Source organism: Moraxella nonliquefaciens (genome assembly GCF_001679005.1).
Lineage (GTDB): Bacteria > Pseudomonadota > Gammaproteobacteria > Pseudomonadales > Moraxellaceae > Moraxella > Moraxella nonliquefaciens.
Genome location: NZ_LXTW01000032.1, coordinates 346,029 through 461,371, shown reverse-complemented (window position 1 = coordinate 461,371; position 115,343 = coordinate 346,029). Strand labels below are relative to the sequence as shown.

Below are 115,343 nucleotides of genomic sequence, written 5' to 3'. Positions count from 1 at the left end.
GCCTGCGTCTCGCCCACACCACGTTCATAGACACGTAGACGGACATGGCGTTGATTGACGATTTGGACAAAACCAACATTAACACGCTCAGGGAATGCTTCATGACGTTCAATGAGTCTACCCAAACGTGCCACATCAGCAGTTAGCACATCATCTACCAAAATGACCGCATGTGGGTTGCCCATGTTGGCAAGGTAGAGCTGAACAGGTTCACCATCAACATTTAGGCGGTAGGAGTTGCCCACTTTGGTGATGGCTTGGGGAGCAAAAGGAATTTCATTAGGTTCAAATTTGGGCTTGCCCATGTCTACTTGCACCCAACCATAGCGGTCAGTGGTCAGCGTGATGATCCCACTTGCTGTCTCAACACGCAGACGCTGTTTAAAAGAGAGTTTGCGAGCCTGCACAAAGCAGGCAAAACATCTTGCCCCATTGCCACATTGTGCCACTTCTTGCCCATCAGCATTAAAAATACGATATTTAAAATCCATGTCAGGGCGAGACGGTGGTTCAACGATAAGCAACTGGTCAAATCCTACGCCCAAATGACGGTCAGCAAGCAGACGCACCAACTCGCTTGTCAGGTTCATTCGCTGTGTTACGAGGTCAATCACCATAAAGTCATTGCCCAAACCATGCATTTTTGTGAATTCAATTAACATTGTCATTTTCCTTTTATTTTGGATAAATTATAAAGACTTACCGTCTATCTTAACATGATACGCCCAAATTGTTAATAGGGCATGTTGAACATTAATAACATTTTCATGAAATATGATGAAAATTTAACACTCTAAAACCAACCAATATCATCAATCATTTATTAAATTGTGCACATTTTGCTGACTTTGGTGTAAAATTGGGGGAGTTTTTGATATATAGATTAACACAGACAATGATGAATGATGTAAAAAAACCGATGAATGATGTAAAAAACCCCAATGATTTTAGTTTCCCTTATGCTCATCTAAGTGATGATGAGCATGCTCTGCTGGATTTGCCTAGCAAGTGGGTGCGAACAGATGATGAACTTTATAAACTCATTGATGAGATAGACGATGTGGACGTGGTCGCTTTGGATACAGAATTTATCAAACGTAATACCTACTATCCAATACTGGCATTGGTGCAGGTCAATACTGGCAAAGGGATATACCTTGTGGATGCCCCACGTCTTGATTTGACTGAGTTTTGGCAAGCCCTATGCGAGGTGCCAAGCATGGTGTGGTACGCATGTGGGGAGGATTTGGGGATATTTTATCTGCTTGCCAATAATCCCCCTTTGACCAACGTCTTTGATGTACAAATTGGCGTGGCATATCTGACAGGCAAGCCACAAGTAGGTTATAGTCAAGCGGTCAATGAAATTTTGGGGGTGGCACTAGATAAAGGTGAAAGTCAATCTAACTGGCTTGCCAGACCGCTCACCCCAGAGCAAGAATTGTATGCCATCAATGACGTACGTTATTTGCTCATCCTGCATCAGGCAGTTGTGCAAGCATTAAATGCCAGGCAAATCCTAGATTATGCTAATGAAGACAGTACGCTTTACGCCAAAGAACTCTACAACACTCAGCACCTAGACGATGATAAGCTCTATCTTGACCATATCACCCCAACCTACACCAGACAGCAACTGGCAGTACTTCAAGCTTTGACCATGTGGCGAGAGTCGTTGGCACGGGCGGTTAATGAACCACGCAGTTTTATTATTGGCAAACAGGCTTTGCGTGAGATTACTGAGAGCTTGCCAACCAACATGAAAGATTTGGCACGCACCACACTAAATCGCTCTGTTTTACGTCGTTATGGCTCTGAGATTATTCGTGTCATCAAAGAGGCCAAAGATTTGCCCCAAACACAAATGCCCATCAAAACCCCCATTTACACCAGTAAAATCAAGCCACATCGCCATGCCTTAGATGAAGCTACCAATGTCCAAGCTCGTCTGTTGAACATCCCCGCCAACCTGCTATTAAAGGGACGCTGGATAAATGAGCTTATGTATCACGTTTATCAAGGATTGCCTGTGGATGATACACACGTACTGTCAGAGGGTTTACAAGGTTATCGGCGTGCGTGGATTGTTGGCACGGTGCTGCCTCTACTTTATGAACATGAACAATCCATTCGTGATGGGTTTGACTGAAAATCTGACGAGTGATGATGGCTGTTTTTTGTAAATGCCATCTCTCATTTTTATGTTGATATTGACACGGCGTATCCGATTTGTCCGCATCATAGCTGACAACCATCGTACCTGTGGGCATACAACAGCAAGCCAGTACCTCATCATCATCTAAGTGTGCCAAAGGGATTTGTTTGGTTTTGGGATACTCTGTTGCTGCTTTGACACGCATTTTGCACGCCCCACAAAAGCCCTGTTGACACATATAACGCACATCTTTATGCTCGGTGCGTAACATGCCATCAAGCAAACTTTCGCCTTCATGTAAATAAAAACGCATTTCGTCTGTAAAAATCCACGGCATGGCTGATACTTTTGTTATTAGAGTTCAAAATCATCCAAATCCACCCCATCCAAATCACTGTCAATCTGACCGACCAGATAGGTGGTGATTTCGGTTTCTTGGGGGGCAACTTGTACATTATCAGATGATAGCCATGCATTAATCCAAGGAATGGGGTTGGATTTGGTGTCAAAGATGGCAGGCAGACCAATCGCTAACATGCGTGTGTTGGTAATGTACTCAACATATTGGCACAAAATATCACGATTAAGACCGATGATAGAGCCATCTTTAAACAGATAGCTTGCCCAATCTTTTTCTTGCTCGGCGGCAACACGAAAAATCTTGATGGCTTCATCATAGCATTCTTTGGCAATCTCTGCCATTTGAGGGTCATCTTGCCCATGTCTCATAAGGTTGATGATGTGTTGTGTGCCATTTAGGTGCAAAGCCTCATCACGAGCAATCATCTTGATGATTTTGGCATTACCCTCCATGACTTTATTTTCAGCAAAGGCAAATGAGCAAGCAAATGAGACATAAAAACGAATGGCTTCTAGGACATTGACCGCAACGATACACAGATACAGTTTCTTTTTAATCTCACGCAAATCACCTTGACCTGTCAAGTTGTATAACTGACTGGCTTCATACAAATCATCATAATAAATAGCAATGTCTTTGGCACGGGCAAGGATATGTTCATTGTCCATAATGTCATCAAAAATTACGCTTGGGTCATTAACGATATTGCGAATGATGTGCGTATAACTGCGACTGTGGATGGTCTCGCTAAATGACCATGTCTCAATCCATGTTTCAAGCTCAGGTAGGGATACGATGGGCAGTAGCACGGCATTGGGACTACGCCCTTGAATGCTGTCAAGCAAAGTTTGGTATTTTAAATTGGATAAAAAAATGTGCTGAGCGGGGGCAGACAACTCACTAAAATCAATCCTATCACGGCTGACATCTATCTCCTCAGGCCGCCAAAAAAATGACAATTGCTTTTCAATCAATTGTTCAAAGACAGCATGACGCTGTTGGTCATAGCGAGAAACATTCACCGCTTGCCCAAAAAACATGGGTTCTTTTAGGGGGTCATTTTTGGTTTGAGAAAAGATAGAATACTGCATGATACTCTCTATGATGATTTAAACAAATTTGATGAAAAAATATGATAAGTATGTGATAAGTATAAATAAAGAAGTGATTGAATTATTTTATCTAGATATGGTATTATTTTAAGATAAAATCACTATATCATGTGTTTTATGGCATATTATTTTAACATAATTTTTATGAATTGGCAGGACTTTTTTGGTAGAATGGACAAATTTTTGGATAAGGAATTGATTTTGTGAGATTTTCAATTGATTTGTATAATCACCATCACACTAAGATTTGTGTGGTAAGTTTTGCCATACAACGATTGATAAATTACCTATTGGGGTAATGTGTTGACATTTGGCGGTTTTTTTTATGTGTTTTGATTTTAAAAGGTCAAGAATTTTGCTATAATATTTGACACTTACTCATCCAATATTATAAGATAAATAGAGAACAACATGTCAATTAAGTCAGACCGCTGGATTCGCCAAATGGCGACCGAACATGAGATGATTGCCCCTTTTGAACCTGGTCAGATTCGTCATAACGATGATGGCGAGAAAATTGTCAGTTACGGTACGTCAAGCTATGGCTATGATGTTCGTTGTGCCAATGAATTTAAGGTGTTTACCAACGTTCATTCAGCCATTGTTGACCCTAAGAATTTTGATGAACGTAGCTTTATTGACATTGTTGGTGATGAATGTATCATTCCACCCAATTCATTTGCCTTGGCTCGTACGGTGGAGTATTTTAAAATACCCCGTGATGTGTTGACGATTTGTTTGGGTAAATCTACCTATGCTCGCTGTGGCATTATCGTCAATGTAACGCCCTTAGAACCTGAATGGGAGGGTCATGTTACCTTAGAGTTTAGTAACACAACCAACCTACCTGCTCGTATCTATGCAGGCGAGGGCGTGGCACAAATGCTTTTTTTTCAGTCAGATGAAGTGTGTGAGACGTCCTACAAAGACCGTGGCGGTAAATACCAAGGGCAAATGGGTGTAACTTTGCCAAAAACTTAATTGACCATTTGGTTGTATTATTTTAACATTTAACTTTATTTTAAAAAGAGAACATTATGTCTGATTTACGTATTGAAAAGCGTCATAACTTTGACCTTGCCACTGCTCGCACAAAAGCCAAAGCATGGTTAGAAGAAGCCAAACAAGAGTTTGATTTTGAGGCAACCTACCATGAGGGGTTGGACAGTGATACAGTAAATATCACCAAATCAGGCGTGGATGGACGTGCATTTTTAGACAGTGATAAGGTCGTATTCGAGGCGGATTTGAACTTTTTGGTAAAGCCGTTTAAGGGTATGATTAGTAGTGGCATCCAAGAAGGTTTGGATAAGTATTTTGCTTAATGCTGTCAATGGCCATCTCCACTAAGAAAACCCAACATGCTTAGCTAATACTCTTAGCTAATACTTAGGTGCTTAGGTTAGGTGCTTAGGTGAAATCATGTAGATGGGAAAATCATTTGGATAAATAAAGCACACCTAAGTGTGCTTTATTTATAAATTAAAATCAAATCATCATTAACAGCGACGGTTGATACTGTCGGCGAAGATGTGAGAGAACTCCTTGTTTTTACCCTCAAAACGCCAATGCCATGATTCCTCAGAGACACCACTATATCTAGAATAATCAGGGGTAAAAGTTTGGTAAAAGCCATACTCATGGGCATGCTGTTGTAGCCAACGGTATGCTGCTGTTTTGGCAAAATTGTCGTTGATGGGTGAGAAATCTACCGCAAGCCCTGTATGATGTTCAGAATATCCAGGATGTGATGAGGTGTAATAAATCTGTTTGGCACTTTGACCTTGTTTTTTCTTGTTGGCAACGATTTGGGCTTGACGGCTTGATGTGCGTAAGATGGAACCTGGGGTTAGCGTAACGCCATCAGCACGAGCTGCCCTAATCATCTCTTGTAAGGCAGGCTTGGCGGCACGATGTATCTTAAATTTTGGGTCATTGCCATAACCACTTGGTACAAGGTCGCTCGTGTTGGCATCGTCATATCTAAAATGTTTAATGCCCACCTTTAAAGCTTCGGGGGCACATATTTGTTCTGCTGTATTACCATGATTACCATGTTGGTGTGTTGGCATGGTATGGGCATCACCTTGATGGATGAGGTTCTGATTCATCGCTTGTTGTGGCTGATTTTGATGATGGGCTGGTTGGCTTTGGTTGTACCCTGCATAAGAGCGTCCACTTTGGTCAGCGATGGCGGTTGGGTTGTTGGGTTGGTTAATGGTAATGGTGCCTTTGTTGGGGTTTGTGATATATCCTGACCCTGATTGGTTGTTTTGAAAAGTTGCAATGGCAGCAACGCTACCAACACCCAAAAGTCCGATGCCAATCACCAAATCCCTTGTTCGTTTTTTCATAAAATTACCTAAGTCATTCATTGTTAAACCACCATTATTGTTGGATTCTTATGGATTGCCAAACGTCCAAATCAAGAAATTTGTTGAGCTAAACTGTAAAACGAGCAACACACAAATGTATCACCCGTCATTCATACAATCTCTGTTTATCTGCAAATATAATCCGAACGAGCCCAGCCCATATTGCGACCAAACTTGATTTTATACCACAGCCAGCCATTAACAGTGCGTTCACCGATGATGCTAACATCACTGCCGTTAGGCATGCGAGCGAGTGCTTTATAATTTTGACCAGGGCCTGAGCGAAGCAGTACATGCCCATTGACATGATGAGTACAAGCATACCCGTATGAGCTACCGTCATCATAAGCAGGACCCACACGTGCAGAGACGTTAGTGGAAAAAAGTATGGTGCTGGTGGCAATTAAAGCGATAAATAAAGACTGTAATCTCATCATCAATACTCCATAAACAGAAGATGGGGTGATATGGACATGTTTTAAACGTATGTATGTTTTGTGAAATATTACCATGATTTTTTGTTTAAAACAATAAAAATATTGTCATAAATGAGCAATAATTCACTGCTAAAAACTATTTATCTGTCGTCTGTGATGATGTCTGATATTTTGGAAAATTATCGGTCAGCGTTTTTGCAGACGTTTTCTAGGGCTTTTTCTATCAATTTCTCGCTAATGCCTTGTTCTTTAAGTTCATTAATAAAGGCAATGTCATTACTTAGAGAGTATTCAGAATTATCACGGTCAAGCCCTTGACGGATATAAAAACGAATGAGTGGCTGAATACACTCAAAACCATGTTCGCCTTTGACTTTTTCTAAATGTGCCACAATCTCGTCCGTCAAACGCAGATGGATGGGGCGTAAAGTATGGTTATGATTAAGATACATAAAAACACCGTTTTAAAATTAAAATAGGGATTTATGTTACCAACATTTGGATGAAATTTCAATGAATATTCTTAATAATCAGCCTTTATTCATAACGATTTAAAATTAATGACATGAATGCCACGTATTGTCTTGATGATTTTGACAAAATGTCAGGGATTTTGTTGTGATGATGAAACTGTGATGATGAAATTTGGCTAAATTGGCAGATGCTCCAATATTTGATGGTAAATAGTAAAGCGGACATGCCCAAAAATTACGCCATGATTAAGTTTAGCCAAAAATCAACCACATCATTAACAACATAGAAGCAATGTTTTCTCTAAATTTTTGCAAAATTAGACTAGATTGCAACATAAAAACATGGCACAATAACTTGCTTTATAAGTAACCCACTTTTAAGATTGTCTTGATGCTTTTATAAATGATTTTTTAAAATTAAGCATTTAAATAAAGCATTAAACCAATTTATTTTTATAAATCAATTATTTTTTATTGTTTGGACTTGTTATGAATACAAAAATTACCTTAGGTGTATTAACAACTTTACTGCCCATGACCATCTTTACTGCCCATGCCAGTGATACAGCGGTAACCAATTTAAATAACCTACTTAAAAATACTAAGTCAATGACCGCCAATTTCTCACAAACAACCAAGACAGCTGACAGAAGTCAAAGTTTTAGCGGTAGCATGGCATTAGAACGTGGTCATAAATTTCGTTGGGAAACCAAATCGCCCTCTGAACAGCTCATTGTGGTCAATGGTAATACCATGTGGATTTATGATAAAGATTTGCAACAAGCAACCAAACAGTCGGTAACCAGCGAGGTTGCAGATACACCCGCCTTGCTCTTGTCAGGCGACCCCAACCAAATTGCACGTAATTTTAGCATCAGTCAGCCAAACAAAGGCAAAAACTACTATGTCCTAAAACCCAAATCAAATGCGGCTAATTTTAGGGATTTGTCAATCAGTTTCAATGGCGGTAAACCTGTCATGATGGTACTAAATGACAGTATTGGGCAGACCACATCAATCAATTTTAACAATGTTAATATCAATAAAAACATTCCTGCCAAAGAGTTTAGCTTTACCCCGCCTAGGGGTGTGGACGTGATTAATCAGTGAGACAGTGAGACGGAACACGCTAAGACTGCCATTTTAGACACAACCGCCATTTTGATAGAGAATGGCGGTTTTTGGGTGTGACGTTTTTTAGGATGATGCCCATTATAAGTAGCATTTGCCTTAGTATTTATCAGCTTACATCCATGCACCAGTATTTGGTAATGAGATATTCATCCAAACCATATTTTGAGCCTTCACGCCCAAACCCTGACTGCTTGACCCCACCAAATGGAGCGACTTCGGTGGATAGTAGCCCTGTGTTTTGGGCGACCATACCATATTCTAAGGCTTCGGATACTCGCCATGCTCGGGCGTGGCTTTGGGTATAAAAATAAGATGCCAAACCATAGGGGGTATTATTGGCACGGCGGATGACTTCTGATTCATCGTCAAACACAAAAATCGGAGCAATCGGAGCAAAAATCTCTTCGTGGGCGATGTCCATGTCGTCTGTGATGTCTGTGATGATGGTTGGCAAGAAACAGCGTGCATGTGTGGGATGAGACTTGCCTCCTGTGATGAGTGTTGCTCCTTTATCTAGGGCATTTTGGAGCAGTTTTTGGGTTTTTTGTACGGCGGTATCATTGATAAGACAGCCAATGTCCGTACTGTCTGACAACCCATCGCCAATGTTTAATTCATTGATTTCTTTGGCGAATTTGGCAATGAATTCATCTTTTATCGTCCGATGAACGTAGATGCGGTTGGCACACACGCACGTCTGCCCTGCGTTGCGGTATTTGGATGCCATCGCACCCTTGACCGCTTTGTCAATATCAGCATCATCAAATACGATAAAAGGAGCGTTACCGCCAAGTTCTAAGGACAGTTTTTTGACCGTGCTGGCACATTGCTTCATCAGCAGCTTGCCAACCTGAGTAGAGCCTGTAAAGGAGAGTTTTTTAATGCGTTCATCGGAGCTGAGTATGCCCCCAATAACATCCGCTCGCCCTGTAACGATTTGTAGCACGCCCTTGCCAATGCCCGCTTGAATGGCAAGTTCACCCAAGGCAAGGGCAGAAAAGGGCGTTTGGCTGTCGGGTTTTACAACCATCACACATCCTGATGCCAGGGCGGGGGCGACTTTACGAGTAATCATCGCTGACGGAAAATTCCATGGCGTGATGCTGGCACAGACACCGATGGGCTGTTTTAGCACGACATAGCGTAAGTTGGTGTTTGGGGCAGGTATCACGTCGCCATATGCTCGCTTGGCTTCATCGGCGAAAAATCGGATGAAACTGTTGGCATAATCAATCTCTCCACGAGATTCTTTTAAGGGTTTGCCTTGCTCTGTGGTCATGATGACGGCTAAGTCTTCACGATTTTCATCAATCAAGTCCGCCCAGCGATGTAAAATTATCGCTCTTTCATTGGCACTTAGGCTTGCCCATGACTTTTGGGCTCCATCGGCAAAACCGATGGCTTTGGCGATTTCATCAGCGGATAAATCAGGGATGGTGCCAATTTTTTCATCATTAAAGGGGTTAAACACGTCTATGGTGCTTTTGGATTTGGCAGATTGCCATGTGTTATTGATGAGAGCGTGTTCATGAAACAGCGTAGGATTGGATAATTTCATAAAAATCCTTGTCAAATGGCAGTGAGATTGTGCCATACATTCTGTATGCTAAATAAATGTTTAAAATACAGCATGATATTAGCATCATTTATTCATTCAGACAAGTGCTAAGCTGGCATTTGGCTGATGGATATTGGTGATTAATTTTCTATCATTTAGGTATTGTCAGTGAATAAATTTATTCATCATGCTTCTTATCTTTGCCATAAAACACCTCTTCTCGGCTGCTCTCAAACTCCACCCAAACGGCACTGATGATGGCAAGCAGTACAGCAAACCCCAATCCTAATATCCACGCAAAATACCACATAAATCTCTCCTAATATAATGTATGTTCGTTTTCTTTAATGTAGGCTTTGGTAACCTTACCTCGCATGATGGCATACGCCCAACTGGTGTAGCCGACCACCACAGGCAGGATAAAGACCACCACATAGACCATAACCATGAGTGTAAACTGGCTGGATGTGCTGTCCCAAACAGTCAGGCTTGAACGTGGGTCAGATGATGATGGCATGTAAAAAGGAAATAAAGCCACCCCTGCGGTCATGATGACCCCAAGCACGCCCATGCTAGACAGTACAAAGGCAGTCAAAGTCCGTCCTGCTTGCATGGTGAGAGCTGCCATGATGGGCATGATAACACCCAAGGCAGGAAATAACCATAACGTCTCATTGGTTTTAAAATTGGCAAGCCACGCCCCTTGTTCGGTGATGACGGTTTTGTTTGTGGGGTCAATCAAGGCATTTTTGTCCACCGAACTGATGATGACATATCCATCAAGGTTTGCCACCCAAAATCCTGCCAGTACGAATAATACTGAGGTGATGACAGCACAGATGGTTGTGAGTTTTTTGGTGCAAGATTGTATGTTATCAACCGTACGATGAGCCAAATATACCCCGCCTTGGGTTATCATCATAAAGGCACTCACCAGACCGCAGAGCAGGACAAAGGGCGACAGCAAGCCTAAAAAAGAGCCAGTATAAGTAGAGACAAGCTGATTGTCAAAGCCAAATGGCACACCCAAAAACAGATTGCCAAATGCCACCCCAAAAATAAGAGCAGGAACAAACGAGCCAATAAACAGCCCCCAATCCCATGCCATCCGCCAACGTGCATCTTTGACCATGCTGCGATATTTAAAACCAACTGGTCGCAAAAACAACGCCCAAAGTGCGGCCATTAATGCCCAATAAAAACTGCTAAATGCCGTTGCGTATAACAGGGGCAAGGCGGCGAAAATCGCTCCTCCTGCACTGATGAACCATACTTGATTGCCCTCCCAGTGAGCTCCGATGGTATTGATAATCACACGGCGTTCTTTGTCTGTTTTGCCAACAAAAGGCAGTAAGCTACACACGCCCATATCATGACCATCCATGATGGCAAAGCCGATAAGTAGGATGCCGACGAGTAACCACCAAATGAATTTTAGGGTTTCATAATCAAATAACATGGCTACACTCCGTTAAAGTCATTGGGGTTTATGGTGTTTTTATCAGTTTTTTCACCAAAGTATCGCCCTGTTCCGAGACTGGCAGGGCCCAGACGGACGTATTTTTGCATAAGATAGACCTCAATGATGAACAAAATGGCATAAAATACCACAAAGCCAATCAGCGACCATATCACATGACCCGTGGCGATGTTAGATACCGATAAATGTGTGGGTAAAATGCCATATACTGTCCACGGCTGACGACCATACTCAGCAACAAACCAACCAGCTTCGGCAGCAATCCATGGGGCAGGAAGCATGATGACAGCAAATTTTAACAGCCATTTTTTTTCCATGAAATTTCCCTTAATGGTAAAAAACAGCGACAAGGCAAATAGCACAAGCATTAAAAAGCCCAAACCGACCATAATACGAAACGTCCAAAACATGGGTGTTACCCTAGGAATGGTGTCATTTGTAGCACCAGCGAGCATCTCTGGGGTTGTTTGGGTAACGTCATGGGTGTATTTTTTGAGCAGCAGCCCAAAACCCAAATCGTTTTTGTGGTGTTCAAATTGTGCCAGTGTCTCAGAACTGACCGTCTGACCTACTGCCATGCTCTCACGCATTTCATCTAAGGCACTGACCGCAAAAATACCGCTGACGATGCGTTCTTTGTTAATCTCTTTAATATCACTAATGCCCAGTATCTTTTTGTCAAGTGAGCGTGTGCCAATGATGCCCATGGCGTAGGGGACATGTACGGCAAAATCGTTTTTTTCTTCTTTTTCGTTGATGAGTGCCACGATATTAAAACTGGCAGGGGCAGGTTCGGTCTCCCACATGGCCTCCATTGTGGCAAGTTTGGTCTGCTGAGCCAGTCCGATGGAGTAACCAGATTCATCGCCCAACACAATGGTGCTACAAATGGATGCAAAACCAAAAGCAGCCGCTACATGAAAACTGCGTTTGGCAAAGGCGACATCTCGTCCTTTTAGCAGATACCAAGCCGACACCGACAGTACAAACATTGCTCCAACCACATAGCCTGCTGAGACGGTATGGACAAATTTATTTTGGGCATCAGGGTTTAATAGGATTTGGGTAAAACTGGTCATCTCCATTCGCATGGTTTGGTAGTTAAACTCCGCCCCCACAGGGTTTTGCATCCAACCATTGGCAATTAAAATCCACAAAGCAGACAGGTTTGTCCCCAGTGCCATGAGTATAGTTGTGATGAGATGTTGCACACGGCTCATACGCTCCCAACCAAAGAAAAATAGCCCAACCATTGTTGATTCTAAGAAAAAAGCCATCAAACCTTCAATGGCAAGCGGAGCTCCAAATACATCACCAACATAATGCGAATAATACGCCCAGTTCGTACCAAACTGAAACTCCATGGTAATCCCTGTGGTAACACCCAAAGCAAAGTTAATGCCAAAGAGCTTACCCCAAAAGCGAGTCATGTCCTTCCAAATCTGTTTGGCTGTGATGACATACACCGACTCCATGATGACCAATAGCCATGTCATGCCAAGTGTTAAGGGGATGAATAAAAAATGAAATAAAGCGGTAACGGCAAATTGTAGCCGTGAGACATCAACCAAAGACTCGGTAATCATAGGTTCACCAGTGTAATAATAATCGCTTGTTTTATTAAAATATAAGAATAAATGACAAGCAAGCAAATAGCAAGCAAATAAGGGCATTGATAAAAATATTGATGATGCCAAAAATGACGAACACACCCCAAATGGACATGCAACAATTTTGGGTAATTTTGTGATTAAAAATCATTTTTGTCAAGACCAAAACTGTTAATGATTGATTAAAATTCATTCATCTAAAATACATAAATTTAATTTGAATAACTAAGCCAAAAGCAAAGAACTAAGCCAAAAGCAGGCACTCCCAACTCATTTTAATAACAAAAGCACCACCACTGGCAACCACACCGCCGTAAGCAAGCCATTGATGGCAAGTCCAAAGGCAGCGTATCGCCCTGCGGTAGGACTGATGGTCCACGCTTCTACTGTACCAATGGCATGGGCAACCAAACCCAGTGCCAAGCCTTTTGCTCTATCGTCTGTGATGTTGTTAAACAAAACACGGCATACCCCCGCCCCCAAAATTCCAGATATGATGATGATAAGGTTGGCAAGTACAAGCGGTGCGTCAATGATTTGAGCAACCGATAAGCCCACAGGTGTGGTAACCGAACGTGTGGCAAAACTTAAAATTGCATCCATATTCAGACCAAACAGATACGCCAAACTCATCGGCACAATCGCCCCAATAAGGCTTGCCATAACGACAATGATAGACAGCTTTTTGATGGGCAGACCCTTAAAATCCATACCTGCAAGCGGTACGGCAAGCAGCACGGTGCTATACCCAAGCAAGCGGTCAAACACAGGTTTAGCATGAGTGTAATAGGTGGTGTAGGGCATGCCAATAATCATGATGATGATGAGTGTTAGCACAATGGCGATGATGATCATCGGTATGCCACGAAAGTATCTATTGATATAACGTAATACATATTTTGCCCCAACGTGAGCGATGAGCGTAATAACAAAGGCGATAAAAATCGTGGTGCTGTCAAGAGATGGCATGTTCATCCTCTTTATCATCTGTGCTTTTTAGCCAGTGTTGAGACAATTTGGCAAATGCCCAAAGTGGCATCACGGTGCTAAGCACAATGACCGCAGACACACCAAACAAATCCGCCCCAAGACTAAACAGTAAAATCCCCGCCCCAGCCGATACAGGCAAAAACGCAAATCCGCTGTCTACCAACAGCACACTTGCTGATGATGATAGCCAATGTGGCAAGCCCCCTTTGATGAGTCGTACACCCATCAATACAAAAAACAGCGATACCAAACCGACAATGTTGGTGGCACGTGGCACTCCTAGGGCGGTGCAAATAACCAAAGCAAGTTCACGCACACCGATGACGATACAGACGGTTGTGAATAATCCTACCCAAAAAGTGGGGGATTTGGTGAGGTAGGGGGATTTCATTGCTGTCATGTCCTTATGTTGGGGCATCTGATTTGGGCATCAAAGATGTGTTTAAAACAGATTATTTAATCACCATTACGCCATCAGGTCAATCTGTGGGGTTAATTTTGTAGAAAATGTTGCATGTCATCAAAAAATAAAGCCAAACACGGACGTATTTGACCTTAATCTATCATGAAAAATCTATCATGAAAAAACTAACGCCCAATGGCACGCCAGCCAATATCACGGCGATACTGTATGCCATCAAAAGCAATGGTGCCACAGCTTATTAACGCACGAGATTGAGCATCTGCAACGCTTGCCCCTAGTGCGGTAACACACAGCACCCGTCCGCCATTGGTTAGGATTTGTCCGTTTTTCTCTTTTGTGCCTGCGTGGAATACTTTTAGGTCATTTTGAGATTCTGGCAATCCTGTAATGACATCGTCCGAGGATGAGCTTTTGGGGTAGCCACGACTTGCCAAGACAATGCCCAAGGCAACCTCGTCCGTCCATTCTGCATTTGTCGGTAAATTACCGTCTAATCCTGCCAAAATCAGCTCAACCAAAGATGATTTTAATCGCATCATGATTGGCTGAGTTTCAGGGTCGCCAAATCGGCAGTTAAACTCAATCACATAAGGGTCGCCTGCATCATCTATCATAAGACCTGCGTACAAAAAGCCCTTATAAGGTGTGCCATTGGCTCTCATCTCATCCACAACAGGGCGAATGATACGCTCCATCACCTTATCATGCACATCTGTTGTTACCACAGGAGCAGGCGAGTACGCTCCCATGCCACCTGTGTTCGCTCCTTTGTCCCCCTCAAAAATGCGTTTGTGGTCTTGACTGGTTGCCATGGGTAAAATGTTATCACCGTCAATCATGCAAATAAAGGACGCTTCTTCGCCTGCCAAAAACTCTTCGATGACCACACGGCTGCCTGCTTGACCAAATTTATTATCCAAGAGCATGTTATCAATGGCATCAAAGGCTTGGCTCTCATCCATCGCCACAATCACACCCTTGCCCGCTGCCAAACCGTCTGCCTTGATGACAATGGGTGTGCCTTTGGTGCGAACAAAGTCTTTTGCTGACTTTGCATCGGTAAAGACTTCATAAAAGGCGGTGGGAATGCCGAGCTTTTTCATGAAATCTTTGGCAAATGCTTTTGAGCCTTCTAGTTGTGAGCAGTATTGACAGCAGCCCCACGCACGCACGCCAGCACGTTCCAAATCATCCACAATGCCCGCCACAAGCGGAGCTTCTGCCCCAACAAGCACAAAGGCGATGTCATGAGATTGACAAAACTCAATCACAGCAGTGTGATCGGCGATGTCTAAATCCACGTTTTGAAGTTTGGGTTCGGTTGCTGTGCCTGCATTGCCACGAGCGACATAGACCGTCTGTACTCTGTCATCTTTTGCACATGCCCACGCTAAGGCATGTTCACGTCCGCCTGTACCTGTAACCAAGATTTTCATAGCAGTCCTTATGAGTTGGGTTAAATGCCCTTATTGTAGCAAATATTCCCCAAAAAATCTTGGGAATTTTGTTTAAAAATCCTTTATGTCATGTATTATGTATTTCATGTATTATGTGTCAATACCTATCAAAACGAATGGCATCATTTGCCACGCTTTGCATGGGTGTTTTATTTGCCAAATGGGGGGCGGATAAGGGGCGTTTGACAATGATTTTGCCGTTATTTTTTAATTGAGCATCGGCAATGTTTAAAAACAGTTTTTCATCATCATCGCTTGGTGTATTTGCCAGCTCATGTAGCACTTGCATGGTTTTACCAACTTTTGCTGAATAACTGTCATATGGAAACATGGGGTCAAGATATGCCATATCCACTTTGGGTAATGTCGCCATAAAATCAGCATCTAAAAAATTGCCATGATAAATCATGATTCGGCTTAACAGTTTTTGCCAATTTGGGTTGGTGTTCATCATTTGGTGTTCATATAAAAGCAACATGGCTATAATGGGATTGTGCTCTATCATGATGACATTTGCCCCTGTGCTTGCCAATATCAAACCATCTTGCCCAAACCCTGCCGTACCGTCTATCACACTCATGTTGGGCGTTAATTTACACGCTTGTAATATCAACTCAGATTTTCGTCCTGCCGTTACGATACGCCCAGTTAGGGCTTGCCAATTTAATGATGATTTTATGATGGCATTATTGTCAATTTTGATTAAGGTTGGGGTGTTTTTGATAAGAGCGATTAAGGGGGTTTTGATATTATCATTGACAAAGGATGATATTGATTTGTCATTGAGTTTTGGTAATACAAAAAAGGATAAATTTAAGGATAAAATGTGGGTTTTATTAATAAATTGCAATTGATTAAATAAATTTTTGTCTTGTTCTGTGCCGATGATGTTAATATTCACACGATTGCCTTTTTGGTTTATGGTTTTATGGGTAAATATTTATGGGTAATAATAGGAGCTATCCTTTAATTTGGTAACCCAATACAAAATACGCCAATAACACAATCACGCCTGTAATGATACGCAAATAAGCAAAAACCATAAAGTCTTTTGTGGATACCCACGCCACAAGCAGGCGAATACATAGTAGGGCAACCACAAAAGATACCAGCGTTCCTACGCCAAGCACCGCCCAATCTTGTCCTGTTTGTAGCAAATCTTTTTTGTCAATGAGCTCCAAAAGTCCTGCCCCAATAATCACAGGAATGCCCAAAAAGAAAGAAAATTCCGTGGCGGCCTTGCGAGAGACACCAAACCACAATGCTCCGATGATGGTAGCACCAGAGCGACTTGTGCCGGGAATGAGAGCCAAGCATTGACACAGTCCGATTTTTAAGGCGGTTTTAAAGTTAATTTGTTCGGCCTCTTGTGCCTTGATGGGGCGTGGGTGTTTTTCTACATAGATGATGAGCAACGCCCCAATAATTAGCATGGTTGCCACAACAAGCGGATGAAAGAGTGTGCCTGTGATAAAATCTTCTAGGGTAAGCCCAACAATCATGACAGGAATGGTGGTAATGATGAGCGAGATGCCCAGCCTGCGAGGGTTGGTCATGCCATCTGCTCTGCCTGTGATTAGCCCCATAAATGCTGTCCACAGCCTGCCCCAATAGTCATAAATGACCGCCAAAATCGCCCCAATCTGAACAAAAACAATGAATAAATCTCGCTTATCTTTGTCCCAAAAATTGATGATGTCCGCTGATAACACCATATAGCCTGTACTGGAAATGGGCAAAAATTCGGTAATGCCTTCGATGATGCTTATGATAAAGGCTTTGATAAATAATAAAACGTCCAAAATAATACTCTTATGTGTTAATCTAAATGATGCCCTATGCCATTTAATGTAATCACTTTAATGTAATCACTTTTTGTTTTTAGCTTGCTGGGCTAATGTTTTCCAAGCATTGTCCCTAAGATAAACAGGTAAGGCATGTGCTGCTGTTACTGTTTTGCCTTTTAAAAATAAGGGATAAGCAAGGTAAGCGATGTGGCAGGCGGTAGGATTTGGGCGTAATTTTTTGGCATCTGTCATGACCAAATCCACGACATCTCCTACGACGATGTCAGTTTCTATGGGTTTGTCATAATCTAGCAAATATTCGTTTTGGGCAACTGGCAGAGCATTTTGTACCACAAAATCCCCTGCATAGACCTGCTTTTGGCGGGCATCTATGAGTGCTGTTATGTGCATGCCGTCTGTCATATTCTCTTGCTTGCATGCCATAAATGCCAAGGCGTGTAGGCTGGATATGCCAATACACGGCGCACCATTGGCAACCGATAAGGCTTGAACCATGGCGGTGTTAATGCGAATGCCGCTAAATGCCCCAGGCCCACGGTTAAACGCCCACGCCTTGACGTCCTTGATGTCCACGTTTGATGTGTGTAATGCCTTATCTAACATGGGTAGGATAATCTCAGTCTGTCCACGTCCGCCCACCACCGTTTCGGTATGGATGATGGTATTGTTTTGTAAGATGGCGATGGAGCATTGCTCAAAAATGGTGTCAAAGGCGATGAGAATGTCGGATGGATGGGATGATAAAGCGGTCATAAGAAATAAAAATTGCTACGTAAGAACAAAACGCCTATCATATCATAAAATGCTGATGAATTTTGGGATTTTAAAATGGGTTTGGGGTGTTGATAACATTATTTACAATGGGGAAATAATTGAGAAATTCTACTTTTATCTGATGCTTTTGTCTGATTAAGTTGAATTGATGATGAATGGATTTGGGTATTTTTTAACAAAAAAATTTGGTATTTTGGGCAAATCAGCGTATAATGATTTTAAAGTCATTTTGTTTGCTTGGGGGAGCATTTATGGAATCTCATGTTTTATATAACGATGGTCATCACAAATGTATTGCGTTTAGTATGCCTGCAGAAGATGAAAGTGTGCCATCCAACCAGTTCTTAATCATCGATGGTAAAGAGGCGGCGATTATTGACCCGGGTGGGGATTTGACCTTTACGCCTTTGACCTTACAAATTACCAAATTTACCAGCATGGATAACATTAAGTATGTCATCGGTTCACACCAAGACCCTGACATTTTGGCGTCCATGCCTCGTTGGCTTATTCATTTACAAAACACCAAACTACTCATTCCGACTCTGTGGGAGCGATTTTTGCCCCATTATAATTCTGCCTTTACCAAAGGACGATTGCACCATGGACTCTCGGAGCGTCTAGAAGGCATCCCTGATGGGGGTGGGGTATATACATTGGGCGATACTCAAATCATGGCAATTCCTGCTCACTTTTTGCACTCGGTGGGTAATATTCAGTTTTATGACCCTGTCAGTCAGATTTTATTCTCAGGTGATATGGGAGCGTCATTGGTGGGGAATTCTGGCATTAAAGTGGAAAATTTTCAAACTCACATTGGCAGTATGTTAGGCTTTCATCAACGCTACATGGCAAGCAACAAAGCCTGTCGTCTGTGGGCGGGCAGCGTGCGTCAGCTGCCTGTGGAGATGATGGTGCCACAGCATGGCAAACGACTAGAAGGGCGTGCCATCTTTGATGAATTCCTAGATTGGATTGAGAAGCTCTCTTGTGGTGTTGATTTGATTGATGAGGGTACTTATGACATCAAAGAGCTGATGGCGATGACCAAGATGAATGCCATATGATAATGTATCTGATGGCACAAAAGGCGTGATGATACGCCTTTTTTATTAATACAAAGATTGATTAATACAAAGATTGAGGATAAACATTGCTGTTTAAAGCATCACGCTCTAACAGCCTTGCCCCTATCCAGTGCCTGCTAAACTGATGTGCCACACGTCCAGACCGACCGCCACGAGTACTTGCCCATGTTAGTGCTTCGCCACGTACCATCTCATCAAATGCCATGTCCGCCTGTGTCAAATAATACGCCACGATGTCCAAATAAGTCTCTTGATTCATGGGTAAGAACGATATCCACAATCCAAAGCGGTCTGAGAGTGAGACGGTCTCATCGATGGTCTCATAGGGATTGACTTCATTGGTTTGACCGTTGTAAATGCTGACGTTGTCTTTCATCAGTTGAGGTAGTAGATGACGGCGGTTACTGGTAGCATAGATGAGTAAGCGGTCTTGTTCACTGTCCAAAGCGCCATCTAGCATGCTTTTTAGGGTACGATAATTCTCATCACTGCCATTAAATGCCAAATCATCACAGTAGATGATATAACGGCAGTGATTATCATTTTCTATGATGGCGTGGCGGATTTTGTCAAGCGTATGCAAATCATCACGAGCAACCTCTATCACTCGCAGACCGTCTTGATGATAGGCATGCAATAAGGCACGCACAAGACTTGATTTGCCTGCCCCACGAGTGCCAGTCATAAGAACATGGTTGGCAGGCAGATTCGCCAAAAACTGGCGAGTGTTTTGGATGATTTTGTCCTTTTGGGTATCAATGCCATGCAAATCGTCCAAAGTGATGCTAAGATGAACATCAATGGGAGTGAGTGTACCACGCTGACCACCAACCCAGCGATAAGCAAGCACATCAGGGTCTAAGGTGATGGTTTTGGTGATGCGTTCATCTAAGAATTGATTGGCTTTTTGTAAAAAACTTGTGCCAAGAGTAAGCAGTTCATTGGGTAAATTCATGTCAAGCACACCATAAAAATCTCTAATTTAGCATGGAACATAAAACCATCTCAAATAGTGGGGGAGTTACCCTTAAAAATTGCTTATTTTTTAATGGGTCGTTTACTTATATTCTTATGTTCGTCAGTCTCATATAATGCCCCTGCACGTCCTACGATGAGAGGGTCAATGTTGCCAATCTGCAAGTCGTCCTTATCGGCATAATCTAGCTTATTCAAGACATAACGCATGGCGTTTAATCTGGCACGTTTTTTACAATCAGATTTGATGACAATCCATGGCGATTCGCTTGTATCAGTCTCAAAGAACATCGCTTCTTTGGCGATGGTATAGTCATCCCATTTGTCCAGCGACGCTTTATCCACAGGTGAGAGTTTCCACTGTTTTAGAGGGTCATGTTCACGGCGAGAGAAACGTACTTTTTGTTCCTCACGGCTAACTGAGAACCAAAATTTGATGAGTGTAATGCCAGATTGGGTTAAGTGTTTTTCAAAGGCAGGCACTTGCTCCATAAAAATGTGATATTCAGCATCAGTGCAAAAACCCATGACACGTTCAACCACAGCACGGTTATACCATGAGCGGTCATACAATACCATCTCACCTGAGGTAGGCAAGGTCTGCACATAACGCTGAAAATACCATTGACCACGTTCGGTCTCGGTTGGTTTTTCCAAGGCAACAACCCTAGCACCACGAGGATTTAGATGCTCCATGAAGCGTTTGATTGTACCACCTTTACCAGCAGCATCACGCCCCTCAAAGAGTATGACAATTTTTTGTCCTGTCTGTTTGACATGGTGTTGTAGTTTTAGAAGTTCAATTTGTAATTTGTACTTTTGGGATTCGTAGTTCTTGCGACTCATGCGATGTTTATATGGATAACCCCCTTCACGCCAGTTGGAGGCAAGCTCGGTATCTTTGGATTTTCTGGCATTGATTTCATTGCCAAGCTGATGGGCAACGTTAGTGGTGGGTAGGTATTCTGCCAAGCGAGCACCAATTTGAGCTAAGTCATCATCGCTTGCGTGTTCTACCAATTCTTCTAAGCGAGAAAGTGTGTCGGAGAACTCATCGCGAAATTTAGTGGTAGACTGCTTTTTTGGGGCGGTTGCCATGGCACATGCTCCTAATGAAAATGTGGATTTTTTCATACTAACATAATGGTAATATTTTGGCAATATTTTATTAAAATTACTTTGATGTCATTTTGGGATAGATTTGGTAAATGTATAAAAAACATGATTTCACTTTATAGATATTTGAAATGTATATTTTAATATATTTAATAATAAAAAGCATTGATAAAATAATCTCAAACCAAACTTGTCCCCAAACCTAATAAGATGCTATCGCCATTGGCAATTTTTTTGACATGGATTTGGGTTGATATGCGTTCTTTTAATGACTGAACATGTGAGATGATGCCGATCATCTTGCCTGTGTCTTTTAATGATGATAATACTGACAAAGCGATGTCTAATACCTCATCATCTAGTGTGCCAAATCCTTCATCCAAAAACAATGAATTAATACTGACATTCTCACTACTCATGTGTGATAAACCCAATGCCAATGCCAATGACACAATAAAATTCTCGCCTCCTGATAGGTTTTTGGTGCTACGTATCTCACTGCCCAAAGCGGTATCAATGACATTAATCTCTAATGGGTTTTTATTCACCTTATCATCGCCATGTGTTAGTACATAGCGACTGTTCATTTTGCTAAGAATGTCATTGGCATGGTGCAACATAAGCTCCAAAGTCAGACCTTGCACAAAGTTGCGGTATTTATTGCCCTCACTAGAACCGATGAGTTCATCTAACTTTGCCCATACAACCAAATCTTGCTGTTTTTGATTGATTAAATCCACCAAAGAGGCGTGTTTTTCTCTGTCATTTTTGGCATTTATATATGCCTGTCTTTGTTCACCAAAGGTGGTTAGTTGTTCATAATGATGGCTTTGTAATTGTTCTTTGTGTTGTTTTAATTTGCATAATGTCATATGATTTAATCTATCATTTGGTTCATTATGCTGACATATGTCCTTTAAAATGTCTGCCAAATCTTTATCATCGGGTTTGGTGCTTATGATATCATCCAGCTTATGTTGCCAATAATTAAGATTATCATGGGCTTGCTTTAATGTATAATGCAAGTTTTGTTGGGTCTGTTGCAATATTAAGCGTTCATCATTATTCATACATGCCGATAAAAATTCATCAGTATCTTTAAATCCTTTATCTAATAGTAACTTATTAAAGTTATTTTGTAATTCTTTAATGTGCTTATTTAGTGTGCTAATATGACTTTGATGATGACTGATTTTTTCATTAAGATTTAATAAGGCTTGCCAGGATTGCTGATGACTCTCTTGGCTTTCGTGAAATGCTTGCTCGCTTTCATCCATCGCTTGGCGTAGCATGGTTTCTTTGTCATCAACATTATCTGTGCCGAACAGAGATTTACGTTTGGATGTATGGCTGTCATGGTGTTGGATTAAAGATGTTTTTTCTTGTGATAACTCATCAATCTTGCTTTGATGGTTTTTTAGCTGCTTGGCTTCATTATTTAGATGTATTTGAATGTGTTCTAGTTTAGATTCTAATTGCTGTTTTTGAGTATGGTAATTATCATGATGTTGGCTGATTTGGGTTAGCTTGTTAATATATTCACAAATAACCGTCGGTAATGATTTGTTATTATCATGTAGGATATTATCATCCATATTATTATCCATATTATCCATATTATCCATATCAATAGAAATTATTTTTTGATAAGGCATTAATTTTGTATGGATGGCATTTATAAGTTTATGAATGCGTTGTTTGTCATGGCTGATGGCAGATTCGGTCTCTTCTATTTGTTCTGCAATCATTTCAATGTGTTCTTTTAGGGCTTTGCCATCTTGGGTGATGATATCAAGTGCTTGGCGTAAATTGATGATTTCTTGATTTTTTTGGATAAAATTGTGTTGTAACTTATCATATTCATCATAATTATCAGTTAATTGGGATAATTTTTGATGGATGAGATGATTTAATGTGTCAATGGTTTTATTTATTTGCTCGGGCTCATGTTTATCTAATGTCTTGGGTAGTTGATGATGAGCGTATTGTATGATGTCTTGTGCGATGATGATTTGATAATTATGATTTATATGAGCGGTGATTTCATCTTTTTGTGATATGAATGCTTGTTGTTTTTCGGTATGGTAAAGTTTTGTGCTATTAATATTGGCAAGTGTTTCTTTTTGTGTATGTAAGTCTTCTTTATATGTTTGTATTTTTTGTGTGGTGTGAGCGATGGCGGTTTTGATGCTGTCATCAATATCATAAACAAAGGGATGATTGGGGGTATAAGGGTGCGTTAATGAACCACACAGGGGACAAGGTTCATTTTCTATGAGATTGGCATGATGTTTTTTTAAAATGATGAGCTCTTGTTGGGTGTCATGGTGTTGTTGTAGGGTGGATAGGGTATTTTGTTCTTGTGCGATTTGTTCATTTAGGGCGTTAATGATGGATAGGGTGTTTTGTTCTTGTTTGGCGTTATCATGCAGGTGAGTATTTGATTCATGGATTTTTTTGTATAAATTCTCACAAGTGTGCTGATGTTGGCTAAGAGTATCAACCAGTCGCAACAGCTCTTTAATATGATGAATCTTTTTTTGAAAATGTATGCCACAATGTGCCAAATTGTCATCATTAATGTCAGATGTCTTAATTGATGTTTGTAATAATTGACTGATTTGACCAATCAAAATTTGATGGTTATGCTCGCATTGAGTTAAGTGCTTTTTTTGAATTCGAAGTTCATCTCGTTTGTGGTTAATCTCTTGATTTTTTTGGTGAAGTTTATGGTTTTGGTTGTGTAGTTTTTGTGTGTGCTGATGAAGCTGTGCCAAAGCGGTATTAAGTTCGCGTTCATGACCCGACAGCATGCCCAAATCTTGCTTAATGTTAGGATAATGTGCCATATTCTGATGGCGTTCGTTGATGGCATGTAGTGAGGTTTTATGAATGCTTCTCTGGTTTTGTAGTTGTGATATCGTCTGTTTGACATCTGCCATCATCGCCTTTTCTTTTGTGATGGTGTGGTTTATTGTGTCTAGGGCTAACTTATTTTGAGCGATGATATTGTCTAATGTCCGTACTTGTTTGAACAAAGATAGAGCGTGTTCATACTGTGCCTTGTGGGCATTTAGGATTTGATGATGACTGTTCTTTTGTGCTTGTTGGGTCTGTTGTTCTTGTTCTAAGATGGGTAGGGTGTTTTGTAGATGAGCCAGAGCAGTATGGGTATTTGCCAGCATCTCCTTCTCACGTGTCATTTCTTGATAGATGGGGATTAATTCATAAGCCAGATTGGCAAGACGTAAGCGAATGGCTGACTTATCAAAGGCTAGGATGGATGCCTGTGCGGTCTCAATGTCTGCTTGATGCCCAGCAATGTGTGTTTGGGCTTGCTCATGGTCCAGATACCAGCTGATGATGGCGTCTATTTGTTGCAATCTTGTTTGAGTGCTTTTAATGCGAGTGTCATCATCACTCATGCGTTGTTCTAAGGCAAAAAAATTCTCATCATTGATGATGTCAATATCGCCTAATTTTTGCTTTAACTGGTGGAGCTCTTCCTTTTTTTGTTTATGTACGTCAAAGACCTTTTGGCTGATTTTGGCGTAGATGTGTGTGCCGGTAATTTGTTCTAGAATCTCACCTTTTTTGTGTACGTCGGCTTTTAAAAAGGCACAGAAGTTACCTTGGGCAAGCATGACCGAACGGGTAAACTGCTCAAAGTTCATGCGCATGATTTCTATGGCTTTTTTATCGCACTCATTGGCTTTGGTCTCGATGATGGTACCCTCATCGTCTAAATCAGTGAGTAGGCTGATTTGGCGTTTGATGGATTGTAATTTGCCATTGGGGTTTTTGCCTGCTCGTCGCTGTTCAAAGCTGAACCGATAGAGTTTATCTTTCATCTTTTCGTTCATAAGTAGCACCACCTCGCTGTGGCAGTCGCCCCTATCTATGCTCATGAGTTCATTTTGGTTGTTACTGATTTTAATTCTTGGCGTTTGTCCATAGATGGCAAGGCAGATGGCATCTAGTATCGTCGTTTTGCCTGCCCCTGTCTGCCCTGTGATGACGAACAGCCCATCATTGATGAAAGCATCATCGGTAAAATCAATGTGCCAGTTACCTTTTAGTGAGTTAAGATTGCTAAATGATAAAGAAAGTATTTTCATGATGATTTAAAAAGATGGATGGCATAAGTTGGGGTAAAATAAATTAAGACAAAATGGTAAAATTAAGTCCATAAAGTCATATTATTCTGCCTTTACGTCTTGTTCGTAAATGGTCTGGATGATGTGTTGATAAGCGGTTTTTAGCTCATTTTTTTCCTCATCTGTGACCACTTGCCTATCTAGCAGTCTGTCAAATACGTCCATGGTCGTTAGCTGTTTTAGGTTTTCACCATGATAAGTACTTTGTAGGATGTGCCTGCGTTGGGTGTTGTTTTGGATATTTAAAGGCAGTACCTTGGTATTTGCCAAAAAGGCTTTGATGTCTTTGGCAAAATTTGGCTCTAATGTCTGCCCATCATAGACAATCTCAGCATAGATGGTTTGGTTTTCGGCGATGAGTGGGTTTAAGGCGTGCCTAATGGTGTCGGTATCCCCTTGTAATCTAACCATTTTGGTAAAAATAGGCACGCTTAGGGTATGAATGTGGGGGATGTTCGCTGTGGTAGGGTCAAAATCAACAATCAACACCTGTTTATCCTTGCCAATCTCACCAAACCCCATGGCGATGGGTGAACCACAGTAGCGAATGCGGTCTTGTCCTGCAACTTTTTGTGGGGCGTGAATGTGTCCTAGGGCAACATAGTTAATCTCATCGGCAAAGATACTGGCAGGCAGTTGCCCAAGCGTGCCAACAAAACTCTCTTTTCGCATGCCATCATCATCTGATGAGATGTTCGCTCCTGCACAAAACAGATGACCTGTGGCGATGATGGGGATGGGGGGCTGATTTGGGTTGGCTTGATATTCATCTTGTAGGATAAGGGCATGGCTGCTAAGATTTTGATAGTGTTTGGCAATGCCTTGGGCGGTCTCGTGGTCTCGCTGTCCTGTCATCTCAAAACTACCGCCTGTCCTGACGTCTTTATCACGCAAATATGGCACGGCAAGAATAATAGCACGCACGATATCTAAGCCATCTTGTGATTTGTCTTTTAGTAGCAGTATTTCATCATTGATGTCAGTGGTAGCCTGTCCGATGACCCAAACATTAAGTGTCTTTAAAATGACCTTGGGAGCATCCAAAAACGTGGGACTGTCGTGATTGCCTGCGGTGATGATGACGTGTTGGCAGCAGCTTTTGGCAACTTTTGCTAAAAATTCATAATACAACTCTTGGGCTTTATTGCTGGGTGTAACGGTGTCAAAAATATCGCCTGCCACGATGAGTGCATTTATATCATGAGTGTCAATGGCGATATGTAGCCAATCCAAAAAGGCTTCAAATTCATCGTATCGGCTGTGGTTGAACAGGCGTTTACCAATGTGCCAATCAGATGTGTGCAAAATGCGTAGGGCGGTTTGGGGCTTGGGGGGTATGGTGTGCATGATGGCAGATGACATGGAGTAATGAAATAAAGTCAAAATTAAATGAATGTGCTACATTCATTTAATAAGACCGATGATGTCTTTTGGGTTTATAAAAAGACCAACTTTGGCAAGCGGTCTTTGGTCAAGGCATGTAAAGGTCAAGGCATGTAAAGTATCAAACAGCGGTCTTAACCGTTTTGGCTTTGTCAAGGGCGGTGTATAAGCGATTGACTTCATCGGCAGATGTCAGGTGTAGATTGACCCGAAGGGCGTGAAATCGTCCTGTTTTAGATGGGCGGACAACCATGCTGGCGGCATCAAAATCAGGAAAAATCTCTGCCAAAATGAGCGTAACTTCATGACGCAGACTGTCATGCTCCCCCTCATGTCCGATAATACTCATGGGGTAATCCATGGGGAACTGCCACAATTCGGGGTTTTGGATTTCTGTGCGTTTGGCATTCACAGTTGGGGTTATGTTTAAATTGGTGAGTTTGGTTGTCATGATTTGATAAGGAGAATGAGTTTAGGGGTAGATGAGGGTGATGGTGGTTTTTTCAAGCATAAAAATAACCACACGATGGTGGTTATTTGGGTGGTTATAAGTCAGTCATTTTCCAAAAACGAACGTAAATGTTCAGAGCGAGATGGGTGGCGTAATTTACGCAGAGCTTTGGCCTCAATTTGGCGAATACGTTCACGAGTGACATCAAATTGCTTACCTACCTCTTCTAAGGTGTGGTCAGAGGCCATGTCAATACCAAACCGCATTTTTAGCACTTTGGCCTCACGTTCGGTCAAGTTATCTAGTACCTCTCGGGTTGCCTCACGCAAGCCCTCGGCAGTGGCATTCTCAACAGGACTTGAAATGGTACTGTCTTCGATGAAGTCGCCTAGGTGACTGTCTTCATCATCACCAATGGGTGTTTCCATGGAGATTGGTTCTTTGGCGATTTTTAAGACCTTACGCACCTTGGCCTCATCCATATCCAAACGTTCACCCAACTCCTCTGGGGTCGGTTCACGTCCCATCTCTTGAAGCAGTTGGCGAGACACTCGGTTGATTTTGTTAATTGTCTCAATCATATGCACAGGGATGCGAATGGTACGAGCTTGGTCAGCGATAGAGCGGGTGATGGCTTGACGAATCCACCATGTGGCATAAGTTGAGAATTTATAACCACGACGATATTCAAATTTGTCTACCGCTTTCATCAGACCAATATTGCCCTCTTGGATGAGGTCAAGAAATTGTAAGCCACGGTTGGTGTATTTTTTGGCGATGGAGATGACCAGACGTAAGTTGGCCTCAACCATGTCTTTTTTGGCACGACGAGCTTTGGCTTCTCCGATTGCCATTTGACGAGCCACCGCTTTCATGTCACGAATATTCATTTGTAGGTTTTCTTCGTGAGCTAGGATTCTTTTTTGTAGTGCCACAACATCGGGCATGACTGCCTTTAAGGTATCTGCAAAAGCAGGCTTACCATCAATGCGATGGGCAAGCCAGTCAATGTTCGTCTCATTGCTGGGGAAGGTTTTTTTGAATTCATCAAGGGGCATTTTGCCCTTGCGGATGACCAATCGCATGATTTGGCGTTCGGTAGTACGTACATCTTCATAGGCCTGACGCATGAGTGCCATGATTTGGTCGGACAGACGGTTATTGAGTTTGATGAGCATGAACCGAGTGGCAAGTTCATCATAAGCGGCTTTGGCCTCTTCACTGCTACGCCCATGTTTTTCAAGCATCTTTTTGGCGTTGTCAAATAGGTTTTGGATTTCATCAAAGCGAGCTTTGACCTCTTCTGGGTCAAGACCGCTGTCATCGTTGTCATTATCTATGTTTATGCTACCGTCATCATTTTCTTCATCATCATCGTCATCATCGGATTCGCTGATTGTTAAGTTAATTTCTATGTCATTTTCTAAGATTTCAATATCGCCATCATCCAGTGATAAAAAGCCTGTAACCACATCAGAGATTTTTTTCTCACCTGTTTGTACCTGTGCATATTCATCTAGGACAAATTTAACCGTACCTGGCCAGTACGCCATGATATATTGAACTTCACGAGTGCCCTCTTCTATGCGTTTGGCAATGCTAATCTCACCATCACGAGAGAGCAAATCTACCGTCCCCATCTCACGCATGTACATACGCACAGGGTCGGTGGTACGTCCAGGTTCTGTCTCAACACTGGCAAGAACCGCCGCTGCTTCATCGGCTGCCATGTCATCATCACTGCCTGAGTTTGCTAAAATAATGTCATCTTCATCAGGGGCGACGTCATAAATGGCGATGCCAACGTCCGTTAGCATGGCGATGATGTCCTCTACCTGGTCGCTTTCGGTAACGGACTCAGGCAACTGGTCATTAATCTCAGCATAGGTCAGATAGCCTTGCTCTTTGCCAAGCTGAATAAGGGCGGCTAATTGGGAAGTGGAATGTTCGCTCATGGGTTCTCGCTCATGCCTTAAAGTGATTAAAACGGTCAATTATAACACAGTTGGGTACTAAATGGGGTTAGGCGTGATTTTTTAAAGGGGCATCACAAAGCAATGTGATGAATTTTAAAGAGTTTAAAGAGTTTAAAGAGCATGATAAACGATAAACATGCCCTAAAATATCAACTTTAAAATCAAGTCGTGTCATAAAATCATGACGTATCTGGCGATTAAGATTTTAGTCCCATCGCATAGCTGGCAACCATTGGTTTGATAAAGGGGATTTTGTCAAAGGCAATCAGTCCAACATTACGAGCCACTTTCATGATAGGGTTGGTACTGCCAAAACTACCAACAACCGTATCGCAGAATTTAATCACTCGCTTTTGGTCAGTTTGGCGAGATTGTTCATAGCTTTGCAGGCGTGATTGATTGCCAAAGTCAGGCGTGGTTATGCCAAATTTACCACTTTGGGCATCTTGTAGGTGCTCACCTAACAGCTTTGCCAAAGCGTCAGCATCTCGCAAGCATAGGTTAAAGCCTTGACCTGCCACAGGGTGTAGTGTATGGGCGGCGTTACCCATGAGTACACAGCGACCGACGACTTGCCGATGAGACAGTACTTTGCTCAAAGGATATGCCCCACGCCTGCCTGCTTGTAAAAAGCGTCCTGCATCCGTGCCAAACACCTGTTGTAGCGTTGCTAAAAAGTGAGCATCATCATGTAAATAGGCGTGTTCATCGCCTTTTGGGCAAATGAAGACGACCGAGCGACGATATTTGCCATCTGTGCTGTCCAGCAAAGGCAACACCGCCAAAGGTCCAGCAGGGCCAAATTTTTCAATGGCAACATGTTCATGTGGTGTGTCTGTATGCACCACGCCAACGATACCCATCTGTCCATAATCATGACTGTCCACCCCTACCCCCAGCATAGAACGAGTAGGCGAGTGCTGACCATCGCATGCCACAACCAGTGGGGCATGTAGATGGATTTTGGTGTTGCCTGTTTTGTCATCTTGACCGATGGCACTAACATGAACCATGTCATTATCTTGATGAATGGCATCTACTTTGGTGTGGTCATATAGACGCACAAAAGGGCTTGCTTTGACGGCTTGAAGCAGCACTCGTGCTAGCCATGCGTTTTCCATGACAAAACCGAAACTCTCCACATTTTCTGATTGCTTATCAAGTGTTGCTCGCCCAAAACTACCAAGCTCACTGATGAGTACTTTGTCAATACGACAGGCATGGCTGTCCAACTCATCCCACAGTCCAATCTTGTGATAAATCTGCACGCTGCGTCTGGATAAAGCGGTGTTTCTGCTGTCCAGATAAGATCGGCGTTCATGGTCTTTGTTGGGGGCGATGGTTGGGTATTTGACCGTCTCTAACAGGGTGCTATAAATGCCTTGATGAGCCAAAAGCAGGGCAAAGGACAGTCCGACATGACCACCGCCGATGATGATGACGTGATTGTGTTGGGGGGTGTTATCAGAGTATGGGACTGTCATGACCGTCTCCTAGATGGGTAAATGGATGGTTTATTATATAACAATTTCCCATCAAGTTAAAATTTTGTTATAATGCTTTTTATCATTTTTTTGTTCTTTTTTATTTTATATTTTTGGAGTTTATGATGAACATTCAAGCACTCATGCAACAAGCCCAAGCCATGCAAAAGCAGGTTGAACAAAATGTTGAATCTGCCAAAAAAACCCTTGCCCAAAAAGAGGTTCAAGGTCAAGCAGGTAATGGACTGGTCAAAGTAACCATGACAGGTCGCCATGTGGTCAAACGCCTGTCTATTGACCCAAGCCTGATGAGTGATGAGCCTGATATGATTGAGGATTTGGTTGCCGCTGCCATTAATGATGCGGTACGCCAAGCAGATGAGTTACACGAAGAGATTATGGCAGGTGCAACCACGGGTATGGGTCTGCCCAAGGGCATGCAAGGACTGTTTGGTTGATGCTCACCCCAAAATTTGACCAGTTGGTCAAAATCCTACAAATCCTACCGTCGGTCGGACAAAAGTCTGCCCAACGCATGGCGATAGAGCTTCTGTCCAAAAAACGCCCCCAAGGTTTGGCACTTGCCCATGCTTTGGAGGTTGCCATGAATGAAATTAAAGAATGTCAAATCTGCCATTCGTTTAGCGATGATGACGTTTGTGCCATTTGTACCGATGTTCGCCGTGATGATGGTCAGTTGTGCGTGGTGGAACGTGCATCGGATGTGATGGCGATTGAACAAAGTGGGGCATATCGTGGGCGTTACTTTGTGCTGGGCGGTCATTTGTCGCCCATAGATGGTATTGGGGCGGATGATTTGCACATGGATGAGCTTGTGGCTTTGGTCAAAAGCTCCGCCATCAGTGAGTTGATTCTTGCCATGGGTGCGACAATTGAAGGTCAAACCACTGCCTTTTTTATTTACGATGTCCTAAAATCTCATGTAGAAAATATTACTCGCCTGGCACAAGGCATTCCCATGGGTGGGGAGCTGGGTTATGTGGACAGTTTAACCTTGCACCAAGCCATGCAAAACAGAGCATTTTATGGCTGATTTTGGGGGCAACACACCCAAAATTATACCCAAAATTCTAAAATCGCTCTTGCACGTGTCCCATGATTTTATCATGCAGAGCATGGCTTAGATATGCCATGATGTGGGGGGTGGTGTGTCTGATGTGGTTTAGGATTTGGGTGGTGGCAAGGGCATGGCTGTTGGGCAGACGTGTGTAACCATCATTGGGTGTGATGATGAATTCATCATCGTGCAAATCAACGCTCATCAATGTCTTTGAGGTATTTTTGTGCAAGACATTGACATTACCTGACAGTAGGATGTTGTCAATCTCATTGGCAACCGCTTGAACAGTGTCAATCTCATCGGTGATTTGGCTGTCTTTGGCGGTATTGGTGAATTGCAAATGTAGAGCAAGGGGGAAGTCATCCCATACGATGACGGTTGTACCTGTAATTTTTATGTGAGTGGCAGGGCGTAAGCTGTCAGAGCTGACCCCAAAAATGGCACATGCCTGTGCTGTGGTTACCTTGTCATTTATCCGCCCAAAAAACTCGGTCAAGGGCTTTTGGGTCTTTAATTCATCGCTTAGGCGGTCATGGTGAGCCAAAAGCATGAGTGGCAAATCCTGCTCACAGATGAATTTATCTATTTTGACATTATGCACCCGAAATGGCACGTCATCGGTCAGTACTTCTTGTAATATAAAAAGGTCGGTCATATCAATGTTGGCACTAAAAATGTATAATATAACACACTATTGCCATGATTATATGACTGTTGTGTAATTTTGGATATTTTGTAGGTGGGTTGGGGTAGGGTCAGTTGGTTTTGCCTAATGTTACACACATATCAAGCAAGCGATTGGCATAGCCCACTTCATTGTCATACCATGCTAGGATTTTAAATTGACGATGAGCTTGCATGAGCTCTGTGCCATCTATGATGAGCGAATGGGTATCACCGATAAAGTCAGATGAGACCAGTGGTTCGTCGGTATAATCCATGATTCTACGCAGACGGTTTTGGCTGGTATGTCTTAGCAAATCTCTGATGTCATCAAGGGTGGGGTCTGTATGAAAGATGACCGTGATGTCAATACAGGCGACATTTGCCGTTGGCACTCGGATGGAATGACCATTTAATTTGCCCTGTAAAAACGGCAATACTCGCACGCTGGCATTGATGCTGCTTGATGTTGTTGGGATGATGTTTTGTCCTGATGCTCGGGCCCGTCTTAGGTCTCGGTGGGCTTGGTCTAACACCGTTTGGTCGGCGGTAACAGCATGAATCTCGGTCATCATCACGCTGTCTATGCCATACACTTGCAAGGTGTGTAGTAGGGGGACTAGGGCTTGGGTGGTGCAGGAGACACCTGAGATGATGGGTAAATCCCTATGTAGCATCTCATCATTAACCCCCATGACGATACTGGCATCCACATTGTCAAAGGGGGCAGCACCGATGATAACCTGTTTTGCTCCTGATAGGCGGTGTAGACTGGCATCATCATATGAGCGAAAGTGTCCTGTGCATTCTAATACAACATCAATACCAAGTTCGCCCCATGCAATATCAGTGGGGTTTTTTTGATTAAGCAGTACAATTTGGCATAGGGTTTGCCCATTTTTTTGTAAAATTAAATGATTGTCTTGTAGCCATGCATCCACGCCCAATCTACCGTGTGTGCTGTCAAATTTTAATAAATGTAGCAATGTATGAGCATCTGCAATGTCATTGATGGCGATGATATCAAGATGGTCAAATTGTGTGAGTCCAGACAGATACGCACGCAGTAGCATTCGCCCAATGCGTCCAAAACCGTTGATGCCAAGGCGAAGTTTCATGGTTTATCCTTGTTGTTGGTGTGGATTGTGGCGTTGGCTGTCTTGTCTGTTTTGGTGTGTTTGGGGATGTCCAAAAACGCCAATGCCAACCTTGCGATGTTGTAATGACTGTTGTCTTTGCCACTCATCTCCACGATGGGTTTAAGCTTGACACCGCCTTCAAATTCGCCTTGGGCGTCGAGCTTATCATAGATGGCTTTGATGGCGTGTAGCTCATCATCACTGGGGGCAAAACGCAGGTAGTCGTCTTTGCCATCACGTTCGATGAGCTGAGTGATGTGGCTGATGATGGTAGATTTGGCAAGCTCACGTTTCTGTGCTATTTCATCTAGGCTAAGACCCTCTTTGATGAGGGCTTGGGTTTTATCTAAGGTTTTGCCAACCTGAGTGGGTGATTTTCCCTGAGTTTGGTTGGTATGGATATGGTGTTTTTGGGTTTGCTCATTTTTGATTTTTTGTAGAAGTTTTTCTTGGCGGGCGATGATGGCATCATCAGTAATACCATCACAGGCGATGATAAACTGTTTATGAATGTTGTCTAGCGTATCATCATCTAGGGTGTGGAATTTTTTGGCTTGCTCATGGGCGATGTCAAGTAGGCGTTGATTGATGCGAAACACCCATTCATCTAACAGTAGGCTATTTTTATTCATGCCCAAAAGTTTTAAGCCATCTAGTGAACGCAGGCGAGAGAGAGCAACATAGCCTTGCCCCATCTCAAAAGTGCGAGACAAATCAATCTCAGCAGCATCTAAGGTCATGCCTTGGCTTTTATGGATGGTAATTGCCCATGCCAAAGCAAGGGGTATTTGACGGTAACTTGCCAAAACCTCGCCCAAACCGTCCTCTATCACCCATTCATCTGGCTCAGCACAAACCAGCCGCCCGCTGTTGAGTCGTACCATGGGGTATTTGATGGTATGGAGAAATTTCTCACCGCCATCCATGTTCGCCTGTGGCAAAACAAAATCAACCACCTCGCCCATCGTACCGTTAGAGACATTAAGATTTTGGTTGTTTTTGACGAACATGACCTTAGCCCCAACTTTTAAAGTTAAAGATGGGGCAGCTTTGATGTTTTTGGTGAGCATGTCTATTAAGGTTTTATCGCCATAGGTAATACAGTCAAAGGTGTGAGCATCGCCATCTAGCAGGGCAAGCTGTTCTTGATTAATGCTGTCTACATTGCCATTATGAGTATACAGACGTATATAGTTTTCACCGATGTTGTTATGATGGGTGCTAAGTAAGATGTTTTGGGCAAGGGCATCCACGTCTTGATGGCGGATTTGGTTTAAGATGTCATTTAGACTCATGCCAAATCGTTCACGTTCATCATGCCCTGATTGGCGGTGCTGTTCTGATAAGTAGCAGATTTGAAAATTGGCAGTTTTCCACGCCTTTGCCATAAAAGCAAATTTTTGCTTGTTGCTTTGGTTTTTGTTACCAACAGGGGGTAGCTGAAAAAAATCACCCGAGAAAATGACCTGCACTCCACCAAAGGGGGCATCATCATCACGAATGGTGCGTAAAATCTCATCCAACAAATCCACTTGTTTGGCATGGAGCATGGAAATCTCATCAATGATAAGTACTTTGGTGCTGTTTAGACGGTCGGTTACGCTCTGGCGATGTCTTAGGCGTTTAAAATCTTCATCATTAAATTCATCTTTAATCCCCATGCCAGACCATGCGTGTATTGTCATGCCATTCATGTGAGTAGCGGCGATGCCTGTACTGGCAGTGATGGCAACTGGGATGCCACGTATCCGTAGATAGTCAATGTATTGGTTTAGGACGTAGGTTTTGCCTGCCCCTGCCTGCCCTGTCAAGAAGACATTTTGTCCTGTTTTTAAGATGTTAAGTGCAGTACTTTGTTTCATGATGTTTACTTTGGTAATTGTGGCGGTTTGTCAGGTTTGGGTAGCGGGTTTTTGGCGTTGGTTTCACTGTTCATGTCAAGTCCTACCTCGCCTGCTTCAATGGGTTTGTCATCGTGTTTGACTTTATCAAGCACCTCTTGGCTTAGGTCAGTTTTGGCGACATTGACCGCATTTTGGATGTCTCTTAGGGGATCGGCTTTTTTACTGCCCAGACGACGAACAACCGAACCACTAGGAATGGCGGTCTCTTTGACGACATCATCATAGATAATACGCCCCTCGCTGTCAATGCGTGCGTATTGGATTGTCTCACTTCTGGGGATGAAAAAGTCTTTTGGGTGTGTGATTAGGTGTTTAAATATCAGTTCACCCAAACCTTTCCATTGACTAAAATTTACCTCCTTAGAACGCAGGGCAATCATAAGCGACAGTGAGAAACTGACGATGAGATTTACCATACCAATGAGCATCATACCAACAAAGCAATATAATGCCAGTTGCCATGTCAGATCAGCAGGGGATAAAAAAAACAATCCATGCACAAGATTGGCTGATGAAAAAGCGATGTGGCGAATGTCAAGTGGCAATCCAAGCATGTAACCGATGGTGGCGGTACTGCCTAAAAAACAGCCAAAGATAAAGTTACCCATAATCGCCCCAAGGTTCGCCTCTACAAAACCACCAAGACGGTTTTGCCAACTTTGGGGCATGATGCGAGCAAGCAGGCGATGGCGTTTGACCCGCTCACCGATTTTATTAAAGGCAGCAAGATTGTCATAATAACCTGAGATAAGCCCTGACAAGAACAAAAATACCCCAGCGATGGCAGCGTGTGGCAAAGACAGTGAACGCAAAGGGTCAAGTTCATGAAGCAGGTGAGCGGCCTTTTCGGTGCTAATCATTGGCTCACCATAAAACTGTACCCAAGCAAAGGCGATGAGCAGAGCGATGGGCATGGCGATAGAGATGTTGCCCATGATGGCGATGAATTGTGTTCTTAGTATGTCAACGATGAGTTCGGCAAGTTTGGTCAGTTGTTTGGTTTTTTTGTTGCCATTTTCGGAGATGGTTGATGCGATGGCGGCAGCGGTCATGGCAGGCTGTTTGGTAGCAACTGTTCCCCCTATGATGTGAATGCCAACAAAACCCAGACCATAAATCATGCTGTTCATGAATGCCTTACCGATGGGTGCAAGTACAAGCGATGCCCCTAGGATTTTTAAGGTTGCCATAAATGCGATGACAAAACCACCAATGGCTGCCTTTTTGTACATTTTTTTGTAGCCAAGTTTGTCGGTACTGATGTAGTGTTCACCCACTTGACCTGAGTTTTCGGTGATTTTACGAGACAGTAGGCGAGTGTTATTTTTGATGAGATAACCAAAACTGTATCGGGTTTTGGCGGTACGAACAATCTCTTGGGTTAGCTCTACAATGGCTTTATCACGGTTTTTGTTTTTGTCAGAGATTAGTTCAAGCAAAATGTGCATGCGATGAATGCTTTGTTCTAGGCGAACGAGCATGTTGGTCATGCGAATAGAAATGCCTGTTTTGTACACACGTTTACGAATATTTGCCACAATATCACTGCACTGTTCTAACATGACGAGCAAGGGGGCAGGGTCAATATCCACATCAGGCATGGTGTCGGTCATGGCATCTAAGTTGTGGGCTTGGCGGTATTGATTGACGAATAGAACGGTCTCTTGGTTTTGGGCGACAAAGGAGGCGGTATAATTTAAAACCTGTGGATAAGTGTCCATCATCTCAGCATGCAGTCCAATACCACTGATGCGGTAGGATAAAATCACTAAGGCATTTAAAATGCTATTTTTGGCACTGGCGACCAGTTCTAACCCACTCTCATCAACCTTGACAAGTTCCACAAGCTCATCCCAATGCTCAGAGGTGATGAGTGATAGCCATTTTTCATCGGTTGCCCCATCAAACAGATAATGGGCAAGCTCTACCACCGAATCCTCTTTGGGCAGCAGTGGCAAAAAACGATGCCCTATCAGACGGTTAATGCTGTGCGAAAAACTGTCATCAGAGATGATTCCAGTGTCTGCATAGAGTGTGATACGCTGATAGTTGTCCGTTAAACGTAAAATAAACGCCGCCAGCCCTGCACCATATTCAGGATTTTCTTTTAAAATCTCAATGAGTTCACGGACTTTGGCATTGACCGCCTCAGCATCATCTTCTGTTACCCTAAGTGCATCAATGAAGCGTTTTAAAGATGAGGGTTCAGGTAACTCTTGGAGTAGGCTGATGTATTGTAAAATATGGCGTAAGTCAGAGCTATGGTCTAGCAAAGGATTGTCCTTAATAAGCATTTAGATAAACTGGTTATTTTATCATAATTTTTGAAGATAATTAAAAATAACCTGTGTTTTTTACCATTTTTACAACAGAGGGTTAAAGCATAAAAGTTGATTGTTTGCCAAATTTGGCAGCGAGAAAAAAGACAACAAAAAGGACAATAAGCGTGTATGTCACTCATGAGATTTTATCATAATATGATAAACATATGATAAAAGGATGATGCCTAAGTTGGTAACCAAATAGGTTAAGCCATTTTTGAAAATGACCATCTGACCACTTAACTTGACACGAACCCAAACTTGACACGAACCCAAAAGCTAAGCAAAAGCTGTAAAAATCTGCCCATTTAACGGTTGGGTGTCAGTGGTTGGATTGGTTGATGTGCTATGAGTTTAGCCAAAAAATGTTTTATCAAATGCCATGATGCTGTCTGTCCCATTTTTTGCCATGACCGCATGGGCGTGCAGGCGTGGCAGGATACGAGCGGTAAAATAGTCAGCGAGACGGACTTTATCAGCATAAAAATCCCCATCCTTATCCGCACATGCCTTGACGGTCAGCACATACATATAAGCATAGCACAGATAGCCCACCGTGTGCAGATAATCCACCGCCGAGCCGTTAATGGCGTTGGGGTCGGCAGTTGCAACCTTGATAAGCTCGGCGGTCAAGTCTGTCACCGTATCGCACGCTCTTAGAGTTTCACTCTTTAATGGGCTATCGGGCAGAGTGCTTACGGATGCTTTGATTTCATCAATAAACGCACTCATCGCCCGTCCGTTGTCCTTGACGACTTTTCGCCCGAGTAGGTCAAGGGCTTGAATGCCGTTCGTGCCTTCGTAGATTTGGCTAATACGGACATCACGCACGATTTGTTCCATACCCCATTCACGGATGTAGCCGTGTCCGCCAAATACCTGCTGGCAGTCAATGGTGGCACCAAATGCCATGTCGGTCAAAAACGCCTTGGCAATCGGGGTCAGTAGGGCAACCTTGGCGGAAGCGGTCTTTTTGGCATTGTCATCGTCTGAGAACTTAGCTGTATCAAGTTCACGAGCGACATACATGGCAAAGGTGCGAGAAGCCACGCTGTTTGCCTTAGCGTTTAGGAGCATGCGACGTACGTCTGCGTGATGGATGATGGGGTCAGCTGGTTGTTCGGTATTTTTGATGCCACCATCGGCACGCCCTTGCAAGCGGTTATGGGCATAAGCACAGGCATTTTGGTATGCAAGTACACTTGCTCCAAGCCCTTGTAGTCCCATCGTTACCCGTTCGTAGTTCATCATGACAAACATGCTTGCAAGTCCTGTATTTTCTTCCCCAACCATATAACCTATGGCATTATCAAAATTCATGACACAAGTGGCGGACGCTTTGATGCCCATTTTGTGTTCAATAGACCCTGCTGTCACACCATTACGCTGACCTAACGTACCATCTGCATTGATTAAAAATTTTGGCACAATAAACAACGAGATGCCTTTTGAACCTGTTTTGGCATTGGGCGTTTTGGCAAGTACCAGATGAATGATGTTATCTGTCAAGTCATGTTCGCCTGCACTGATAAAAATCTTAGTACCACTAATGGCATAAGAGCCGTCAGCATTGGGGATGGCTTTGGTTTTAATGATGCCCAAATCTGTGCCTGCATGCGATTCGGTCAAGCACATTGTCCCTGACCACTGACCACTGTATAGCTTAGGCAAGTACTGTGCTTTTTGTTCATCACTGCCACTGGCAAGCAGGCACAATGTTGTTCCAACGGTGAGATTGGGATATAAGGCAAAGGATTGGTTTGTGGCAAAAAGCATCTCTTCGGTAAGCATGCTTACCATTTTTGGCATGCCTTGACCACCAAAATTAGGGTCGCCTCCAAGCCCCATCCATCCTGCATCTGCATAGAGTTTAAAGGCCTCCCTAAAACCTTTTGGTGTGGCAACTTTCCCATCCCCAAGATAGATTGCCCCTTCTTCATCACCCAATTGGTTTAGGGGCAGTAGCGTGGATGTGGCAAATTTTGCCATTTCATCTAAAATCATCTCCACCGTTTGGCTGTCTACATGAGACAGGGCAGGGGTATTTTGCCAAAAGGTTGGTGCATCAAAAATATCATTTAACACAAAACGCATCTCATCAAGAGGGGCGGCATAAGATAGGGTCATGGCAATGTCCTTGTGGTCTTTATTGAAAATTAGCCTTCACTTTATGTGAAAATTAAAATCATGTGAAATTAAAATCATGTGAAATTAAAAACATTGATAAAATTTAACCAAATATCAGTCATTTGGCAAGGTCTGTTTTAAACTGGTCGGTCATTTGTAAATAGGCATGGTAAAATAGGGCGTACCAGCACTGATGGCAGTATTGTAAAATATAGAATTGTAAAATATAGAATATAGTACAATTTAATGATTTTAATCCATTTTTCATTGCAAATACCCAAAGCAGATACCTCTTATAACAGTTTAAAAACACAACAACAATCAAAAACCATTCTCATTTGATAAGTATAAACAATCGTTTTTTATGATTGATTAAAATTTTAAAAAATAAATCATTGATTTTGGTTATTTTTATGACATAAATTAATGATAACTAATTGATTATTATAGTAATTTTTAAAATGACCCATGAGTTTATAAAATGGTATTGTAATTTTTATTTTATAAATAGTGTAGGAAAATTGATTTTACAATATTTTACAATGATGATATTTTTTGTGAATATTTGCTATTTTATGCTATCTGTCTTTAAATTAATACCGTATATCGCCATTTTACAATGTAATGATTGAACATCTGCTTAAATTACCTATATTAGGCCTAAAATTAATTTTTAACCTTAATTGATTATTTATTCTGCTTAGACAATCATAATATGTTTGTATTTGATTGGTTAAGCACTGCGAAAAGACTGCCAAAATTTTAGTTAAACCGTTTGGCTTTGCGTGATGATGCCCTCTGTGATGATTGGTCAAATTTGTCATCATGGATGAATGCAAGCAAATTAAGTTTGATGGCGAGATTATCATGATTTATGCGTCTTGTCTGTTGATGTCAAGTAACCCTAGCGTAATGGCTAAGAAAGTGCTTGAATGCCCATCATAGATAAGATGAATATCTAAAACAACGACCACACCATGCTCACACGGCGATGATTTGAGTTTGTGTGGTGTTGACGGTAAGATAGGAGAATATTATGCAAATCATTCGCACCAATAACCACCGATTTTATTATTCATGTTATGCCAACAACCCATCACTAAGCAATAACAATATTGATCCAAACTTTAAAACGACAACATTTAGACCATTTATTATCCAAAAGTCTGCCTTGTGCCTGTCAGAGATGAACAGGCAATCTCACCGAGGTGCTTTGGATGGATTTGCCCAAAGACTGACCATCTCACAATATAAGACAACAGCCATGCTTGCCAAATGGACATTGTGTTTGGGGGCAGTGTGGTTATCTGCTTTATTCATCAAAAGTTTGTTTGTACCAACCCCATCCACATCATCGCTGTCCACATTAGAGCGTGTGATACAAAAAGGTGAGATTGTCATGGCAACAACCAAAAGTGACAGCACCATCTTTAATCATGGCGACATTCAACATGGTTTTGGTCATGACATCGTCCATCGTTATGCTGATGAATTGGGTGTTCGTCTTAGCCTAAAAGTCTATGACAGCGAACAAGAGGCTCTAAACGCTCTACAAATGGGTAAGGCAGATGGTCTGCTAGGTGTGGCACAGACGAACATGGCAGGCGTGCGACTGGCGTGTAATGACGATACAGCAAAAAAAGTATCAAAGCATGGTCTAAATGCTAATATGTCGCTTATGTTTCATGCCAAAGATGACACTCTAGCACAGCATGCCAAAGACTTTTTGTGTCGCCCTGATGAGATGGCAATCACAGGTTCTACGGCACGTTTTTATGACCAAACGCTACTGGCAAATGAATACAGTGATAAGCACTTTAAAAGAGCCCTAAAACAACATCTGCCGCTGTATGAAAGTGCCTTCAAACGTGGTGCAAAGGCTCACAACCACGACTGGCAAGTGTTGGCTGCCATCAGCTATCAAGAATCACATCTTGACCCCAATGCCATCTCACGTACGGGCGTTGAGGGGCTCATGATGCTAACCCAAGATACCGCCAAAGCGATGGGCGTGAACAATCGTACCGATGCCATTCAAAGCATCCAAGGCGGTGCTAAATACTTAGAAGTGTTAGAAAAACTCTACATGGACGTGCCAGAGTCTGAACGTCTGTGGTTTGTATTGGCATCTTATAACATGGGCCCTAATGCCGTCAAACGCATTCAAAGCGAGCTTAATGCCAAAGGGCGAGATGGCAACAGTTGGATGGAATTTTATGGCTATCTGGCCCAAAATGTCAATAAGAATGGACGATATGCACAATGCATGCATTATGTGGCTAACATTCGTACGTATCTTGAAAGCATGAAAACCATGCAAGTATGATGAACAGTTAAGGAGATTGTCATGAAACACCTAGAAACCTTTCGTATTTTTAATGGTGAACAACAAATTTGGCAGCACGCATCAACTGTGCTAAATTGCCAGATGAAATTTGCCATTTATTTGCCCGATACTGTCAAGACCGAGCGTTTGCCAGTGTTGTATTGGCTGTCGGGCTTGACTTGTACCGAGCAAAATTTCATCACCAAATCAGGTTTTGCCCGTTATGCTGATGAGCAAAATGTCATTGTCGTAGCCCCTGACACCAGTCCACGTGGCGATACTGTGGCAGATGATGAGGCTTATGATTTGGGGCAAGGGGCGGGATTTTATGTCAATGCCACCCAAGGCAGATGGGCAGAGCATTATCAGATGTATGATTATATTGCGGGTGAGTTGCCAAGCCTGATAAATGAACACTTCCCGACCAATGGCAAACAGTCTATATTTGGGCATTCTATGGGTGGGCATGGTGCATTGATGATTGCCTTTAAAAATGCAGGAAATTATGCCAGTGTTTCAGCATTTTCACCCATTGTTGCCCCAAGTCAGGTTCCGTGGGGACAAAAGGCATTTGGTGCGTATTTGGGCGATGATAAGGCAGATTGGCAAGCGTATGACAGCGTGGCACTTTTGGCAAAATATCGCCCCACGTTACCGATTTTGATTGAGCAGGGCGATAAAGATGCGTTTTTAAGCGAACAACTAAAACCTGAATTATTCTGTCAGATGGCAGATGAATTGGGTGTGGACTATCAATATCATTTGCAAGAGGGTCATGACCATAGTTATTATTTTATTGCCACATTCATTGGTAAACATATCAACTTTCATGCACAGCACCTAAGATGATTATTTAAAAAATAAAAACGTGGTCAAAGATGATGTCAAGACATATCCAAAGAGATAATATGGCTGTCTTTTGTTGGTTGCTTATTGTCTTTATACCCCCAAAGTAGCATTTACGCCATGTTTTATTCATCATTAGGATAAGCGAAAATTTGTCCAATTCCCCTTAAAATAACCAAAATTTTAACATACCCTAAGGGGACAACATGAGTGCAAAAAACCAACTAAACGGCGGAGGTGTGATTCACGACTGGCGACCTGAGGATGAGCAGTTTTGGGAAAATGGCGGTAAGCAGACTGCCAGTCGCAATCTGTGGATTTCTATCCCTGCTCTGTTGCTGGGCTTTGCGGTGTGGGTCATCTGGTCGGTGGTGGTTGTGCGTATGCCTGATGCTGGCTTTAATTTTAGCAAAGATGAGTTGTTTTGGCTTACTGCCTTACCTGCTTTATCAGGGGCGACTTTGAGAATTTTTTATTCGTTTATGGTGCCTGTATTTGGTGGACGGCGGTGGACGGCTCTGTCTACGGCAAGTCTGCTTATCCCCATGCTGTGGATGGGATTTGCCCTACAAAACCCCAATACACCATTTAGCGTGTTTGTCATCATTGCTTTATTGTGCGGTTTGGGTGGGGGTAATTTCTCATCTAGTATGTCCAACATCTCGTTTTTTTATCCCAAATCCAAGCAAGGCACGGCTTTGGGGCTAAATGCAGGACTTGGCAATTTGGGCGTATCTACCGTGCAATTTGTTGTCCCTGCGGTCATTGGCTTATCAATCATTGGCACAGGCGTTACACTTGACAACGGTAAGAGCTTATATCTGCATAACGCCGCCTTTGTGTGGGTGCCTTTTATTGCATTGATGGCGATATTGGCATGGTTTTTTATGAATGATTTATCTTCTGCCAAAGCATCTTTTAAAGACCAATCCATCATCTTTAAACGCTATCACAACTGGGTCATGTGCATACTGTACTTGGGGACTTTTGGTTCATTTATCGGCTTTTCAGCGGCGTTCCCCATGCTCATCAAGCAATCTTTTGCTGACATTGACCCCTTGAAAGTCGCTTTTTTAGGTCCTTTGGTGGGAGCGATATTCCGTCCTGTTGGTGGCTGGCTTGCTGACAAAATGGGTGGGGCAAGGGTTACGTTTTTTAACTTCATTGTCATGGCAGTAGCAACCGTTGGCGTGATTGTCTTTTTGCCAAAAGATGGCACAGGTGGCAGTTTTGCAGGGTATTTTGCTTGCTTTATGGTGTTGTTCATCACCACAGGCATTGGCAATGGTTCAACCTTTCGCATGATTCCTGTCATTTTTCGCACACTTCACGAACGCAAAAACTCGCCCGACCTTATCAATGTCGCCAGAAAAGAATCGGCGGCGGTGGTTGGGTTTACAGGAGCATTTGCTGCTTATGGGGGGTTTTTCATCCCTAAGATGTTTGGCTGGTTTGGGGTAAATAGTACGCTTATCATGCTCATCGTCTTTTATGTGATTTGCCTTATGATTACATGGTGGTATTATGGTCGTAAAGGGGCACAGTATCCTTGTTAATGTGATGTTTGTCTATGACTACAAAACTTTACAATTATCATAACCCAAGAATAATTAGCACGTTTGCCTGTTTATAAAATCCCATCATAGGCGTTTGGGACAACCCTGTGATGGGATTATTGGGCAAAGCAGATATTTTTGGACAGTTGTTAGTAATCCCTTAGTATTATCCCCTTAGCCGTCAAGTTAATACCCTAGCTTGACGCTTTTCTTTATAGTAAGCTCATTAATTTAGCCAAAAACTTTTTAAGTTTAGCCAACCCACAAGGGGGATTTATGAGCCATTTATTAGATCAATTTCGTTTTTTTAAGAAAAAAACGGGCGAATACGCTGATGGACATGGTGAGATTCGTGATGAAAACCGTGATTGGGAAAACAGCTACCGCAGTCGTTGGCAGTTTGACAAAATTGTCCGTTCCACTCACGGCGTGAATTGCACAGGTTCATGTTCATGGAAAATCTATGTCAAAAATGGTCTGGTAACGTGGGAGACTCAGCAAACCGACTACCCACGCACTCGCCCAGATTTGCCCAACCACGAACCTCGTGGTTGCCCTCGTGGTGCATCTTATAGTTGGTATATGTATTCTGCCAACCGTGTCAAATACCCCAAAGTACGTAAGCCTCTGTTAAAACTGTGGCGTGAGGCCAAAGCAACTTACAAAAATCCTGTGGATGCATGGGCGAGTATCGTAACCGACCCAGCTAAGACCGAACAATATAAATCCAAGCGTGGCATGGGGGGTTTTGTTCGTTCATCATGGAATGAGGTTGTTGAGATTATCGCCGCCTCCAACATTTATACCGCTAAGACCTTTGGCCCTGACCGCATCATCGGGTTTTCACCCATTCCTGCCATGAGTATGATAAGCTACGCCGCTGGTTCTCGCTATCTGTCGCTCATCGGTGGGGTATGTTTGTCGTTTTATGATTGGTATTGCGACTTACCGCCAGCATCTCCGATGACATGGGGTGAACAAACAGACGTGCCAGAGGCTGCCGATTGGTATAATTCTGATTACATCATCGCATGGGGGTCAAACGTGCCCCAAACCCGTACCCCAGATGCTCACTTTTTTACCGAAGTACGTTACAAAGGCACAAAAACAGTTGCCATCACACCTGACTATGCCGAGATTGCCAAACTGTGCGACCTATGGCTAAACCCAAAACAAGGCACAGATGCAGCTTTGGCACAGGCGTTTTGTCATGTGATTATCAAGGAATTTTATCTAAAAAATCCAAGTGCCTATTTTATCGATTATGCCAAACGCTATACCGATTTGCCCATGCTTGTCATGGTAGAGGGTGAAGGGCAGTCAGCACGAGCAGGGCGTTTTTTACGTGCATCTGACTTAGTGGATAACCTAGGTCAAGACAACAACCCTGAATGGAAAACCATCGCCGTCAATGATAATGGTGAACTTGTGTCGCCTTATGGAGCAATTGGTTACCGTTGGGGTGAGAGTGGTCGTTGGAATTTAGAGAATAAAGAGGGTACAAATAATACAGACGTAAACCTAAGCCTAACTCTAAAAGACTCAGGTGAGATAACAACCGTTGGTATGGATTACTTTGGCGGTGATGAACATCCTTACTTTACCGCAGCCCAAGGTGACAGCATCCAGTATAAAAACGTGCCTTGCAAATCTTTGGTGTTGGCAGATGGTAAGACGGTCAAAGTGGTTACGGTGTTTGATTTAATGCTTGCTAGCCTAGGTGTGGATAATGGCGTAGGTAACCAACATGTAACGGATGATTATAATGATGAAACCGTGGCAGGCACACCCGCCTGGCAAGAGAAAATCACAGGCGTCAGCCGTGAAAAAGTCATCCAAATCGCTCGTGAATTTGCTGAAAATGCCGATAAGACACATGGCAAATCCATGATCATCATCGGAGCGGGGGTAAACCATTGGTATCACATGGACATGAACTACCGTGGTGCTATCAACATGCTGATGCTTTGTGGCTGTATCGGTCAGTCAGGTGGTGGTTGGTCTCATTATGTTGGTCAAGAAAAACTAAGACCGCAGACAGGTTGGGCACCTGTTGCCTTTGCCCTAGACTGGCACAGACCGCCACGCCACATGAATGGCACGAGCTTTTTTTATAATCACAGCTCACAATGGCGACATGAGAAAGTCTCTGCCCATGACATTTTATCAGCACATGCCAATAAATCGCATTTTCCTGAACACATGCTAGATTATAATGTGCGTGCCGAGCGTGCAGGTTGGTTGCCATCTGCTCCACAGCTTAATGTGAATCCCTTAGAGCTTGGTCGCCTTGCTAAGTCGTCGGGGCAAGACATTGAGAGTTATGTTGTGGATAATTTGGCAAGTGGCAAAGTGCGTTTTGCTGCCGAGTCGCCTGATAATCCAGCCAACTTTCCACGTAATCTATTTATTTGGCGTTCAAACTTGCTTGGTTCATCAGGTAAGGGGCATGAATATATGCTTCATTACCTGCTAGGCACCAAGCATGGTATTTTGGGTGAGGAGACCATTCATGATGGCATTCGCCCAACTGAGATTGACTTTGAACCAAATGGGGCAACGGGCAAACTTGACCTTGTTACCACGCTTGATTTTAGAATGTCATCCACTTGCTTGTACTCGGACATCGTACTACCAACCGCCACATGGTATGAAAAAGATGATTTAAACACCTCTGACATGCACCCTTTTATTCACCCCTTGACAGCCGCTACCGACCCTGCGTGGGAGTCTAAGACAGACTGGGAAATCTACAAACTCATCGCCAAAAAATTCTCCGAGTTGTCTGTTGGTCATCTTGGTGTGGAGACAGATATTGTAACCCTACCCATGCAACACGATAGCGAGGGTGAGCTTGCCCAGCCCTTTGGTGGTACCGACTGGAAGACCCAAGGCGTACGTCCAGTTCCTGGCAAAAACTGCCCACACATCAAGGTTGTGGAACGTGATTATCCATCCACTTATGCCAAATTTACATCGCTAGGCACACTCATGGACAAACTGGGCAATGGCTCAAAAGGCATTACATGGGATACCAAAGAAGAGATTAAGCTATTAGGTGATCTTAACTACACCGTTACCGAAGATAACGTGGCCTATGGTCGCCCACGCATAAACACCGCCGTGGATGCTGCTGAGACCGTGCTGATGCTTGCTCCTGAGACCAACGGACATGTTGCGGTCAAAGCATGGGCGGATTTGTCAAGTAACACAGGGCGAGATCATACGCACCTTGCCAAATCCTCCGAACATGAAAAAATCCGTTTTCGTGATATTGTCGCCCAGCCTCGTAAAATCATCTCATCACCAACGTGGTCGGGACTGGAATCTGACAAGGTGAGTTATAACGCAGGGTATACCAACGTACATGAACTCATCCCTTGGCGTACCATCACAGGTCGTCAACAGTTCTATCAAGACCATCCTTGGATGCAGGCATTTGGTGAGCAGTTACAGCAGTATCGCCCACCGATTGACACCAGAACCACAGACGAGTTAAAACGCTATCAGTCCAACGGCAACAAAGAGATTGTGCTTAACTTTTTGACACCACATCAAAAATGGGGGATTCACAGTACTTATTCAGAGAATCTATTGATGCTGACCTTAGGTCGTGGTGGGCCTATCGTGTGGATGAGTGAGATTGATGCCAAAAAAGCAGGCATTGAAGATAACGATTGGATTGAGGTCTTTAACCATAACGGTGCCATCACCGCTCGTGCTGTTGTCTCACAACGTGTCAAAGAGGGCATGACCATGATGTATCACGCCCAAGAAAAACTGGTTAATATCCCAGGTTCTGAAAATTCAGGCACTCGTGGCGGCATTCACAACTCAGTTACCCGAGCAATCCTAAAACCTACGCACATGATTGGCGGTTATGCTCATCAAGCGTACGGCTTTAACTACTATGGTACGGTCGGCTGTAACCGTGATGAGTTTGTCGTCGTGCGTAAGATGGCAAATATTGACTGGCTAGAAGGTAAACCTGATGACAGTCTGCCAGCTCCATTGCCTACTACTTTGGGCTGATAAAACGCTAAGTTTATCCCTTTTGGTGGCATGGTAAGCCTTTGACAAAAGGGGTAAACTAAACCAAATTTTGACCTACCGATGTTCTTTAAATGTTAATAATTTATAAGAACTAGGCATAAGGGGAAACCTATGAAAATTCGCTCACAAATTGGCATGGTGCTAAACCTTGATAAATGTATCGGTTGCCACACCTGTTCTGTTACTTGCAAAAATGTTTGGACAAGCCGTGAGGGTATGGAATATGCGTGGTTTAACAACGTAGAATCCAAGCCTGGTATCGGCTATCCCAAAGAATGGGAGAACCAAGAAAAATGGCGAGGTGGCTGGATTCGTAACGCCAACGGTTCTATCAACCCAAGAATTGGGGGTAAGTTCCGTGTGCTTGCAAATATCTTTGCCAACCCTGACCTGCCAACCCTTGATGATTATTATGAGCCATTTGATTTTGATTATCAGCATCTACACACCGCCCCACTAGGAGATCATCAGCCCATTGCTCGCCCACGCTCTCTTATCACAGGTAAGCGTATGCAAAAAATTGAATGGGGGCCTAACTGGGAGGAAATTCTAGGTTCTGAATTTGCCAAACGTCGTGCCGATAAGAACTTTGACCAGATTCAAGCTGACATTTATGGCGAATACGAAAACACTTTTATGATGTATCTGCCACGTTTGTGTGAACACTGCCTAAACCCAACGTGCGTGGCATCTTGCCCATCAGGAGCCATCTATAAGCGTGAAGAAGATGGCATTGTACTTATTGACCAAGACAAATGCCGTGGCTGGCGTATGTGTATCTCAGGTTGTCCTTATAAGAAAATCTATTATAATTGGAAATCGGGCAAATCTGAAAAATGTATTTTCTGCTATCCACGTATTGAATCGGGTCAGCCAACCATCTGCTCTGAGACCTGTGTTGGACGTATTCGCTATCTTGGTGTGCTATTGTATGATGCTGATAAAATAAAAGAAGCTGCCAGCACCCCAAATGAAAAAGACCTGTACAAAGCCCAGCTTGATGTGTTCTTAGACCCCAATGACCCTGCCGTCATTGAGCAAGCTTTAAAAGATGGCGTACCCATGAGCGTCATTGAATCCGCCCAAAAATCACCTGTATACAAACTGGCAATGGATTGGCAACTTGCCCTGCCTTTGCATCCAGAATACCGCACCTTACCGATGGTATGGTATGTGCCACCGCTATCGCCAATCCAAAACGCCGCCGAAGCGGGCAAAGTAGGCATGGACGGGCTTATCCCTGATGTTGATAGCCTGCGTATTCCTGTCAAATATTTGGCGAACATGCTGACAGCAGGCGATGAAGCCCCCATCAAACTTGCCCTAAAACGTCTGCTTGCCATGCGTTCTTATAAACGCATGCAACTTGTGGATAAGGTTGAGAGTCAAGCGGTTCTCGATGAGGTGGGTCTAAGCAAACATCAAGTAGAAGAGATGTATCGCTATTTGGCAATCGCTAACTACGAAGATCGTTTTGTCATCCCAACGGCTCACCGTGAAGAGGCATTGTCTGATGCTTTTGCTGACAGAAATGGCTGTGGTTTTACCTTTGGTAATGGCTGCACAGGTAATAATGACGTCAGTATGTTCGGTCAACGCAAATCCAATCGTCGTGAGATGATAGAGACTGTGCAGACGTGGGAGCATTGATGTGGAGAGTGATATGAATCATCTTGATTTTAAATTACTAAAAGTGATAAGCCTGCTGATGGATTATCCATCTGATGAGCTGTTTACTGATGATACTTTAAATGCGTGCAAGGATATTGTGGCAACATCAACACTCATCAGTCCCAATGTTCGCCATGAAATTAATGCCTTTATTGATGAGTTATCAAATAAAGGGGCGATTGAATCCCAATCGGTCTATGACAGCTTGTTTGAACGCGGGCGTTCGTTGTCTCTTTGGTTGTTTGAACACGTACATGGTGAGAGCCGAGACCGTGGGCAAGCAATGGTTGATTTGATGGGGCAGTATGAGCAGGCAGGTTTTGCCATTGATGTTAAAGAATTGCCTGACTATTTACCCATGTATTTAGAATTTTTGTCTTATAAGGCTGGCATGGCAGATGATATTGAGATTCGCATGGACATTGCTGATGTTAGTCATATCATCGCCTTGCTTGGGGCAAGACTTGTGGACAAGAACAGCGACTATGCTGGGCTGTTTAAAGCATTACTACAAATCGCAGGTAAGCCTTTGACCATCATTGATGAAGAGCTTGCCAAGATGGGCAAAGAAAAAGTTGATGATACAACTTTTGATGCCATTGATAAGGAATGGGAAGAAGAAGCCGTGGACTTTTTGGCGGCTAAGCAAGAAGAGCGTTGTCCATCAAGCCAAACCGATGTCCGCATCGCTGAGACCTTAGCAAGACAAGCCCAAAATGAGAGCGAAATCCCTGTGCATTGGGTGGATTTTAAAACCAATAAAACCGTTAGCCAAGGAGTGTTATCATGATAACCGCAATCGCAGCTGTAACCCCGGAAAACTGGATGCACATATTTTTATACGGCATCTATCCTTATATTGCTTTGACGGTATGTATTTTGGGATGTTGGGCAAGATTTGACTTGTCGCAGTATACATGGCGTGCAGGGTCAAGCCAAATGCTAAATGATAAGGGAATGCGTGTGGCGAGCAACTTATTCCATGTTGGCATTCTTGTGGTACTGTTGGGGCATTTCTTTGGCATGCTAACCCCCCATTTTGTCTATGAACGTATCATCACCGCTCCCCAAAAACAACTCCTTGCAGTCATCGTAGGCGGTATTGCAGGTGTGATGTGTCTTGTGGGATTGCTTATGCTGATTTGGCGGCGTTTTACCGACCCACGGGTGAGTCATACGTCTACATTTAGCGATAAAATGTTACTTGTTATCATTTTGGTGCAGTTGCTTATGGGACTTGGTACGATTTTTTCATATCCACATCATAAAGATGGAGCACTGATGGTATCGCTTGCAGGTTGGGCTCAAAACCTTGCCATCTTGCGACCTGTTTATGCGGCGTCTTTGGTAGAGGATGCAGGTCTGATTTATAAGTTGCACATGTTCTTAGGGACAACGCTGATTCTGCTTGTGCCATTTACTCGTCTTATCCACATCATCTCCGCACCGATTTGGTATTTGGGCAGACGTTATCAGATTGTCCGTCATAAGACATCGCAGTAACCTGCCTGATTTTAAAAACCATTTTCTCGGTTTTTGCCACAAACATCGCCCTAGTGTTTGTGGTTTTTTTATTTTATAATAAAATTTGGTTCTGGTTTAAAAAGTATGCTATTAAGAAAACCGTTCGTGGTGAGCTTGGGAAACCTAGTTCAGCATACTTTTTAGACTACTACCTAAAACTTAATTAACAAACAGGAGCCCCCATGAAACGACATCCTACCTTACAGCCCTTATCTCGTCAGCACCATTTAGGCTTGGTCATCGCCAACAAAGGCAAATCCGCCACCGATGATGACAAACTTATCCACCATCAAGCCTTGGTGGAGTATCTGACCGTTGCCATTCCCACGCATTTTGAGATTGAGCGGACACGCCTTGCCGATGTAATTTTGACAAAATTATCCGATGACAAAGCGGTTAAATTAGCAAAGCAAATGCTTGATGAGCATGAATACATTGAGAGCCTACTTGTCAATACCGACCCAAGCGTCGACGATGTCAAGGAGCTTGCAAATGCGTTGTATGACCATATCCGCTTTGAAGAGCGAGAGCTTTTTCCCATTGCTGAGACGGTGCTAAGCGATGATGAGCTTTTTGCCATTTATGAGGCGAGTGATGAGAATGTAAAATGAACGAGTTAAAAGCTGGGCAATGGAATTAAAAAGCCAAACACCACGTTTGGCTTTCGTTTAATTTTAAAATTGCTAAACATTATTTAAATCCGTCTTTTAATCCCACAATCTGATTAAACACAGGTTTATCGGTGCTATGCTCCACGCTGTCCGCCACAAAGTAGCTTTCACGTTCAAATTGGAACTTGTCATCGCCTTGTGCCTGTGCCAATGACGGCTCTACAATGGCATTGATAACCTTGATGGAATTGGGATTGACATGGGTGAGTACCCATAATGCGTCATCATCAGCATCTGGATTTGCTGTTTTAATGCTGGCAAAATGTTCATCGGATATCTCATCATCTTCAAGGAGCAAATGCTCATACAGTCGCACGGTAGCAGGCACACCATGACTTGCCGATACCCAGTGAATCACGCCTTTGACCTTACGTCCTTCTGGGTTGTTGCCCAGTGTTTTGGGGTCAATGCTGGCGATGAGTTCTACCACCTCACCTGCATCGTCTGTGATGTATTCTTCAACTTTTAATACATAGCTGTTACGCAGGCGGATTTCGGGGTTTTGGGGTGATAGGCGTTTATAACCGTTTGGAGGTGTGATTTTAAAATCAGATTTATCAATATAGATGGTTCTGGTAAAGGGAATCTCACGTTCACCATGATCCGCTTGGGGGTGTTTGGGCTGAGTAAGCCACAATACGCCATCATCTAAGCGAGCTTTGACCGTGTCTTTTTTAAGTTTTTCAAAATCAACCACCGCTTCATCAAAATTTTTGATGGTAACTTTTAATGGATTTAGCACTGCCATGCCACGATTGGCGGTATTTTCTAGTACGCTTCTGATGCTAAATTCTAATTGGCGAAAATCTACCACACCGTCCGCCTTAGACACGCCAATACGTTCACAAAAATCACGCAAACCCTCGGCAGGATAGCCACGTCTTCTCATGCCTGCAATGGTTGGCATGCGTGGATCATCCCAACCTGATACCACACCCATATCCACAAGGCGTTTTAATTTACGTTTAGACGTCAATGTATGGTCAATGTTTAGGCGACTAAATTCGTATTGTCTGGGTGGTACATCAAAGCCCACTTTTTCTACCAGCCAATCATAAAAAGGGCGATGGTCTTCAAATTCAAGCGTACAGATAGAATGCGTAATTCCCTCATGGGCATCTGACAAGGGGTGAGCGTAGTCATACATGGGATAAATGCACCATGTATCGCCTGTTTGATGGTGGTTTGCGTGCATGATACGATAGATGACAGGGTCTCTCATGTTTATGTTAGTGTGATTCATGTCAATTTTGGCACGCAGTACCGCCTCGCCTTCTTTGTATTTACCGTTTTTCATGTCGTCAAAACGGGACAGATTTTCATCGATGCTGACGTTACGTTGTGGCGATTCCACAGATGGCTTGCCAAAACCACCACGATGTTCACGAATCTCGTCAGGCGTTTGCAAATCTACATAGGCATCGCCTTGTTTGATGAGTTTTACCGCCCACTGATATAATTTGTCAAAATAATGCGAGGTATAACGCACCTCTGCTGCCCAGTCAAAACCCAACCATGCCACGTCTGCCTTGATACTATCTACATAATCTTGATTTTCAGCGATGGGGTTGGTGTCATCAAAACGCAGGTTGCACGCCCCATTAAATTCTTGTGCCACACCAAAATTTAGACAAATAGATTTGACGTGTCCGATGTGCAAATAGCCGTTTGGTTCAGGAGGAAAACGGGTCAAGATGCTGTCATGCTTACCACTTGCTAGGTCATCACGGATGATTTGGCGGATAAAGTCGTTTTTTTCAGGTAAATCGGTCATGGGTTTTTCCATTATTTAAAAATCTAAAAGTATTTAAAAATCTAAAAGCGTAAATTTTATTATTTTAGCATAATTTTTATGTAAATTGACAAAATAAAAATTCCATAAGTGGCAAAAAATAAATGAGATTTTTGGATGATTGATTGAATTTACGATGATTTTTAAAAGTCTGCTCCCTAACTGTCTGATGCTCTTTTGCATGCTTTTGTTGTTTTTTGTGTTATTTGTCAAAATGTTGGTGATTTTATGCTATACTATGCCATCTTTTTTTAATTTGAATTTAAAGGAGTTCCTATGGACATGCCCATTGTAGAATTTGATACCACACACGGTGCGATTGTCATTGAACTTGATGCCCAAAAAGCCCCTGTTACGGTGGCAAACTTCCTTGATTATGTTGAAAGCGGTCATTATGACGGCACGGTTTTTCATCGTGTGATTGACGGCTTTATGATACAAGGCGGTGGCATGGACAGTAAGATGAATGAAAAACGTACAGGCACACCCATCAAAAATGAAGCGGATAATGGTCTAAAAAATGACGTTGGCACCATCGCCATGGCACGTACATCAGACCCACATTCAGCGACTGCCCAATTTTTTATCAACGTCAAAAATAACGACTTTTTGAACTACACCAGCCCAACACCACAAGGCTGGGGCTATGCAGTCTTTGGTAAGGTTACAGACGGCATGGACGTGGTCAACCAAATCAAAGGCGTGGCGACAGGGCGTTATGGTCATCATGCAGACGTACCGACCACGCCAGTTGTGATTAACTCCGCCAAAGTGATTTCCAAATAATCAGCCAATAATTAACCTAAGTTATTTTGGTTGTAGGGGCGAATCATGTTCGCCCTTTTTTATCATTTATAAAGCTTTGCTATGCAACGATTTGACCATCTTTTAACCACTCGCCCCCATGACATTAATGCGGTATTTGTCAGTGATTTGCATTTGTCAAGTGATACGCCTGCCCTAAATGAGGCATTTTTGGCGTTGGTGCAAGATTTGTCCGTTTTGCCAAATTTGCAAAGCCTTTATATCTTGGGCGATTGGCTGGACGGTTGGATTGGCGATGATGATTATTTGACCTTATCCGATGACAAAAAAGCACGGCATTTTTTAACGCCCATTTTAAATGCCTTAAAAACCCTATCTACAACAACCACCATTTATGTCATGCACGGCAACAGAGATTTTACCATCCGCCAAAGCCTGTGCGATACCTTTAATGGCATACTTATCAAAGAACCGCATTTTTTAACACTTTTAAATGGCATAACTATCCGCCTAGAACATGGCGACAGGCTATGTACCGATGATAAGGCGTATCAGCGTTACCGAAAAATCATCCAAAACCCTGTCATCTCTTGGCTGGTTTTAAAACAGCCCCTAGCTTATCGCCAACGCCTCGCCCAAACAATCAAAATCAAAACCAAATCCCACAAACACCAAAAATCCACCGCCATCATGGATGTAAACACACAAGCGGTCAATCAAGCCATAAAAACATGCAACATTCTGCTACACGGACACACACACCGCCCCAATGTTCATAAATTGGGCGGTAAAAAACGCATGGTACTTGGCGATTGGCGGTATATCGATGACAAAGTGCAAGCGGTGATTGGGGCGGTGGACAGTGATGGCGTAGGGCTTTGGGTGTTTGATTGGTTTGTAAAATAAACGCCATTTTTAACGTTATATCAGCAATCCATCAAGGACAAACATGATTTGCCCTTATGTCTCAAAAAAACTCCCAATCATCAAAAACTTGCCATATTAATTGAGATTGGCGTTTATCTCTTCTTTAATGCTTTTTTCGTTAATATCATCTGTTGTGGATTTCCCACTTTCTTTATCTTGCCCATCTTTCCTGTCTTGCTCGTCTTTTTCGTCATTTGCCACATCTGTTATCTTATGATTGCCGTGACGTGCCAGATGCTCGTGTAGGATTTTACGTAATTGTAAAATGGTTTTGGGGTTTTCATGAATACTATGTCCGCCTGTGATGACTGTTTCGCTAAACGCTCCATCCAAATGAGAACTGTCATAGGGAACAATGCCATCAGAAAAATTTTGTCCAACCAAATTGCCTTGCACATTCTGAGCATTACCAGCACGGTCTCCCATGATGGTATGATAGATGACATTGTCATTAATGCTAAGCTCTTTGGTGAGTCTGATGAAGGCGGATTGGTCGGACAGTTGGCTTGGCCCATTTTGTAAGTACAGTGAACCGATGGTGCTGTTTTGAAGCTCGGTACTGTCCATCTGCCCGCTGTTTGTGATAGCACCTGTTACGGTTTTGGTGATGTCTACGGGCAGGCGTACGACACGGCGGGCAAAGCGACTAAACCAGCGATCAGCATAATCCGTACCAGCAAAAGGGGCGGAGATGAACACTGCTGTATCAACCTGTGGTAGGGCATGCAGGGTAAAGCGGTTGTTGAAATATTCTGAGTAAGTGCTCTTTGTCAGCTGGTCTACCATGGCATTATCATGACTGTTATGATGGGAGTGAGTTTGGCTGATGGTAGGTTTGTTTGGGTGATTATCACTATCTAAGCCGTCTAAAATGTGATTTGAGCCATCATTTAAACCATGACCTAAGTTGTCTAAGCCATTATTTGGCTGTTTGATGCCTACCAAATCATCTAATTTGTCCAAATCATTTAGTCTGGGCAACAAATCATCATCAGAGACGAGCATGCGTGCCATGATGCCTCCCATGCTATGTCCGATAATCACGCTGTGGCGACTGGCAGGGTGTGTACCATTGGGGTCGGTGAGTGCGTAGGCGGCAGTGATGATTTTATGGATTTGATGACGGTTTTCAAGCATGGGCAGGTTGGTGGCGTAGAATATTTGCCATACTTGATAATTATCACGTATGATGGGGTCGCCAAAGAGATTGTTGGTGAGATTGACCCATGTGGCAGGGCTAGATGCCAGACCATGTATCATGATGATGACCTTTTGATTGGGGTCATAAGGTTTTAACATGAACAGTTGGGGCAGACTGGCGGTGTTTTTGTTGAGCATGTTTAAAATACTCACACCTTGCAATTGATTCTCGCCAAGCCATAGGGCGTAACCTGCTGAGAAGTTTGCTGATAGGGGGTAATTTTTACCCAAAATCTCAATATTTTTGGTCTTATAAGGGTTAAAAAAATGCACATCCAGCACGTTTGTAGAGAGCACATCAGATAACTGTGTGCCTTGGGGCTTGACCACACCTGTCAGCAGTATGTGTCCGATGGGGTGAATGCGACTGGCGATGCTGTCAAGGTTCTGACTGAGTAGGGGGTTGTTTGCTTTGATATTATCAATGCTTGGGTTGGTGTTTGTATCGGTGATATGAGTTGGTAGGTTGGATGAGTTGGCAGATTGGTTTTGACTGATCAGCTCTCTTAGGGTAATCATTGGGCGTTGGGACAGTACACTCACATAAGGCACACCCAAACCTGCTCGGCTGCTGGTGGTATTTAGGTCTGCTAAACGTGAATCATAAGCTGAGACCAAATCAGAGAGTAAATCCTGTTGGTGTGAATGTTCGCCTAAAATTGCCATGTAGCTGGGGTCTTTGGCAAGGTAGAGATTGACGGTCATATCATCGCTATGATGGCTATTGACAAGAATATGACCATGGTTATTGGTTGGACTAAGACCATGGTCTTGCTGATGAGTATTGTCAAAGATGCCATCTTGGGTTTTGTACAGTTCGCCAATTAAGGCATTGCTTGCCACGTGATACAAATCCTGAGCCTTGATATCGCTTTCACTAACCAAAGGCGATGTGGTCTGCTGTCCTGTCAGACTGTCATAGAATAAATAGGCATAGCTGTGGTTAATACTTGATTTGATGGCATCTCGCCTGCCAGATAAGCAGGCATGGCGTTGTCTTTGTTTGTCAGCCTGTTCACTGTCAGATAGTGGGGCGTTGGCATAATAGGGGTCTAGTGGGGGGCGGATGGGGTTTTGACAAGCATCTTGTTTGTCAAGGTCTAGGGCTTTGGCATAGTATAGTTCAGCGAGTAGGGCGAGGGTCGGTTTGGCAATATGTTGTTGATTATTGATGGTAATCTGTGGATTGCCAAAGGCAAGTACTTCTTTGACCTTATCTAGACAGTCATCAAAGGCACTCATACACTCATCTTGACTAAGACCCGATGATAGTAAGATGCCACTTGCCACAGCACTGATTTGTGAGTGGGTGGTAATATTGGCACGGTGAGTTTCGATGATTTTAGATTGGATTTGTTTGGGCTTGTGAAGCGTGCTACATCCTGTGATGGCAAGGGTTAGGGCGAAACTTAGAATAAGCTTGGGGTATTTTGTGTTCATGTGAGGTCTTATTGTGTTGATTGTTAAGATGATTGGTTTGGGCGTGCAAATCAATGATGGTTGTCTAAACATCCTGCCTTATTTTGTAAATTGCAATCAATCTCCACAAAACTCATTTAAGGATTTAAAAGGATTTAAGGTGTGATGAATTATGCCAACATTTTTCCAGTATTTTCCCAACAATTTTACACAAAAAATCCACCAAAAGAAATGTTTGATGGATTTATTTTTAAAAGTCTCGGTGGGTATTTGTCTCTTAATTTGGTTCATTGTAACGGCTTAACTTTGATATTGTTGTTTTTAATGTTCCAAATATAATAACCGCCATTTTCAACGATGCGAACCTGTTCGGCAATTTGGGCATGGGTTGGATGTTTGCTCTGTAAGGCTTTTAGGCGAGACAATGCCCCTGCATGATTGTCTGCCAACAGTTCGGCTTGGGCAAGGCTTTGTTCGGCTTCTAAATAACCAAGTTTTGCAGCTTTTTGTAGGTATTTTTGTCCTTCGGTAAAACCACCGCCTTCGCTAATCATCATGCCATATAGAAAATTGGCCTCGGCATCATTGGGGGCAAGATTGATGGCCTTTGCCATGTATTTATTAGCACGTTGAGTGTAGTCAGTACCAATATTTAGATTTCGGGCCATGCCGTTGATTTTGGCAGCACGCAAAATAATATCAAAAGTTGCATCATTGGCACTGGCGTAGGGTTCTAACCAATCGGAGAGGTATTTGATGTTCTCACTTGTTACAAATTCAGCGGTACGATTAGGAAAGTTTGGTGGGTAGTGGCGGGCGTTTGGTGAGACACTCTCAATAAAATCATCAATCAAGCTTACATCAAGGCGAGTAGTGCCACTTTTATTGGCATTGATGATGACAGTAGCAATGCGATTAATGTTAGAGACATTGGCATTGATGGATGGCACGCCCATCACAGGCTGGTCAAGCAAATTGACGGCATTGGTATGATGAATGGGTGTGGTTAATTCACCACGCATGGTAGGAGCAATGCCTGCTGTATTTGGTTGAGCCATGATGGGCAGGGAGGTCAAGGCAATGATGGTACTAAATGCCATTTTATAAAAAGGTAGGGTTTTCATATGATTCTCTTTTTAAAAAATTTTGAAAAAAATTTAAAAAATTATAAGAAATTTATCTTAATCATCTATATATAGTAGAGGTTGTTTTGGTGGTGAATTGTTACGGTATTGTCATTTATGTTACACTGTGTAGCTAAGTGTGTTTGTTCTACATTTCACCTAAAAATCCACCTGATTGTCTTGCCCATAGATTAGCATAAATCCCACCTTTGGCGATAAGCTCGTCATGGCTGCCCATCTCAATAATCTCACCTTTATCCATGACCACGAGCCTATCAAGGCTTGCGATGGTTGAGAGACGGTGAGCGATGGCGATGACTGTTTTTTTATTCATCATCTCATCTAGGCTTTGGGTGATGGCATGTTCTACCTCGCTATCTAGGGCGGATGTCGCTTCATCTAGGAGCAAAATGGGGGCATTTTTGAGCATGACCCGAGCGATGGCGATACGCTGACGTTGTCCGCCTGAGAGTTTTACGCCACGTTCGCCCACTTCGGTATCAAGACCTTTATTGCCATATTTGTCCTCTAAGGTTTGGATAAAATCCCATGCGTGGGCAAGGCGTGATGCAGCGATGATTTCTTCATCGGTTGCGTTAGGCTTGCCATAGGCGATGTTCTCACGTACGGTACGATGCAGTAGGGCGGTGTCTTGGGTAACCATGCCAATGTTTTGACGCAGTGATGTTTGGGTAACGGCACTGATGTCTTGCCCATCAATACTGATACTACCACCATCCACATCATAAAAACGCAGCAACAGATTGATAAGACTGGACTTACCTGCCCCCGACCGACCGACCAAGCCTATTTTTTCGCCAGCTTGAATGGCTAGGTTGAACTTATCAAATAAAGCGGTTCTGTCTTCGCCATGTCCGTAGTTAAAGGTGACATCCTTAAACGCAATCTCTCCCCGTGCCACCACAAGCTCACCAGCATCAGCTTTATCTGTGATGGCGTGAGGCGTGGTCAATGTTTTCATGCCATCTTGTACGGTGCCAATATGTTCAAATAAACTTGCCATCTCCCACATGATCCACTGAATCATGCCTTTTAGGCGTAGAGCGATGCCACTTGCCACCGCAATCGCTCCCACACTCACCTTGCCCATCATCCACAGATACACACCGATGGCAGTACTACCGACTATCATAATGAGTGAGAGCATCTCGGTCGTTGTTCCTAGGATGGACACCCATCGCATTTGGGCATGAACTGTGGTCATAAACTCATCCATGGCGGATTTGGCGTAGGAGAGTTCACGGTTGGAATGGCTAAACAGCTTGATGGCACTGATATTGGCATAGGCATCAGTAACACGTCCTGTCATCAAGGCACGGGCATCAGCTTGATTACTGGCGGTTTCACGCAGGCGGGGTAAGAAAAATTTCATCATCACCACCACGCAGATAAGCCACGCCATGAACGGCAAAAACAGCCAAATATCTAACCCCAACAAAATCACACCACTGGTTACCAAATATGCCATGACAAATGACACCATCTCCACCATGGTCATGATTGTATCACGTACCGATAGGGCGGTTTGCATGACTTTGGCAGAGACACGCCCTGAGAACTCATCATGATAAAATTGCATGGATTGCCCCAGCATGTGCTTATGAAACCACCATCGTAGCCGCATGGGCATGACCCCTTGCAAGACTTGAAAGCGAATCAGATTACCGATAAACTCACCAAAAATAGACAACACGCACAGCCCAAGGATGAGCATGATGGTTTGTCCTTTTTCTTGCCATAGAGTTTGGGGGGTATAAATGGTTAGCCAATCCACGACATCCCCTGCCCATGCAAACAGCATTGAGCCAAATACACCAAGCAGTATTGACAAAACGATACGCACCGAAATCCAAATCCTTGCTCCTTTTGTGCATGCCCATAAAAATGCAAAAAACCCATGTTCATTGGGGTTGGGGGTAGGCATGGGGCTGTTGGGGTAGGGTGTTAGGCGGTTTTCAAAGTAGCGAAATAAGGACATAATTGTTATTTGTAAAATTTATTACTAAAAAAGGGGATTTGTTAAACGAATTCACTAAATCGCCAAAGGAGTTGATTTGGAGTTGATATGTAACTACCAATGGTATAATGTGGGGTTTATGGGGTATTATTCAATGTTAATCTCTTAAATGGGTCATCATTTAGTCTTGTATGGCTCTAAGTATCTGCTGTTTTAGGGTCAAATACGCCAAACTTTGTAAAAAATCATCTGATTTGTCAATGACAAAATGATGAGCGAGCGTGGCAGGCAAACCTTTTAACACATATAATTCATCTGCCAGATAAATCGCCTCATCAATGTCATGCGTGATGATTAAACATGTAAGCTCTTTATCCTTTTGAAATCGCCCAAACCATTCATACATCTGATTTTTGGTAACAAAATCAAGTGCTGAAAATGGCTCATCAAGAAGCATAAGACCATCATTACTTAGATAAGTGCGAAGCAGTGCCACACGTTGACGTTGTCCGCCTGAGAGCTGGGCGGGGTATTTGTGGTATAGCTCATCAAGTCCAAAGGCAGGTAGTAGAGGCATGATTTTGTCATGAATGGCGGATTTTGGCAGATTTTGCAAGGTCAAAGGCAGGGCAATGTTATCATACACACTTTTAAAGGGTAATAACAAATCCTTTTGGAGCATATAGCCCACACCGCCTGCTTTTCCTGTGCCATCCTTGCCGTCTATCAAGACCTTGCCTGATGTTGGTGTGATAAGTCCTGATGCAATGTTAAATAAGGTTGTCTTGCCCACACCACTTGCACCAACAATGGCAACGATTTTACCACAAAAAATGGACAAGGATAAATCAGAAAATAATGCCTTACCATCAAATTGATGACAAATGTCAATAAGTTGTAATTTGGCTGTTGAGGTCGTCATGGTATGCCCTATTATGGGTGGTAAAAGATGGCATCATCAATCATGCTGTGATAACACCATATTTTATTTAAAATTACTTAAAATGACCAAACCATCACTTACCATCATTTGGCAGATAATCATTACTTACCCCTGCTTGTGGGGCAAAAGGCTTGTCAATGAGTTTATTGTCGTATACCCATTTGAAAAAATTGTCCCAACGCTGATAGTCAAACCGCCCCCAACTGCCATCTTCTGCCAAATATTGCTCTGACATATACGCCTGACTGGCTTTGACAAGGTCAGCGTTTATCTCAGGGGCGTGCTTGATGAGAATGTTGGCACTTTCATCAGCGTGCCAACTGGCATAAACATAGCCTTTTGAGATGGCATTCATGGCTTTTTTGTAGCGTTCGGGGTCTTTTTGTAGCTCATTGCTGTTGGCGATGATGACAGGAGCATAGTAGTCAAATACAGGATTTGAGTCTTTTAGATAAAAGAAATTGGTCTCAACGCCTTTTAGTCCTGCATGGATGCCATCCCAACTATAATACGCCAAAATATAGTCAAATTGGTTTATACGCAAGGCAGTGGTTGCATCCGTGGTCTCTCCTGGGATTGGGTTTAGAGGTTCACCAACAATGCTTGCTACCGTCTTGTCATCCACAGGGTCCTCCCATGTTGAATAGCGTTTGCCATGCAAATCAGCAGGCGTGTTTGCTCCCAGTGATTTTAGGGATAACAGACCTGCATTATTGTGCTGGACGATGGCTGCGATGGCGGTGATTGGTTCACCCTTGTTTAGACGTTTGACCATGTTTGGCTGAAAATACACCCCCAAATCAGCACGCCCATTCGCCACTAATGTAGAGGTACTGTCCTCAGATGGCTGAACGATTTTGGCATCAAATCCTTGCTCGGCAAAATAGCCCTTATCTAGTGCCACATAAAGCCCTGTGTGGTTGGTGTTTGGCACCCAGTCTAAGGCGATGACAAGCTCTTGTTTGTCAGTGTTGGCAGGCTCTTGGGCGGGTTTGGAGGGTGTGTCGGTAGGTTTATTACATCCTGCCACCAACAGACTTGCCCCAAGAGCGATGACGGATAACAATTTTGGGCTTAACTGATTTAACATAACAACTCCATTTAATAATCAAAAAAACCCTTGGATAAACCAAAGGCAAATACAGTCAAGCCGACAATAAAAATCAGGCAAAATCAAGCATTTAGTTTCCTACGCCAGTATTAACTGTATCAGGTTCACGGGTATCATCTCAGCTTTTAATTTGACAGTATGAAACTTAAAAAAGCACCCCGACTAAGGGCTTTATTATAAAGCAAATGGGTAGCTTTGGCAATGCCTAAATCACACAATCATTTTAGATATTGATATTTTAACGCCCATCTTTCAATGAGTTTCACACTTGCCAATAATACAAGCGTCAAAAAACTGATAAAAAATATCACCGCAAACATATTATCAAGTTCATATGATTTACGCACACGGGTCATATATACCCCAAGTCCATGATAACCGCCGAGCCATTCTGCCACTACCGCTGAGATTAGGGCATAAGACAAAGCCACTTTTAGCCCTGTAAAAAAATACCCCATGGCAGATGGTATTTTTAGATGGCGGTAAGTTTGGTAATGACTGGCTTTTAGTGAACGAAATAGATTTAATTGTTCTTTTTGCACAGAATGATAACCATCCACCAATGCAATGGTCATGGGAAAAAATACCGACAATACAACCAACACCACTTTTGGCAATATGCCATAGCCTAGCCAAATCACCAATAATGGGGCGATGGCGATGGTTGGAATGGTTTGGTTGAGTAATAAAACAGGATAGACGATGTCCCTAAACTTTTTAGAAAAATCCATAAAAATGGATAATACAAAACTTAACACAAGCCCAATCACTGTACCCAAAAAAGCAGTAATCAGCGTATATTTGGCATGACTCATGAGTAAATAAAAATCATCAATAAACGCCTGAACAATTTGCCATGGCGATGGTAATAAATAATCAGGAATCAATCCAAATCCAATGACCATTTGCCACATAATAAGCAATATCATGATTAGGCTGTATTGAATGCCATAGGAGGTTATATTTTTTAAAAAAGATAATAGCATGGTCTTTTGGTGTGATAGGCGTTATAAATATGTGTTATAAAAAAGTGATTTTTTAAGTGATTTTTATCATGATGAATTTGTGGGGCAGATGGTATTTGCTCATTTTTAATCCAAATCATGTCAGCTCAAAGGCTCTTATTAGGGCATCATCCAACCTATCAGTGGCGATGATATTGATTTTGGCAAAATTTTTATCGCCTGTCTTTGGCATATTAGCTTTGGGGATGATGGCATGGGTAAAACCGTGCTTCATCGCTTCTTTTAAGCGTTCTTGACCATTTGGCACGGGGCGAATCTCCCCCGATAGCCCCACCTCGCCAAATACACACAGTCTGACAGGCAGTGGTTTTTCTTTGATGCTAGATGCACAAGCAATCAGCACCGCCAAATCTGAACCAGTTTCCATAACTTTAACACCGCCTACGACATTGACATACACATCCTGACCGCTTGCATAGATGCCACCATGACGGTGCATGACCGCAAGGAGCATGGACAGACGCTGATAATCAAGCCCAAGTGCCATGCGTCTGGGTTGACCCTGAGAGTCATCCACCAAGGCTTGCACCTCCACAAGTAGGGGGCGAGTACCTTCACGGCTGACCATCACAACCGACCCTGCAATGGGCTTATCATAGCGGCTTAGAAAAATGGCGGAGGGGTTGGCAACCTCCTTTAATCCTGTATCCGTCATGCCAAAAATACCCAACTCATTGACCGCCCCAAAACGGTTTTTGATGGCACGAATCATTCTAAAACGGCTGTCTGATTCACCCTCAAAATACAGCACCGTATCCACCATGTGTTCTAGCACACGAGGCCCTGCCAATGCCCCTTCTTTGGTAACATGTCCCACCAAAAACAGTGCCGTGCCTGTCTGTTTGGCATAACGGGTTAAGACGGCGGCGGATTCACGGATTTGGGCAACTCCCCCGGGGGCGGACTGTATGGCTTCGGTAAAGAGCGTTTGGATTGAATCAATGACAGCAATGGCAGGCTGTTCGGCGGTAAGTGCCATACAAATGGTCTCGACATTGGTTTCAGCAAGTACCCTTAGGCGATCGGTTGGTAGTCCAAGTCGCACTGCACGCATGGCAACCTGAGACAGACTCTCCTCGCCTGTGATGTATAAGGCAGAGCCAGCCAGCGAGTTACTGCTTGCCATGTTAATGGCAGTTTGTAGTAAGATTGTGGATTTGCCAATACCAGGGTCGCCCCCAATTAGCACCACCGAGCCTGCCACAAGTCCACCGCCAAGTACTCGGTCAAATTCACCCAAGCCTGTGGGCATGCGTGTTTCTAGCGAAAATCCGACATTGGCAAGGGTCATGACCCCTGAGCTGTCGCCTGCGTAATTGGCAGTTTTTGGGGGAGATTTGACGGTGTTTTTTTTGTGATGTGGCATGGCAATATTGGGAGCTTCGGTGAGTGTATTCCATTCGCCACAGTCGGCACATTGCCCTGACCATTTGCCATAATTAGCACCACATGATTGGCAGACATAAGAGGTTTTTTTTGCCATAATGATGGAGGGTTAAAATTTGTAATATTGTAGCATTTTTATTTGATGTGTGGCAAAAATTATGCGTAAAAATGGATATCATGGTTTTAATCATATATTTTAATAATGATAATCGTTTAATAGATTGGTTTTTTGTAAACTGATAAAATAGCGCTTGAAATTTGCCAGTTTTGCCTTTAATATTGATGATGCAAGTCAATGATTTGTGCAATTAATCCCAATTTTAAATCTCAATTTTATTAAGGAATTATTATGTCTTTTACTCTGCCAGAGCTTGGATACAGCTATGATGCATTAGAGCCACATTTTGATAAAGAAACCATGGAAATCCATCATTCTCGCCATCATCAAGCATACGTAAATAACGCCAATGCTGCCCTAGAAGGCAGTGAGTGGGCGGACAAATCTGCCGAAGAGGTTATTGCCAATCTTGACAAAATCCCTGCTGACAAACAAACAGCCGTACGCAACAACGCTGGCGGACATGCTAACCACAGCCTGTTTTGGACAGTGCTAAAAACAGGCACAGAGTTAAAAGGTTCGCTAAAAGATGCCATTGTTCGTGATTTTGGTTCGGTAGAAGCGTTCCAAGAGCAATTTGAAAAAGCGGCCGCCACTCGCTTTGGTTCAGGCTGGGCATGGTTGGTTAAACAAGGGGATAAACTGGCTGTTGTCTCAACCGCCAATCAAGACAGCCCATTGATGGGTAAAGATATTGCAGGATGCGAGGGTACGCCCATTATCGGTCTTGATGTGTGGGAGCATGCTTATTATCTAAAATATCAAAATAAACGCCCAGATTACATTAAAGCATTTTGGAATGTGGTGAACTGGGACAAAGCCCAAGAAAATTTTGATAAAGCATGATTAAAATGCCATGCCTTAAAAAACAAGCTTAGTTTAAGCTTGTTTTTTTTGTTTTTGTTTTGAGACATTCATACGTTCAACAGTTGTTGATGGGTAGTTACTTTTTGTAAACCTTATGACAACGACCGCAGTTTTCTGCCATCGCCCCAAAAGCGACATTTACATCATCGGCATTTTGGGCATTGGTGGCGGTTGCCACAAGGTTTTGGATAACAGCATCAAATTCGTCTTTTTTGGCTTGAAAGTCTGTTGCATCTGACCATACAGCATCATCAGAGTTACCTTTGGCGTTGGCATCATGAAAATATGTCCACATTTGGGCGGTGCTGGCATTGATAAACTCTGCTTGCTCCTTAAAAGTGGCGGCATCAAAATTGTCAGGGTTTTCCATCATGCCTTTTAGAATGTCATTGGCAGCACGCCAATCTTGCATTAGGTTTTGGCGAGCTTTGATGTCGGTTGATGTGGCAGAACCAGCACTGACAGAGCTTTTATCGCCACAAGCAACCAGACTAAGAATAACTAAACTGATAAGACCAAAAGGTTTTATGGATTTTAATTTTATGGCTTTCATAAGGCTTCCTATTTAAGGTGGCTTTTGGAGAATTCAAAGACGACTTGCATTTTAAGCATCAGGTATTTTGAGGGTGTTGGGGGTTGTATTTGTCCGTCAAATTAAGCCAATTTCTGGGTTTTAGGTAAAAGTCGGTCAGCTCAAACTCAGGCGTACCCATCTTGGGTTCATAGCGATAAGCCCAACTTGCCAAAGGGGGCATGGATACTAAAATAGACTCAGTACGCCCATTGGACTGTAAGCCAAACAGCGTACCACGGTCATAGACCAAATTATACTCAACATATCTGCCACGGCGATACAGCTGAAAGGCACGTTCATCAGCGGTATAAGGTGTATTTTTGTTGCTATTAAAAATGGGAATAATGCCATCAAGATAGCCTTGTCCTACCGCTTGCATAAAGGCAAAACAACGTCCAAAATCCCAACCTTGGGTAGTGGTGTTTAGGTCATCATAAAACAGCCCCCCCACACCACGACATTCGCCACGGTGTTTTAGATAAAAATAGTCATCGCACCACGCTTTAAAGGTTGGATAGACATCATCACCAAAAGGTTGGCACAGCTGATGGGCGACACGATGCCAATGCACAACATCACTCATGACAGGGTAAAAGGGGGTTAAGTCAAATCCACCCCCAAACCACCAAATTGGGTCACTACCATCGGCAGGCGTGGCAACGAATAGACGGACATTGGCATGACTGGTAGGAACATGGGGGTTTTTGGGATGAACGACCAAAGACACACCCATTGCCTGTGCCTGTGCCCCTGCCAGTTGGGGATGACGCTCACTGGCAGATGGGGGCAGAGCGTGTATGTGAATGTGGCTAAACATTACGCCAGCTTTTTCAATGACCATGCCATCAGAGAGTACGTTGGAGCGACCACCACCACCGTCAGGGCGTTCCCATACATCACTGACAAATTTGGCACAGCTTGCACCATCAACACCACCTGCTTGTTCTTGATCTTCTAGGGCTTGACAGATGTTGTCTTGTAGGTTTAATAAAAATCGGCGGACAGCCAAAATTTTATCATCATTTATATGTGTGTTCATGGTTTTCTCATGTGTTGATGGATGATTGATAAGTTTAATAAATGATAAATTTTATTTTTAAAAATTGGCAAAAACCCAACGTAAAGATTGTGTTTGGCTTGATATTAACGTCCGTGCATGCGATTAAGCTGATTAAACAGTTCATTAAGATAAGCACGTTCTTCACGGCTAAGCGTGCGATTATTTGGTTGGCTGTCTTGGCGGTTTATATTGCCACGACTGGGGCGTTCTCCGACAGTAATGATAAGTTCATGTTCATCACCACCACGCTTGACCACCGCACTAAGTGTGCTGTTGGGTGCTTTGGCTGAGACGATACCGATGAGCGTGTTGGCATTGTTGATGGTTTTGCCATCTAATGACAGTACCACATCGCCCGCCCTAAGACCCGCTTTACTTGCTGGGCCATCCGCCATGACATTGGCGATAACTACACCTTCATGAGTGGTTAGGTTGGTAGGATTGTCTCTGATGGGGGCGATTTCTATGCCGAGCCAACCACGGCTAACCTTGCCTGTGCTAATCAGTCCGTTCATGACCTGTTCAACGATGGTTGTGGGGATGGCAAAGCCAATGCCCATTGAACCGCCAGAGCGAGAGTAGATGACGGTATTGATGCCAACCAATGCTCCATTGGCATCTACCAATGCCCCCCCTGAGTTACCAGGATTGATGGCGGCATCGGTTTGGATAAAGTCCTCAAAAGTGGTCAGACCGAGCCCAGAGCGACCTGTGGCAGAGATGATGCCCTGGGTTACGGTCTGTCCCACACCAAAGGGATTGCCAATGGCAAGAGCAACATCACCAACACGAATGGGTTCACGGCGAAATGCCAGCGGGATAAGGTTGTCCATCTCAACCTTAATCACTGCCAAATCACTCTCTACATCCGCTCCGATAATTATCGCTCGTGCCTTACGTCCATCATTTAAGGCAACAGTAATTTCATCAGCCTTGTCAATGACATGAGCATTGGTTACGATATAGCCATCTTTGGATACAATCACGCCTGAACCCAAAGAACTTGCCCCCCTGTCAATCTCTTGACCTTGCCCATAGTATTCAAAAAACTGTTCTAATATGGGGTCTCCCATATAAGGGTTTTGCACCTTTTGAGTGGTGTAGATATTGACCACGGACAAACTGGCTTGGCTCACGGCATCATGATAAGAATCTATCGTGGGGGCAGTGTCAGCATTTGGGTGGGTATTGGGCGTGGCAAATGTTGGCTGCCATGCTTGTTCGCCTTGTTCATTTGGGGAGATTTGTTCGGTTTTGGGGATTTGAGGTTGGTAGATTTGGGGTATGGCATTGTACTTGGTGAGCAATAGCATCAAAGCTGCGGCCAAAACTAGGGCGATAAGCCACGGTAGGATGACCCAAATGCTTGCTCCTGTTTGACGGTAAATGTTATTCATGATAATTCCTAATTATGGTATTGGATGAATTGTAAAGGATGATATTTTGCCAAAATAAACTTCAACAAGTATTGCCAAATCGGATGAATTTTAGGTGTTTTTTAATAATATTTGTCAAAATATGTCAAATTTTTCACCAATTTTATCCTAACAGTTTTTTTAACAAACCAATCAGTCTGTCGGTCAATATGACAGTATCATCATGGTTGATATTAAGAGCAGGCAACAGACGAATGACATTACCTCCTGTTACATTTAAAATCAAATAAAACTCATCACGAGCCATGTCCACGATGTGCGTGCAGTCTGTGCCATCTGGCAGGGCAAAACCCATCATCATACCACGCCCACGCATCTTTATTTGTGGGAAGTGTTCATTTACACTTTGGCGGATGAAATCACTCTCACGCATAGCATTTTTCATGACCTCATCGGTCAGTTCATCATAGACAGCACACACAATCCGACAACCAAATGGCGTGCCACCAAATGTAGAACCATGTGAACCTGCCCCAAATAAGCCCTTGGCAGACCCTGATACCATACATGCTCCCACAGGAAAGCCGTTACCTAATCCTTTGGCGGTGGTCAGTACGTCTGGCTTGATATCACTGTGTTGATAAGCAAAATATTTGCCTGTGCGACCATTGCCTGTTTGAACCTCATCTAGCATGAATAACCAGTCATTGGCATGGCAGATATTTTGTAGTTTTTCTAAATAATCATCATCAGGGGTATGCAGTCCACCCTCGCCTTGAATGGGTTCAACAAATACGGCACAAATGTCCTTGTCATCTGTTAGTGCTTGGATGGCTAAGATGTCATTAAATGGCACACGAATAAAATCATCATCCAAGGTAAAAAAGCCCAAGCGTGCCTTGATGTTAGCGGTGGCGGTTACAGTAAGTAAGGTACGACCGTGAAAGGCATGTTCCATAACGATGACTTTGGGGCGTATTTTTCCTTGATTATGGGCATATAGGCGAGCCAGTTTTAGAGCACATTCGTTGGCTTCTGCTCCTGAATTGGCAAAAAATACTTTATCCATGCCTGCTTTTTGACACAGAATTTCCCCTGCTTTTTCTTGCCAATCAATGCCATATAAATTGCTGGTGTGAATGAGCGTATCGGCTTGCTCTTTCATGGCGTGGCTGATGGTAGGGTGGCAATGTCCAAGCCCGCACACGGCAATGCCTGTCAGTGCGTCCAAATAAGCTGTCCCAGATGCTGTGTACAAATATGACCCTTGCCCACGCACAAATGAAATGGGTTGACGGACATAGGTTGGCATAAGAGATGACATACAAAATCCTTAAATTTTTTTAAATAATTGGTGGTTTTATTATAAAATGATGGTTTGCTGAGTTTGTCAATAAGTCAAGTCCAGATGAAAACTGACAAGCCAAGAACTTGCAATGCTTCTACATCCATCGTTATTTTGGCAATTCATCGCTAAATGGCGTGTCGTTAGTTGCTACACGATATGACTCATCTGCCCATGCCCCCAAATCAATGAGCTTGCATCGTTCTTGACAAAATGGGCGATTTGGATTGTCAGACCAACTGGTCGGTTTTTTACATTGGGGGCAAAGATGGGTGGTTGGTGTGGTCATGTGTTACGCCCTTGAAGTGATTGTTTTGTTATGATGATTTATTTTAACAAATTTTTATCACTTATACAAAACGAGTTTAAATTTTGTTAAAAATTAGGCACTTGACATAGATTTGATGATTTCTTACAAATAAAGCATGACAGCATCAAAAAATCAAGTTATAATCAGCATTGCACTCATGCTGTACGATTGATGCTGGTACGATTAATTTATTCAATCAAAACATTTTAAGATGATGTGGTTTTTAAAAATGGTTTGGTTGGTGAACCAGTAGACTGGCAGGCTAAGAGTCGCTTGGTGTTTTAAAAACGTTTTTTGGCATGATTTGGGCATTTAGCATGTGAATATTAACCAAATTCATGAAAAAACAGGGATTTTAAAACGCATTTTTCTCACAGTAATAGGAGATTTTTGTGAGTAATGTTCAATCTGATTTAACCGAAGAGCAAATCCGAGATTACGCAACCAAAAGCTATGCAGAGTTACACAAGCCATCATCTGCCTTTGAGTCTCGTGATGCTTATCTACAACACGAATTGCAAATCATGAAACCCAAAAGATGGGGCATTAATTTACCATTTCGTGATTATCGTTTTGAGCTTGAAGACAGCATTCCTGCAATGGCAGGGACGATTGGCAAAATTGTCATGGTCGGAGCGATGGCAGCTGCCTTTGCCGCACCGCTGGGCTTGGGTGAAGATTTTATCTTGCAAAACGTCCGCTATGAGATGATTATTGCTGCATTTTTTGTACTTATTTTCTCATCATTTATCCTACCGACATCTAACTTACCAGGCACGCATGGCCCTCTTCTTCCACTCATTCCCATTGTGGTAGCGGCAGGAGGGCATCCACTTGCCTTTGGTGTGCTCATTGGTGTGTTTGGACTGATTTTGGCATTGGTAAAGGGTGGCAGTCTCATGACTCGGCTTACCAGTAATGGGGTGGCAGGAGGATTGTTGCTCTATCTGGGTTTTGTTGGGCTAATAGGTCAGGTCAAAAAGATGACAACATGGGCAGATGGCATTGGTCTGCCACACATCGCCTTTATCATTATTTTATCTACCATCATCATGTATGCCCTGTTGGAGCATTGGCAAAAACGTTGGCTTGCTGTGCCTATTGGCTGTATGTTGGCGGGTTTTTTGGCATTTATCCTAGGAGCACCGTTTGAGTTTAAGACCGAACCGGGATTGCCCCCTCTTAGTCCAATGTACTGGTGGGGGGAGAATACAGGTTGGACGCTTGGTCTGCCAGATTTGAAGGCGTTTATCGTGGTATTCCCTTTTGCAGTATTGGCGGTTGCCATGTGGACACCTGACTTTTTGGGACATCAGGTTTTCCAAAAAATCAGTTATCCCAAACACTCAGAACGTACGCACATGAGTATTGATGATACGACCATAACCTGTTCATTGCGTCAGATGGTAGGCTCTGTCCTTGGAGGGGCGAACTTTACATCATCGTGGGGAACATATATCGTACCTGCATCTATTGCCAAGCGTCCGATTCCCGCTGGTGCTGCCTTGACTGCGATTTTTTGTATTGTGGTGGCGGTGTGGGGTTACCCCATGGATTTGGCGGTGTGGCAACCTGTGTTATCAACAGCACTTATCGTGGCGGTATATGTACCACTGCTTGAAGCAGGCATGGAGATGACTCGTAAGGGTAAGACCGCACAGTCTGCCAGTATTGTGGTATTCTCATCAGCACTGGTAAATCCTGTATTTGGTTGGTCTCTGACCATGATGCTTGATAACTTAGGTTTAATTGGGGATAAAGAACGTAGCCGTCAGTTGGGGCTGTCAGGCAGAGTAATCATTCCTGTCATTGGATTTGTGGTACTTTGCCTTGCCATGGCTTCGGTAGGTATGTTCCCTGGTGTGCCAGCGTTGATGCCACAGTTTAGGGTCTGATTGTATAAAATTCATCAAAATCGCCCAATGAATGTTGGGCGATTTTATTAAAACTGTTTATCTGTTTATAGCAAATGTCCGTCAGGGCTTTTTATATTCTGCCCCATCTTATTTCCCACCAAAAATGCGATAAGCCCAATCACAAGTGCAGGCACGACAGCGTGTAAATCCCATAAGGCAATCTTGAAATAAGCGATGATGACATAACTTGTCAAACCTGCTACCATGGAACAAATCGCTCCTGTGGCGTTGGCTTTTTTATCATACAGCCCAAATACCAGCACCCACAAAAATGTCGCTTCAAGTCCGCCAAAAGATAATAAGTTTAGCCAAATGAGCATGTCAGGCGGATTTAGCATGGCAACGATTGCCAATATTATAGTAAAGCCAAGGGTTAGCGTGGTAGAGTAGCGTTTTATTTTATGTTCGTTATGGATGGCATCAGGCTTGATGGATAGATACAAATCCTTAATCAGCGTGCTTGATGACTGAATGAGCATGGAATCAATGGATGACATGATTGCTGCCATCGGTGCTGCCAAAAATATCCCTGCCACAAAGGGCGGTAGTACCGTCATCATGAGCGTGGGAATGACTTTATCTGGCACATCAAGTTCAGGTATGACCGCACGAGCCAAGACCCCTGCCAGATGCATGCCTAAGACCAGTACCGTCATCACCACCGTCCCCACCAGTATCCCCTGATGAAGCGAGCGACTGTCCTTATATGCCATCGCCCGCACCGCCGTATGGGGCAGACCAATCAGACCAAAGCACACCAATACCCAAAATGAGAGCATGAACGTCGCTGACAGCTTATCATCAACCCCTGTGGGTGTGAGCAGGCGTGGGTCAATGGTGTTTAAGGTTGTCATGGCATTGTCAATGCCCCCTGTGGCCATCAGTGTTGCCCCAAGTAACAGTATGGTGCCAACGAGCATCACCATGCCCTGTATCGTGTCGGTTAAGACCACCGCCCGAAAACCACCAATAAAAGTATAAAGCCCAATCACAAGAGCAAAAATGCCAATGGACCATTCATAAGGCAAACCCAAGCTGGTCTCTAAAAGTCGACCTGCCCCAATAAACTGTACCACCATCATGCCAAAAAAGGCAAACAGCAGCGATAGGCAAGCAAGATATACCACGATTTTGTTTTGATAGCGGGCAAATAGTAAGTCGTTAATTGTGATGCTGTCTGTTTGGCGTGCGAGCATGGCAAATTTTTTACCGAGTGTGCCAAGCGTGAGCCATATTGCAGGTACTTGTATCATGGACAGCAACACCCAGCCCAATCCAAATTTATAAGCCGCCCCCGGACCTCCGATGAATGAGCTTGCCGAGATATAAGTTGCCACTGTCGTCATGGCAAGCAAAAATCCACCCATAGAGCGAGAGCCGACATAGTATTCATTTAAAAATTTGCCTGATGAGCGTTTTTGGTAGGCATACCACGCCACCCCAAAGACAAACAGTAAATACAGGACAAGGGGAATGAGAATTTGGACATTTAAAATCATAAATTCTCCCCTTTGTTTGATGTCAAATCAGCATCCAATTCTATGTCCTTATAAACCACTTTTAACACCGCCATACTCATCAAGATAAAAATCAATGGCAAAAAAATACAACTTAATTCAAACCATAAAGGAAAGCCCAAAATTCCTGTTTTATTTGGTACAAAATAGCTAAAAATCACCCAACCTGTCATGTAGATGAGCGTAAGACATATCGCCCATTTGGCTTCACGGTTTAGCTGATGAATGAGCAGATGAACTCTTGGGGGCTGGCAAGGTGTGAGCGTGGTAGGTTTTGGAGTATTTGACATGGCGTATTCTTAAAAAGTGTGAAACAAGGATGAAAAAATTTACAGATTTTAACATGAAATCTATTGCTTGCAAATAAAAAAAGACCTTAATCAATATTAAGGTCTTTTAAGTATTAAGGTCTTTTAAGCTTTTTGCCACAACTGGCATGAATGCTGATTAGGCTTTTAGGGCTTTGATGGCTTGGTTTAAGCGACTCTTATGGCGGGCAGCTTTGTTCTTGTGAATGATGCCTTTGTCAGCCATGCGGTCAATCACAGGAACGGCCTTGTTATACGCTTCGGTCGCCAAATCGTATGATTTAGACTCAATAGCAGATACCACACGTTTGATGTAGGTACGAACCATAGAACGTTGAGAAGCATTTTGGGCACGACGTTTTACGTTTTGGCGTGCACGTTTACGAGCTTGGGCTGAGTTTGCCATGATGATTTCCTTACAAAAAGTAAAAATGGATATAAAAATAACTTAGTGTAGGCGATAATTCAGGCAGCCACCGAATTACCCAATAAAATAAAGAAGACACGTTGCCTAACACAATAAAGGCGATATATTAGCAAACTTTTAGGATTTGTTCAAGTATCTTATTAAATTTTTGAACATTGTGAAAGACTGTGGGGTATTAAATTTTTAAATTATTGATTTTTAATGATTTTTTAAAAAGAAAGGTTCGTATTTTATGGCATAAAACTCGCCATTTTTGCCATTTTGTGCTATAATATCGCCTTTATGTGTGTTATTTGGAAAAATTATGACCGATAGCGTAACCCCCGTTGGGATTGCCGATGAGTTAAAGCAATCCTACCTTGACTATGCGATGAGCGTCATCGTCTCTCGTGCTTTGCCTGATGTGCGAGATGGCTTAAAGCCTGTTCATCGCCGTGTGATGTATGCCATGCACGAGTTGTCTAATGATTATAACAAACCTTACAAAAAATCCGCCCGTGTTGTGGGTGATGTTATCGGTAAATATCATCCTCATGGCGATACTGCGGTGTATGATGCCATTGTACGTCTTGCTCAACCGTTTTCTATGCGTTATATGTTGGTAGATGGGCAAGGAAACTTTGGTTCGGTAGATGGCGACCCACCCGCTGCCATGCGTTATACCGAGGTGCGTATGCAAAAGCTCACGCACCAAATGCTTGCCGACCTTGACAAAGATACGGTAGATTGGGAGGATAACTATGACGGCTCTGAGACAATGCCGTCGGTGTTGCCTGCCCGTGTGCCAAATCTGCTTATCAATGGGGCGGCAGGCATTGCGGTGGGTATGGCAACCAACATGGCACCACATAATTTAACTGAGGTGGTAAACGCCTGCCTTGCCTATGCTGATAACCCCATGATGAGAAGTGATGAGTTGACAAAGTATGTCAGTGGCCCTGATTTTCCCACAGGTGGCATCATCTATGGCCGTGCTGGCATTGTAGATGCTTATCGCACTGGCAAAGGGCGGTTGCACATTCGTGGGCGTTATGTCATTGAGAATATGGAGGGCAGTTCAAAAGACCGTGAACGTATTGTTTTTACCGAGATTCCTTATCAGGTTAATAAAGCCAAACTCATTGAACAAATCGCCCAGCTTGTCAATGATAAAAAACTAGATGGCATTACAGGTGTGCGTGATGAATCGGACAAAGAGGGCATGCGAATTGTCATTGACCTAAAACGTGGCGAAAATGCCGAGGTTGTGGTGAATAACTTGTTCTTGCAAACACCTTTGGAGTCTGGTTTTAGCATTAATATGGTTGCCCTTGACAATGGACAGCCACGCCTTATGACCTTACATGGTTTGATAGCCAGCTTTATCCGTCATCGCCAAGAGGTTGTTACTCGCCGTACCATTTTTGAGCTTAATAAAGCCAAAGCCCGTGGACATTTGCTTGAAGGCTTGTCCATTGCCCTTGCCAATATTGATGACATCATTGAGACCATCAAAAAATCCGCCAACCGTGCCGAGGCTCGTGAGAATCTGCTTGGGCGTATTTGGCAGGCGGGCAATGTGGTCGCCATGCTAAATAACGCAAGGGCAAAATCTGTTCGTCCAGACATCATTGCAGGTGAGGATTTAAATGCACCGTTCGGGCTTATCAATGACGATAAACAATACCGCTTATCTTTTGAGCAGGTCAATGCCATTTTGGATATGCAGTTGCATCGCTTGACAGGTTTGGAGCAGGATAAATTATCAGATGAATACCAAGAGATTTTGGGCGAGATTGCACGCTTACAGATGATTTTGGCGGATTTTGACAAGCTCATGGGCGTGATTAAGGCAGAGCTTATCCAAATCCGTGATGACTTTGGCGATGAACGTAAAACTGACATCGTGGATGCACGAGCCGATTTTAGCCGTGAAGACTTAATTCCAGAGCAGACGGTGGTCATGACCGTATCACGTACAGGCTATGCCAAAACCCAAGCTGTAAGCGATTATCAAGCCCAAAAACGTGGTGGAAAAGGCAAATCAGCGACCGCCATGAAAGAAGATGACGTGATTGAGCATTTGCTTGTTACCAGTACGCATGCCCATATTTTGTGCTTTACCAATACAGGGCGAGTATTTGGACTTCGTGGTTTTGAGGTGCCGATGGCTTCTCGTGGCTCAAAGGGCAGACCACTTGTCAATTTCATTAACATTGAGCCACATGAGAATGTCACTGCCATTTTGCCTGTGGAGAGCTTGTCTGATGATGGTAAATTTGTGTTCTTTGCTACCGCAAGTGGTTCTGTTAAGCGTGTGGCGTTATCACAATTTGCCCATTTGCGTAACAACGGAATGAGAGCCATTGACCTTGTAGATGGTGATACTTTGATTGGCGTGGCGATTACTGATGGTGAACAGCAGATTATGTTGTTTACCAATGAGGGAAAAGCCATTCGTTTTAAAGAGTCCATCATTCGTGTCATGGGGCGTACTGCCAAGGGCGTGCGTGGTATTCGTGCTAATCTGCTTGCAAATATGGGCTTAGACGATGATGAGCCGTCCGATGATGATACCGACGATACTGATATGATAACATCAGATGACATGCTGTCGGTCAGTCGTGTGGTGTCGCTTGTGGTTGTTCCAAAGGTAGGTGAGGTTTTAACAGCGTGCCAAAACGGCTATGGCAAACGCACCCCAATTGACGACTATCCGACCAAGGGGCGTGGCGGTCAAGGCGTGATTGCCATTAAGACATCAGAGCGTAACGGTCAGCTTGTCAAGGCGGTGGCGGTGGCAGGCGATGAAGATGTGATTTTAATCTCTGAAAAAGGCACACTTGTGCGTACCCCTGTCGCACAAATTCCCGTCGCAGGGCGTAACGCCCAAGGTGTCAAGCTCATTAATATTGGCGAGAGTGAAACGCTGGTGGGGCTTGCGTGCGTGGAGCATGAAGAGCCAAGCGATGATGATGGCGACAGTGAACATGGCGAGATGATGGCAACAAACCAAGATAGCGAATGATAAAAAGGCGGATTGGTGTCCGCCTTTTTGTTTGGCGTATGTTTGGTGTATGAATGTATTTTGGGTCTACCAAATCCCAAACATGAATTTTTTTCAACTTTTTTTAAAAATATATCAGTTTTTTTCATCAAGAAAATGTGGTTTAATATACACATTCCAAAACAACCAACGAGGTAACAACATGACCACACAATTTCAATGCCGAGTGCATACTCAGCGTTTTGATGAAAACTATGAGCCAGCCAGTAGCACCCGTTTGACCACCAACTTTGCCAATCTGGCTCGTGGTGAAAATCGCAAAGAAAATCTACAAAATGCCATCAGAATGATTAACAACCGTTTTAATGATTTGGCACATTGGGACAATCCGACAAATGACCGTTATTCAGTGCTCATTGACATTGTGTCTATTGATGTTGATGTGGCAGGTAAGGGCGAATTTTTCTCAGGATTAGAATGGCTAAAAACATCTGTGGTTGACCACAAAACAGGCAAAACCACCCCTGGCATCATTGGCAATAGCTTTTCATCATTTGTTCGTGATTATGATTTTAGCGTATTGCTTCGTGAATATAACAAGGATAAGGCTGAATTTAGTGTGCCTGAGGGTTATGGCGATTTGCATGGCAAATTGTTCAAATTCATGGTGGCATCCGAAGAATACAAAGCCCAATCCAAAAAACCACCCGTACTGTGCCTAAGCGTTGCGACCACTCGCACTTATCACAGAACCACCAACACGCATCCGATTTTGGGCGTGGAATATGTGCAAAATGATTATTCATTGACCGATGAGTATTTTGCCAAGATGGGCTTAAAAGTGCGTTATTTTATGCCCCCAAAATCGGTTGCCCCTTATGCGTTTTATTTTGATGAAAATGCTGATTTGTTGAACGATTACACCAATTTAGAACTCATCAGCACCATCGCTACCATGGAAGCGTTTCAGCGTATCTATCGCCCAGAGATTTATAATGCCAATTCGGTTGCAGGTCAGGTATATAAGGGCAGCTTAACTTATGAAGATTATGCTGTGCCAAAAGTGGATTATGACCGTGTGGAGCGTAATGATTTGGCAGTCAAACAAGGCAAAATCGCCGAAGAGCAGTTTATCAAACCATATCAAGAGATTTTGGATGCTTGGCTTGCCGAAAAATAAGCGATAAGTGTTAATCAATCAGCCGATGAATGTTTATCGGTTGATTGATTTATTAATTGAAATTTTTGGTATAATGGCAAATTTAGTTTAGGAAAATACAATGAGCAAAATTTTACTTCCCACATCCACCGCAGGCAGTCTGCCAAAACCATCTTGGCTTGCTGAACCTGAAAAACTGTGGTCAGAATGGAAATTTGAGGGCGATGAGTTATTACAAGCCAAGCAAGATGCTCTGTTGGTGTCGCTTGCTGAGCAAACCCATGCAGGTATTGACATTGTCAGCGATGGCGAACAGACTCGCCAGCATTTTGTTACCACATTCATTGAGCATTTGGATGGCGTGGATTTTAATCAGCGTGAAACCGTCCGCATTCGTAACCGCTATGATGCGTCTGTGCCAAGCGTGGTAGGTGAGGTGTCTCGCCCAAAATCGGTATTTGTGGATGATGCCAAATTTTTACGCGCTCATACTGACAAACTCATCAAATGGGCACTGCCTGGCCCTATGACGATGATTGATACTTTGTATGATGGTCATTATAAAAGCCGTGAGAAGCTCGCGTGGGAATTTGCCAAAATCCTAAACGAAGAAGCCCGTGAATTAGAGGCGGCAGGCGTGGACATCATTCAGTTTGATGAACCTGCGTTTAATGTATTTTTTGATGAGGTGAATGATTGGGGTGTTGCAACCTTAGAGCGTGCCACCTCTGGATTAAAATGCCAAACAGCGGTGCATATCTGCTATGGTTATGGCATTAAGGCAAATACTGATTGGAAGCAAACGCTTGGTAATGAATGGCGACAATACGAAGAGAGCTTCCCAAAACTGCAACAATCAAAAATTGACATTGTCTCATTAGAGTGTCAAAATTCACATGTGCCAATGGATTTGATTGAACTCATTCGTGGCAAAACCGTCATGGTGGGTGCAATTGATGTGGCAACAAACCAAATTGAGACGCCTGAGCAAGTGGCAGATACGCTTCGTAAGGCGTTACAGTTTGTGGACGCTGATAAATTATACCCATCAACCAACTGTGGCATGGCACCCTTGTCTCGCACAGTGGCCCGTGGCAAGCTCAATGCCCTAAGTGAAGGGGCGGCGATTGTTCGTACCCAATTGGCAGGGGTGTGATTGATAACGCCAGTGTTGGATTTAAAAACCAATAAACCAATCAAAGCATCAGTTTTCTTTTACCATGATTATCAAGGGTAAAAGAAAACTTTTATGTGATTTGATGCTATGGTGTGATGGGTTTAGAATCAATGATTTTTTGTGGCAGATATTTTTATGCCATACTTTTTAATTGTATTTAAAAAATTTTAAGAAAATGACATGGTATTAGTAACAGATTTTAAAGACGCAATGGCAAAACTTACCACCGCCGTTCATGTAGTAACAACGGATGGTGTGGCAGGGCGACACGGTTTTACAGCATCAGCGGTATGTAGTGTTACCGACGCACCTCCAACTTTGCTTGTGTGTATGAATACAAATATTGGCTTTTATGATAATTTTGTTAAAAATGGTGTGCTGATGGTCAATACTTTGATGGCCGAGCAGTCGCATCTGTCCAATACATTCGCTTCACGGCTAAATTCTGATGAACGTTTCATGCAAGGTAGCTGGGATATGCTGGCAACAGGTTCGCCAATGTTAACCAATGCCTTAATTGGTTTTGATTGTAAGATTAGTGAGATTAGAACGGTAGGGACTCATGGGGTATTTATCTGTGAAATTATTGCCATTTGTCAAGGTGACAGTAAACGGGCGTTGACTTACTTTAATCGCAACTATCATAAGATTGATGACAGTACGGCAATATTTTAATTTTTTGTATTGTGATGATTTTACAAGTTTGGGCAATCAAACTTTTATAAAAAATGACTGAATTTAAAATGTGATTGATAAGCGGTGTTAAAATATTGGCAAGTACAATTTTTGTGGTGTGTTATACACCTAACCAAAAGGGGTATTTTATCAGGGAGAATTATCATGAATAATACACTGAAACAAAATTACTCAAAAGGTGTCTTATGAGCGTGCAAGCCTACAACCCCAAAGCCCCAAATCATTTTGCATCCGATTTAGCTTCAAGCCCTGCCCAAACCAACGTTGAGCCATTGCAAATCAGTGAGCCAAATCAAAGCCATGCCAAGCATTTGGATGCTTCGTGTGGATGTGGCAGCTCTCATGAGCATCACCATGGTCATGAACACGCCCATGAGCTTTATGATGATGGCATACGTGTCATGCCCACATCGGACGACCTGCAACGCCTATCATCTGATGCCAAACTCATACAGCAGGCCATTAGTGAGGAGAATAGCAATCACAGTAATCTCATCACATCATCACGCCAAAGCGTACCGACCATCACGGTCAATGGCGTACTTATCAGCGAGCAAGCCATCGGCGAAGAAGTGCAGTACCACCCTGCCAACAGCCAAGATGAGGCGTTGTTTTTATCTGCCCAAGCGTTGGTTATTCGTGAACTGTTACGCCAAGCGGTCATGGCAGATGATGAACTAAAAGATGAGTGGCATGTTGATGATGAAAGTGCCATCTCAAAACTCATCGCCAAAAATGTCCATCCCAACACACCAACCAATGGCATTTGTGAGCAGTATTATACCGCCAATCAGGGTGAATTTACCACACCGCCTGTCATGAAAGTTCGCCACATTCTCTTAGCCTGTCCGCCTGAGGAGGGTGAGGAGCGAATTGAGCTAAAAAAACAGGCCTATGAGCTGATTGATGTCATTAAAAAAAGCCCCAATCCAGCAGGCGAATTTATAACGTTAGCCATGCAATACTCAGCTTGTCCCTCTAAAACAGATGGGGGTGAGCTTGGCATTTTACAAAAGGGGGCAACTGTACCTGAATTTGAAAAGGCGGTTTTTGCCCTGCCCAAAGGGCTTGCCCCAAACCCCATTGAGAGCCGTTATGGGGTGCATATTGTGGATGTTATGGCACGTATGGACGGCAAGGCTTTGGATTTTGATGAGGCTTTGCCCATGATTAGAAATAAACTCTCTCAGCAGGCGTTTCATCATGCTTTGATTGATTATCTATATACGCTAAAACAACAAGCTGACATTGTGGGCATTGACATTAGTGTCAATCAAGAGAATATTTATCGAGGTTAAGGACAGTTATGATTACCGTAGAAGACTTACAATACGCCATCAATACCACGGCAGCCACGCACGCAAAAGCTCATCAGTACACCACAAATCTGCCCTTATTATCCGCCATCGGTCATGTACTGGCAGAGGAGATTAAGGCAGATTTTGACATTCCTCGCCAAAACTTATCTGCCATGGATGGTTTTGCCCTAGGGACAGACTCGGATTTGGATGGTGACAGCAGTTTTGTGGTTGTCGGTGAGTCGTGTGCAGGCAAGCCTTATCATGGCGTGGTGGGCGTGGGGCAAGCGGTGCGAATCTTTACAGGGGCGGTCGTACCAGATGGGTGTGATAATGTGGTCATGCAAGAGAACACCGATTGGGATGATGTCAAACATGTCATTGATAAATCAAGCTCTTATACCATCACCCTTACCAAACAATCCCATTTGGGTAACAATATCAGATGCCAAGGCGAAGAAGTGGCTGTGGGTGAATGTGTGCTGACCGTGGGTAAACGTCTAAATCCTACTGATATTAGCTTGCTTGCCAATCTTGGTGTGGCAAATGTTGTGGTAAATCGTCCACTGATTGTGGGGATTTTGGCAACAGGGGATGAGCTTGTGAATGTGGGCGAGGGTCTGCCAGGTCTTGCCAATATCTACAACTCAAACACACCTACCCTAAAAACACTGCTAAAAGATTTGCCCATCACCATCAAAGACTATGGCATCATCCCCGATGACTTAACTCAGACTTGTCAGGTCATAGAGCAAGCGGTACATGAATGCGATGTGGTTGTATCAAGTGCAGGCGTGTCGGTAGGTGATTATGATTTTTTAACTCACGCCATTGATAAGCTCGGTAAAATTACCCATTACAAGGTTGCCATGAAACCTGGCAAGCCTTTTGTCTTTGGTGAATTGTATGATAAAGCCGATAATTCTAAAACGGTACTCTACTTTGGTTTACCAGGCAACCCACTGTCCTGCGTGGTGGGGTGTTTGCAATTTATCATACCTGCTTTATGGCGACTGTCAGGGGTGCGTGATGATGATTTGCCCAAGCGATTGACCTTAAAGGCGACCCTTAGCCATGATATCAAAAAAAGAGCAGGTCGCAAAGAATTCATGCGTGGTGTGTATCAGCAAGATGAATTTGGCAAATGTGTGGTACAAGCAGTGGGCGTACAAGATTCACATCGTATCAAGCAGTTATCCCTTGCCAACTGCTTTATCGTAGCGGACAAAGACAGCGAGGGTTATGCGTTAGGTGATGAGATAGCGATAGAACCATTTGGGTGGGGTCTTTATTAATAAAACCTGATAATAAAACCTGATTTTTTAAATTCTTTTAAAAAAGGGTGATTGATTTTGCCCTTTTGCAAAGCGACTTAAAATAAGATAAAATAAGGGGCAATTAACAAACCATCAATCACCTTTTGTTTTTAGTGTTACCCCCAAAGTAGTATGCTTTTTTCTTTTGGGCAATTGAGACAAACAGATGATTTTGCTACACTAAAACCATCCCCATCACTCATGCAACGCCTTACGAAGCCATGAAAACCTCCGTTCTAAGCTACCGTGCCAAAGCCCCCTTTGCTGATATGGGTGGACAAGGCTTACACACCAAACACACCCCCATTACTCCCCTTGTGGACGGATTTAACAGACAGCTGACCTACCTGCGTTTGTCCGTTACCGACTTTTGCAACTTTCGCTGTGATTACTGCCTGCCTAACGGTTATCAGGGTAAGCGTCCTGATGATGAGCTGAGTTTGGCTGAGATTGATACACTTTTTGGTGGCTTTGTCGGTTTTGGTACAAAAAAAGTACGCCTAACAGGCGGAGAGCCATCCATTCGCCGTGATTTATCTGACATCATCGCTCTTGCCAAACAGCATGGTATTGCCAAAGTTGCCATCTCATCAAATGGATATAAACTATCCAAACACTTAGCATCTTGGCAAAATTCAGGGTTAAATCAATTAAATCTTAGCATTGACAGTTTTGATAAAGATACATTTAAGAAAATCACAGGCTTTGACATGTTACCTACATTATTAAATGATGTGGATACATTATTAGAGACAACCGATATAAAATTAAAAATGAACGGCATTTTAATGCACGATACCGCTTATGATAATCTATTATCTGCCCTTGATTATATTAAAGAGCGTCCTGTTACATATCGCTTTATTGAATTTATGCAAACAAGCGATAATTCCGATTTGTTTTTTGCCCAAAATCAAACCGCCCATTTTATCAAAGACTACCTTAACACACATGGCTGGCAAACTAAAACAAAAGCCCAAGATGATGGGCCTGCCATAGAATATACGCACCCTGATTATTTGGGCAGTATTGGTATTATTGAGCCCTATGCCAAAAACTTCTGTGATGGTTGTAATCGCCTTAGGGTAAGCAGTTTGGGTAAAGTGCATTTGTGTTTATTTGACTCTCAAAATTATGACATTCGCCCTTATTTATCCACACAAGATAAAAAAGGACTCATGATGGCACTAAAAAATCTGATGCCAATCAAACCTGAACATCATCATTTAGATGCTCATAGTGGTATCATGAATAATTTATCATTGGTGGGGGGTTAAATACTTTTTGGGTGTTTTCATGAATAAAAATTCAGACTCTCTGATTTTTTATTGCAAATGTTAAAAGGCAGGCATGCCCCAATCAATATAACAAACGATACAGCAAAATATTTTAGTTTAATTTATTTAATTTTAAAAGGGTAATCTTATGTGTGAACTTTGCAACAACCCCAATCATGTCCTGCCTCCAAAAGCAGACAAACCGTTTATCCCCCTAAATATCGCTGTACTGACCGTCTCCGACACTCGCACCTTAGATGAGGACACCTCAGGACAATATCTGTCAGACAGTATTACTAAGGCAGGGCATACGCTCATTGACCGCAAACTGACCACAGATGACATCTACCAAATCCGTGCCGTGATGAGTGCGTGGATTGCCGACCCTAATGTTCATGCCATCATCAGCACAGGCGGTACGGGCTTTTATCATCGGGATAACATGCCAGAGGCGGTGTCGGTGTTATTTGATAAGGAAGTGGCAGGCTTTGGTGAAATGTTTCGCTTATTATCCAAGGATGATATCGGTATGTCCACTTTGCAGTCTCGGGCGGTGGCAGGCATGGCGAACAGCACGGCGATTTTTTGTCTGCCCGGTTCAACAGGGGCATGTCGTACAGGTTGGGAGGGGATTTTGTCAGAACAACTTGACAATCGCATCCGCCCATGCAATTTTGTGCCACATCTGATGCGTCAAAACCCCATACACAACTAAGTCAATTGCATGAATATGATTGCCATCATTATTTTGGCAGGGGGTAATTCTCGCCGTATGGGGTCACCCAAGGCGTTATTGCCCTTGCCAAATGCTCAAACCAAATCTCAAAATCTGCCTCAGACATTGCTTGATTTTCATATCAGTCATGCCAGTATGCTAAATTTGCCAATATTAATTGGTGATAATGGTAAGGGTTTTTTGAATAAGTGTGCTTTAAAAGACATATTATTCAATCACCAATTAGCATCAGATTTTTATTTAAAAAATGCCACGTTAAAAAATTTACCTGTGATTGTCATTGATGATTATATAAAAAATGCAGGAGCATTATCGTGTTTATTATCTGCTTTTGATTATTGTCATACCCATTTTGTGAAAAATCAAATCAAAGACAATCAGCACATATCCAATAAATTTTTAATGGTGATTGGTTGTGATAATCTGATTAATGTCAGTTGTATTTCTAATTTATTAAACAAAGCTGATTTGAATCATTATCATGGGGCATATTTAAAAGACGTATCAGGCGATAAAGACTATCCTTTGTTGGGCTGTTATTCATTATCACTATATGATGAATTAAAAGTTTATTTAAATCAGGGTGAGCGTTCTGTCATGAGGTTTTTAAAGGACAAATCCATCTGTCAAATTCCCATGCCAAGCAATTGGAAAAATCTTGCCAATTTTAATACACCCGATGAATTTAAATTGGCGTTATCATCTTTTGAAGATAAATGATATATAGTGTGGGTCAAGTTATTATTCATCCAAATCAAATTCATCAAACATTTAACGAGTAATTATGAATCTTAGCCATTTAGACAAAGACGGTAACATCACCATGGTAGACGTGGGCGATAAAATGACAACCACACGCACCGCCATAGCACAAGGCAAAGTGGTTTTTGTCTCTGATATTTACCAACACATCAAAGATACAGACGGCATGACCAAAAAGGGCAGTATCATACAGACCGCCCACATTGCAGGGATTATGGCAGCTAAAAAAACACATGAGCTGATACCCTTGTGTCATGCTTTGCCCCTTGATACCATCAAGATGGATTTTGAATATATTGATAAAGACTGTGCCATCGTGGTAAAAGCGACTGCCAAAGTTACCCATAAAACAGGCGTGGAGATGGAAGCATTAACCGCTGTATCGCTTGCGTGTTTGACCATTTATGACATGACCAAGGCGATAAGCCATGATATTGAGATAACAGACATTCATCTTATCCAAAAAACAGGGGGGAAATCTGATTATGAAAAATTATAATAATCAAGTACTTAGCATAAACGTCCTGTACTTTTCTAGTCTTGCTCAAAAGGCGGGCAAAGACAGTGAAACTGTGCAGACAACCAGTGGTGATTTGGCGACACTCTATGCCAAACTCTCTGCCAAATATGATTTTGATTTGCCCCAAGATAAAGTTGCAATTGCCATCAACCACGAATTTGGCGATTGGAATGATGCCATCTCATCGGGTGATATGGTTGCCTTTATTCCACCTGTGGCAGGAGGCTGATATGAAAAATGACCCCATCCATGGCAACGCTTTAACGACAAGCCTATCTAAGGGGCAAGCCTATGAACTTGCCCAAAGAGATGGTTTTGCGTTGTCTGATTGCCCCATTGATGATAGACTGTTAAAATCTTATCTGCTAAACGACAGTGCAGGGGCGTTGGTAACCTTTGAGGGTTGGGTGCGTAATCACAATAATAAACGAGCGGTAAGCCATCTCATTTACTACGGTTATGAACAACTTGCCATCAATCATGGAGCAAAACTGGTCAGTCAGGCTAAGAGCAAATTTGACATCACGCACGCTGTTGCCATTCATCGCATTGGCAAGCTTGACATTGGTGATATGGCGGTATGGATTGGGGTAACAGCATCTCATCGCACACCTGCCTTTGCTGCCTGTGAGTGGCTACTAAATGCCATCAAAGCTGATATTCCTGTTTGGAAGCAAGAGTTTTATGATGATGACAGCAGTTTGTGGCTCTCTAATAATGGCTAACATGGCATTGATAAAATGCACCAAATGATAAAATCGCTCTAACTTATTTTGATGAATGAGGTTTTGTGATACAATACACCAATATTTATCAATTAGTTCCATGTTTAAACTTACTTTTTTGGGTACATCAAGTGGCATCCCCACACGTGAACGCAATGTCTCCGCCCTTGCAGTAGAATGCAGTGCCAATGTTTACGCCAAACGTAACGCTTGGCTACTCATTGACTGCGGTGAGGGTACTCAGCATCAGCTTATGAGATGTCATTTGTTGCCCAATGATTTATCAGCCATACTCATCACGCACACCCATGGCGACCATTGTTATGGATTGGGTGGGCTTTTGGCAAGTTTGAACATGAACAGACGAACCAAGCCTTTGACGCTCATCGCTCCAAAGGCCATCGCCAGATTGCTTGATACACTGACCATTGTCAGCGAACTACATTTTAACTACCCCATTGACTTTATTGCCATTGAGGATAATTTGGAGTGTGAATTATCCCTTGATTTTGGTGATAATCACCATATAGCCATACGTTTTTATGAACTTTCACATCGCATTTTGTCATTTGGTTTTACAATTATTCAGACGCTTAAAAAAGATAAACTTTTGACCGATAAATTAAGGTTGGATGACATCGCTAACGGATATTGGCATAAGATTTTAAAAGCAGACACGCCCCTAAAACTTGATGACACAACCATCAACCCACATGACTACAAAACCCACACTCAAAGCACCACCAAAATCGTCATCGCAGGTGATAACGACACACCAAACCTGCTTACCCACGCTGTCAAAGACTGCCATGCACTGATCCATGAGGCAACTTATACCGATGAGATTTTGCAAAAAATAGTAAACAAACCTGCCATGTTGGGCGGATTTAATCCCCAGCATTCTAGTGCCAAACAGGTAGCTACGTTCGCCCATACCTGCCATGTTCCCATGCTGATATTGACCCATTTTAGTGCCAGATATGCCCCCTTTGATGACAAAACTGCCAAAGAACCTAATATGGGACATCTTAGAGATGAGGCAGAGCGGTACTATGATGGTAAATTGGTATTGGCAAAGGACTTTTTGCAGGTGGTAGTAAATGCAGATGATAATTAACTTTATAAAATCTAATATAATCAAATATTTATGAATAAGCACATCCTATTAACCCCCCTAACCATTGGCAATCAAACCATCAATAACCGTCTTATCGTTGCACCGATGGCGGGGGTAACGGATAACCCTTTTCGCCGACTTGCCAAATCCTTTGGTGCAGGTCATGCCATCAGTGAGATGATTATCGCTGATACCGCCCTTTATGCTCGCCAAAAATCACTGTATCGGGCTAACTTTACAGGTGAGATTGCCCCCATATCTGCCCAAGTTGCCGGGGCAGAACCTGACAAACTTGCCCAAGCGGTGCGATTTCAAGTAGAAAATGGGGCGTGTATTGTGGATATTAACATGGGTTGTCCTACCAAAAAAGTGTGTCGCAAACTGTCAGGGTCAGCACTGTTACAAGACCTAGATTTGGTCAAAAAATTGCTTGACAGTGCGGTAGAGTCAGTAGCAAATTTGGGTGTGCCAATCACGCTAAAAACACGGCTAGGTTTTGCCAATGGGCAGGAGAACATCTTAACGGTTGCCAAAATTGCCGAAAATGCAGGCATATCCGCCCTTGCCATCCACGGACGCACCCGAGAGGATTTTTATACAGGCAATGCCCGTTATGAGCTTATCAAAACAGTCAAAGAAACCACCAACATGCCCATCATCGTCAATGGCGACATTGATACTCCCCAAAAAGCCAAATGGGTGCAAGAATACACAGGGGCGGATGCTGTGATGATAGGGCGAGCGGGGCAGGGGCGACCGTGGATTTTTAGAGAAATCGCTCATTATCTTGCCACAGGTGAAATGTTAGCACCACCAACGCTGGGCGAACTTCGTGAAATTGTACTTAATCATCTTGATGAATTGTACCAATTTTATGGTGAATACTCAGGCTGTCGCATCGCTCGTAAGCACATTGCTTGGTATACAGGAGGACTTACAAACGCCAATGCTTTTCGTGAAGCGATGTACCACGAAGAGACGACCTGCGGACAGTATAAAGTGGTAGATGAGTTTTTTAAGACAACACAAATGAGTAAATGACCTTTATCATTCATCATCATTCATCTTTTTTATAAAATCATCATGGTTTTTTATGGCGTTATCCCCATATTATTGCTTATCTGACATTGATGAATTGGGATTTTTATGTTTAATAAAACCTTTGACAACACTCGCCAAGCGGTAGAGAATTTTGCTTACAAAGAACAGCATGAATACATCACGGTTGAACACTTGTTATTGGGACTTATCAGCGACCCTGAGGCACGAGAGATTTTAACAGCGTGTGGGGTGGATTTGACATTTTTGACAAATGAGTTGAAGCGGTATTTGCAAGTATACATTCCCAAAATCACAGGCAGTCATGCCAAACCCATGATGACTAAGGCTTATCAGCGAGTACTACAACGGGCGATTTGGCATGTGCAAACCAGTGGGCAGGGGCGAGAGGTGTCAGGTATTGATGTTCTTGTGGCGGTATTTAAAGAGCGAGATTCACAGGCAGTGGCACTGCTAAAATCACAGGGCATTTCAGGCTTATCGGTCATGCGTTATCTGTCGCATGGCATGAATGAATCAGATGATGAGCAAGATGAAAGTGAAGAACACGAGGGTCTAAAAACCAAAAAATCTGATGCCAAAAAAGACCCACTCAAAAAATTTGCCCAAAATCTCAACGACAGAGCAGAGCAAGGCTTGACCGACCCACTCATCGGACGCATGGCAGAGATAGACCGTACCGCTCAGATATTGTGCCGTCGCCGTAAGAATAACCCCTTGTTGGTGGGCGACCCTGGGGTGGGCAAAACTGCCATCGCCGAAGGGTTGGCGTGGCTTATAACCAGTGGCAAAGCACCCAAAGCCCTTGCCGATACCATCATTTATAGCCTTGATATTGGTTCGTTGGTGGCAGGGACGAAGTTTCGTGGTGATTTTGAAAATCGCATTAAAGATTTATTAAAAGCCATCAAAAAGCAGCCCAATGCCGTGCTATTTATTGATGAGATTCACACCATCATCGGAGCAGGTTCGTCTATGAACAGCACGATGGACGTATCTAATCTCATCAAACCCGCTCTTGCCAATGGTGAGTTGCGTTGTATTGGTTCAACGACTTTTGCTGAGTACCGCCAGGTTTTTGAAAAAGACCATGCTCTGTCCAGACGTTTTCAAAAAATTGATATTAAAGAGCCAAGCATAGAAGACAGTATTAGTATCTTGCAAGGGCTAAAAGCTCAGTACGAATCCTTTCATCGGGTCAGTTATACCGATGACGCCATTAAATCAGCGGTGGAGTTGTCCGTTAAATATATCCATGACCGATTTTTGCCTGACAAAGCCATTGATGTCATTGATGAAGCAGGGGCGAGAATGCGACTGTTGCATGGCGATACACCTGACCATGATGGTGAAGATGATGACAAGGGTGATGACGCCATTATTGGTACAGTGGATGTGGTACAGGTTGAAGAGATTGTTGCCAAAATCGCCCGCATTCCACCCAAATCGGTCAGCCGTGATGATGTGGAGATATTGAGAAACTTAGAGCGAGATTTAAGGCATGTGGTCTTTGGGCAAGATGAAGCGATTGATAAATTAGCCAACAGCATCAAACTGGCTCGTGCAGGACTAAAATCCCCTGAAAAACCCATCGGTTCGTTTATGTTTGCAGGCCCAACAGGGGTTGGTAAGACTGAGATTGCCCGTCAGCTTGCCTTTGCTTTGGGCGTGGAACTCATCCGTTTTGACATGAGCGAATACATGGAAGCTCATACCGCCTCACGACTCATCGGAGCACCTCCTGGTTATGTTGGCTATGACCAAGGCGGACTTTTGACCGAAAAAATCCATCAATATCCCCACTGTGTGCTGTTGTTAGATGAGATTGAAAAAGCCCATCATGACGTTTTTAACCTGCTGTTACAAATTATGGATCATGGCACACTGACCGATAACAACGGCAGAAGCGTCTCCTTTAAACAAGTCATTCTTATCATGACAACCAATGTCGGGGCAGAGAGTATCAGTCGTACGTCCATGGGCTTTACCGAGCAAGACCATAGCAGTGATAACAACGAAGAGATAAAACGCAGCTTTACCCCAGAATTTCGTAACCGTCTGGATGCTGTGGTACAGTTTGCCCCATTGTCTGGTGAGACCATCGCCTCGGTGGTAGATAAGTTCATCATTGAACTTCAAAGCACTTTGGATGATAAAAAAGTGGTGTTGGAGATGGATGATGCTGTCCGTACTTATTTGGGACAAAAAGGATATGATAAACTCATGGGGGCAAGACCGATGACACGACTGATAACTGATGAACTTAAAAAACCTTTGGCACAGATGATACTCTTTGGTGAGTTGGCACAAGGTGGTGTGGTCAGAGTGCGACTGTCTGATGACTTAGATGATGACTTAACTTGTGACAAAGATGGCAAGCATTCAAAACTTATCTTTGATGTGGTACAATCAGCAAACCAACCCCAAGCATCAGAGATGGCATAGGAGATGGCATAGCTAATACAAAAATCATTGAATGGCATCATTGCCTAACATTCATTAACCAATTTATTCATAAAGGTGCTTATTATGACAGCGACCAAATTAGATGGTAAAGACGTTGCCAGCCAAATTGAAACTTCGCTAAAAGAGCGGGTACAAATCCTAAAAGACAAAACAGGACGTACACCCATTTTGGCGACCATTTTGGTTGGTGATGACCCAGCATCAGCGACTTATGTGCGTATGAAAGGCAATGCCTGCAAGCGTGTGGGCATGGATTCTATCCGTGTAGAAATGCCACGCCAGACGACCACAGATGAGCTACTTGCTAAAATTCGTGAACTAAATGCCAATCCTGATGTGCATGGTATTTTATTGCAACACCCTGTGCCTGAACATATTGATGAGCGTGCCTGCTTTGATGAGATTGCTTTGTCTAAGGATGTGGACGGTGTTACCTGTTTGGGTTTTGGGCGTATGGCAATGGGTGAGCGTGCTTATGGTTCTGCCACACCTCAGGGCATCATGAATCTGCTCAATCATTATAATGTGCCTTTGTCAGGTAAACATGCTGTGGTGGTGGGGCGTAGTGCGATTTTAGGTAAGCCTATGGCGATGATGCTATTAAATGCCAACTGTACCGTAACCATCTGCCATTCTAAGACTGCCAATCTTGCTGACCACGTTCGCCAAGCTGATATTGTCGTGGGGGCAGTGGGTGTGCCAGAACTTATCAAAAAAAGCTGGATAAAACAAGGGGCGGTGGTTGTGGACGCAGGGTTTCATCCAACCAAGACAGGGGGTGTGGGTGATATTGAGCTTGATGGTATCAATGAGATTGCTAGCTTCTATACACCTGTACCGGGGGGTGTGGGTCCTATGACCATCAATACACTCATTGCCCAAAGCGTGGAAGCAGCCGAGCATGAGGCTAATTTATCATCTTAAATCATTTGTCATCAAAAAAAACAAATGCTTTAAAACAGGTTGGGTAAAATACTTCCTGCACAACTGATGACCAACAATCGGATTGTCTTTATCGTAAAGATCTTATGAAGATTTTGCAGAAATCTGAACCTAATAAAACTGTGATTTTGGAAGTATTGAAATAAAAAAATTGAAATAAAAAAGCAGGTTGGGCAAATGTCCTAACTTGCTTTTTTGTGATTGTTTTTATGGTTGTTTTTAGGGTTTTGAAACTTAAAACCACAAATTTAATTCGTAGTTTTAAGCACAGTCAGTCAATGCGTTCAATGCTGACATTGCCCATGCCTTTTTGGGTCAGTCCAATGGCTTTGGCAGCACCATAGGACAAATCCAAAATGCGATTGGCTTGACTTGGGCGGTCATTGACTTTAACGACCACTGATTTACCATTGTCCTTGTTGGTTACTTTGATGTAGCAATTCATTGGCAAGGAGCTGTGAGCGGCGGTCATGGCGTTCATGTCAAAAGTTTCACCACTGGCGGTAGGTTTGCCGTGAAACTGACGACCATACCATGATGCCATGCCTGATTGTTTGAATTTGCTGATGGTATTGGATGCAACGATGGAGAGTTGTCCCAGTAACATCTCTGAGTCTTTTTTGGTATCACCCACAGTTTGCTTGACCAAAGAACTTGATAATGCCAGTGAAGTATTATCACGAGTGGATTTGACAAGGCTTGATGCGTTATTGTGCTGACGGCTGAGCTCTCCTAGTACTTTATCAATATTGATGCCTGTGTTTGTTGCATTGACAATTTGAACAGGAGCGACCACTCCTAGGATTGTTACAAGTGTCATTGCACCAGCTTTTAGATATTTCATATAAGAACCTATAATACAATGCCTGATATTTTTGTCATTCATGTCGTGCATAATGACATTTGGATGGGTTGATAACTGGTGTTAAATCAATAAATCAATTTAAATAAATCAATCATCTGTTATTAATTATTGCAAGTTTCATGCCAAATAAGCACAATAATACCATCAATATGGTTTAAAAAATATGCCACAAAAAACTTTCATGCTCTCCATCTTAACATGATTTATCATAAAACCGCACATCATTTTATGACATAAGGCTATAAAATAGCGATAAAAGGTATTGCATGCTATTGTTTGGTGTGGGTATGTACGCAGGTTAGCAGTCCAAAACTTGCCATCAGGGTGATGACTGCTGTGCCCCCATAACTGATGAACGGTAAAGGCACGCCAACCACAGGCAGGATGCCACTGACCATGCCCATATTTACAAAAATATAGACAAAAAATGACATGGTCAACGCACCAGCGAGCAGACGACAATAAGTGTCAGGATTGACGATGGCGATATAAAAAGAACGAGCCAGCAGGCATAAATAAAAGAACAATAACAGCCCAACGCCTGCCAACCCAAATTCTTCACTAAATGCTGCAATGGCAAAGTCGGTATGACCTTCGGGTAAAAAATGTAGGTGCGACTGAGTACCCTCCAAATAACCTTTACCCGTCAAGCCGCCTGAACCGATGGCGGTTTTTGATTGAATGATGTTCCAACCTGCCCCCAATGCATCCGCTTCGGGGTCAAACATGGTCATGACACGAGTTTTTTGGTAGTCGTGCATGTAAAAATTCCACAAGCCCCACACAAAAGGAATGAATACCGCAATCGCTCCACCAATCATCCACCAAGGCAATCCTGACAAAAATAACACAAACATGCCACCGGCTGCCACCAAAATGGACGTGCCCAAATCAGGCTCTTTGGCGATAAGCATCACAGGCACAGCGATGATGGCAAGCGTGGTAAGAACGGTAGCAATACTGGGCGGTAACTCTTTTCTGGACAGATACCATGCACACATCATGGGCATGCCAAGCTTCATGAACTCAGATGGTTGCACGCTACCAAACCCAGGAATGTCAATCCAGCGTCTTGCTCCCATGCGAATTTCACCAACAATCTCAACCAGCACCAATAAAATCAGCCCCAGTACATAGAAGATGGGGCTTAGCGTGCGATAAAATAAAGGGGGGATTTGTGCCATGATTGCCATCACCATAAAGGCAATGCCATAGCTGACCATTTGTCTGATGACCATGGCAGTATTTTGTGTGGATGCACTGTATAGCACCGTTAAACCCACAAAACAGATACTAAATAAAATCAGAGTTAGCCACGGATCTATGTGAATGCGTTGCCACACGCTTGGCTCTAAATCTCTGCCAACGAAGTGATGGCTTTGGCGTGAAAATCGGTACTGTTCTTCTCTCATGGCAGGTCGTGGTGCAACTGGATAAACTATTCATAAAATTTATCAAAAAAATTGCTGATGCTTGGTGGATTTTGTGATAAATTATAAATTCATTCGGATGAGACTTAATATATCATTAATTTTATTAAAACACGCTATTTTAGTTCATCTTAATGATTTTTAACAGTAAAATTTTGTGTTGGAGCAAAATTTTATCAAAAAAATTTGATAAAAAGGATAAATGATGACCACGATTGTCATACTCATCATACTGGCGGTTATTATCGGCTTTTTGATAGCGGTGTATAATTCACTGATTCGCCTAAGAAACCAAGTGGCAAACGGACTGGCACAGATTGATGTCCAGCTCAAACGCCGCCATGACTTAATACCCAATCTTATCAATGTTGCCAAACGCTACATGATCCACGAAGAGCAGGTATTGACCAGAGTGACCGAAGCCAGAAACATTGCCAAAAGTGGGCTTGATGAGTTTAAGCGAGGGTCATCAGGTGCAGATGGGCTTGCCAAACTGGCAACTGCTGAGAGCAACCTGTCTCGGGCGTTGGGTGGTTTTTATGCTGTGATAGAAAATTACCCCGAATTAAAAGCCGATTCTGCCCTAAAAGAGTTGTCTGATGAGATTAAAAATACCGAAAACCGCATTGGATTTGCTCGCCAGTTTTATAATGACAGCGTGATGTTTTATAATAATAAACGTGAGAGTTTTCCTAATAATTTAGTGGCAAACTGGTTTGGTTTTATGCCAATAGCACAATTAGAATTTGCCGATAAATCCGCCATTGATGCCGCACCAACAGTCAACCTTTGATGTATTGGTGATGTATGCCACAACGAATTTATCAAAACTTTTTTGAATTACAACGCCATTACAAAAGAAACAGCATGATATTATATGTATTATTTGTCATGGCAATGATGATTCATGTATTATTTGCCTTATTGTTTTTTATGATAATATGGTATGTTATCTTTGGTGATTTAAGTGGCTTTGCATGGTTTTGGGTACTGATTCTTGTACCCAGTTATTTTATCATGAATGTTTTAAATCATTATAATAAAATCATCCATGATAATGAGTTTTTATTAAAAGATATTGATGTTATACGGTTATTTATTGATGTCTCTGGTGTAGATTTATCTGTTATAGATGTTGATGATTTTAATGATGATTTTAATGATGATAAAAAAAGAAAAAGACAGCGGGTGATTTATGTCAAAGACATCAAAGATTTTAACCCAAAATATCGTCGCTATTATGAATTTGCTGAACAATTAGCCATTGCATCAAACATAACTTTGCCCAAATTATATGTCATGGATGAGATGGGAGTAAACGCATTTGTGGCAGGGGTGAATCAAGCTAATATGATGCTCGTTGTCAGTAAAGGGGCGTTAGAATTAGATAATGAAAGTCTGTATGGACTTATTGGGCATGAATATGGGCATATCTTGCATGGGGATGCCAAATTAAATGTGCAAATGTATGTTTTAACGTCAGGTTTGTCATGGCTTTATGACATTGCCGACGGTTTAGAATGGCTATCTAGGTGGCAACAAAAACCCAAAGCCAAACGCTATCAATACCAAAATGATAAAGGTAAGCACCAAGAATATGTGATTGTGATGGGTACGGGGCGATTGTTCATAGAGTTTATTTCTTTGGTGATTCGTTTATTGGGTTTTTTGGGCATGGCAAGCAGCGAATGGATAAAACAGCATTTTAATCGTCAGCGTGAGTTTTTGGCAGATGCAACATCGGTACAATTGACCCGAAGTAATGGCGTAGCACACTTATTACAGACTTTGCAACAAACCCCTTATTTGGCACATGCCCAAAAATGCCATACCACGCATTTGAGTTATTTTTTCTTTTTAAATCCCCAAGATGCCCAAAAATCCATAAACTGGCGTGCACGTATGGGCAACACGCATCCAAGTAATCATGAGCGAATACTGGCGTTAGATGAGCACTATTATGATGGTTTTGCCAAAATGGTGATTGATGATTTGGATGTGGATGTATTACAACAAGTTCATGATAAGATGATGCTTGATTGGCATAAAAAATCAGGCATGAGTGATTATAAAACCGTAGAATTTGTGTTATGTGATGATAAAGATACAGACGCTCATTCATTCATCATTGCTATTCATGGCAATAAAAAAGCGATTGATATTGATTTTTATGAGCATGACATTAAGGCATCACAAGATAAAGTCATCAATGGCAGATTGGTCATGGATAAATCATACCAAGACAAAGGCGAGATGATATGTCCTAAGCATGCTAGGGCAGATTATGAATTAAAAAATATTCAATACGTTACCATGACCCATGTCAAAAAAATGACATTGCCTCTTATCATTGCTCGCTATTTGAGAAATGATGACATAAACCGAACAATAAGTAAATTATTTTCTCTGTTTTATGCAATCATATTTTGTCATGATAATGATGGGTTTTATTTTTCTGATAAATTAGACTTATCAAATATTTTTTATGTAACATCAAATCAGGATTATCATATCATCATAGATAAATACTTGTTAAAGACTGTGGCAGAGATGGACAGACGTATTGATAATGCTTTATTAATGCTCATTTATCATCTTATTACCAAACATTTGGAGCATGATGATAAAAGAATTTTGCTAAAAAAAGACATTATTTATCTGTTGTCTTTTATCAATCAATCACACCAGAATAATTGCAAAGATGGCTTGTCTTTATTGTGGCAAGGCATACATTTATATCGCTTGTTGTCGATATTTGCTGATGATTTGGATATTGATGATAAACCATTATTACAAAATATGATGTTCATATATCATAAATATAATATGGACTTAAATGATTGGATAATAATAACAATGTCAACATATATGGTCATGGTTCATTATGATGATATTAATAATTTAAAATGCCGTGCAAGCATACAACGGCTGATTCGGCTAATTAATCATGAAATTGTGATTGATGAGACAGATATGACAAAATTAATGCGTCTTATGAGTGTATTTAGTGCGATGGATGTGGCGTTATGGCTGTTAAAATATCAACATAAAAACCCATTGACGGCTAAGCGATATATTGATACACTACATACCGCTTTATTGGGTGATGGCATATTATGTGAGCGTGATTATGAGATATTACTCACCTTGCATCAATATTGGTGCCCTGATGATGAATTTATTCTGTATTAATTTATTTTATTTAAATTAACTCATAAAATTGCCTTGGTAAAATGTTCTACATAACATGAATTCCCCATACAACTGTCCACCAAAGATTGCCCAAAATCGCCACATCCTAGCATTGGCGGGCATACCCCTATGGACAAAAAAACATCCAATAGAGCAGGATGGGGCAGATGCAGATATTGTAAGCTTACCACCTACTTATGATCGCTTGCAATCTAATCCACGTTTGAATCATTTATTGCCCAATAAATCGCCTGCATCATCACCGCCTGCGTCATCACCTAAGTTGCCTAAATTATCTAAGTTACCTAAGTTACCTAAGTTACCTAAGCCGTCCACCAAGCAACATACCAAGCTGGGTGTTTCATCAAGCGTTGCCCAAAATGTCAAGTTGCCATCCAAACCCCAAGCCTCATCTGTTGTAGAAATTAGTAAGCAAGCACCCCAAGCCACAACCAAGCCACAAAGACAGTCAGAGACATCAAAATCCGCCTTGCCTGCTCATCTTGATGTTCGTTTTGCCTTGCAAGGGGTGCGTTTTGGGCAGTGGGTGTTGATTGTTGATGTATTGATGATGAACCGTGATGAGCAGTCGCTTTGGCAGTCGCTCAAAAATGCCCTAAGTAACCAAGCCAATCATCAGCCTATTACCACCTTTTATCGTGAGATTACTTATCCACTTATTAAAAATGAATTTCGTTCGGATGTGGGTCTAAACCCTGCCCAATATACTTTTGACGGCTTTGTCATCGGACTTTGTGTCTCTGCTGGTCAGCATCAAGCGGTACAAGTGGCGTTCTTGACAGACATGCCCACAGCCATCATCACCCAAACGACACAATCTTTGCCAAATATCCATCAGATGATGATGAATCCTGCCCTAAAAAAACAGTTTTGGCAAACGGTTGTTGGTTAATATGTTCACAATTGTTAAAATTTCCCCAAAAATCTGTTACAATGCTTTTATTTTATCGTTTTTCATGTTTAAAGTTTAAAGGATAGTCATGAACCGTCTTGCCAATTTTTGTGCCGGCCCTGCCACCATGCCCACCGAAGTCCTACAAAAAGCCCAAGCCGAACTGTTGGACTGGCGTGGCAAAGGCGTCTCCATCATGGAGATTAGCCACCGCAGTGCCGATTATATTGAGATTGCTGACAAAGCCGAGCAGGATTTACGCACGCTTATGGGCATCTCAGACGATTATGCCGTGCTGTTTTTGCAAGGCGGTGCATCATTGCAATTTTCTGCCGTTGTCTTGAACTTACTAAATGGCAAAACTGCCGACTACCTAAACACTGGCACATGGTCACAAAAAGCCTACAAAGAAGCCAAACGTTATGAAGCATTGGGCTTAGGCAGGATTAATCTGGTCGCACAAGGGGATGGTAAAGATGTTCCCACGCTTGACACGTGGCAACTGTCAGAGAGTGCCTCTTATTTTCACTATTGTCCTAATGAAACCATTCATGGCGTACAGATTTTTGATGTGCCAAAAGTCAATGCTCCCATCGTGGCGGATATGTCGTCTTGTATTTTGTCTGAACCTATTAACGTGAGTGATTTTGGGCTGATTTATGCAGGGGCTCAAAAGAACATTGGGCCTGCTGGTCTCACTTTGGTCATCGTCCGTAAAGACTTGATGGAGCAGGCAAGTGCGTGGTGTCCTGGTATTTTAAATTATAAAACTCAGTCAGACAGCGACAGCATGCTTAACACCCCATCTACCTTTGCTTGGTACCTGTCAGGGCTTGTATTTGAGTGGCTGCTGGCAAATGGTGGTGTAAAAAGCATTGCAAAAACCAACCGAGCCAAAGCCGAACTGTTGTATCAAGTCATTGATGATTCTGGGTTTTATCATAACGCTGTCAATCCACGCCATCGCTCCATCATGAATGTGCCCTTTACGCTTGCTGATGCTGAGCTTGACAAGGTTTTTTTGGAAAAGTCCAAAAATACAGGATTGCTTAATTTAAAAGGTCATCGTGCAGTTGGTGGCATGCGAGCGAGCATTTATAACGCTGTTAGCCATGAGCAGGTGCAGGCGTTGGTAGATTTTATGAGAGAATTTGAAAAAACGTATGCTTGATTTGATAAGCCAACATAAGGGCGAGTATTTGCTCTTATGTGATGACCGACCAGTTGATTTTATTTTTGGAGGCATTGATGAACATCATTCCCATACCTATTTTAGATGATAATTATGTTTGGCTAATCATCAAGGACAACAACGCCATTGCTGTGGATATTGGCGATGATAAGCCCGTGCTTGACTATCTGGGTCAGCACAATCTTAATCTGTCTGCCATTTTAATCACCCATCATCATGATGACCATATCGGTGGTGTGGCAAATGCAAAATCTGCCCATCCTAATGCCAAAATCTATGCTCACCGATTGCACCTTAATCCCATTGGTATGAACCCTGATGTGGTGTGTGATGAAAATGATGAATTTGATATATTGGGTTTGAGATTTTGTGTGTGGAGAACAGCAGGGCATACTGACACGCATTTGTCCTATCTTTGTGATATGGATGATAAAACTCATGTTTTTTGTGGCGATACGCTATTTAGTGGTGGTTGTGGACGTGTGTTTACAGGGACGATTGATGAACTCTTTGCCAGCATGGAGCGGTTTGATGCTCTGCCCGATGACACGCTCTTTTATCCTACGCATGAATATACGCTGTCCAATCTCAACTTTGGCTTGTCAGTATGCGATGAGATGACAAAAAAACAGATATTAGCACATAAACAAAATGTAGATGATGCCTTAAAAAAGAACAAGGCATCTTTGCCAACTTCGTTAAAGCAAGAAAGGCTGATTAATGTATTTTTGCAGACTGACAGTAAAGAGATGATAAATAACATCAAGCAAATCTATCCTTTAAAGGATGATGATGAATTATCGGTATTTTCAGCACTGCGTGAATTAAAGAATGGGTTTTGATATTAAAAATGGCTGGGTTTGGGTGGTGTGATTTTTATCTTGTTAATATCAGACCCCACCCAATCCCAATAATCCCCATAAAAATAAGCAATTCTTTGCCCAATTTTTTATGATAAGCGATTAAAGAATTTTTATCTTTTCTGATTTTATAAATGGCGTGTAGGTATTTTAAAAAGGATAGCATTAAAAATGCCAAAAACATTGCAATGACAAAATGCCCAAAATTATATTATTCAAATGACACGGGAATAACGGTATTATCTTTAATTTGATATTCTGAATATTCGGTTTGTAATCCTTCATTGATGTATTGATAATTGCCATTTTCCAAAATTTTTAAACACCTATCCATACAATCGCCATACGGATTGGTTTGTAATTCTTGGGGATTATCCACAAAATCTTGCCAATGCTGTCCACCCACCATAAACCTTTCATTGGGCGTATCGGTGGGGGTGTAATGTTCTTTTTCTAATTTACTAAGGCTGATTGCAATAAGGGCGGTTAATAAACACCAAAGGCAAACGATGCCGATGGTTTTTTATTAAGGATAAAATGGCGTGGATAAATTTTTTCATTGTTTTAGAAAGTAAGGTGTGTATTACGCACCGTTTTTAATACCGATATTTAATGTTATTAAAATTCAATATCATCATAAATATCCGCCACTTTTACCGAATAATCCACGCTTTTTAAATATAAGTCATCATCAATATTTAAATATTCGGCTTGCCAATTATTATTTTTGCGATAAATAAAAATTTGCGGATTATTTAAATCCACCACCACATATTCTTGTAAAGTTTCTAGGGTTTGATAATGTTCAAATTTGTCGTTTAATAGGTGTTTGTTTTTATGGGTTAAAATTCAAAAATAATGATTGGCTCTGTGGAACAAGGCTTATCACTATTAACGGTTTGTCTTTTTTCAAGAATTGCTTTTGGTAAATAAATATTATCATCGTCAATTTTTACATCAAAATATTGTAAAAATAAATGGTCGTCAGATGATTTTCTGTATAAATTAATTAAATTTCCTGTAATTTTAGAATTAATTCTTCCATAATGTAGCGTTAAAATTACCATACCATTGATAATTTCATAACGAGTATTTTCAAGTCCATTGGGCGTGTATTCTGTCCAAAGTTTCATTTTGCCAGCATCATCACGCAGTTTTTCTAAAAGTTCCTGTTCATCATCAAATCTTGGCATAATTTTCTCCAAAAAAATAAAGGAACGATTACTCGCTCCCTTATTCTACCACTTTATCACCAATTATTCTACTTGACTCACATCTCGCACCGCCCCTGTATCAGCACTGGTTGCCATGGCAGCATAGGCTCGTAAGGCTTGGGAGACATGGCGAATGCGATTTGTCGGTTTCCATGCCTGTTTGCCTTTGGCATTCATCGCTTCACGGCGACGGATAAGCTCATCGCCTGACACATTGAGATTGATGGTACGGTTTGGAATGTTAATGTTGATGACGTCAAATTCTTCTATCAAGCCAATGGCACCACCTTCGGCTGCCTCTGGGCTGGCATGCCCAATGGATAAGCCCGATGTACCCCCTGAAAAACGCCCATCGGTCAATAATGCACACGCCTTACCCAAGCCTTTTGATTTTAGGTAACTGGTAGGGTAGAGCATCTCTTGCATGCCAGGTCCGCCTTTTGGGCCCTCATAGCGGATGATGACAATATCTCCTGCCACGATTTTATCAGTAAGAATGGCCTCTACGGCACTGTCTTGACTTTCAAAGACTCGGGCACGTCCTGTAAAGGTCAAAATGCTCTCGTCCACGCCTGCGGTCTTAACCACACAGCCACGTTCGGCAATATTGCCAAAAAGTACGGCAAGCCCACCGTCTTGACTGTATGCAAATTCTTTGCTACGAATACAGCCTGATTCACGGTTTAGGTCAAGATTGCCCCAGACTTTATTTTGGCTAAATGCTTGCGTGGTACGTACACCAGCAGGAGCAGCGATATACAATTCTCGGGCAGTTTGGTTGTCAGGGTTCATCACGTCCCATCTGGCAAGAGCGTCCGCTAAGGTTGGACTGTGAACGGTTGGTATGTTGGTGTAAAGCAGTCCTGCTCTGTCAAGCTCCGCCAAAATCCCCATGACGCCCCCAGCACGGTGCACATCTTCCATGTGATATTTTTGTGTGGCAGGGGCAACTTTGGACAGACAAGGTACTCGGCGAGATAGGCGGTCAATGTCTGCCATTTTAAAGTCCACGCCTGCTTCATTTGCTGCTGCTAATAGGTGTAAAATGGTATTTGTGCTACCACCCATGGCAATATCAAGACTCATGGCATTTAAAAATGCGTCTTTGGTTGCAATAGAACGTGGCAAAACATTATCATCATCTTGTTCATAATGGCGTTTGGCAAGCTCTACAATCAGTCGCCCTGCCTGCAAAAACAGTTCTCTACGCTTGGCATGTGTGGCAAGAAGAGAACCGTTGGCAGGCAATGACAAACCCAAAGCTTCGGTTAGGCAATTCATGGAATTGGCGGTAAACATACCCGAGCAAGAGCCACAGGTTGGGCAAGCAGAACGCTCTACATTTGCCACATCATCATCGCTGATTAGGTCATCAGCAGCGTCAATCATGGCATCTACCAAATCAAGTTTACGTACCTTGCGACCATCGTCGTCGTCGATGGTTTCATGTGTCATATGCCCATCGTGTACCTCGCTTGCCAGTACCTTGCCTGCCTCCATGGGGCCGCCTGAGACAAAGACCACAGGAATGTTTAGGCGTAAGGCAGCCATGAGCATGCCGGGGGTGATTTTGTCGCAGTTTGAGATGCACACCAAAGCGTCAGCACAATGGGCATTTACCATATACTCCACACTGTCAGCAATCAAATCACGGCTTGGTAAGCTATATAGCATGCCACCATGCCCCATGGCAATGCCATCATCAACAGCAATGGTATTAAACTCTTTGGCAACACCTCCTGCCTTTTCAATCTCACGGGCAACAAGCTGTCCCATATCTTTTAGGTGAACATGTCCAGGGACGAATTGAGTGAATGAATTGGCGATGGCGATGATGGGCTTATTAAAATCCTCATCTGTCATACCTGTGGCACGCCATAGGGCTCTGGCTCCTGCCATGTTGCGACCTGATGTGGAAGTTTTTGAGCGGTATTGTGGCATAACTGTTCCTGATAAAGATGTGGCTTTTGGCTACAAAACTTTTGACTACAAATAAATTGACTTATTTTAACACTTTTTGTGAATGATATTTGACAAATTTTATTTATAATTTTTATCAATTTAAAAACTTTTAATTATTAAAAATAACGTCGCTACAAATCACTTGCCAAATTTGACATTTTAGGCTACATTTGCATCTTTATTTTCTCAAAATTCACCAAATTAATTTGTTGCCCATTTATCGTCTAAGTATCCATCATGACCACATCTTACAAATCCGCCATAATCTTTTTTGTCGCCCTTGTCCTATTTTTGCTAAGTTTTTATTACCTGATACAGGTATGGTTGATGGTTTTTGCGTCCATTTTGGCAGCGGTGTTTTTGCTAAGTTTGGCACGGCTTACCCGCCAAATCCCCAAAGTGGGCGACTACTTTGCCAAATTGCCACACAGTGTGCAAATTGGTATGGTAACGATGGCAGTCTTAGCGGTGGAGGCGGGATTTTTGGCGATGTTTGGTTCAGAGCTTATCGCCCAATTTCACGATATAAAGGAGCTTGCTCCCAAGTCGCTTGACGTCATACAAGAGTATGCCAAAAATTATCCCATCGTCTATGAATGGCTGACCCAAAATGCGTGGGCGATAGAATTTAAACAAGACCCTAAGGCATTTCTTAGTAAATTTCAAGACAACATTGTCGGTGGCTTGCCTGCCTTTTTTGGAGGTGTGCTAAGTAGCGTGGGGACATTTTTTGTGATTTTGGTGGTGGGACTGTTTTTGGCATTATCGCCAAATGTATATACCAAAAGTGTCATTGCCCTTGTGCCAAAACCGCATCGGGATAAGGGTGAGTACTTATTAAAACGCAGTTGTGGGGCGATAGAACAATGGCTAATCGGTCAGTTTGTGGTGATGGCATTTGTCGGTGTGGCGACAGGAGTGGCGTTGTGGTTTATGGAGATTCCTTTTGCATTGGCCATGGGGGTGATTGCGTTTGTTTTGGATTTTGTGCCTGTGATTGGCCCTTGGTTGTCAGCGGTGCCAATTTTGCTTCTTGTGCTGATTGTCTCACCTGATTTGTTGCTGTGGACGCTGATTATGATTGTGGTGGTTCAGCAGTTAGAAAGTTATGTGGTCGCCCCAATGGTACAACAGCGACTCATTGACTTGCCTCCTGTGGCTTTACTGCTCTCTCAGGTCATCATGGGGACACTCACAGGCGTGCTTGGCATTGCAATGGCAACACCGCTTATGGTGGTGGTGATTGTGTGGGTACAGGTGGTGTATGTGAAATTTATCTTACAAGACTATTCCATTAAAGTGCTTGACCAAAACGAAAATGACATGAAAACAGACCCTTATGCCGATTATGATGCTTATAAAGCAAAAAGCAGACCAAAAGTGGTGGTGCTCTCTTCAAAACACAATGAATAAACCCAAAGCAAAAATGGATGAGATGGGCATGTTTGTCGTGTTTTTAAGTGAACCATATCCCAAAAGTATGTTGTCATCTATTTGGGTGTATTGGGTGTAATTTGCCTTATGTGGGGCTTTTGTTTGATTGGACCAAAATACGCACCCATTCAAAACCACAATTTCATGATATAATACAAAAAACCAACCATATAACTGAAAAAATGCGTATCCGTAAACTCTTTAAGTTTGAAAATGCCCACATTGTTCGTAATTGCACATCAGAGCGTTGTAGCCGTTCTATTCATGGGCATAGCTATCAAGTGGAGCTTATCTTAGAAGCCCATGCTCTTGATAATGGGCAGATGGTTTATGATTTTGGACTGTTAAAATCGCACATCAAGGACTTGATTGATAGCTTTGATCATGCCATCACCTTTTGGAATAAGGATGACCCTGATTATGTCCGTGCATGCAAGAGGTTCTCAGCTCGTTGGATAAGTCTGCCAGTATCGCCATCTGCTGAACAGTTTAGCCGTGTGATTTTTTATTGGGCGGACAAGGTACTGACCAATACCATCACCCAAAATGGAGAAATGGGAGTGTCGGTGTATTCGGTCATCGTCCATGAAACCGCCACAGGGTACGCCCAATGTTTTGGTGAAGATGTGGCAAATGAGAGCATGGGCAAATTGTCGCTTGATGAGTTTGAATTTAGTGAACAAGTCAAAGCCGAGTGGGGCGATGGCGAGTTGTTTGATAAACTAAAACGTGGCGAGAAATTTGTCAATCCACAGCCGTTAAGACAGGTTAGAGTATGACAATCATTTTAAATGACGAAGCCGATACCCAACGCCTTGCCAAAGCCATCGCCAAAACTAACCCCACAGGCAGTCTGTGGCTGTTGGGCGATTTGGGGGCAGGTAAGACGACATTTACCCGTCATCTACTACATGCGTTAGGGCATGTTGGGGCGGTAAAAAGCCCAACTTATACCTTAGTTGAGCCATATGATATTCACGGTAAGCCTGTGTATCATGCTGACTTATACCGCTTAGATGACCCAGAAGAGCTGGATTTTATTGGGTTTTTTGAATACTTTGATGAGCCAAACTCGCTTGTCATCATAGAGTGGGCAAGCCGTGCTAAGAGTTTGTTGCCAAAACCTGATATGCTGATAAACATCACAAGACAAGCCGACGAGAGTAGGGTGGTTCATATGACTGGCATAAGGCTGGATGGGTGATGAATTTATCCTATAAAGACCTACCACCTAACACCGTCCTATCTCTTATCGCACCGACTGCAAGCGGTAAGACCGATTTGGCATGCCACTTATATGAAACAGGTCGGTTTGATTTGGTGTCGGTAGACAGTGCCTTGATTTATCAGGATATGAACATTGGCACAGCAAAGCCAACCGATGATGAACTTAGCAAGTTTCCACATCACCTTGTCAATATCATAAAGCCAACCCAAACATACAACGTGGCGACTTTTGTGGCAGACGTGCAACGACTGATTACAAGCATTCACGCACAAGGTAAAATTCCACTATTGGTCGGTGGTACGATGATGTATTATATGGCACTGCTTGATGGTCTGTCTGCTGTACCTGATACTGACCCTGCCATTCGCACGCAGGTCAAATCATGGCTGTCTGATGAAGGCATTGGCGATTTGTATGCCTACCTACAAACGCACGACCCTAAGATTTGTCAGCGTCTAAACATATTTGACACTCAACGTATCACAAGGGCGGTAGAGGTGCACATCCAGACGGGTGTGCCCATGAGTATTTGGCAAACCACGCCCAAAGTCGCCCCCTGCCACAACCCACACCAAAACTGGCTGACCTTGTCGGTTGAACCTGAGCGAGCATGGCTACATGAGCGTATCGCCAGACGTCTTGACATCATGTGGGAGCAGGGCTTGGTTGATGAGGTGATAAATTTACTCAAAAAATATCCCAATTTAAGACCTGATATGCCATCGATGCGATGCGTAGGCTATCGGCAGGTACTTGAATTTTTGGCGATAACAGACCATAAGGTCATGCAAATCTCCCCCATTTGGCAAGAATTTAGTGTAAATTTACAAAAAAACCATGAAATGACTGCCACAAACAGCAAAAATTTTGTAAAAAAATGGGAAAATTTGCATGATATGGCTTGTCAAGATATGAAAAATAAGGCATTATATGCAACAAGGCAACTGGCAAAACGCCAATCAACATGGCAAAGACAGTTAAATGCCTTACCCCAATTTGCAAAAGCCAATGAAATGAATAAAATAAAGACTGGCATCACAAATGCCCCCCAATCACAACAACGGATTTTTTCATTTGCAAGCATAAAAGATGCACAAAATGAAATTTTGGCGTGATTTTAATGTATTTTTCCAAGCACCATTGGTTGCTTATTCTTGTGTTAATTTTGGAGAACAACAATGTCAAAAGGGCAAAGCCTACAAGACCCATTTTTAAACGCTCTGCGTAAAGACCGCATTCCTGTATCTATTTTTTTGGTCAATGGCATCAAGCTACAAGGTCAGATTGAATCATTTGATCAGTATGTTGTCCTACTCAAAAATACCGTAAGTCAAATGGTCTATAAGCATGCCATTTCTACGGTTGTTCCTACTCGCAATCCTCGTGCAGACGGTACAACTTCTGGTACAGCCACAGGTGCAGGTTATCCATCATCAGTGGGTGGCGTGATGGGGGGTAGTAACTATCAAGGCACAGGCTATCCCAATGCAGGTTTTGAACGTCAGGGCTTTGGCAGTGCAACAAATGCAACCCGTCCTGTTGGTGGCTTTACTCGCACGCCGCCAAACCAAGGCTTTGGCAGTGGTCAAGGTTTTGAGCGTACAGGCTATGTGCAAGGAGGCATGGGCTTTAATCAAGGTTTTGAGCGTACAGGTTTTGATGAACGTGGTTTTGATGGCAAGGGTTTTGAGAAAAATGAGCGTGGTTTTGATGGCAGGGGTTTTGATAATTTTGATAATAAAGCCTTTGATGACAGTGCCTTTGACCGTCAAGGATTTGATAAAAACAAGGATGATGAATGATGAGATAATCAATCATCGCCATACAAAAAGCCTGCATAATGTGGGCTTTTTTTATGATAAGTTTTTACCAAATTTTACCGAATAAGACGTACAAATATGATAAAAATTTGCCATAAAACATTATCAAATATGGTATCATATCTACTTATAAAAATTAAAAATCATCCGCCATTTATGAATAATCAGCCCTCAAATACAATCAACTTTGATACTGACTTTGTCAATATCGGTTTAACTGCCATCAATACCGAACAAGAAGCATTGACACTACTAAAACATGAACTTGATGAGCGTTTTGTGCAGGCGTGTCAAACGATTTTGAACTGTCGTGGTCGTGTCGTGGTAACAGGCATGGGCAAGAGCGGACATGTCGGACGTAAGATTGCAGCAACACTGGCAAGCACAGGCACACCTGCGTTTTTTATGCACCCTGGGGAGGCCGGACATGGCGATTTGGGCATGCTTGTGCAGGGCGATGTGCTGATTGCCATTTCCAACTCAGGACAATCCGATGAGATAAAAACGCTCATCCCTGTTGTAAAACAGTTGGGCATCCCTTTAATCAGTATCAGCCGTGACCGTCGTGGATTTTTACCCAAATCTGCCAATATTGCTTTAACCCTCGGCAATTTTGAAGAGGCCTGTCCCTTAGGGCTGGCACCAACATCAAGCACAACCGCCACACTGGCATTGGGTGATGCGTTGGCGGTGGCATTGCTATATGCTCGAGGCTTTACCAGTCATGATTTTGCCCTATCGCACCCAGCAGGGGCATTGGGACGTAAACTGTTGACCCGTGTTAAGGATGTCATGCACACTGAGAATCTGCCTGTGGTACAAGCTGATACCAGTCTTGATAAAGCCCTGCCAGTGATGACAGGCGGACGATTGGGCTTAGCGGTGGTTGTGAATGAAAATGGTCATGTGGTGGGTATTTTTACCGATGGTGATTTGCGACGTAAGTTGGCAGATAAGGTATCATTGGCATCTTCGATGGACACACTCATGACCGAGCACCCTAAGCACATAACTGCCAATATGCGGGCATCTGATGCTTTAACGCTTATGAATGAGTGTGCCATCAGCCAATTATTGGTATTGAATAAGGGTAGGCTTGAAGGTGTGATTGGTATTCATGATTTGCTAAAAGCAGGCGTGAATTAACTGATTGATAACAAAAAAACAAAAAAGGAGGAGGCATGAGCGACTTAACCAAACGATTGCAGACCGTCAAACTTTTTGCCATGGATGTGGATGGGATTTTGTCGGATGGGCAAATCATCTATGACAGCCATGGTGTAGAAACCAAAGCCTTTTATGTTCAAGATGGTGTGGGGTTAAAAGCACTCAAAAAGCAAGAGATTATCCTTGCCATCATTACAGGCAGGGATTCACCCATGGTGGTGCGTCGTGCTGATGAGCTTGGCATTGACCATGTGGTACAGGGACGAGATGATAAATTTATCGCTTTGTCCACTCTTGCCGATGAGCTTGGATTGTCTATGAGTGAGTGTATGTATATGGGCGATGATTTGCCCGACTTAAAAGCTGTGCGTGAAGCGGGTGTGGGTGTGTCTGTACCAAATGGCTGTGCCCAGATACAAGCGGTGGCGGATATTATAACCATCAAAGCAGGTGGGCATGGTGCGGTGCGTGAAGTGTGTGAGCAGTTATTAAAAGCAAAAGGCGTTTATGATGCTTTTATCGCCCAATATACCTAGCCTAATACGCTTAGATTAATATCAATCAGAATTGGTAATAATAAGAGACAATCACTCATGAATCTAAAAATTATTAGCGTGCTGGGTGTGATGGCACTCATGGTTGGGGTGTGGTTTTTTTATAAAGAAGACGTCAAAATTGAACCTACCGTACCATCTGCTCCTACTGTCTCCTATGAGGTAACCGAAATTAAAGCGGTGCAGACCAATCCCAAAACAGGTGAGATTGAATACACGTTAATGGCAGACAGTTTGATAAAAAATAGTGCAGGCATGGATGAGATGAGAAATGTCAAAATGGACTGGACACCCCCAAATGGGCAAAGCCATTATTTAGAAGCCAATCTTGCCATTTTGGAGCAGACCACGGGTGATTTGTTATTGCAAGAGGGTTTTGTGTTGGTACGACAAGGCGATGATACCAAACCTAAGATGACCATCAAAGGCGACTTGCTAACAGCCAATACCAAACAGTATCAAGTGGCAAGCAACAAACCCATCAGTATCACCCAAGGTGCAGATAGTTTTATAGCACAGGGCTTTACTGGGGATTTGCAGACAGGTGAATATGAATTTTACCACATTCAAATGGAATTTACTCCGCCTAAGCGTGTAGATAAATCATTATTTTAACCATTGGACAGTTTATGAGAACATCACACTTAATATCACCCAAAATGTTGCTGGCTGTGGCAGGTATTGGCATGGCATCATCCGCCCATGCACTGCCATCGGATGCCAATCAGCCCATTCGTCTGCTTGCCGATAAAGCAACATATAGTGAGCGTACAGGTGTAACCAATTATTTGGGTAATGTCATCATTGAACAAGGCACGCTTAAAATCACCGCTGACAACATTACGCTAAACTTAGATGATAAGCGTAGCATTAAAACTGCTGTGGCAACAGGTCGCCCTGCAACCATGCAACAAATCGTTACCCAAGAAAAGGGGCTTGCCAAGGGGCGAGCAAATAGGATTGATTATAATGCACTGACGGGCATCATCACGCTTACAGGCAATGCCAAACTGACCCAAGCAGGGGCGAGCTTTTCAGGTAATACCATCCGTTATAGCCTAAAACTGGGCGATGTGGAGGCTAATGCTGGCGATGGTCGCCGTGTAGAGTTGGTGTTTCCTCCAAATGAATCAAACAGTCAAACAGGTGTTCGCCCATGACCACACTTGCCATGCACCATTTGGGCAAACGTTATGGACAGCGTTGGGTGGTCAAAGATGTCTCCTTTGAGATAGATGAAGGACAAGTGGTGGGTATTTTAGGGCCTAACGGAGCAGGCAAGACCACAAGTTTTTATATGGTCATTGGGCTTGTGCCGATGGATAAAGGACAAATCATGTTGGGTGATATTGATTTGTCCAAAAAAGCCATGCATGAACGTGCCAAAGCAGGTGTTGGTTATCTGCCCCAAGAAAGCTCTATTTTTCGTAAACTGACCATTGAGCAAAATATTTTGGCGATATTACAAACCCGTCAAGATTTGGATAAATCTGCCCAACTGACCGAACTTGAAAAGCTCATTGGTGAGTTTCATTTAGAGCATGTGCGTCATTCGCTGGGTATGAGTGTGTCAGGTGGCGAGCGTCGTCGCTGTGAGATTGCCAGAGCGTTGGCAGCTAACCCTAAATTTATCCTGCTAGATGAGCCGTTTGCAGGGGTTGACCCTATTTCGGTGGGTGACATTAAGGATGTCATTACTGCTTTAAAGCAGCGAGGTATTGGCGTACTCATTACCGACCATAATGTGCGTGAAACCTTATCCATCTGCCAGAAAGCTTATATCGTGTCCGAAGGCAATATCATCGCCCAAGGTTCGCCCAATGACATCCTACAAAATGAGTTGGTGCAAAAGGTTTATTTGGGCAAAGATTTTATGGTGTAGACTAGGATGTCTCTACCACTGATGAGTAAAAAGATGAGCGAGATGTAAAATACCAATAAAAATCTCGTTTTCTACAACCATTGTATTTATAAAACTTTCTAAATGATGTAAAAGTTGAATACATTCTAGACTTGTTAAAAATAAAACTGCCACAATTGAAGGATTTTTTGAATTTTGTGTTAAAATTGACCGTTTGATTATTTGCATGGTTTATATTTTATGATGACATTTTGTCCCTATGACCCTAAGAATAATGACCTTAACATTCCCCATTCTGACGATTTTGCAAGTCAAAAGGCGGTCGTTTTGTTCTCAGGAGGGCTTGACTCCACCACTTGTCTGTATTGGGCAAAGGCTGTTTTTAAAGAGGTTACCGCCATCAGTTTTCGCTACGGACAACGTCATTTAAGCGAACTTGCTTTTTCATCCGCCATTGCCCAGATGCTTGGTGTGTCGCACCGCATCATTGATATTGACATCGCTCAGCTTGGTGGCTCGGCACTGACTGACAGCAGTATTGAGGTGCCTGACCATCAAGCAGACAGCGATGCTGTGCCTGTCACGTACGTCCCTGCACGTAATACCATTTTTCTGTCTTATGCCTTGGCTGTGGCAGAAGTAACCGAAGCCTGTGCCATCATCATCGGGGTAAGTTCGGTTGATTTTTCAGGCTATCCTGACTGCCGAGATGACTATATTCGTGCCTTTGAGACCATGGCAAATCTTGCCACCGTGGCAGGGCGAGCAGGCAGACGCTTATCCATCATCGCCCCTTTGCAATATTTATCCAAAGCCCAAACTCTAAAACTTGGATTGTCGTTGGGTGTGGACTATGCCCAAACCGTGTCATGTTACCGTGCCGACAGTGATGGGAGAGCCTGTGGCGAGTGTGACAGCTGTGTGTTACGTCATCAAGGCTTTGTGCAAGCAGGCATATCCGACCCCACTCGTTATCAAGATAAGACAGGGATAAATTAAAAAAACTTGCACTTAGCTATGATTTTTTGTAAAATATAAAACCGACCAGTCGGTTTTATTCATCATAGTTAACATTGAAATCATCATGCAACTACCCACCGCTTACGCCTTGCTCGCCCTTGCCATCATCAGCGAAGTAACAGGTTCGACTTTTTTAGTAAAATCAGACGGATTTAGCAGGTTCATTCCCACTTGTATTACGCTCATCTGTTTTGCCATCGCTTTTTACCTTCTGTCTCATGTCGTCAAGGTCATTCCCCTTGGCATG

The 115,343-nt window shown here is 42.9% G+C and carries 102 protein-coding genes, 1 pseudogene and 1 riboswitch (2 of these 104 cut by a window edge); of the genes and pseudogenes, 52 read left to right on the top strand and 51 right to left on the bottom strand.

The features are described 5' to 3' along the window. A protein-coding gene (dapF, locus tag A7456_RS09100; RefSeq protein ID WP_066891263.1) for a diaminopimelate epimerase crosses the window boundary here: on the bottom strand, nucleotides 1-662 show its 5' portion. Its footprint begins 238 nt before the window's first position; only the first 662 of its 900 coding nucleotides appear in the window; it begins with the start codon at nucleotides 660-662; the stop codon falls past the left edge of the window. Between the two features lie 236 nt (nucleotides 663-898). Here dapF and A7456_RS09095 point away from each other — a divergent pair, with 236 nt between their 5' ends. Continuing rightward, nucleotides 899-2,149 (top strand): ribonuclease D, encoded by a 1,251-nt coding sequence (locus A7456_RS09095; protein ID WP_228141037.1) that lies wholly within the window; start codon nucleotides 899-901, stop codon nucleotides 2,147-2,149. Nucleotides 2,150-2,273: 124 nt separating this feature from the next. On the opposite strand, the pseudogene A7456_RS11005 reads toward A7456_RS09095, so the two are convergent. Both A7456_RS11005 and nrdB read right to left on the bottom strand, forming a co-directional pair. Next, nucleotides 2,274-2,468: pseudogene (locus A7456_RS11005) on the bottom strand (2Fe-2S iron-sulfur cluster-binding protein); the annotation flags it as partial. A 41-nt stretch (nucleotides 2,469-2,509) separates the two neighbouring features. Continuing rightward, the gene (gene nrdB / locus A7456_RS09090) at nucleotides 2,510-3,607 is read right to left on the bottom strand and encodes a class Ia ribonucleoside-diphosphate reductase subunit beta (RefSeq protein ID WP_066891260.1); all 1,098 of its coding nucleotides are present in this window, start codon (nucleotides 3,605-3,607) and stop codon (nucleotides 2,510-2,512) included. 432 nt (nucleotides 3,608-4,039) lie between these two features. On the opposite strand from nrdB, the gene dcd reads away from it, so the two are divergent. Next, nucleotides 4,040-4,609: a dCTP deaminase gene (dcd, locus tag A7456_RS09085; protein WP_066887985.1), complete on the top strand. Its 570-nt coding sequence runs from the start codon at nucleotides 4,040-4,042 to the stop codon at nucleotides 4,607-4,609. Nucleotides 4,610-4,665: 56 nt separating this feature from the next. Next, nucleotides 4,666-4,953 (top strand): polyhydroxyalkanoic acid system family protein, encoded by a 288-nt coding sequence (locus A7456_RS09080; protein WP_066887983.1) that lies wholly within the window; start codon nucleotides 4,666-4,668, stop codon nucleotides 4,951-4,953. Between the two features lie 174 nt (nucleotides 4,954-5,127). On the opposite strand, the gene A7456_RS09075 is transcribed toward A7456_RS09080, so the two are convergent. The 4 genes from A7456_RS09075 to A7456_RS11485 all read right to left on the bottom strand — a co-directional run bounded on the left by A7456_RS09075 (nucleotide 5,128) and on the right by A7456_RS11485 (nucleotide 7,139). Beyond that, entirely contained in the window at nucleotides 5,128-5,982 is an 855-nt protein-coding gene (locus A7456_RS09075) for a M15 family metallopeptidase (RefSeq protein ID WP_066891251.1), read from the bottom strand. A gap of 146 nt (nucleotides 5,983-6,128) precedes the next feature. After that, entirely contained in the window at nucleotides 6,129-6,440 is a 312-nt protein-coding gene (locus A7456_RS09070) for an SH3 domain-containing protein (RefSeq protein WP_066887979.1), read from the bottom strand. Nucleotides 6,441-6,619: 179 nt separating this feature from the next. Then, complete coding sequence (locus A7456_RS09065; protein WP_066887977.1) at nucleotides 6,620-6,892, bottom strand: hypothetical protein; 273 nt, start codon at nucleotides 6,890-6,892, stop codon at nucleotides 6,620-6,622. An 85-nt stretch (nucleotides 6,893-6,977) separates the two neighbouring features. Continuing rightward, nucleotides 6,978-7,139: a hypothetical protein gene (locus A7456_RS11485; protein ID WP_158512516.1), complete on the bottom strand. Its 162-nt coding sequence runs from the start codon at nucleotides 7,137-7,139 to the stop codon at nucleotides 6,978-6,980. Nucleotides 7,140-7,402: 263 nt separating this feature from the next. Between A7456_RS11485 and lolA the strand changes: the two genes are divergently transcribed. Further along, a complete protein-coding gene (gene lolA, locus A7456_RS09060; protein WP_082995526.1) occupies nucleotides 7,403-8,023 on the top strand; it encodes an outer membrane lipoprotein chaperone LolA in 621 nt (206 codons plus the stop codon). Nucleotides 8,024-8,153: 130 nt separating this feature from the next. On the opposite strand, the gene A7456_RS09055 is transcribed toward lolA, so the two are convergent. The 10 genes from A7456_RS09055 to tsaB form a co-directional block, all read right to left on the bottom strand. After that, nucleotides 8,154-9,605: an NAD-dependent succinate-semialdehyde dehydrogenase gene (locus tag A7456_RS09055; protein ID WP_082995525.1), complete on the bottom strand. Its 1,452-nt coding sequence runs from the start codon at nucleotides 9,603-9,605 to the stop codon at nucleotides 8,154-8,156. Nucleotides 9,606-9,783: 178 nt separating this feature from the next. Then, on the bottom strand, nucleotides 9,784-9,915 hold the full coding sequence (gene cydX, locus A7456_RS09050) for a cytochrome bd-I oxidase subunit CydX (RefSeq protein WP_066887952.1): 132 nt from the start codon (nucleotides 9,913-9,915) through the stop codon (nucleotides 9,784-9,786). Nucleotides 9,916-9,924: 9 nt separating this feature from the next. After that, nucleotides 9,925-11,064 (bottom strand): cytochrome d ubiquinol oxidase subunit II, encoded by a 1,140-nt coding sequence (cydB, locus tag A7456_RS09045; RefSeq protein ID WP_067009743.1) that lies wholly within the window; start codon nucleotides 11,062-11,064, stop codon nucleotides 9,925-9,927. Nucleotides 11,065-11,066: 2 nt separating this feature from the next. Continuing rightward, entirely contained in the window at nucleotides 11,067-12,671 is a 1,605-nt protein-coding gene (locus A7456_RS09040) for a cytochrome ubiquinol oxidase subunit I (protein WP_067009740.1), read from the bottom strand. A 294-nt stretch (nucleotides 12,672-12,965) separates the two neighbouring features. Beyond that, complete coding sequence (locus A7456_RS09030) at nucleotides 12,966-13,664, bottom strand: LrgB family protein (RefSeq protein ID WP_406946789.1); 699 nt, start codon at nucleotides 13,662-13,664, stop codon at nucleotides 12,966-12,968. Continuing rightward, on the bottom strand, nucleotides 13,651-14,076 hold the full coding sequence (locus tag A7456_RS09025) for a CidA/LrgA family protein (RefSeq protein ID WP_066887942.1): 426 nt from the start codon (nucleotides 14,074-14,076) through the stop codon (nucleotides 13,651-13,653). The genes A7456_RS09030 and A7456_RS09025 overlap by 14 nt, the downstream gene beginning before the upstream one ends. A 197-nt stretch (nucleotides 14,077-14,273) precedes the next feature. After that, entirely contained in the window at nucleotides 14,274-15,545 is a 1,272-nt protein-coding gene (gene purD / locus A7456_RS09020) for a phosphoribosylamine--glycine ligase (protein WP_067009732.1), read from the bottom strand. 118 nt (nucleotides 15,546-15,663) lie between these two features. Then, nucleotides 15,664-16,467 (bottom strand): class I SAM-dependent methyltransferase, encoded by an 804-nt coding sequence (locus A7456_RS09015; protein WP_067009729.1) that lies wholly within the window; start codon nucleotides 16,465-16,467, stop codon nucleotides 15,664-15,666. Between the two features lie 58 nt (nucleotides 16,468-16,525). Beyond that, on the bottom strand, nucleotides 16,526-17,368 hold the full coding sequence (locus A7456_RS09010; RefSeq protein ID WP_066887936.1) for an undecaprenyl-diphosphate phosphatase: 843 nt from the start codon (nucleotides 17,366-17,368) through the stop codon (nucleotides 16,526-16,528). A 66-nt stretch (nucleotides 17,369-17,434) separates the two neighbouring features. Beyond that, the gene (gene tsaB, locus A7456_RS09005; RefSeq protein WP_082995523.1) at nucleotides 17,435-18,127 is read right to left on the bottom strand and encodes a tRNA (adenosine(37)-N6)-threonylcarbamoyltransferase complex dimerization subunit type 1 TsaB; all 693 of its coding nucleotides are present in this window, start codon (nucleotides 18,125-18,127) and stop codon (nucleotides 17,435-17,437) included. A 272-nt stretch (nucleotides 18,128-18,399) separates the two neighbouring features. Between tsaB and A7456_RS08995 the strand changes: the two genes are divergently transcribed. Then, nucleotides 18,400-19,215 carry an oxygen-binding di-iron domain-containing protein gene (locus A7456_RS08995; RefSeq protein WP_067010003.1) on the top strand — a complete coding sequence of 272 codons (816 nt, stop codon included), beginning with the start codon at nucleotides 18,400-18,402 and terminating at the stop codon, nucleotides 19,213-19,215. Between the two features lie 61 nt (nucleotides 19,216-19,276). On the opposite strand, the gene A7456_RS08990 is transcribed toward A7456_RS08995, so the two are convergent. From A7456_RS08990 to A7456_RS08960, 7 genes are all read right to left on the bottom strand, one after another. Then, nucleotides 19,277-20,191, bottom strand: a complete 915-nt coding sequence (locus A7456_RS08990; RefSeq protein WP_066891214.1) for an ATP-binding protein — start codon at nucleotides 20,189-20,191, stop codon at nucleotides 19,277-19,279. Nucleotides 20,192-20,274: 83 nt separating this feature from the next. After that, nucleotides 20,275-21,345: a polyphosphate kinase 2 gene (gene ppk2, locus A7456_RS08985; protein ID WP_082995522.1), complete on the bottom strand. Its 1,071-nt coding sequence runs from the start codon at nucleotides 21,343-21,345 to the stop codon at nucleotides 20,275-20,277. Between the two features lie 161 nt (nucleotides 21,346-21,506). Then, nucleotides 21,507-25,445, bottom strand: a complete 3,939-nt coding sequence (locus A7456_RS08980; protein WP_067009726.1) for an AAA family ATPase — start codon at nucleotides 25,443-25,445, stop codon at nucleotides 21,507-21,509. A gap of 81 nt (nucleotides 25,446-25,526) precedes the next feature. Then, nucleotides 25,527-26,831, bottom strand: a complete 1,305-nt coding sequence (locus tag A7456_RS08975) for an exonuclease SbcCD subunit D C-terminal domain-containing protein (protein ID WP_158512515.1) — start codon at nucleotides 26,829-26,831, stop codon at nucleotides 25,527-25,529. Nucleotides 26,832-26,988: 157 nt separating this feature from the next. Then, a complete protein-coding gene (locus tag A7456_RS08970) occupies nucleotides 26,989-27,318 on the bottom strand; it encodes a YbeD family protein (protein ID WP_066887926.1) in 330 nt (109 codons plus the stop codon). A 101-nt stretch (nucleotides 27,319-27,419) separates the two neighbouring features. Beyond that, nucleotides 27,420-29,273, bottom strand: coding sequence for an RNA polymerase sigma factor RpoD (gene rpoD, locus A7456_RS08965; RefSeq protein WP_067009720.1), 1,854 nt, complete (start codon nucleotides 29,271-29,273; stop codon nucleotides 27,420-27,422). A gap of 218 nt (nucleotides 29,274-29,491) precedes the next feature. Further along, nucleotides 29,492-30,778 carry an FAD-dependent monooxygenase gene (locus A7456_RS08960; RefSeq protein ID WP_067009716.1) on the bottom strand — a complete coding sequence of 429 codons (1,287 nt, stop codon included), beginning with the start codon at nucleotides 30,776-30,778 and terminating at the stop codon, nucleotides 29,492-29,494. A gap of 125 nt (nucleotides 30,779-30,903) precedes the next feature. Between A7456_RS08960 and A7456_RS08955 the strand changes: the two genes are divergently transcribed. Further along, nucleotides 30,904-31,236, top strand: coding sequence for a YbaB/EbfC family nucleoid-associated protein (locus tag A7456_RS08955; RefSeq protein WP_066887920.1), 333 nt, complete (start codon nucleotides 30,904-30,906; stop codon nucleotides 31,234-31,236). Continuing rightward, entirely contained in the window at nucleotides 31,236-31,832 is a 597-nt protein-coding gene (gene recR, locus A7456_RS08950) for a recombination mediator RecR (RefSeq protein ID WP_067009713.1), read from the top strand. The genes A7456_RS08955 and recR overlap by 1 nt, the downstream gene beginning before the upstream one ends. Nucleotides 31,833-31,869: 37 nt before the next feature. Here recR and A7456_RS08945 read toward each other — a convergent pair whose 3' ends face one another. The 5 genes from A7456_RS08945 to A7456_RS08925 form a co-directional block, all read right to left on the bottom strand. Further along, nucleotides 31,870-32,514: a hypothetical protein gene (locus tag A7456_RS08945; RefSeq protein WP_082995520.1), complete on the bottom strand. Its 645-nt coding sequence runs from the start codon at nucleotides 32,512-32,514 to the stop codon at nucleotides 31,870-31,872. 100 nt (nucleotides 32,515-32,614) lie between these two features. Continuing rightward, the gene (locus A7456_RS08940) at nucleotides 32,615-33,640 is read right to left on the bottom strand and encodes a type I glyceraldehyde-3-phosphate dehydrogenase (protein ID WP_067009708.1); all 1,026 of its coding nucleotides are present in this window, start codon (nucleotides 33,638-33,640) and stop codon (nucleotides 32,615-32,617) included. After that, nucleotides 33,637-35,523 carry an AAA family ATPase gene (locus A7456_RS08935; RefSeq protein WP_067009705.1) on the bottom strand — a complete coding sequence of 629 codons (1,887 nt, stop codon included), beginning with the start codon at nucleotides 35,521-35,523 and terminating at the stop codon, nucleotides 33,637-33,639. The genes A7456_RS08940 and A7456_RS08935 overlap by 4 nt, the downstream gene beginning before the upstream one ends. Nucleotides 35,524-35,528: 5 nt before the next feature. Continuing rightward, nucleotides 35,529-37,838 carry a site-specific recombinase gene (locus A7456_RS08930; protein WP_227713240.1) on the bottom strand — a complete coding sequence of 770 codons (2,310 nt, stop codon included), beginning with the start codon at nucleotides 37,836-37,838 and terminating at the stop codon, nucleotides 35,529-35,531. 402 nt (nucleotides 37,839-38,240) lie between these two features. Next, complete coding sequence (locus A7456_RS08925) at nucleotides 38,241-40,013, bottom strand: acyl-CoA dehydrogenase C-terminal domain-containing protein (protein WP_067009701.1); 1,773 nt, start codon at nucleotides 40,011-40,013, stop codon at nucleotides 38,241-38,243. A 1,036-nt stretch (nucleotides 40,014-41,049) separates the two neighbouring features. Between A7456_RS08925 and A7456_RS08920 the strand changes: the two genes are divergently transcribed. From A7456_RS08920 to A7456_RS08885, 8 genes are all read left to right on the top strand, one after another. Next, nucleotides 41,050-42,339, top strand: a complete 1,290-nt coding sequence (locus A7456_RS08920) for a transglycosylase SLT domain-containing protein (RefSeq protein ID WP_082995519.1) — start codon at nucleotides 41,050-41,052, stop codon at nucleotides 42,337-42,339. Between the two features lie 21 nt (nucleotides 42,340-42,360). Then, a complete protein-coding gene (gene fghA / locus A7456_RS08915; protein WP_067009697.1) occupies nucleotides 42,361-43,188 on the top strand; it encodes an S-formylglutathione hydrolase in 828 nt (275 codons plus the stop codon). A 203-nt stretch (nucleotides 43,189-43,391) separates the two neighbouring features. Then, nucleotides 43,392-44,741, top strand: a complete 1,350-nt coding sequence (locus A7456_RS08910) for a NarK family nitrate/nitrite MFS transporter (protein WP_066887902.1) — start codon at nucleotides 43,392-43,394, stop codon at nucleotides 44,739-44,741. A gap of 276 nt (nucleotides 44,742-45,017) precedes the next feature. Further along, nucleotides 45,018-48,773 carry a nitrate reductase subunit alpha gene (locus A7456_RS08905; protein WP_066887899.1) on the top strand — a complete coding sequence of 1,252 codons (3,756 nt, stop codon included), beginning with the start codon at nucleotides 45,018-45,020 and terminating at the stop codon, nucleotides 48,771-48,773. Nucleotides 48,774-48,905: 132 nt separating this feature from the next. After that, on the top strand, nucleotides 48,906-50,444 hold the full coding sequence (gene narH / locus A7456_RS08900; RefSeq protein WP_062499472.1) for a nitrate reductase subunit beta: 1,539 nt from the start codon (nucleotides 48,906-48,908) through the stop codon (nucleotides 50,442-50,444). Nucleotides 50,445-50,457: 13 nt separating this feature from the next. After that, nucleotides 50,458-51,255 carry a nitrate reductase molybdenum cofactor assembly chaperone gene (gene narJ, locus A7456_RS08895; protein WP_067009694.1) on the top strand — a complete coding sequence of 266 codons (798 nt, stop codon included), beginning with the start codon at nucleotides 50,458-50,460 and terminating at the stop codon, nucleotides 51,253-51,255. Beyond that, on the top strand, nucleotides 51,252-51,968 hold the full coding sequence (gene narI / locus A7456_RS08890) for a respiratory nitrate reductase subunit gamma (RefSeq protein ID WP_066891175.1): 717 nt from the start codon (nucleotides 51,252-51,254) through the stop codon (nucleotides 51,966-51,968). Before narJ ends, narI begins: the two co-directional genes overlap by 4 nt. Before the next feature lie 203 nt (nucleotides 51,969-52,171). Next, nucleotides 52,172-52,600 carry a hemerythrin domain-containing protein gene (locus tag A7456_RS08885; protein WP_067009691.1) on the top strand — a complete coding sequence of 143 codons (429 nt, stop codon included), beginning with the start codon at nucleotides 52,172-52,174 and terminating at the stop codon, nucleotides 52,598-52,600. Nucleotides 52,601-52,679: 79 nt separating this feature from the next. Here the strand turns inward: A7456_RS08885 and A7456_RS08880 are convergent, their stop codons facing one another. Beyond that, nucleotides 52,680-54,434 carry a glutamine--tRNA ligase/YqeY domain fusion protein gene (locus A7456_RS08880; RefSeq protein ID WP_067009687.1) on the bottom strand — a complete coding sequence of 585 codons (1,755 nt, stop codon included), beginning with the start codon at nucleotides 54,432-54,434 and terminating at the stop codon, nucleotides 52,680-52,682. Nucleotides 54,435-54,728: 294 nt separating this feature from the next. On the opposite strand from A7456_RS08880, the gene A7456_RS08875 reads away from it, so the two are divergent. Together A7456_RS08875 and A7456_RS08870 are read left to right on the top strand one after the other, a co-directional pair. Next, the gene (locus A7456_RS08875) at nucleotides 54,729-55,238 is read left to right on the top strand and encodes a peptidylprolyl isomerase (RefSeq protein WP_066887880.1); all 510 of its coding nucleotides are present in this window, start codon (nucleotides 54,729-54,731) and stop codon (nucleotides 55,236-55,238) included. 81 nt (nucleotides 55,239-55,319) lie between these two features. Continuing rightward, nucleotides 55,320-56,123, top strand: a complete 804-nt coding sequence (locus A7456_RS08870; RefSeq protein ID WP_067009683.1) for a UDP-2,3-diacylglucosamine diphosphatase — start codon at nucleotides 55,320-55,322, stop codon at nucleotides 56,121-56,123. A gap of 96 nt (nucleotides 56,124-56,219) precedes the next feature. Here the strand turns inward: A7456_RS08870 and A7456_RS08865 are convergent, their stop codons facing one another. From A7456_RS08865 to radA, 7 genes are all read right to left on the bottom strand, one after another. Continuing rightward, nucleotides 56,220-58,784 (bottom strand): esterase/lipase family protein, encoded by a 2,565-nt coding sequence (locus A7456_RS08865; RefSeq protein WP_067009680.1) that lies wholly within the window; start codon nucleotides 58,782-58,784, stop codon nucleotides 56,220-56,222. 266 nt (nucleotides 58,785-59,050) lie between these two features. Next, nucleotides 59,051-59,887, bottom strand: coding sequence for a tetratricopeptide repeat protein (locus tag A7456_RS08860; RefSeq protein WP_067009677.1), 837 nt, complete (start codon nucleotides 59,885-59,887; stop codon nucleotides 59,051-59,053). Nucleotides 59,888-60,035: 148 nt separating this feature from the next. Next, nucleotides 60,036-61,886: an ABC transporter ATP-binding protein gene (locus A7456_RS08855; RefSeq protein WP_067009673.1), complete on the bottom strand. Its 1,851-nt coding sequence runs from the start codon at nucleotides 61,884-61,886 to the stop codon at nucleotides 60,036-60,038. 160 nt (nucleotides 61,887-62,046) lie between these two features. Further along, nucleotides 62,047-62,787, bottom strand: a complete 741-nt coding sequence (locus A7456_RS08850) for an ABC transporter ATP-binding protein (protein ID WP_067009670.1) — start codon at nucleotides 62,785-62,787, stop codon at nucleotides 62,047-62,049. A 94-nt stretch (nucleotides 62,788-62,881) separates the two neighbouring features. Then, the gene (locus A7456_RS08845) at nucleotides 62,882-63,898 is read right to left on the bottom strand and encodes an ABC transporter substrate-binding protein (RefSeq protein WP_067009667.1); all 1,017 of its coding nucleotides are present in this window, start codon (nucleotides 63,896-63,898) and stop codon (nucleotides 62,882-62,884) included. A 79-nt stretch (nucleotides 63,899-63,977) separates the two neighbouring features. Continuing rightward, nucleotides 63,978-64,090, bottom strand: a riboswitch (TPP riboswitch). Between the two features lie 47 nt (nucleotides 64,091-64,137). Then, the gene (locus A7456_RS08840) at nucleotides 64,138-64,848 is read right to left on the bottom strand and encodes an ABC transporter permease (RefSeq protein ID WP_227713239.1); all 711 of its coding nucleotides are present in this window, start codon (nucleotides 64,846-64,848) and stop codon (nucleotides 64,138-64,140) included. A 172-nt stretch (nucleotides 64,849-65,020) separates the two neighbouring features. Then, nucleotides 65,021-66,427 carry a DNA repair protein RadA gene (gene radA / locus A7456_RS08835; RefSeq protein ID WP_067009664.1) on the bottom strand — a complete coding sequence of 469 codons (1,407 nt, stop codon included), beginning with the start codon at nucleotides 66,425-66,427 and terminating at the stop codon, nucleotides 65,021-65,023. A 252-nt stretch (nucleotides 66,428-66,679) separates the two neighbouring features. Here radA and sodA point away from each other — a divergent pair, with 252 nt between their 5' ends. After that, nucleotides 66,680-67,294, top strand: coding sequence for a superoxide dismutase [Mn] (gene sodA, locus A7456_RS08830; protein WP_067009661.1), 615 nt, complete (start codon nucleotides 66,680-66,682; stop codon nucleotides 67,292-67,294). A 97-nt stretch (nucleotides 67,295-67,391) separates the two neighbouring features. Here the strand turns inward: sodA and A7456_RS08825 are convergent, their stop codons facing one another. The 5 genes from A7456_RS08825 to A7456_RS08805 all read right to left on the bottom strand — a co-directional run bounded on the left by A7456_RS08825 (nucleotide 67,392) and on the right by A7456_RS08805 (nucleotide 71,959). Continuing rightward, entirely contained in the window at nucleotides 67,392-67,868 is a 477-nt protein-coding gene (locus A7456_RS08825) for a c-type cytochrome (protein ID WP_067009658.1), read from the bottom strand. A 58-nt stretch (nucleotides 67,869-67,926) separates the two neighbouring features. Next, nucleotides 67,927-68,928, bottom strand: a complete 1,002-nt coding sequence (gene hemF, locus A7456_RS08820) for an oxygen-dependent coproporphyrinogen oxidase (RefSeq protein ID WP_067009655.1) — start codon at nucleotides 68,926-68,928, stop codon at nucleotides 67,927-67,929. Nucleotides 68,929-69,032: 104 nt separating this feature from the next. After that, complete coding sequence (locus tag A7456_RS08815) at nucleotides 69,033-70,346, bottom strand: S1C family serine protease (RefSeq protein ID WP_067009651.1); 1,314 nt, start codon at nucleotides 70,344-70,346, stop codon at nucleotides 69,033-69,035. Between the two features lie 142 nt (nucleotides 70,347-70,488). After that, complete coding sequence (locus A7456_RS08810) at nucleotides 70,489-71,649, bottom strand: aspartate aminotransferase family protein (protein ID WP_067009648.1); 1,161 nt, start codon at nucleotides 71,647-71,649, stop codon at nucleotides 70,489-70,491. A 130-nt stretch (nucleotides 71,650-71,779) separates the two neighbouring features. Then, a complete protein-coding gene (locus A7456_RS08805) occupies nucleotides 71,780-71,959 on the bottom strand; it encodes a DNA gyrase inhibitor YacG (RefSeq protein ID WP_066891126.1) in 180 nt (59 codons plus the stop codon). Between the two features lie 413 nt (nucleotides 71,960-72,372). Here A7456_RS08805 and A7456_RS08800 point away from each other — a divergent pair, with 413 nt between their 5' ends. Beyond that, the gene (locus A7456_RS08800; RefSeq protein WP_227713238.1) at nucleotides 72,373-73,875 is read left to right on the top strand and encodes a DUF3360 family protein; all 1,503 of its coding nucleotides are present in this window, start codon (nucleotides 72,373-72,375) and stop codon (nucleotides 73,873-73,875) included. Between the two features lie 65 nt (nucleotides 73,876-73,940). Here A7456_RS08800 and panF read toward each other — a convergent pair whose 3' ends face one another. From panF to rpsT, 3 genes are all read right to left on the bottom strand, one after another. Then, on the bottom strand, nucleotides 73,941-75,395 hold the full coding sequence (panF, locus tag A7456_RS08795; protein WP_067009645.1) for a sodium/pantothenate symporter: 1,455 nt from the start codon (nucleotides 75,393-75,395) through the stop codon (nucleotides 73,941-73,943). Next, nucleotides 75,392-75,703: a YhdT family protein gene (locus tag A7456_RS11000; protein WP_082995518.1), complete on the bottom strand. Its 312-nt coding sequence runs from the start codon at nucleotides 75,701-75,703 to the stop codon at nucleotides 75,392-75,394. Before A7456_RS11000 ends, panF begins: the two co-directional genes overlap by 4 nt. Nucleotides 75,704-75,860: 157 nt before the next feature. Then, complete coding sequence (gene rpsT, locus A7456_RS08785) at nucleotides 75,861-76,127, bottom strand: 30S ribosomal protein S20 (RefSeq protein ID WP_066887845.1); 267 nt, start codon at nucleotides 76,125-76,127, stop codon at nucleotides 75,861-75,863. 325 nt (nucleotides 76,128-76,452) lie between these two features. On the opposite strand from rpsT, the gene gyrA reads away from it, so the two are divergent. The 16 genes from gyrA (at nucleotide 76,453) to folD (ending at nucleotide 94,366) form a co-directional block, all read left to right on the top strand. After that, the gene (gene gyrA / locus A7456_RS08780; RefSeq protein WP_067009642.1) at nucleotides 76,453-79,155 is read left to right on the top strand and encodes a DNA gyrase subunit A; all 2,703 of its coding nucleotides are present in this window, start codon (nucleotides 76,453-76,455) and stop codon (nucleotides 79,153-79,155) included. A 181-nt stretch (nucleotides 79,156-79,336) separates the two neighbouring features. Continuing rightward, entirely contained in the window at nucleotides 79,337-80,314 is a 978-nt protein-coding gene (locus tag A7456_RS08775; protein WP_064639312.1) for a DUF1852 domain-containing protein, read from the top strand. A 100-nt stretch (nucleotides 80,315-80,414) separates the two neighbouring features. Beyond that, nucleotides 80,415-81,449 (top strand): methionine synthase, encoded by a 1,035-nt coding sequence (locus A7456_RS08770; RefSeq protein ID WP_067009639.1) that lies wholly within the window; start codon nucleotides 80,415-80,417, stop codon nucleotides 81,447-81,449. Nucleotides 81,450-81,650: 201 nt separating this feature from the next. Next, nucleotides 81,651-82,145, top strand: coding sequence for a flavin reductase (locus A7456_RS08765; RefSeq protein ID WP_066887835.1), 495 nt, complete (start codon nucleotides 81,651-81,653; stop codon nucleotides 82,143-82,145). Nucleotides 82,146-82,351: 206 nt separating this feature from the next. Further along, nucleotides 82,352-83,464: a peptidylprolyl isomerase gene (locus tag A7456_RS08760; RefSeq protein WP_227713237.1), complete on the top strand. Its 1,113-nt coding sequence runs from the start codon at nucleotides 82,352-82,354 to the stop codon at nucleotides 83,462-83,464. Between the two features lie 8 nt (nucleotides 83,465-83,472). After that, nucleotides 83,473-84,759: a molybdopterin molybdotransferase MoeA gene (locus tag A7456_RS08755; protein ID WP_067009636.1), complete on the top strand. Its 1,287-nt coding sequence runs from the start codon at nucleotides 83,473-83,475 to the stop codon at nucleotides 84,757-84,759. A 290-nt stretch (nucleotides 84,760-85,049) separates the two neighbouring features. Further along, complete coding sequence (gene moaA / locus A7456_RS08750) at nucleotides 85,050-86,057, top strand: GTP 3',8-cyclase MoaA (RefSeq protein ID WP_227713314.1); 1,008 nt, start codon at nucleotides 85,050-85,052, stop codon at nucleotides 86,055-86,057. 148 nt (nucleotides 86,058-86,205) lie between these two features. Further along, on the top strand, nucleotides 86,206-86,772 hold the full coding sequence (gene moaB / locus A7456_RS08745; RefSeq protein WP_067009633.1) for a molybdenum cofactor biosynthesis protein B: 567 nt from the start codon (nucleotides 86,206-86,208) through the stop codon (nucleotides 86,770-86,772). Between the two features lie 9 nt (nucleotides 86,773-86,781). Beyond that, the gene (gene mobA / locus A7456_RS08740; protein WP_082995516.1) at nucleotides 86,782-87,513 is read left to right on the top strand and encodes a molybdenum cofactor guanylyltransferase; all 732 of its coding nucleotides are present in this window, start codon (nucleotides 86,782-86,784) and stop codon (nucleotides 87,511-87,513) included. Between the two features lie 64 nt (nucleotides 87,514-87,577). After that, a complete protein-coding gene (moaC, locus tag A7456_RS08735; RefSeq protein WP_066891105.1) occupies nucleotides 87,578-88,054 on the top strand; it encodes a cyclic pyranopterin monophosphate synthase MoaC in 477 nt (158 codons plus the stop codon). After that, nucleotides 88,041-88,304: a MoaD/ThiS family protein gene (locus tag A7456_RS08730; RefSeq protein WP_066891101.1), complete on the top strand. Its 264-nt coding sequence runs from the start codon at nucleotides 88,041-88,043 to the stop codon at nucleotides 88,302-88,304. The genes moaC and A7456_RS08730 overlap by 14 nt, the downstream gene beginning before the upstream one ends. A gap of 1 nt (nucleotide 88,305) precedes the next feature. Next, on the top strand, nucleotides 88,306-88,800 hold the full coding sequence (locus tag A7456_RS08725) for a molybdenum cofactor biosynthesis protein MoaE (protein WP_067009632.1): 495 nt from the start codon (nucleotides 88,306-88,308) through the stop codon (nucleotides 88,798-88,800). A gap of 100 nt (nucleotides 88,801-88,900) precedes the next feature. Further along, nucleotides 88,901-89,917, top strand: coding sequence for a ribonuclease Z (locus tag A7456_RS08720; protein WP_067009629.1), 1,017 nt, complete (start codon nucleotides 88,901-88,903; stop codon nucleotides 89,915-89,917). Nucleotides 89,918-89,947: 30 nt separating this feature from the next. Next, entirely contained in the window at nucleotides 89,948-90,958 is a 1,011-nt protein-coding gene (dusB, locus tag A7456_RS08715; protein ID WP_066887820.1) for a tRNA dihydrouridine synthase DusB, read from the top strand. A gap of 105 nt (nucleotides 90,959-91,063) precedes the next feature. After that, nucleotides 91,064-93,421 (top strand): ATP-dependent Clp protease ATP-binding subunit ClpA, encoded by a 2,358-nt coding sequence (clpA, locus tag A7456_RS08710; RefSeq protein WP_067009626.1) that lies wholly within the window; start codon nucleotides 91,064-91,066, stop codon nucleotides 93,419-93,421. Between the two features lie 84 nt (nucleotides 93,422-93,505). After that, a complete protein-coding gene (gene folD, locus A7456_RS08705) occupies nucleotides 93,506-94,366 on the top strand; it encodes a bifunctional methylenetetrahydrofolate dehydrogenase/methenyltetrahydrofolate cyclohydrolase FolD (RefSeq protein ID WP_067009623.1) in 861 nt (286 codons plus the stop codon). A 289-nt stretch (nucleotides 94,367-94,655) separates the two neighbouring features. Here the strand turns inward: folD and A7456_RS08700 are convergent, their stop codons facing one another. Both A7456_RS08700 and rodA read right to left on the bottom strand, forming a co-directional pair. Next, nucleotides 94,656-95,228, bottom strand: a complete 573-nt coding sequence (locus A7456_RS08700; RefSeq protein ID WP_066887814.1) for a septal ring lytic transglycosylase RlpA family protein — start codon at nucleotides 95,226-95,228, stop codon at nucleotides 94,656-94,658. A gap of 290 nt (nucleotides 95,229-95,518) precedes the next feature. Beyond that, nucleotides 95,519-96,661: a rod shape-determining protein RodA gene (gene rodA / locus A7456_RS08695; RefSeq protein WP_066887812.1), complete on the bottom strand. Its 1,143-nt coding sequence runs from the start codon at nucleotides 96,659-96,661 to the stop codon at nucleotides 95,519-95,521. Nucleotides 96,662-96,884: 223 nt separating this feature from the next. Here rodA and A7456_RS08690 point away from each other — a divergent pair, with 223 nt between their 5' ends. The 5 genes from A7456_RS08690 (at nucleotide 96,885) to gloB (ending at nucleotide 102,818) form a co-directional block, all read left to right on the top strand. Further along, nucleotides 96,885-97,472, top strand: a complete 588-nt coding sequence (locus tag A7456_RS08690) for a LemA family protein (RefSeq protein ID WP_228141036.1) — start codon at nucleotides 96,885-96,887, stop codon at nucleotides 97,470-97,472. A 14-nt stretch (nucleotides 97,473-97,486) separates the two neighbouring features. Then, nucleotides 97,487-99,871, top strand: coding sequence for a M48 family metalloprotease (locus A7456_RS08685; RefSeq protein WP_067009620.1), 2,385 nt, complete (start codon nucleotides 97,487-97,489; stop codon nucleotides 99,869-99,871). Between the two features lie 55 nt (nucleotides 99,872-99,926). After that, nucleotides 99,927-100,784 carry a hypothetical protein gene (locus A7456_RS08680; protein ID WP_067009618.1) on the top strand — a complete coding sequence of 286 codons (858 nt, stop codon included), beginning with the start codon at nucleotides 99,927-99,929 and terminating at the stop codon, nucleotides 100,782-100,784. An 88-nt stretch (nucleotides 100,785-100,872) separates the two neighbouring features. Continuing rightward, the gene (serC, locus tag A7456_RS08675; protein WP_067009614.1) at nucleotides 100,873-101,955 is read left to right on the top strand and encodes a 3-phosphoserine/phosphohydroxythreonine transaminase; all 1,083 of its coding nucleotides are present in this window, start codon (nucleotides 100,873-100,875) and stop codon (nucleotides 101,953-101,955) included. Between the two features lie 41 nt (nucleotides 101,956-101,996). Beyond that, nucleotides 101,997-102,818, top strand: coding sequence for a hydroxyacylglutathione hydrolase (gene gloB, locus A7456_RS08670; RefSeq protein ID WP_227713235.1), 822 nt, complete (start codon nucleotides 101,997-101,999; stop codon nucleotides 102,816-102,818). A 229-nt stretch (nucleotides 102,819-103,047) separates the two neighbouring features. Here the strand turns inward: gloB and A7456_RS08665 are convergent, their stop codons facing one another. The 4 genes from A7456_RS08665 to ilvD all read right to left on the bottom strand — a co-directional run bounded on the left by A7456_RS08665 (nucleotide 103,048) and on the right by ilvD (nucleotide 105,991). After that, nucleotides 103,048-103,245 carry a hypothetical protein gene (locus A7456_RS08665; RefSeq protein WP_067009608.1) on the bottom strand — a complete coding sequence of 66 codons (198 nt, stop codon included), beginning with the start codon at nucleotides 103,243-103,245 and terminating at the stop codon, nucleotides 103,048-103,050. Nucleotides 103,246-103,454: 209 nt separating this feature from the next. Then, nucleotides 103,455-103,685, bottom strand: coding sequence for a Uma2 family endonuclease (locus tag A7456_RS12065; protein ID WP_145916106.1), 231 nt, complete (start codon nucleotides 103,683-103,685; stop codon nucleotides 103,455-103,457). Further along, complete coding sequence (locus A7456_RS08660) at nucleotides 103,679-104,029, bottom strand: hypothetical protein (protein ID WP_067009605.1); 351 nt, start codon at nucleotides 104,027-104,029, stop codon at nucleotides 103,679-103,681. Before A7456_RS08660 ends, A7456_RS12065 begins: the two co-directional genes overlap by 7 nt. 63 nt (nucleotides 104,030-104,092) lie before the next feature. Beyond that, complete coding sequence (gene ilvD, locus A7456_RS08655) at nucleotides 104,093-105,991, bottom strand: dihydroxy-acid dehydratase (RefSeq protein ID WP_067009602.1); 1,899 nt, start codon at nucleotides 105,989-105,991, stop codon at nucleotides 104,093-104,095. Between the two features lie 258 nt (nucleotides 105,992-106,249). Here ilvD and A7456_RS08650 point away from each other — a divergent pair, with 258 nt between their 5' ends. From A7456_RS08650 to A7456_RS08595, 12 genes are all read left to right on the top strand, one after another. After that, entirely contained in the window at nucleotides 106,250-107,425 is a 1,176-nt protein-coding gene (locus tag A7456_RS08650) for an AI-2E family transporter (protein WP_067009599.1), read from the top strand. Nucleotides 107,426-107,628: 203 nt separating this feature from the next. Then, on the top strand, nucleotides 107,629-108,225 hold the full coding sequence (locus A7456_RS08645; protein ID WP_066891549.1) for a 6-pyruvoyl trahydropterin synthase family protein: 597 nt from the start codon (nucleotides 107,629-107,631) through the stop codon (nucleotides 108,223-108,225). Beyond that, nucleotides 108,222-108,650 (top strand): tRNA (adenosine(37)-N6)-threonylcarbamoyltransferase complex ATPase subunit type 1 TsaE, encoded by a 429-nt coding sequence (gene tsaE, locus A7456_RS08640; RefSeq protein WP_067009596.1) that lies wholly within the window; start codon nucleotides 108,222-108,224, stop codon nucleotides 108,648-108,650. Before A7456_RS08645 ends, tsaE begins: the two co-directional genes overlap by 4 nt. After that, on the top strand, nucleotides 108,650-109,789 hold the full coding sequence (gene miaA, locus A7456_RS08635; RefSeq protein ID WP_066891070.1) for a tRNA (adenosine(37)-N6)-dimethylallyltransferase MiaA: 1,140 nt from the start codon (nucleotides 108,650-108,652) through the stop codon (nucleotides 109,787-109,789). Before tsaE ends, miaA begins: the two co-directional genes overlap by 1 nt. A gap of 63 nt (nucleotides 109,790-109,852) precedes the next feature. Continuing rightward, a complete protein-coding gene (gene hfq, locus A7456_RS08630; RefSeq protein ID WP_067009593.1) occupies nucleotides 109,853-110,476 on the top strand; it encodes an RNA chaperone Hfq in 624 nt (207 codons plus the stop codon). 174 nt (nucleotides 110,477-110,650) lie between these two features. Then, entirely contained in the window at nucleotides 110,651-111,640 is a 990-nt protein-coding gene (locus A7456_RS08625) for a KpsF/GutQ family sugar-phosphate isomerase (RefSeq protein WP_067009995.1), read from the top strand. Nucleotides 111,641-111,675: 35 nt separating this feature from the next. Next, on the top strand, nucleotides 111,676-112,197 hold the full coding sequence (locus A7456_RS08620) for a KdsC family phosphatase (RefSeq protein WP_066891060.1): 522 nt from the start codon (nucleotides 111,676-111,678) through the stop codon (nucleotides 112,195-112,197). A 57-nt stretch (nucleotides 112,198-112,254) separates the two neighbouring features. Further along, complete coding sequence (lptC, locus tag A7456_RS08615; RefSeq protein WP_067009590.1) at nucleotides 112,255-112,830, top strand: LPS export ABC transporter periplasmic protein LptC; 576 nt, start codon at nucleotides 112,255-112,257, stop codon at nucleotides 112,828-112,830. 44 nt (nucleotides 112,831-112,874) lie between these two features. After that, nucleotides 112,875-113,375: a lipopolysaccharide transport periplasmic protein LptA gene (gene lptA, locus A7456_RS08610; RefSeq protein WP_406946788.1), complete on the top strand. Its 501-nt coding sequence runs from the start codon at nucleotides 112,875-112,877 to the stop codon at nucleotides 113,373-113,375. Further along, complete coding sequence (lptB, locus tag A7456_RS08605; protein WP_067009584.1) at nucleotides 113,372-114,097, top strand: LPS export ABC transporter ATP-binding protein; 726 nt, start codon at nucleotides 113,372-113,374, stop codon at nucleotides 114,095-114,097. Before lptA ends, lptB begins: the two co-directional genes overlap by 4 nt. A 222-nt stretch (nucleotides 114,098-114,319) precedes the next feature. Continuing rightward, complete coding sequence (queC, locus tag A7456_RS08600; protein WP_082995548.1) at nucleotides 114,320-115,075, top strand: 7-cyano-7-deazaguanine synthase QueC; 756 nt, start codon at nucleotides 114,320-114,322, stop codon at nucleotides 115,073-115,075. Between the two features lie 85 nt (nucleotides 115,076-115,160). Next, nucleotides 115,161-115,343, top strand: partial view of a DMT family transporter gene (locus A7456_RS08595; RefSeq protein ID WP_062498640.1) — the 5' portion only. It continues 159 nt past the right edge of the window; only the first 183 of its 342 coding nucleotides appear in the window; the start codon lies at nucleotides 115,161-115,163; its stop codon lies beyond the right edge, outside the window.

Bases quoted from the DNA above. Each gene is read 5' to 3' on its own strand.
- moaC (WP_066891105.1), top strand. From the start codon at position 87,578: ATGAATCTTAGCCATTTAGACAAAGACGGTAACATCACCATGGTAGAC.
- narJ (WP_067009694.1), top strand. From the start codon at position 50,458: ATGAATCATCTTGATTTTAAATTACTAAAAGTGATAAGCCTGCTGATG.
- A7456_RS08850 (WP_067009670.1), bottom strand. From the start codon at position 62,787: ATGACGACCTCAACAGCCAAATTACAACTTATTGACATTTGTCATCAA.
- A7456_RS08625 (WP_067009995.1), top strand. From the start codon at position 110,651: ATGAATAATCAGCCCTCAAATACAATCAACTTTGATACTGACTTTGTC.
- A7456_RS08955 (WP_066887920.1), top strand. From the start codon at position 30,904: ATGAACATTCAAGCACTCATGCAACAAGCCCAAGCCATGCAAAAGCAG.
- nrdB (WP_066891260.1), bottom strand. From the start codon at position 3,607: ATGCAGTATTCTATCTTTTCTCAAACCAAAAATGACCCCCTAAAAGAA.
- A7456_RS08700 (WP_066887814.1), bottom strand. From the start codon at position 95,228: ATGAAATATCTAAAAGCTGGTGCAATGACACTTGTAACAATCCTAGGA.
- A7456_RS08855 (WP_067009673.1), bottom strand. From the start codon at position 61,886: ATGTCCTTATTTCGCTACTTTGAAAACCGCCTAACACCCTACCCCAAC.
- narH (WP_062499472.1), top strand. From the start codon at position 48,906: ATGAAAATTCGCTCACAAATTGGCATGGTGCTAAACCTTGATAAATGT.
- mobA (WP_082995516.1), top strand. From the start codon at position 86,782: ATGAATATGATTGCCATCATTATTTTGGCAGGGGGTAATTCTCGCCGT.
- A7456_RS08765 (WP_066887835.1), top strand. From the start codon at position 81,651: ATGGTATTAGTAACAGATTTTAAAGACGCAATGGCAAAACTTACCACC.
- A7456_RS08910 (WP_066887902.1), top strand. From the start codon at position 43,392: ATGAGTGCAAAAAACCAACTAAACGGCGGAGGTGTGATTCACGACTGG.
- A7456_RS08725 (WP_067009632.1), top strand. From the start codon at position 88,306: ATGAAAAATGACCCCATCCATGGCAACGCTTTAACGACAAGCCTATCT.
- A7456_RS09065 (WP_066887977.1), bottom strand. From the start codon at position 6,892: ATGTATCTTAATCATAACCATACTTTACGCCCCATCCATCTGCGTTTG.
- lptA (WP_406946788.1), top strand. From the start codon at position 112,875: ATGTTGCTGGCTGTGGCAGGTATTGGCATGGCATCATCCGCCCATGCA.
- A7456_RS08960 (WP_067009716.1), bottom strand. From the start codon at position 30,778: ATGACAGTCCCATACTCTGATAACACCCCCCAACACAATCACGTCATC.
- A7456_RS08665 (WP_067009608.1), bottom strand. From the start codon at position 103,245: ATGGTGGGTGGACAGCATTGGCAAGATTTTGTGGATAATCCCCAAGAA.
- recR (WP_067009713.1), top strand. From the start codon at position 31,236: ATGCTCACCCCAAAATTTGACCAGTTGGTCAAAATCCTACAAATCCTA.
- hemF (WP_067009655.1), bottom strand. From the start codon at position 68,928: ATGAACACACATATAAATGATGATAAAATTTTGGCTGTCCGCCGATTT.
- A7456_RS11000 (WP_082995518.1), bottom strand. From the start codon at position 75,703: ATGTCAAATACTCCAAAACCTACCACGCTCACACCTTGCCAGCCCCCA.
- A7456_RS08620 (WP_066891060.1), top strand. From the start codon at position 111,676: ATGAGCGACTTAACCAAACGATTGCAGACCGTCAAACTTTTTGCCATG.
- A7456_RS08870 (WP_067009683.1), top strand. From the start codon at position 55,320: ATGCAACGATTTGACCATCTTTTAACCACTCGCCCCCATGACATTAAT.
- A7456_RS08880 (WP_067009687.1), bottom strand. From the start codon at position 54,434: ATGACCGATTTACCTGAAAAAAACGACTTTATCCGCCAAATCATCCGT.
- ppk2 (WP_082995522.1), bottom strand. From the start codon at position 21,345: ATGAAAAAATCCACATTTTCATTAGGAGCATGTGCCATGGCAACCGCC.
- A7456_RS08690 (WP_228141036.1), top strand. From the start codon at position 96,885: ATGACCACGATTGTCATACTCATCATACTGGCGGTTATTATCGGCTTT.
- rpsT (WP_066887845.1), bottom strand. From the start codon at position 76,127: ATGGCAAACTCAGCCCAAGCTCGTAAACGTGCACGCCAAAACGTAAAA.
- A7456_RS08990 (WP_066891214.1), bottom strand. From the start codon at position 20,191: ATGAATTTACCCAATGAACTGCTTACTCTTGGCACAAGTTTTTTACAA.
- miaA (WP_066891070.1), top strand. From the start codon at position 108,650: ATGAATTTATCCTATAAAGACCTACCACCTAACACCGTCCTATCTCTT.
- A7456_RS08940 (WP_067009708.1), bottom strand. From the start codon at position 33,640: ATGAAACTTCGCCTTGGCATCAACGGTTTTGGACGCATTGGGCGAATG.
- A7456_RS08980 (WP_067009726.1), bottom strand. From the start codon at position 25,445: ATGAAAATACTTTCTTTATCATTTAGCAATCTTAACTCACTAAAAGGT.
- folD (WP_067009623.1), top strand. From the start codon at position 93,506: ATGACAGCGACCAAATTAGATGGTAAAGACGTTGCCAGCCAAATTGAA.
- A7456_RS08775 (WP_064639312.1), top strand. From the start codon at position 79,337: ATGACCACACAATTTCAATGCCGAGTGCATACTCAGCGTTTTGATGAA.
- A7456_RS09095 (WP_228141037.1), top strand. From the start codon at position 899: ATGAATGATGTAAAAAAACCGATGAATGATGTAAAAAACCCCAATGAT.
- A7456_RS08925 (WP_067009701.1), bottom strand. From the start codon at position 40,013: ATGACCCTATCTTATGCCGCCCCTCTTGATGAGATGCGTTTTGTGTTA.
- A7456_RS09075 (WP_066891251.1), bottom strand. From the start codon at position 5,982: ATGAAAAAACGAACAAGGGATTTGGTGATTGGCATCGGACTTTTGGGT.
- fghA (WP_067009697.1), top strand. From the start codon at position 42,361: ATGAAACACCTAGAAACCTTTCGTATTTTTAATGGTGAACAACAAATT.
- A7456_RS08660 (WP_067009605.1), bottom strand. From the start codon at position 104,029: ATGCCAAGATTTGATGATGAACAGGAACTTTTAGAAAAACTGCGTGAT.
- radA (WP_067009664.1), bottom strand. From the start codon at position 66,427: ATGGCAAAAAAAACCTCTTATGTCTGCCAATCATGTGGTGCTAATTAT.
- A7456_RS08755 (WP_067009636.1), top strand. From the start codon at position 83,473: ATGATTACCGTAGAAGACTTACAATACGCCATCAATACCACGGCAGCC.
- A7456_RS08975 (WP_158512515.1), bottom strand. From the start codon at position 26,831: ATGCACACCATACCCCCCAAGCCCCAAACCGCCCTACGCATTTTGCAC.
- A7456_RS08995 (WP_067010003.1), top strand. From the start codon at position 18,400: ATGGAATCTCATGTTTTATATAACGATGGTCATCACAAATGTATTGCG.
- A7456_RS08860 (WP_067009677.1), bottom strand. From the start codon at position 59,887: ATGAAAACCCTACCTTTTTATAAAATGGCATTTAGTACCATCATTGCC.
- tsaE (WP_067009596.1), top strand. From the start codon at position 108,222: ATGACAATCATTTTAAATGACGAAGCCGATACCCAACGCCTTGCCAAA.
- A7456_RS08865 (WP_067009680.1), bottom strand. From the start codon at position 58,784: ATGAACACAAAATACCCCAAGCTTATTCTAAGTTTCGCCCTAACCCTT.
- moaB (WP_067009633.1), top strand. From the start codon at position 86,206: ATGTGTGAACTTTGCAACAACCCCAATCATGTCCTGCCTCCAAAAGCA.
- hfq (WP_067009593.1), top strand. From the start codon at position 109,853: ATGTCAAAAGGGCAAAGCCTACAAGACCCATTTTTAAACGCTCTGCGT.
- A7456_RS08810 (WP_067009648.1), bottom strand. From the start codon at position 71,649: ATGTCATCTCTTATGCCAACCTATGTCCGTCAACCCATTTCATTTGTG.
- lolA (WP_082995526.1), top strand. From the start codon at position 7,403: ATGAATACAAAAATTACCTTAGGTGTATTAACAACTTTACTGCCCATG.
- dusB (WP_066887820.1), top strand. From the start codon at position 89,948: ATGAATAAGCACATCCTATTAACCCCCCTAACCATTGGCAATCAAACC.
- sodA (WP_067009661.1), top strand. From the start codon at position 66,680: ATGTCTTTTACTCTGCCAGAGCTTGGATACAGCTATGATGCATTAGAG.
- purD (WP_067009732.1), bottom strand. From the start codon at position 15,545: ATGAAAATCTTGGTTACAGGTACAGGCGGACGTGAACATGCCTTAGCG.
- A7456_RS08685 (WP_067009620.1), top strand. From the start codon at position 97,487: ATGCCACAACGAATTTATCAAAACTTTTTTGAATTACAACGCCATTAC.
- A7456_RS09040 (WP_067009740.1), bottom strand. From the start codon at position 12,671: ATGATTACCGAGTCTTTGGTTGATGTCTCACGGCTACAATTTGCCGTT.
- A7456_RS09025 (WP_066887942.1), bottom strand. From the start codon at position 14,076: ATGAAATCCCCCTACCTCACCAAATCCCCCACTTTTTGGGTAGGATTA.
- dcd (WP_066887985.1), top strand. From the start codon at position 4,040: ATGTCAATTAAGTCAGACCGCTGGATTCGCCAAATGGCGACCGAACAT.
- A7456_RS08970 (WP_066887926.1), bottom strand. From the start codon at position 27,318: ATGACAACCAAACTCACCAATTTAAACATAACCCCAACTGTGAATGCC.
- moaA (WP_227713314.1), top strand. From the start codon at position 85,050: ATGGGTGGACAAGGCTTACACACCAAACACACCCCCATTACTCCCCTT.
- panF (WP_067009645.1), bottom strand. From the start codon at position 75,395: ATGATTTTAAATGTCCAAATTCTCATTCCCCTTGTCCTGTATTTACTG.
- A7456_RS08840 (WP_227713239.1), bottom strand. From the start codon at position 64,848: ATGATATTGCTTATTATGTGGCAAATGGTCATTGGATTTGGATTGATT.
- A7456_RS08815 (WP_067009651.1), bottom strand. From the start codon at position 70,346: ATGAATAACATTTACCGTCAAACAGGAGCAAGCATTTGGGTCATCCTA.
- rodA (WP_066887812.1), bottom strand. From the start codon at position 96,661: ATGAGAGAAGAACAGTACCGATTTTCACGCCAAAGCCATCACTTCGTT.
- A7456_RS09080 (WP_066887983.1), top strand. From the start codon at position 4,666: ATGTCTGATTTACGTATTGAAAAGCGTCATAACTTTGACCTTGCCACT.
- A7456_RS08905 (WP_066887899.1), top strand. From the start codon at position 45,018: ATGAGCCATTTATTAGATCAATTTCGTTTTTTTAAGAAAAAAACGGGC.
- A7456_RS09055 (WP_082995525.1), bottom strand. From the start codon at position 9,605: ATGAAATTATCCAATCCTACGCTGTTTCATGAACACGCTCTCATCAAT.
- A7456_RS08760 (WP_227713237.1), top strand. From the start codon at position 82,352: ATGAGCGTGCAAGCCTACAACCCCAAAGCCCCAAATCATTTTGCATCC.
- clpA (WP_067009626.1), top strand. From the start codon at position 91,064: ATGTTTAATAAAACCTTTGACAACACTCGCCAAGCGGTAGAGAATTTT.
- lptC (WP_067009590.1), top strand. From the start codon at position 112,255: ATGAATCTAAAAATTATTAGCGTGCTGGGTGTGATGGCACTCATGGTT.
- A7456_RS11485 (WP_158512516.1), bottom strand. From the start codon at position 7,139: ATGTCCGCTTTACTATTTACCATCAAATATTGGAGCATCTGCCAATTT.
- gyrA (WP_067009642.1), top strand. From the start codon at position 76,453: ATGACCGATAGCGTAACCCCCGTTGGGATTGCCGATGAGTTAAAGCAA.
- A7456_RS09030 (WP_406946789.1), bottom strand. From the start codon at position 13,664: ATGCCATCTCTTGACAGCACCACGATTTTTATCGCCTTTGTTATTACG.
- A7456_RS08885 (WP_067009691.1), top strand. From the start codon at position 52,172: ATGAAACGACATCCTACCTTACAGCCCTTATCTCGTCAGCACCATTTA.
- ilvD (WP_067009602.1), bottom strand. From the start codon at position 105,991: ATGCCACAATACCGCTCAAAAACTTCCACATCAGGTCGCAACATGGCA.
- A7456_RS08875 (WP_066887880.1), top strand. From the start codon at position 54,729: ATGGACATGCCCATTGTAGAATTTGATACCACACACGGTGCGATTGTC.
- rpoD (WP_067009720.1), bottom strand. From the start codon at position 29,273: ATGAGCGAACATTCCACTTCCCAATTAGCCGCCCTTATTCAGCTTGGC.
- narI (WP_066891175.1), top strand. From the start codon at position 51,252: ATGATAACCGCAATCGCAGCTGTAACCCCGGAAAACTGGATGCACATA.
- A7456_RS08920 (WP_082995519.1), top strand. From the start codon at position 41,050: ATGCAAATCATTCGCACCAATAACCACCGATTTTATTATTCATGTTAT.
- A7456_RS08730 (WP_066891101.1), top strand. From the start codon at position 88,041: ATGAAAAATTATAATAATCAAGTACTTAGCATAAACGTCCTGTACTTT.
- cydB (WP_067009743.1), bottom strand. From the start codon at position 11,064: ATGTTATTTGATTATGAAACCCTAAAATTCATTTGGTGGTTACTCGTC.
- A7456_RS08845 (WP_067009667.1), bottom strand. From the start codon at position 63,898: ATGTTAAATCAGTTAAGCCCAAAATTGTTATCCGTCATCGCTCTTGGG.
- A7456_RS08650 (WP_067009599.1), top strand. From the start codon at position 106,250: ATGACCACATCTTACAAATCCGCCATAATCTTTTTTGTCGCCCTTGTC.
- serC (WP_067009614.1), top strand. From the start codon at position 100,873: ATGAACCGTCTTGCCAATTTTTGTGCCGGCCCTGCCACCATGCCCACC.
- A7456_RS08770 (WP_067009639.1), top strand. From the start codon at position 80,415: ATGAGCAAAATTTTACTTCCCACATCCACCGCAGGCAGTCTGCCAAAA.
- A7456_RS09070 (WP_066887979.1), bottom strand. From the start codon at position 6,440: ATGATGAGATTACAGTCTTTATTTATCGCTTTAATTGCCACCAGCACC.
- A7456_RS08945 (WP_082995520.1), bottom strand. From the start codon at position 32,514: ATGACCGACCTTTTTATATTACAAGAAGTACTGACCGATGACGTGCCA.
- queC (WP_082995548.1), top strand. From the start codon at position 114,320: ATGACATTTTGTCCCTATGACCCTAAGAATAATGACCTTAACATTCCC.
- A7456_RS08805 (WP_066891126.1), bottom strand. From the start codon at position 71,959: ATGACCACACCAACCACCCATCTTTGCCCCCAATGTAAAAAACCGACC.
- cydX (WP_066887952.1), bottom strand. From the start codon at position 9,915: ATGTGGTATTTTGCGTGGATATTAGGATTGGGGTTTGCTGTACTGCTT.
- A7456_RS08645 (WP_066891549.1), top strand. From the start codon at position 107,629: ATGCGTATCCGTAAACTCTTTAAGTTTGAAAATGCCCACATTGTTCGT.
- A7456_RS08825 (WP_067009658.1), bottom strand. From the start codon at position 67,868: ATGAAAGCCATAAAATTAAAATCCATAAAACCTTTTGGTCTTATCAGT.
- A7456_RS08680 (WP_067009618.1), top strand. From the start codon at position 99,927: ATGAATTCCCCATACAACTGTCCACCAAAGATTGCCCAAAATCGCCAC.
- lptB (WP_067009584.1), top strand. From the start codon at position 113,372: ATGACCACACTTGCCATGCACCATTTGGGCAAACGTTATGGACAGCGT.
- gloB (WP_227713235.1), top strand. From the start codon at position 101,997: ATGACCGACCAGTTGATTTTATTTTTGGAGGCATTGATGAACATCATT.
- A7456_RS08720 (WP_067009629.1), top strand. From the start codon at position 88,901: ATGTTTAAACTTACTTTTTTGGGTACATCAAGTGGCATCCCCACACGT.
- tsaB (WP_082995523.1), bottom strand. From the start codon at position 18,127: ATGACCGCTTTATCATCCCATCCATCCGACATTCTCATCGCCTTTGAC.
- A7456_RS08935 (WP_067009705.1), bottom strand. From the start codon at position 35,523: ATGAAACAAAGTACTGCACTTAACATCTTAAAAACAGGACAAAATGTC.